Consider the following 115,343-nt stretch of genomic DNA (forward strand, 5'->3'; position numbering starts at 1 on the left):
CGATTTAAGTATGTTTAGAATCTGCCCTTATGCGTATATGCCCAAAAATGGTGATAAGGCTCTGAAAAAATATACCTTTAAGGTTCTAAAACACTGCGGTGGGAATGGTGCAGTTCGCGAAATGATAGAAGATGTATTAAAGCGCAATGGGGATAAAAAGCTTGAAAAACATTTCTTATAGAATCTATATTTTTTTTATCGCGCTTTTGTTGTTTAGCCTTAGCAGTATTGTATTTTTCACGCGCGATAATGAAATCCACGCTGCCATTGGCAAGGAAGTGCCAAATATAGAGATGACAGGTTTTGAACTCTATATTATTAATTCTCAATACACACAAGCGATTTCTTCGGGTGCAAAAGCTCTACGTTTTGAATCTCACGAGGAAATTTATGAACTCTTTATCAATCAAGTCAATAATGCTTTCAATGAATATATGTATGCACCTTTCGTGCATAGCAAAAATAGAATCTACACATTTTCGCAAGGTGTGCATTATCTACGTTTAGATGGGCTGAATTTTTGGAGCAAATGGGGAAATTATAATTACATCACGGGCATTTTCACGGGCAAGGGAGATTTTACACTCAACAACACAAACACGAAAGCAAAAGGGATGGACCTCTACTACGATGCAAGGCAGGATAACATCAGCGCGGATTCTATAAAAATCAATATGACTTTGGGGGACAAATAATGCAACTATGCAAGATATATGCGATTGTATGCCTTGTAAACTTTTTTGCACTAAGTCTTAGCGCAACAGAAACACTTCAAGTGAGCGCAAAAAAAATCAAAAGTGATTTAAAAAATGGTGAGACTACACTAAGTGGCGATGTTTTTATCACAAAGGGCGAGGATAAGCTATGGGCAGACAGTGTGATAATAGAGACAAACAAAAAGAATCAACCGCTGAAATATACCGCGATAGGAAGCGTGAGATTCTATGTAAAAATGCCAAACAAAGAAATAAGCGGTAGAGCAAAAAAGGCAACCTATGATGTGCAAAAAGATGAATATAAACTCCTTGATAATGCGGTGATTGAGGAAAAAGGCAAGACAAATATCATTCGAGGCAATATGATTGTGCTAAGCCCTGCCACAGAGGAAGCCTCCATACAGGGCACGAAACAAAAGCCTAGTGTGGTAACATTTAGCCTAGACAATGAGAAATAATGATACAGGTGATTCAATCTCATTTTGTGAGTAGTGCGAGCAATGTGCGCAATGCGCCGCCACCAAAGGATTCTGAAATCGTGTGTTTGGGACGTAGCAATGTCGGCAAAAGCACCTTTATCAATGCCATTTTAAATAAACCCCTTGCAAAAAGCTCCGCCACACCGGGAAAAACACAACTCATTAATTTTTTTGCATCTACTTGGACTAACAAAAATGATACTATTCCGCTTACTTTTATTGACTTACCCGGCTTTGGCTATGCGAAGGTAAGCAAAACAATAAAGGCACAATGGGGGGAGCATTTGTTAGAATTTTTACATACGCGCACATCAATTAAGCTTTTTTTACACCTCATCGACTCTCGCCATAGAGATACGCAAATGGATACAATGATGAGCGAAGTGCTAGATTCTATAATCTACAATGACCAATGTATTTTTAGAATCTACACCAAAGCTGATAAACTTACACAAAATGAGCTTAACGCATTAAAAAGCAAAGTAGAAACTCTACATAGGGCAGATTCTAAAAATGATATAGAATCTACAAACAGCGCAATAAACGCGAGTAACAATGCAAAGAATATCTATCACTTTATCTTTAGCGCGAATGCAAAGAATCATCGCAAAATGACCTCCACAGCGCAAATGCGTGAGGAGATTCTATCCCATACTTTAGGACTTAACAATGAGCATTGAGATTATACGACCAACAATAGCGGATATTCCAGCTATGCGTGAGATTGTGAGTGTTGAGGTAAAAAATGGCATTATATTAGAGCGAAGCGAAGATGAAATGGCAAATGCCATTCGCTCTTATCATCTTGCTAGAGATTCACAAAGTGGCGAAATAACAGGATTTTGTGCGCTATATATTTATTCTAAAAGCTTAGCAGAAGTGCGCTCTTTGGTGGTAAAGGAATCTTTTCGAAGTAAAGGCATAGGCAGTAGCCTTATCCAAAGTGCTTTAGAGGAGGGGAAGAATCTAGGGCTAAAGGAGATTCTCACCCTCACTTATCGCGCACATTTGTTTCAAAGGCTAGGTTTTGTTATAATAGAGAAATCATTTTTACCAAATCACAAAATATGGGCGGATTGTATCAAATGCAAACATTTTCCAATATGCGACGAAATAGCTCTCATAAACAAACTCTCTTAAGTATTCTCCTCTTTGTAGGATTCTATATTTATGAGAGTATAGCGAGTATGAATATATGGCTACCACCGCTCGTGGGCGTGTGCCTCGCACTCTTTGTAAGATATGATAAGCAAGATAATTTATACAGATTCTTAGCGATTATTGGCTATATGGTTGTTATAGAATCCGAGAATGAATTACCTATGGGAATGCTTTTGGCATTATTCTTATTGCTTGCCTTTTTTGTAATACCGCGTATTAGAATAATGTTTGATTCTGTGCGTATCACGCGCATTGCCTGTGTTATTTTGGCATATATTGGTTTATTAATCGCATCTATTGCGACAGATATACTCACGGGTAATACAACCCCTAATGTGTGGATATTGCTTTATTATGCCGTATGTGAAATCATTATAGTGATGTTTATGAGATGAATATTCGATACAAGTTTTTTATATTTTCTATGCTCGCGGTGTGGTCTATCATCTGTCTGCGCCTTATTGTAGTAAATGTAATCAATAATGAATATTATGAAAAATTCGCTGAAAAAAATGCCCTAAAAACAGAGGTTTTGCTTCCTATGCGAGGAACGATTGTTGATAGGAATAACGAACCTTTGGCGATTAACGAACTTGGATTTTCTATCTCCCTTCTACCTAAGATTCGTAATAGTAGTGTAGTTGAATCTGAGATTGATCATATTGTCTCGCTTTTACCTTATCTTGATAAAGAGGAATTATTAAAGACTTACAAAAAAAATAACCACATATACAATCACGTGCCTGTGGAACTTGTGCGCTTTATCCCCTATGCAGAAATGCTTAAGGTATATGCGTACTTGAGGCGTTCCCCTAATATCATTATCGCCACCAATGCAAAAAGATTCTATCCCAATGATACCGCGGCTTCACACGTTATAGGCTATGTATCAAAAGCGAATGATAAGGATATGCAAAATAACCCCCTCTCCGCTTATAGTAAAATCATCGGCAAAGACGGCATAGAAAAGACTTACAACAGCTATTTACAAGGTAAAGCAGGATATAGAAAGACGCAAATCAACTCCCTTTATAAAGAAACAAAGCTTTTGCAAGAAGACAATGTGCTCAAGCGCAACGATTTGCGTCTCTCACTTGATTTAGCACTACAAGAAAGCATAGATAAAGAGTTTGTGGATAAGTATGGTGCGGTGATTGTGATGAATGTGCATAATGGCGAGATTCTAGCCGCAGGGAGCTATCCAGAATATAATATTAATTATTTTGTCGATGGCATTAGCCATAAAAATTGGCAAGACTTGACAGACAATATACACAAGCCCCTTATTAATAAGCTCGTCTATGGACGCTATCCACCCGGCTCTGTGATTAAAATGGGTATGCTACTTTCTTATTTGGAGTATGCAAATATCCACGAGAACACGATTATACAAACGCCACCATTTGTGGAGTTTGGTGGGCGTAAATTCCGTGATTGGAAAGCTTCTGGGCACGGCAGTGCTGACGCATTTAAGGCTATTAGAGAATCTGTTGATGTATATTTTTATATACTCTCTCAAAATGCGGGTATTGAAAACACTGCTAATGTGCTTACTCAAATGGGCTTAGGGGAGCTTACAGGGGTAGATATACCAAATGAAGTAAAGGGCATTTTGCCCACACCAGAATGGAAACTACGTCGCTATGGGGAGCAGTGGTATAAGGGTGATACTTTGACAACTTCCATCGGGCAGGGATACTTTCTTGCTACTCCTATGCAGATAGCGCGCTATACCGCGCTGATTGCTTCAGGCAAACTTGTAACACCACATTTTGCTATGGATTTTAATGGCGTGGATTCAAATTTTCCACCAAAAGATGTGCTCAACGACTTTCAAAAATCAAAGCTCGATGTGTTGCGCAAGGGTATGTATCAAGTCTGCTCTATGCCCGGAGGCACGGCGTATTATCGCACACAAGGCGCAAAAGTAAGTCTTGCTTGTAAAACAGGCACAGCGCAAGTAATCAGCATACCCCAAGATGTGCAAAAGCGCGTGAGAGAAGCGGATATGGAGTATTTTCACCGCTCGCACGCGTGGATTACCGCATTTTTACCCTATGAGAATCCACAATATGCTGTTACGATTCTTATCGAACACGGCGGTAGCGGAGGGAGTGGGGGACCTACGCTTGTGAAAATCGCCAATAAGCTTAAAGAGTTGGGTTATATCAAAAAGTAAAGGGGAGATATGGGGCATTTAGTGGATAACAAGACTATTCTTATTACCGGTGGCACAGGGAGCTTTGGCAAGAAGTTTGTAGAAATCGTTTTAAAACAACACAATCCAAAGAAAATTATTGTTTATAGCCGTGATGAACTCAAACAATACGAAATGGCGCAAGTCTTCAATGACAAAAGAATGCGTTATTTTATCGGTGATGTGCGTGATAGGAATCGTTTAGAATCTGCGCTGAATGGCGTAGATATTTGTATTCACGCTGCCGCACTCAAGCACGTCCCCATTGCCGAATATAACCCAATGGAGTGCATCAAAACAAATATTGATGGCGCAAGTAATGTCATAAGCGCGTGTCTTAGTAATAATGTTAAGCATATTATTGCACTTAGCACTGATAAGGCGGCAAATCCTATTAACCTCTATGGCGCAACAAAGCTTTGCTCAGATAAGCTCTTTGTAACCGCAAACAACATCAAGGGAAACAAGAATTCTAAATTTAGCGTGGTGCGCTATGGTAATGTCGTGGCTTCTCGTGGCTCTGTGATTCCATTTTTTCAAAAGCTTATCTATGAGGGTGCAAAGGAGCTACCAATCACTGATGAACATATGACAAGATTTTTCATCACTTTAGAATCTGGTGTGTGCTTTGTGCTCGATAATCTTGAACGAATGCACGGCGGAGAGATTTTTATCCCCAAGATTCCAAGTGTGAAAATTACGCATTTAGCCCACGCACTCGCTCCGCATTTACCGCATAAAATCATCGGCATTCGCCCGGGTGAAAAGCTACACGAAATAATGGTGCCAAAAGATGATTCTCATTTATGTATTGAATTTGATGAGTTTTTTACCATTATGCCAACGATAAATTTCCAAACGCCTGTGGATTATCACACTACACTTAAAGGCGAAAAGGGCGTGGCTGTGGCTCCCGGCTTTGAATACAGTAGCCAAAGTAATTCTTGGTGGCTAAGCAATGAAGAGATTCTCAAAATAATCCAAAAATGATAAAGTTTTAAGGAAAATATTAGAAAACACATTTTAGAATACCGCGTTTAAATTCTCATTAAAGGAATCAAAATGGTATTAGAAAATGTTGTAAAAATGCTCAACGAGCAAATCGCAAAAGAAATGTATGCGGCAAATCTCTACTTAAGTATGAGTTCTTGGTGCTATGAAAATAGCTTTGATGGTGCAGGATTGTTTTTGTTTCAACACGCAGGAGAGGAAAGCGACCACGCAAAACGCCTTATTACTTACCTCAATGAGACAGATTCTAAAGTAAAGATTGCACGCGTTGATGAGCCAGAATCTCAATTTAGCAGCTTACTTGATGTATTTGAAAAAACCTACGCTCACGAGCAAAAAATCACGCAATCTATTAACGATCTTGTGGATTTTACGCTCACAAATAAAGATTATCCAACATTCAATTTCTTACAATGGTATGTGAATGAACAACACGAAGAAGAAGCACTTTTCCGCGGCATTGTAGATAAGATTAGACTTATTGGCTCTGGGGATAATGGACTCTATTTGGCTGATAGATTCATTAAAGACCTCACAAAATAACCTCAAAATAAGCTTTTATTTGCTAGATTCTTGTGCTTAAAGCCTCTTTTAAGGGGGCTAAGCCCCAAAGGCTCAAAGAGGAGATTCTATGCAGAAAATTTTTACCCACAAAAAAATTCTTATCTGTGTAAGCGGAAGTATTGCCGCGTATAAAATGCTCGAATGTATCTCGCGACTTTATAAATATGGCGCACAAATAAGAGTGATTATGAGTGCGGAGGCGTGTAAGTTTGTGAATCCTCTTAGCTTTGAAGCATTAAGCAAAAACATCGTGCTAAGTGAAAATAACCAAATGTGGGCAAGTGAATGCGTTAATGAAAGTATAGACAAAGTCGCAGACAAGACAATAGTTGGGGTAAATCACATCTCCTATGCCAAGTGGGCAGACATCGTACTTATCGCTCCAGCCACCGCAAATAGCATTGCAAAAATCGCCTATGGCATAGCAGACTCTGTAATGTTAAGTGCGATTTTAGCTACCAGCGCACCCAAGATTCTAGCCCCCGCGATGAATACCGCGATGCTAGATGCTCCTCAAACCAAACGTAACCTTGATACGCTCATATCTATGGGTTATGAGATAATTCCCTCTCGTTCTAGCCTCCTCGCCTGTGGAGACTATGGCAATGGCGCATTAGCCGAAGTTGATGAGATAATTTTCTGCCTCGCCCGCGCCTTATATTTGCAAGATTCACATTTGCAAATCTCATATTTTCAAAATTCTAACACACACAATCCCCCCGCACAAATAGCCTTTTGGCGCGATAGAGAAGTAATCATTACTGGCGGAGGCTCAAAAGAAAATATAGATTTGGTGCGATACATTTCTAATCACAGCAGCGGCAAACAAGCAAGTGCCTTGGCTCTTGCCCTTTATATGTTAGGCGCGAGAGTGAGGCTTATCTCAAGCGCATTTCCCATAACATTACCACTTGGCATAGAATGCAAAAGGGTGCAGAGCGTGCGCTCCTATGATGAAGCCATTAGTGAAGCCATACATACTGCATTGGATTTAAAATCCACAAAAAAACCAGCACTTTTTATGGTGGCAGCCCTTGCAGATTATGCACCCACAAGGCAGGAGGGCAAACTTAAAAAAGAGCAAATTGGCGATGAGCTTATTTTAGTCTGCCACAAGACAAAAGACATTCTTTCACACATTTGCGCGGATAAAATATATAAAATAGGTTTTAAAGCCGAAACTGATGAGAAAAACGCTCTAAATCACGCTCAAAATATGCTTAAAAACAAACATTGCGAGGCAGTATGCCTCAATGTGATAAACGCAAACAATCCATTTGGTGGCGAAAATAATGCGCTAAAGATTATCACATCTCAAGGCATAGAAGAAATAAGCGGGAGCAAGTTTGATGTGGCACTCAAAATCGCGCTTTTTATCGCACCTCTCCTTACTTATAAAGATTTGGAATCTCAAGTCAAATAACTCACTATGCTCAACAAGATTGCTCAAATTGCCGCCACACTTAAAAATACACAAACACCCACGACCTATAATGCCGCCCTGCCTATACTCATAAAGGTAATTGCAAAACTTAAGGGCGATATGTATTTGTTGCAGATTGGAGCACAGAGGATTGAAACTAAAAGCCATAAGCAACTTAATGTAGGTGAGCGGTATTGGGGTGAAATGGGCAGAAGTTCGCTTGGGCATATCACGCTTAAAAATCTTATCGCACAGCCTAAAATCATCGATATGTTTGCTAATGCACCGCTCAAGCTTTCCTTGCAAAACTTACAGGATTTGGGGAAGCAGAGCGATATTTTTTCAGGATTTAAGGACTTTTTGAGTCAAAAACTTGCAGATTCTGTAAGCAAAGATGAATTTATCTTTCTAGGTAATCTCCTGCTTGGACTAGAAAAAAATGTGTTAAGCCTAGTGATTAGCGAAAAAGACGAGGTGCTACAAATGAAGAGAGTTGGCACAAACAAGGTGCGATTTAGCGCGATAATGCCTTCTCTTGGGATTATTGAAGGCGAGATAAACATTGCAAAAGGCGGAAATGCCTTAAGCCTTAAAGTGATGTATGAAAGCACCAAAATTTTGCTAGAGCAGAATTTTGCGCTCCTTAAGGGCTTTGCGGTAAGTAGCATTGTGCTTGATTCTGCGCTTAAGCCCTTGTATGAGTTTCAAGAAAGCTTACTTGATGTGCGAGGATAGATGGCTTTGCATCGCTTGACTTAGAAAGTTTTTATATTGAGATGTATTTATTTTCCAAATAAGTAGCTTCCAAACCAAAATACCCTGCATATTTTAGCTTTTTGGTTAAAGTCATTGTATTTTTCCTGCACGATAGAATCATCAAAGTAGAGTTCCCTTGCATTTTTTAAGGTAAGGGCAAAATCTATATTTTTGGCTTTATCTATACGCCTTTTGGTTATTTCACTCCCTTTCTCATAGATAAAGCCTATGTGGATATAGTTTTGCCTTTCATCGTCATAGAATTTTTTGTAAAATCTAAGCACAAATAATGCGCGATTTCTAGCGGATGATTCTGTTCCTTTTCTTTGCTCTCTCCAAAAAGCATTTTAGCTTTTGAATATGAGGTGTCTATTTCTAAGGGTATGCTTTGGTGTGTAGGGATACCCTCTTTATAATTGGCGGCAGTGAATATTCGCTCTCCTTTGAGATAATCAGTGCAAGCTTTTGCATTGTCTTTTGGCACAAAATCATATACACTTCTCACCCAAAACCAACGATATTCTTTGAATACAGAATCTTTAGATTCAATAGATAATATGACTTGCTTATTCATTCTAACTCCTCAAATTGTCAATATAATTCTACCATTTTTTGCATAAACTTCTTAGGTATTCGCACGCAGTTCGCTAAAGCTTAATTACTGATTGGATTTGTGCGAAAATGTGAAAAGATAGAATCATCAAAAGGCACTTTACAAAAAAACAAAATGTAAAGGGAGTAGCTTTTAGAGATACAATAAAGCCAAAATGCAAAGTTATATCAAGCTAAACGAAGTAAAACTGCTATAATCATCTTTGCAATATGAGAAATAAGGAGAAATTATGTCATCACACAATCCACACGATACTAAAGAGCCACAAATGAAAGCAAAAAGCCCCGACTTTGATGGATTTATACGCGAGGCAACCCATATTTTTGAGGATAGAATCTACACAGATTATCTCCGCCGCTTTGCTTATGGCGTAGATGCTTCTTGCTATGCCTATGTACCGCACGTGGTGGTAAGGGCATTTGATGAACGTGAAATTATTTTGCTTTTTACCCTAAGCAATAAATACAATACGCCTCTTACCTTTAGGGCAGCAGGGACAAGCCTAAGCGGACAGGCGTGTAGTGAATCTGTGCTTGTTTTAGCAAATGCAAGGTGGCAGGAAATCAGCATAACACGCGAAGCACAAAGCATTTTTTGTGATTGTGGCGTGATAGGAAGTGAGGCAAATGACGCACTCAAGCCATTTGGTAAAAAGATTGGACCTGACCCGGCTACGATTAATAATGCGATGATTGGCGGGATTTTCTCCAACAATTCAAGCGGTATGTGCTGTGGCGTGAAGCAAAATAGCTACAACACGATTAAATCTGTGCGTGTGATTTTACACAATGGCTTTGTGCTTGATACGAGCGAAAATGCAAATAAAAACGAAAATATAGAATCTTTTATGCGATTGCATAAGGACAAGGCGGAAGCATTACTTGCTTTGAGAGGAGAAATTCTCAAAAATAAGACGCTTTGTAACCTCATTAAACGCAAATTTGCCATTAAAAACACGACTGGTTATAGCATTAACACTCTACTTGATTTCGCAGATATAAAGGATATTTTGAATCACATTTTCATTGGCGCAGAGGGGACGCTGGGCTTTGTCTCAAGGGTAGAGTATGAATGCGTGGAAAATAGTGCGTTTAAAGCCTGTGCTTTGCTCTTTTATAAAGATTTAGAATCTGCGGCAAAAGCGGTGCAGATTCTTGCAAAAAATGATGACAAGGTAAGTGCAGCAGAAATAATGGATTATGCGTGTTTGAAATCAGCCCAACATTTAGAGGGCGCGCCAAAGGAGCTAAAGAGTATTAAAAGCGGACAATGCGCTATTTTAACGCAATTAGAGGATAGCTCACAGGAGGGATTGGATAGCAAAATCGCCTTTATTAGCAATGCGCTAAATTCTGCGCCTAGCCTCTTTGGGGTGCATTTTAGCAGTGATGAGAAAGAAATACAATCTTGGTGGAAAATACGCAAAGCCCTTTTGCCATTGTCTGCGAGTTTGCGCCCAAGCGGGAGCATTGTCATTACAGAGGATATTTGCTTCCCCATAGAATCTTTTGCGACAGGCATTGAGGAGATTACAAAACTCTTTAAAAAATTTAAATATGATGGCATTATCTTTGGACACGCACTATCGGGCAATGTGCATTTTATCATCACGCCATTTTTGGGTGAAAAAAGCGAGAGTGAGCGATTTGGTGGCTTTATGGAAGCTATGGTGGAATCTGTCATAGCCCTAAATGGCAGCACAAAGGCAGAACACGGCACAGGCAGAATGGTTGCGCCATTTGTTGAGAGAGAATGGGGAGCTAAAGCCTATGAGATAAATTGTCAAATCAAGCGCATTTTTGACCCAAGCGGACTTATCAACCCCGATGTGATTATCTCAAGCAATCCTCAAATCCATTTGCAAAATCTCAAAGATTCTACGCAGGTGGAGGATTTTATCAATCAATGTATGGAGTGTGGATTCTGTGAAAAGGTATGCCCGAGCAAGGAGCTTACCCTCACTCCTCGCCAACGCATTGCCCTAAGGAAAGAAATACAAAGGCTAGAAAATATCACAAATAGGAGCGCGGAGCAAGAGGAGATACTCAATGGGCTTAAACAAGGCTATAAATACTATGGTATAGAAACTTGCGCTACTTGCTCAATGTGCGCAACACTCTGTCCTTTGGAGATTGATACCGCACGCATTGCCCTAGAGATTAAATCTCGTGTAGCGCAAAATGCAGATGTGGGAGGTTTTAGCACATTTGTAGCGCACCAAAGCAGTAAGCATTTTGCAACAACCATAAAAGCACTTAAGGGCGGAATAAGCCTTAGCAATACACTTTTTTCTGCCTTTGGCTCAAATGTGATGAGTGGGCTAAGCCTCAAAGCACACAAGAAAATTCACACACCCTATATGCCTAGCACCTTACCACAGGCTAATACTTATGCTTTAAAGTCTAAAGTGATAAAGGCAGATTCTAAAGACAAAAAGAAAGCACAAAAAATAGAGAAAGTGATATACTTTACAACCTGTATCAATCGCACCTTTGCACCGAATAAAAAAGCCCTTGACAAGCGCAGTTTGCAGGAGGTTTTTGAATCTGTATGCAAAAAGGCGAATGTTAGTGTTATTTATCCGCGCAATGTAGCAAATCTCTGCTGTGGCAAGGCATACAAAGACTACAAGCAGAGTGCGGAGGGCAAGGTAAAGGAGCTTTACGCCACCTTTAAAGCAATGCAAAAAGAACACGGCGATATAGCCATAGTGTGCGACCATAGCGCGTGTAGCTATGAAACAATGCAGTATGTGCGCTCACAAGAGGATTCTAAAAATGGCTTAAAAATCTATGATATGCCTCAATATATAGAATCTGTGCTTTTAAAGCGACTAAAAATTACGCCTAAGAGTGAAAATATTGCGCTTTATGCAATGTGTGCCACCAAAAAAGGCAAGTGGAGTGGCTCATTAGAACAAATCGCAAAAACTTGCGTAAGCGGAGAAGTAGCAATACATCACAAAACGCAATGCTGTGGTTTTGCCGGAAACAAAGGCTTTATCTGCCCGGAACTCAATGAAAGCGCATTGAGGGAATTGAAGGATTTTTATAAACAAAAACAAAAAAATACAAGCCATTTTAGGGGTATTAAGCACGGATTTGCAAGCTCAAGCACTTGTGAGATTGGACTCAACGAAAAAACCAATATTGTGTGGCAGAATCTGCTCTATCTCGTTGATGAAGTGAGCGAGGCTAAATAGAAAATTTGGCAAAGCACGAAATACAATCTCATCAATAAGGTTAGATTCTAAAGATTTTAGGCGCGATAGAATTTAGGGCAAAAGCAACACATAACGTTTGCTAACGCGCAAGGTGTTAGCATTTGAGGGATGCAAAACCTTGCCGTGTATATCAAGCAAAAATGTTTGCGGGGCAATTTCTGTAAGAGTCGTGCGGAAACGATAATCCTGCGGAAAAACAAACTCCTGCCTTTTACAACTATTAAAATCACGCTCTTTGAGGCAAAGCGTAAGCATATTGGCAAGACTTCGTGTGTAGAGCTGAAGCTGAATCTTGGCGTGGAGTGTGCTATGAGTGTATGAGCGATGGTGGGATTGGCTAAGGTAAAAAGCACAGGCAAGCCCGAGCGAGAGAATAAACAAAACTGCATAGACAATATAGAATCCTCCGCGCATTTTGTGCTTTTTATAGGAATTACTTATATTTTGCTTTTGCTTCGCACACGCAGGATTCACAACAATATCCTTACTATATCATCAAGCCATACACCACCATTTTCACATCGTGCTTTTGTGGGGGATTTCACACATAATTCTAATGCAAGAAAAGTGCCTTGTGCAGAGACTATGGGTGTAATAAGAAATGAAAGCACATCATCAAGTAGCAACGCATTATCAAGCCATAGCGCATTACTATGAAATGCGAGATTGTGCGTCTTTATAGGTAGAATTATGCGCGGCGTGTGAGTTGGCGCACGCTCTAGCACTATAGCATTGCCCTGAATACGCGTAATTGTGTAAGGCTTAAACGCTTCTTTTGGATTGCTCGGTATGTAGGCTTCCTGCGCACTTTGCCAGCCTTTGAGCGATGTAAAATAAAGTGTATTAGCGTGATGTGAATCCACCACAAGCGATACATTAGGCAAAAGCGTATCATTTTGCACCTCTTTGGTCGTATTTTTCGCTCCACCGCCAAAAAACAAGGAATATTCTATGCTAGAAAAACTTATTTGTGAGCTTGGAGTGGTGAAAGGTGTGCCATTTGCGCTAAGGGATTCAATAATAGCGTATTCGAGGAGATTTTGAATCTTAAGCAATGCAAGATGTGGGCTAGAATCACTTGTATTCTTCGTATAGGCGACATTTTTACTTATCTGCAAAAGCATAGAGCTGCAAATAATACCCACGATACCCAAAATAACAATACTCACAACGGCTTCAAAGAGTGAGAAAGCATTGTGTTTGTGTGATAAACGAGACATTATCGAATGGATTGAGGTATGTAAAAGCGCAGTGTTTCAAGGCTTTTTGAGCTTGTGTAGCTATGCTCTAAAAGCTCGTATTGAATCTGGCTAGAGTTTGGGCTACTTGATAGACTTGTTTGGATAGGATTGACAAAAAGCCCTTTATAAACCTCGTAGCTTGTAGGTGTGTGTGTCGGTGTGAGCGCGTATAAAAACATAAAGGCAAATACAAAAGCACTCGCACAAATACAAATCCCCATAACCGCATCAAGGAGCATAAAAGCAGAATGGGATTTGCGAGAATGCTTCGTTATGGGCTGTATATCCTGCTTTATTTGTTGTTTTACACCTCGCTCTAAAAAATGTATATTACTTGGAATCTGTGCCCTTTTAAAGCGCATTATCGACTTTATCCTTGATAAACACTGGGGATTCAAAATAAGCCTTTAGCTCGGTGCTATTTTGCTCTATATCTGTCTCATAGCTAATCTCAATCACAAATTTCCACCGCCCCAAAGGTAAGCTGGTAAGCACTTCACTCTCCCATAGATTATTTTCTACATTTGTGAGCTCACCTAGATTCTGTAATTTATCCGCCTCGCGGTTAGAATCAAGATAAAACCAAATCCTATTAATACGAGCAGAGGAGAGCTTTTTATGAAGCTCTATGTGTAGCTTTACCCCATTGGGAGAGATAATGCTTGTTGGTATCTTGGCTTTTATGTCAGGACGATTAGCTGGGGCATAATATGGAAAAATAAAGCTGTTATTAGCATATATTCCTTTTTCATCACTTAGCCAAATCTTGTAATCATAAATGTTGTGAAAGAGAGTTTGTTCTTTGATTATTTCATTAATATTCTCATCTACAATACGTTTTTTTGCAAAATAGGTATTTTCATCTTGGATAGGATTTTTCATCGCAATGGTGATAGATACACTTACCATAAATACGCCAAAAAGTAGCACACCTATAATGGCGTGGGGCCAATAATTCTTTTCTTTCATTTTTTATTCCTTGTGATTATTTCTTGCGTGTAAGATAAATAACGCCAATGATACCAAACATAATGAGGAGCATAGCATACATACTGAATCGCACAAAATCTCGACCCCCGCTTTCATCTACGGGCATATTGTTTTCAAGTTTCACATCAAAGTGCTCGGCAATCATATCTGCCGCTTGTGCATAGCCATTAAGGACAACAGCCGATACAAGTTGAGGTGAGAGTGCCTCATCTTTTTGTTTTGGTAAAAGCGGCACCATATATTCAAAATATACTTTGTCCTCATTGAAATACTTATGAGGCTCAGAGCTGATAATACCCATTTTCTCATCATCTCTCATAAAAAAAATAAGCGTATATGGCGCTTTTAGATGCTGCAAAAGAGAATCTTTGTATTGAGTGCGCCTAAGTTTTGCTAATTCTTTAGGTGGTAATGTTTCATCAATGATATTTTGTTGAGATTCTGGGGTTTTATCAACAACGGCTACATACAATGAGTAACCTGTTTTTGAGAAAAGCTCATTTGAGAGAATCTCCACAAATTCTACACTTTTTGGGACTAAAAGAAAACTTCTATTGTCAAGTATGTAAGATTGAAAATCAAGAGATGTAGAACCACCTGCAACCTGAGAATCTAGACTATCTGCATAAGAGAGCGTAAGGCACAAGAGGCTAGTAAAAACTAGCCTCTTTAGTAAGCAAAGCATTGAATTAAACCAAATGCAAGAAGAAATTAGGAATAAATGGAATCACAATTGTCGTAATAATGGTGATGACGATGAGTGTGCCAAGCAATTTTTCAATAAGTGTAAGTTTCATACCAACCTCCTAATTCGCGCTTTTGTGATATTGGGCATTATCAGTGCTGATTTGCTTGATTGAATCTATATGCTCAATCTTGTAATAGCTTGTCGCAACATCTTTTTGAGTAAGAATTGCGCAAGTGCCTAATCCTGCAACGATGCTAAGTAAAAGCACCACAGCGATAATAAACCCTGTTAAACCATTGAGTCCAAATAAACCATTCATCGCAATCCTCCTTACTCTATAGATTCTAAGTCGCGGATAAACGCGTTAAGTGCATCTTTTTGCTTTTGCGCAAAGTTAGCATACTCGAATGAAGGCATAACACCAATCATACCCTTTTTGCCTTTTTCAAGCACTTCCGCCAAGAAATTTGTTGTGCCATATTTTGTCAAGTCTGGCGCAAAGCCATCGAGTCCGCCACCATTACCTTTGCCCTCATCTCCGTGACAAGCTGCACATTGCTCTGCAAAAATTTCTTTACCCTTACTTACTTCAAGTGTGTATTTTGTGCTTTTTACACTTGAAATTTCTTGCATTACATACGCTGCTACTGCTCTTGCATCGCTATCGCTTAGCTCCACAGGCACCATTTCACCAGCAATGTAATTTAAGCCCTTGCTACCTGTTTTAATAGCTTCGATAATACCCTCTTCTTTACCCCATTTTGTGAGGTCTTCTGCCTTGCCATTCATACCTCCAGCATTGATGCCGTGGCATTGTGAGCATTGTACTAAGAATATGTTTTGCCCCATATTCTTGAGTTCTTGATTATCAAGAGTTTCCCAAGTAGATGCGTATTTTTCATTGAAGCTTTGCACTTCTTTGTTGTATTCACCAATTTGTGAATATGCGTTAAGTGGATAGCCTAGGAATATATACCAAAAGCCCCAAATAAGCACACCTAAAAAGCAAGCAGCCCAACCAACAGGAAGATTATTTGTTTGCTCACCTATGCCGTCCCAGCTTTCGCCGACTGACTCTCCTTCAGCCTTGCCATCTTTAATTTTTTTGAGATATACACCCATCACAAAGATAGTGAGTACCAAGATAACAAAAGCACCTAGCAACCCTAGTGTTGTTATATTATCTGACCAATTCATCTGTTTCCCCTTTATTGGATTTTTGTTTTCGTGGCTCAACGGGTTCATCATCAAGATTATCGTTTAACGCTAACTTTGCATACTTCTCATAATCCTTTTTGCCTTTAGCTTGTGAGGAGTAGAGATGATACACATACCCATACAAAAACGCTACGAGCAAAAGCGTAACGATGAGATAAATCTCTTTTTGATAGGCGATGATAAACCGCATTATGAATTCCTCCATCATTCTGCTGCTTCTGCCCGTGATACTGATACTACAGGTGATGCTGCACGGCGAGATTGCCCAAGACTATTCATATAGGCAATAAGTGCTACAATTTGTTTTACTTCGCCTTTTTCGTAAGCCTCTTTTACATCTTGGCTTATCATCTCATCTACAACAGCTTGAGCTTCTTGTTTAAAGATTTCTCTCGCTTTTGCAAGTGAATTTACATCACCTTTGACATAAGAATCCGCACCAATTTGCACACCACCTTCTACATCATAAGGCACACCAAAAACAACTTTTTGTGTATATGCTTCAGCAAATGCTGTTTCAAAATCAACATTTTTTGTGTAGAGATGCTCATACGCTGGCATAATTGAGCCGGGCACACGAGACTTTGGATCTCTCATATGTCCATCGTGCCAATCCACTGCATTACGGCTATCACCTACTCTATGCAAATCTGGTCCTGTACGCTTTGAACCCCACAAGAATGGTCTGTCATACGCATACTCACCGCTAAGGCTGTATGAGCCATATCTGTCTGTTTCAGCCTTAAACGGACGAATAAGCTGTGAATGGCAGTTATAGCAACCTTCAGCTATATATACCTGTCGCCCTGCTGTTTCAAGCAGAGAGTAAGGCTTTAGCCCCTCAATAGGTTGAGCTTTCTTCGCAAAGCCCGGGATTACCTCCACGAGCCCAGCAATAGAAAAAACCAACAAAAACGCAACCGTGAAAAAGAATGGATTTTTTTCCAAAAAACTAAACATTGCTTATTCCTCCTTTATGCTGCCATAGGTGTAGCATTTTGAGGTTCTTTGTCAAGAACCCTACCTGATGAGATAGTCATAAGAATGTTGTAAATAAACATAATGAATCCTATCAAATACATAAGCCCACCAATCGCACGAATAAGATAGTATGGGAAGAGCGCAGTTACTGTGTGAATAAAGCTATAAATAAGACTTCCATTCGCATCATAATCTCTCCACATCATACCTTGTGTGATACCTGCAATCCACATACTTGAGAAGTAAAGGATAATACCTGTAGTCATAATCCAGAATTGCGCGTCCATAAGCTTTTTAGAGTAAAGCTCTCGCTTGAAGATTCTAGGCACCATATGGAAGCACGCAGCAATAACCATAAATCCTACCCAACCAAGAGCTGCATCATGAACGTGTCCGATAATCCAGTCTGTAAAGTGAGCCAAGCCATTGACAGAACGGATAGACTGAATCGGTCCTTCAAGTGTGGTAAGCATATACCAAGTTGAAGCAAGGATGAGGAATTTAATCATGGGAGATTCTTTGATTTGATGCCATTGACCACGCATAGTAAGCAACATATTGATTGCTGTCCCCCACGAAGGCAAAATCAAAATAACTGAAAACACAGAACCAAGTGTCTGAATCCAATCAGGCGTAGTTGAGTAAATAAGGTGGTGTCCGCCTGCCCAAATATAAATAAACATAAGTCCCCAGAATGAGAATAATGTAAGCTTATATGAGAATATAGGCTGTCCAGATTCTTTAGGGAGGAAGTAATAGATTAACCCAATGATACCTGAAGTAAAGACGAATGCAACAGCATTATGTCCCCACCACCATTGCACCATCGCGTCATTTGTCCCAGCATAGAATGAAATAGAGTGCAACATACTCCCTATACCCGCGACGAAATAAGTTGGAACCGAAAGGTTATTGAAAATGTAAAGCGCAGAAATACCAACAAATGTAGCGATGAAATACCACAATGAGATATAAATTGTTTGCTCACGTCTCACACCCATACTTCCAAATAGGCTCACACCCCACAATACCCACACAACAACTACAAGAATATCAAGAGGCCAAATAAGTTCAGAATATTCTTTAGATTGCGTTAGTCCAGCAAAAAGTGTAACCACTGCAAGCACCATAAGCACAATGTATATCCAAAAATGCGCTAGTCCCACTGCATGCAAGAAACAATGCTCTTTATAGGTAATCTTAAGCACCCTTTGCCCTAAATAATACCAAGAAGCCCAAATCCCACTAAGAGTAAAACCATAGATAATACCATTAGTATGAAGAGGTCGAAGCCTACCAAAAGTTCCATATTCTGAAGCTAGATAGTTTAAATCTGGGAATGCCATTTGAAATGCAATCACTACCCCGATGAGCAGCCCTACAAATCCAAAAGCCATCGCAGAGAAAACAAATAACTTAGCAATTGAGTAATCATACTCGAGCGTGTTTGTCTGCATTGCAGTCTCCTTATTTTGATTTAAATGCGGTATAGATTGTAGTATCTTTGAATTTATAGCCACCTTAAAAAGTTAATAAAGAAATAACAAAAAATTTTTAAAGAGTAAAAAAGTTTTTTATTTTGCACTCAAAACTATCATTTTCCTGCTGCGTTTTGTGTGAGGGTAGAGGGTTGTTTATAGAATCTGCACCAGATTCTATATGTGTGCTTATAGCCTGAAATTCCCACCAGATAAGCTTTCTTATCTTTGGTGGAATATGATATGTGGCGCATAAAGTTTTGAAAGGCTTTGTCATAGGCTCTTTGGTTACGATTTGAAACATACTAATACTATCCAGCGCAATAAACAGCAGCTTATCATTTTTAGCGATGATGAGATTGTGAATCTTACAATTAAAATGGCTTTTCACTATCTCCTCTCGTTGCTTACTGCTTAGCACATAGCCGCAGAGTTTAGCCGCCTTATCACACGCGAGCAAGAGCAAATACTCCTCATTAATGTTAAAGGCAAAAATCGCACATTGATATTTTCCTCTCTCCGTCCGCATAGTCTTAGAAAATTCACAAATATTTTTAGAATCTTTATACAAAGACTCTCTTGCCTCGCTCACAAACTTATGCAAAGATTCTAAAAACAGAATCCGCGGGGCAATCTGTGAAAGCAAATATTCCTTATCCTGCGCGAGATAATTGAGACTCTGTGCTATACCTACACCAAAGGTATTTACAAGATCATTACAAAATCTATGCCGAAAGAAATTTCGCCTAAAGCGCAAATCCGCATTACTCGTATCCTCAAAGTATCGTAAATCACGCTCTTTACAGAATCTATAAAGCTCTTCCTTTGGGGTAGATTCTAAAGGGCGGACAATAGGATATGTGCGCCCCCAATCAAAACCCAACAAATTACCTAGCCCACTGCCAAGCGTGAGCTGCATCATAAACCACTCGAAACGATCATTGAGCTGATGAGCGAGAATAAGCGACTCGTAACCATAAGATTCTATAATCTCATCAAAGAATCCAAATCTAAATATCCTTGCTTGAGTTTCAAAATTATGAGAAAATTGCGGCGCGTGGGCGACAAAGCATTGTTTGTTGTGAATCTGTGCCAACTCTTGTGCATACGCCACCTCATCATCGGCTTCTTTGCGTGTATGATAATGCACGATAGCGATGTCAAAAGGCACATTTGCTTCAAGGAGCAAAAAAAACAACGCCACAGAATCCACCCCGCCAGAAAATCCAAGCAGATGTTTGCCTGTGTAAAGAGATTGTGTTGCGGGGGAGAGCTTCAAAATGCGCCTTTGAAGTGAGATAGCGCATTATAGCATATCTTAGATTCTAAAGACACACCAACATTGTTATAGAATCCAAGATGATAGAATCTAAAATTTTAACGCATTTTATGAGGGATTGAATGAGGATTGCCCCCGCCTGTGCCAATTTGCTTAATCTCGCCACTAGGCAAAATATCAAAAGCCGCGCCAAAGCCCTTTACAAAGCGTCCCAAGCCAAGCTGTAACTCGATGAGATGAAAATCCCGCATTTGACGAATGGTCTTTATGCCACCAGCACCGCCCATAGCAGATTCTAAACTATTAAGCGCGGCATTAAACTCCTCGCTATCACGCTCAATAAAATGCGCATTTGCGCGGTATTTTAAACGTTTGCGCAAGATGACAGACTTTGCTTTGCCCTCATCTTCGAGGAAAAGCACCTCGATTTTTTGGGGATTTGCAGAGATACTCGCAAAATGTTCGGCAACCTCGCTAATGTAGATATAAAGTTTGTTATGAATCTGCATTAAAGGCGCATAGGAGGCAATTGCCTGTCCGTCTTTATCAATACTTGCAATAATGATTGAGCCAAAGCCCTGCTTGAATGCAGCAATTTCATCAGCTATATCTTTGCTATCATCGGGCTTTGCACTTTGACAAAAACTGATGATAGCGTCCTTTAGGCTACTTTCATCAGTCTTTTGCGGAAACTCCACGCGCAGGGAAATGTTATCATTATAGATAATGTCTAAACCCTCAAGATCAATGCCTGTGAGCGTGGCATTTTTTACCTCACCATTAATGAGTGCCTCTTTTTTGCCATATTTTTTACAGAGCGCAATAAGCTCGTTTGTGTGATAATTATTCATATGTGAAATGATGGTTTGTGGATTCATAGTTTGCTCCCAAAGTAGAATTGTGCCTTCATAGGCTACCACGAAAGTAGCCTACTTATGCAATCAAACAACAAATAAGGAAGGAAAAGATGCTCCTAACCCAACCCGCCCAACCAAACCAAAAATGATTTTGCTAAAAGCATCACTTAAAAGACAGGTGCATTATAATGTAAAGAAACTTAAAAATAAATTAATAACTATTCTTATTTTATAAAAATACAGAATCCTGCTTTAGAGTAAGCCAAAACTTTGGGCTACTTTCCACAATGTAAGAATAATAGAGAATGCGTATATGCCAATAAGCGCATAACGATGATTATGCAGTGTAACCTTACTGATGAGATAGATTCCAAAAGACACTCCAATCATTGAGGATATACCGATGATAATACCGGCTCTAAAGTCAATCAAATCGTGCGCAGCAAGTGAAAGTGAGCCAGAAATCGAAGCAAAAATAATAAAAAAAAGCGAAATAGGCACAACCTTTTTAGAATCAAAACCTAGATAATACGCCAAAATAGGCGCGAGGATAAGCCCTCCACCAACTCCCAAGCTCACAGCAAATATGCCCGTTAAGAATCCTGCACCAATCATCAAAAACTTTTGCTTGAAAGGATTAGTAATAGGTGGCGTGGGGTTAGCTTGTGTTTTGACATTAAAGACATATTTGTAAAAACTCACCGCAGATAGGAGCAAAAAGAGTAGGAGGAGGATTTGCGAAGAGAGTGAATCCACGATTATTCCGCTAAATGATGCCCCAATAAGTCCGCCTAACCCCACAAAAACGCCGTGATAAATGTCAAGCTTTTTTTGAAAAATATTAATGAGTGAGCCAAAGGTTGAGGAAAAAACCATTTGCATAATGGATACACCGATAGCATACTCCATTTGCATACCCAGAATAAGCAAACAAGGCACGATAATCACGCCTCCACCTATACCAAAGAATCCAGCCGCCACGCCACTTGTAAAGCCAAGAATAATGAGTATTTCAACAGCCATTTTCTCCCTCCAATTACCCTTTCATATGCTTAGAATCCTACTCGCCTTACGCTCTTGTAGCATTTGTTTATGTTGCACTTTTGTGCGCCCAACTTTGACAACGCGCGTATTTTGCGTGTTTATTTTACGCCACTACGCCTACTTATTGTGCCTGCATACCGCTAGAATAATGGTTTATCCATTTCTTTTGGTATATCTAAGCCCATAACCTTAAGTATGCTCGGCGCAATATTGTTTAATCCACCATTTGCCACTTTTGTTACGCCATTAGCAAGGCAGAAGCACCACACTTGCCCAATCGTATGATTTGTGAGAACATTACCCTGCTCGTCTCTCATCTCCTCGCAGTTGCCGTGGTCGCTTGTGATGAAAAGTGCGTATTTATGAGACTTTGCGGATTCTATAATGCGTCCAAGCTCCTTATCCACTGCTTCTACTGCAGCCTTTGCCGCTTCAAAGTTCCCTGTATGCCCCACCATATCACCATTTGCAAAATTCACAACAACAAAATCAAACCCCTCTTCTATACCTTTTAGCACCTCATCGCCCACCGCCGCCGCACTCATTTGCGGGAGCAAGTCATAGGTTTTTACATTTGGCGAGGGGATAAGCACGCGCTTTTCTCCCTCAAACTCAGCCTCACGCCCACCATTAAGGAAAAATGTAACGTGTGCGTATTTCTCTGTCTCCGCAGTATGGAGCTGCTTCAAGCCATTTGCTGCAATCACTTCGGCAAGAGTATTTTGCACCTTTTGCTTAGGAAAGAGAATAGGATAAGGAAAATTTGCATCGTATTCTGTCATTGTGGCAATGTGGCATTTCACTACGCATTCTCTCTTAAAGCCCTCAAAGTTAGGATTCCCTAGCGCATCGACAATCTCTCTTGCCCTATCAGAACGGAAATTGATAAAAATAAATCCCTCATTGTCCTTGATACCTGTGAATCCGCCAAAACTTGCAGGGACAATAAACTCATCATAAATACCCTCTTCATATAGAGAGCGCACATATTCTTGTGGGCTAAGTGTGCTAGGATTTGCACCTATTACGAGGGTATCATAGGCTTTTTGCACCCTATCCCAGCGTTTATCCCTATCCATAGCGTAAAATCGCCCGGCAATACTTGCTATGGAGATATTTTTACCACATAGATTCTCAATCTCTGTTATAAAAGTATTCGCACTTTGGGGTAAAACATCGCGTCCATCGGTGATTAAATGCAAAAATACCCTTTTGTTTTGATTTTCCAAAATCTGCGCTAAAGCCTTAAAATGCTCAATATGTGAATGCACTCCACCATCACTCAATAATCCGCATAAATGCACTACCTCCACATTTTGCACTACTTGCAAAAAAGCGGGATTTTTTTGAATCTCACTCTTTGCGATAGCCTGTGAGATTCTTACCAAATCCTGATAAAGTATGCGCCCAGAGCCAATACACATATGCCCCACTTCGGAATTTCCCATTTGCCCCTCTGGTAGTCCTACACTCATTCCAAATGTATCAATCATACCATAAGGCACATTTGCAAAAAGATAATCATAAGTTGGTTTTTTAGCGTGGTAAAAGGCATTGTATTGTGTTTTTTCACTATACCCTATACCATCAGTAATCACAAGGATACTCTTCATATACACCCCTTAGGAACAAAAATTAACTAATTGTAGCTAAAATCTAAAACCTTTCATAAACCAAAAACTGCCTTAAAACCTTTTGCAAGGCTTAAGATAAAGGACATAAATATGCTGTATTGGCTCTATCAAACTTTTGGTATCAATATCTTTTCTTATATTACTTTCCGCGCGGGGGTGGCATTTTTTTGTGCCTTTGGCTTTAGTATCGCCCTAATGCCCTATTTTATCAAATGGGCGAAGGCAAAAAAGGCAAATCAGCCCATTTCTACCTATGTAGCCGCGCACGAGGGTAAAAAGAATACCCCCACAATGGGCGGAATCGTATTTGTTATAAGTATGCTTTGTGCCTCTTTGCTCTGTGTGAATCTCTTTAATCCCTATGTATTGCTCGGGCTTTTTTGCATCATTAGCTTTAGTTTCATTGGCGCAAGAGATGATTATATGAAAATTTCAGCCAAAAGCAATGCTGGAATGAGTGCAAAAATGAAGTTTTTTCTCCTTTTTGTTGTCTCTTTAATCATTACCGCTTTACTTTTATACATAGGACATAATACAAACCTTTATATTCCATTTATGAAATATCCGCTCTTTGATATGGGTGATTTTACAATCGCAAACATTCCTATCATCGCCCTTGCCTTTTGGATTCTTGTATTTTTGGCTACAAGCAATGCCGTAAATATTACAGATGGGCTTGATGGATTAGCCACCGTGCCGAGTATTTGCGCTCTTTTTTCATTATCAATTTTTGTATATGTGGCAGGACACGCGGGATTTTCTGGCTATTTATTATGGCCCAAAGTCGTAGATAGTGGGGAGCTCGTTATTCTCTCTGTGTCGCTCATCGGTGCACTTTTTGGATTTTTATGGTATAACTGCCACCCCGCACAAGTCTTTATGGGGGATAGTGGTAGCCTCGCACTTGGAGGCTTCATAGCTTTTATGGCGATTGTCTCAAATAACGAGATTCTGCTTTTGCTCATTGGCATTATTTTTGTGATTGAAGCTCTTTCTGTGATTTTGCAGGTGGGAAGCTACAAGTATCGACAAAAACGCATTTTTGCTATGGCACCTATTCATCATCATTTTGAAGTGCGTGGCTGGGCGGAAAATAAAATCATTGTGCGCTTTTGGATTATTGCAATTTTGGCAAATCTCATCGCACTTTTAAGTCTAAAGATTCGCTAAAGGAGCATTATGCGTATAAGTATTTTTGGCTATGGCGTTACGACCACGCCTCTTGTGGCATTTCTCAATGCGCAAGGACATAAACTAAGTATTTATGATGATAAATTTCAAACTCTACATTACGATGAATATGGCAACACTCTGCTTCCCTCCTCACATTTTGAAAGCAGCAAAAGTGATATGGAGATTCTCAGTCCAGGTATCCCGCCCACGCACCCTTTAGTGCTTAATGCAAAGAATCTCATCAGCGAGTATGATTATTTTACAAATCTCTTGCTACAAGATTCACAAAAAAATGGTGCAAATAAAGCACAAGCACCCTTTATGATTTGGATTAGCGGGACCAATGGCAAAACAACGACAACCGAGATGACCACACTTTTATTAGAATCTTTTGGTGCGCGAAGCGGCGGTAATATCGGCACACCCCTAGCGGAACTCTACACGCAAAAGCCAAAAGTATGGGTGCTAGAGACAAGCTCCTTTAGTTTGCATTATACGCACAAAGCCTATCCTCGCATTTATGCACTTCTACCTGTAAAAGAAGATCATATTAGTTGGCACGGCAGTTTTGAAGCCTATATAGAGGATAAGCTAAGCCCTTTAGCGCGTATGGATTCTCACTCTGTCGCCTTTATCCCCGCGCAGTTTAAAGACCACCGCCTAGTGAAAACATTTCAAGGGAAAATGATATACTATGAAGATAGCGCGGATTTAAGCCAAAAATGCAGTATCACTATGGAAAAGATTAGATTCAAAGAGCCATTTTTGCTTGATGCAATTCTTGCGCTAAGTATCGCCAAATACGCCTTTGGTGCGGATAATATTGATTTAATTAATCGCTTTTGTATTGGCGCACACAGAATCGCGGAGTTTTATGACAAACATCATCGCTTATGGGTTGATGATAGCAAGGGAACGAATGTCGATGCGACCATTCAGGCAATCGCGCGATATGAGGGAATACATATTATGATTATCCTCGGTGGCGATGATAAGGGCGCAAATCTCACGCCACTCTTTGAATCTATGCGTGGCAAGGATATTGAGATTTTTAGCATAGGTGCTAATGAAAAAAGACTCATTGAGTATGCAAAAAACTATGGGATTCCAATCACATCTTGTGAAAACCTGCAAAATGCTATGCAAAAAATTCACGCAAAACGCACACTAGATTCCAAAGATGTTGTTTTACTCTCTCCAGCTGCTGCGAGTTTGGATCAGTTTAAATCTTATAAAGAGAGGGGGGAAATTTTCACCCACCTTGCTTTGGGAGAATCTTAGCCATAGTGCGTCAAGCTAAAAGCCTATACAGATTCAAAAATACCTACTAAGCTATGGACAAAAATACGAGATTCTAAAATAGAGCAGAGTAAAAACAAAGGCAAAATGTGTTATCTTACAGTATTCTACAACTTAAGCGACATTTAATACAGTAAGTCTTAGAATCCGTGACATATTTCTTTCAAAAGGAGCTTTTATGAAAAGATTAAGTGTAGGCTTGTGCGCGGCATTGTTTCTTTTGGGCTGTACTGAGCCAACTCCACAAGCAAAAGTAGAGGAGAACGCAAGGGCAGAAATATCTAAAAGATTGCAAAAACCACTTGAAGTAACCTATGGCAAAGTGCTTAAAGAAGATGAAATAGAAGCGATGAATAAATGTCTCTCTGCTGATTTGGTAAGCAAACTTACCACAGAAGAAAAGCTATTTTTGGGTGGAAACACAGCAGAAAAAACAAAAGTGGCTAAAGAAGCCGACAATGTGGCTAGCAAGCTTCTTTTCACAAGCAATGAGTTCAAAGGCTCTCTCAAGACCTGTTCTGCTGTTGTGGGCGTAGTCAAGGCAATTAATAAAGTCAAATAAATAACCTCTTTAAATAGTCAAAGCATTGCAACCTTGTGTTTTTATGCTTTGACTAGAATCCTCTCTTACTTTTTACTCCTTGTATGTTTATCACAAAACCTTAACCAAATTTAGCAACTTCACGATACAAGCCAAGAAATTTACTAGGCTTAGATTCTCTATTTTTGTTTAGTTCCTAAATCCTACCTATGAAGATTTTATCCCAGCGCGGATAATTTCACCAAAACCCTCTAGTTCGAAACTCGCCGAACCTACAAGCACACCATTGACATAAGGTAGAGACAGAATCTCACTCGCATTGTTAGCATTCACACTACCACCATAAAGCAATGGCGCGTCTGTGAGCTGTGAAAGCATTTTATGCGTAGATTCTATTTGCTTGAGGCTTGCACTCACACCCGTGCCAATCGCCCAAATAGGCTCATATGCGATAATAAGCTTAGAATAACTCGTATCAATACCACTAAGTTGCTTACTCAAAAACTCCTTTAGCGCGTTTTCACCTTTTTCTCGCACCTCCAAAAACTCACCGATACAATAATATATACTAAATCCTGCTTCTTTAAAGAATCTAAACTTCTCGTTGATAAAATCCTGACTTTCGCCAAAAAGTGTGCGCCGCTCACTATGCCCGATAAGCAAATGTGAGATGCGAAATTCCTCTAGCTGCTTGAGTGTAATCTCACCCGTAAAACCTCCGCTTTGCGCAAAGTAAGCATTTTGCGCACCGATATGAAAATGCGCAAAGCTATCATCTAAAAGTGCGGTGGCAGAGGGAAAAATACTCACTTGCAAATGCGATTTAGGCTGTATAGCAGAATCTTGCAAACCCTCCCCCAAAGATGCATTTTTGCAAGTCTCACTTTTGCAAGGCACATTTAGAGATTTAAGCAAAGATTCTAAACCTTCTGCATATGCACACACTTTGGCGCGTGTGAGATTTGATTTAAAGTTTGCAGCGATGATTTTTGACATTTTTACTCCTTTGAAATGTAGAATCTGCCAAAGTGAGGCATTTAATACCATAAATATGAGATTCTTAAAAACACAGAAATAGCATTTTATCTTAAAGTCGCAAATATCCCCTAGTATTGTTAAAACTCCCGACAAAGTGTCAGTAGTGGCAATTTAATATTTTGCGTTACAATCTTGCCCTTATAGTCTTAATTTGGCAATGAGGAGATTTATGAATACTCTAAGCGTGATTGATACTTTCGGTTTTTTCTTTAGGAGTTTTTATGCGCTCCCTCCGCTCAAAAATTCACAAGGCTTCCCTACCGGACTACTCGTGGGATTTTGTAACTTACTTCAGTCTTTATACAAAGACCCCTCTTGCACCTATGTTGTTTTCGCGTTGGAGGGCGGCGGAGAGAATAAGAGGCGCGAGATTTATGACGCTTATAAACGCAATCGCCAAGCCCCACCCCAAGAGCTCATTATGCAGCTACCTGTGGCGATTGAGTGGATTAGCAAAATGGGCTTTTTAAATATTAGCATTAATGGCTATGAAGCCGATGATGTGATTGCCTCTATTAACAAAATCGCAAACAATCAGCACATAGCAGTTAGAATCATCAGCCACGACAAAGATTTATATCAGCTCATCGATGAAAACACCTATATCTACGACCCCATTGGCAAAAAAGACATAAAAGAACAACAATGTATCGAAAAATATGGTGTGAAACCTGCGCAGTTTGTTGATTATCAATCGCTTGTGGGCGATACTAGCGATAATGTGGCGGGCATCAAGGGAATAGGCGCAAAAAGTGCGCAAAAGCTTATATCACATTTTGGCAGTATAGAATCTATGTATGCACGCGAGCAGGAACTAGACGACATTGTAAGCCCTCGTATTGCAAATCTCGCTCGCGAAGGCAAAGAAAGTGCGCTTATAAGCAAAAAGCTTGTAACCTTACACGATGATTTGTTGCAAGAGCTTGACTTAAGCAAATGTCTTATGCCGCAAACCAACCCTATGCTTAAAATCCTCGATGAACTGAAAAAATATGAGCTGAAAAATATCATCTCAAAGGTGCAATCTCCACACGAGCGACACGCACAGAGGAGAAGTGCGCAAAGAGGCGTAGGAAGCAGTCTTGATTCGCTTTCAAAAACAACGCAAAGCTTTTATTTCAAAGCGCACTTGCTCGATAATGTGGCAGATATAGAATCTATCCTCTCGCGCGTGGAAAAAGGCACAAAAATTGGATTTGATTGCGAGAGTGATAGCCTCAATCTCCAAGAGGCGAATTTGGTTGGATTCTCATTTTGCTTTGACGGAGAAAATACCTACTATGTACCAGTGGGGCATAATTATTTGGGTGTTGGCAAACAGCTTAGTATAGATGAGGCAAGGCATATTATTTCACGCATTTTTGCCTACCCGCTTATCGGGCATAATCTCAAATTTGACTTAAGCCTTATCTATCGCACTTTGGGGCTAGAACACAATAATGAAATTTATGATAGTATGATTTTAGGGTGGCTATATGATTCTATCTCGCCAGTGGGGCTTGATAAACAAATGCTAAAATGGTTTAAACACACAATGATAAGCTTTGATTCTATTGTGTCAAAAGGTGAAAATTTCTCGCAAGTCAATATCAATACTGCTATGCAATACGCCGCCGAAGATGCTGCCGCGACTTTCGCACTCTATCATCGCTTAGAGGAGGAGTTTCACGCAAGGAATTGGGGTGAGATTTTGGAGTTAGCCTATACTTTGGAATTTCCATTCATCAAGGTGCTTATGGCAATGGAGTGTGAGGGGATTAAAGTTGATATGGCACTTTTAGAATCTCTAAGAGACAAGATGAGTGAGCAAATCGCACATTTAAGCGCACAAATTTTCGCCCTTTGTGGAGAAAGCTTCAATCTCAACTCGCCCCAACAACTTTCTCAAGTGCTTTTTTCACATTTAGGGCTAAAGCCCGGACGCAGTGTCAAGGGAGGTTTAAGCACCGATGAAAAGACGCTTTCAGCCATAGCACACAGCCACGAGGTCATACCCTTGATTTTGGATTATAGAGAGGCAAACAAGCTTAAAAGCACCTACATAGAACCGCTTTTGCGCTTTGGTGCAACAAATGATGATCATAGAATCTATACATCATTTTTGCAAAGTGGCACAGCCACAGGACGACTAAGCTCAAAATCGCCAAATTTACAAAATATTCCGGTAAGACGCGAGGAGGGACGCAAAATCCGCGAGGCATTTATAAGCAAAGACAGGTATAGCCTCATAAGTATTGATTATTCTCAAATTGAATTGCGCCTTTTGGCACATTTTTGCAAAGATGATTCACTGCTTGAATCTTTTAGGCAAGATAAAGATATTCACTATGAAACAGCTGCGCGACTTTTTGGTAAGGAAAATGCAGAGCAAAAACGTGCGATTGCAAAGTCAATTAACTTTGGACTTATCTATGGTATGGGGAGCAAAAAACTTTCTCAAACTCTGCAGATTTCACTAAAAGAGGCAAAAAGCTATATTGAAAGCTACTTTGCACTTTTCCCCACAATAAAGGATTTTCTCAACGCGCAGGAGGCATTTTTACTAGAAAATGGTTATTCGCAGACATTGCTCGGGCATAGACGATATTTTGACTTTGAAAGTGCTACTGATTTTATGAAAGCAAACTTTTTGCGTGAGGGCATAAACTCTATTTTTCAAGGTAGCGCGGCAGATTTAATCAAGCTTTCAATGTGTGAGATTCACAAAAAATATGCAAAAAGTGATTTAAAAATGCTCCTGCAAGTGCATGATGAACTCATTTTTGAAGCACCTAGCAAAAAGGCGCAAGAATATGCACAAGAAGTGGCGCATATAATGAATAACATCTACACGCTTGAAGTGCCTTTAAAATGTGGCGTGAGTATCGGGCATAACTGGGCAGAGCTAAAATAAAGCGCAGATTCTAAAACTTATGAATCTTGTGTGTTGTGGATAGCGATTTATCAACATTTAGCAAAATTTTTGTAAAAAATGTATAATACGCGCTATTCTACTTAAGGAGGCAGTTATGGCTAAGATTTTAGAGGGCAAAAAAGGACTTATTGTAGGCGTAGCAAATAATCGCTCAATCGCTTATGGTATTGCTAAAGCGTGTAAAGAGCAAGGGGCGGATTTAGCTTTTACTTTTTTAAATGAAGCCTTAGAAAAAAGAGTGCGTCCTATCGCAGAAGAAATGGAATCTAAAAATTATGTCTATGAACTTGATGTGAGCAAAGAAGAGCATTTTGAGCAGTTATTCCACGCACTTAAAAGAGATATGGGAGAGCTTGACTTTATCGTGCATTCTGTAGCTTTTGCACCAAAAGATGCGCTAGAAGGAGACTTTATCCAAACAAGCAAAGCCGCTTTTAATACCGCTATGGAAATCTCTGTGTATTCACTCATTGAACTTTCTCGTGCTATGCTCCCGCTGCTTAATAAAAATGCGGCAATTCTCACCCTTACCTATCTTGGCAGCGTGAAATATGTAACAAACTATAATGTTATGGGTGTGGCAAAGGCAGCTTTAGAATCTAGTGTGCGCTATTTAGCGTATGATTTAGGCAAGCAAGGCATTCGTGTCAATGCTATCTCTGCAGGTCCAATTAAAACTTTGGCAGCAAGTGGGATAAGTGATTTTAATATTATGCTTAAATGGAATGAGGCTAATGCGCCATTGCGTGAGAATGTGAGCATTACACAAGTAGGCAATGCCGCAATGTATTTGCTAAGCCCTCTTGCAAGTGGTGTTACCGGAGAGGTGCATTATGTAGATGCGGGGTATAATATTATGGGAATGTGCGCCACCGAGGAAGTCGATGGCAAAATCACACCTCGTTGGGATATTTTACGCTCTTAAAAAGCAATCATAATATTTGCGAGGTAGCTAAGCTGCATAGACAGAGCTTCATTATTACTCACTCCTAATTCCTTAAACTTATCGCTCAAAGGGAAGCTACCTCGTCCCATTACTTCAAGGCTTACAAAATCGCTTAACACAAAGCCAAAGCCAAGATTCACATTCACGCCAAATCCTTTTGCACTCTCATCATTGAATTTGAGTTGCGCATAATGCACACCCGGTCCGCCAAATGTATAAAATCGTGGAGTGAATCTATATCCTTCTTCCCAAGTGATACCATAGCTTCTATATGATGGCTTTGAGCTGCTATCAAGGATATTTGATTCTGCGACTTCAGCAAGGATACGCGTAAAAAGCTTTTGGCTTGTATTTATCTGCAAGCCCAATGCACCACGTCCGCTTAAACCACCCTTTTCATTATATAAAGTTTCACCCATATTGCTCCATTTGACATTTGTATCAGCATTTTTAAACCAAGTCGTTTGAGAACCTATGCTTCCGCCTACTATAAAGCGATATTTTTGCTCCTCTGCTCCAAAAACACATAATGCAAAAGCAAATGGAATAAAAGCAAGAATTTTCTTCATTATTTCTCCTTTTTGTGAGGTTGTTATAAGCTTATCAGTTTTGCAAACCACAGCTTAATATAAAAATCACATTTTTTGATTAGAATTTTAATATATAAGGTAACCAATCGAATAAATACCATAACATATTTTCCTCCTTTTTATACTATTAAAGATGTAATCGTAGGGTAGATTTCTACCCTGATAGATAGCCTCAAATTAGAATTGAAGACCAATGAGTATTCCAGCGACTAATGCCCACATACTACACCTCCTTTTAAAGATTATCTCAAACCAAAACTTTATGATTTGATTGAATTATTATATTATAAAATATAATAATTGCTATTATTTTATATATCAATATTTTGAGTAATGTAATTTTGTAACATAATCTTTTTTAAGTCAAATTTGCCTACAATGTGTCTTTTATTTTCATAAAGGATTCAAAAACAATGCGTTTTAGAGAACGACAGAGCCTCCACCTCATCTCACTTGGCTGCACAAAGAATCTTGTAGATTCTGAAGTAATGCTTGGACGATTACAATCTTATACCCTCACACAAGAGCTTGAGAATGCTGATGTGATTATCATTAATACTTGCGGTTTTATAGAATCTGCTAAGCAAGAGAGCATTCAAACCATACTTTATGCGCTTAACTCTCGTAAAAAGGGTGCGGTGCTTGTAGTGAGCGGGTGTTTAAGTGAGCGTTATGCTAAAGAGCTCAAAGAGGAGATTCCAGAGATTGATATTATCACGGGCGTGGGCGATTATGACAAGATTGATGTAATGGTGAGAGAGCTTAAATCCATACAATCCAATCAAGTTTTTTTAGCCAATGAAACCCACGAGCGCAGTATTATCGGCTCAAATTTTCACGCATATATTAAGCTAAGCGAAGGGTGCAATCAAAGTTGTAGCTTTTGTGCGATTCCACAATTTAAAGGCAAACTCCACTCACGCACGCTAGAATCCACACTCAAAGAATTGACAAATCTCTATAATCAAGGATTTAGAGATTTTAGCTTTATTGCTCAAGATTCTAGCTCATATATGCGTGATTTAGGGCAAAAAGATGGGCTTATACAGCTTATTAAACGCATTGACTCGCTCAAACTCCCCATTAGCTGTAGAATCCTCTATCTCTACCCTACGACAACAAGCCTTGAACTCATTGCCACGCTTGGAAACTCGGCAAGTTTCTTGCCCTATTTTGATATGCCAATCCAACATATTTCGGATTCTATGTTGAAAATTATGCGGCGTGGGGCAAATAGAGCCAAGCACATAGAGATTTTAAAAGCAATGCGCGAGATTGAAGGCAGCTTTGTGCGCACGAGCTTTGTGATTGGACATCCGGGCGAGGGCGAGGCGGAGTTTGAAGAGTTATGCGCATTTGTGGAAGATTTCACATTTGATAGGGCAAATCTTTTTGCCTACTCGCCGCAGCTTGGCACAAGAGCGTATGAGATGAGTAATCGTGTGAGTGCCAAAACGACTAACGCACGACTAAATAGGCTCAATGCCATTATCAAAGCGCAGGTAAAACATCACAATAAAGTACTTGTAGGCAAGGAATGCGTGGCAATTTGTGAGGGTAAAAGCGAGATAAGCGAGTATTTTTATAAGGCGCGTTTGAAACTATGGGGTAAAGACATTGATGGGGAGATTCTGCTTAATGATAGTGAGATTTGCGATGAAAGTGGGCAAATGCTTCCGCTGAATGAGGGCTATTATCGTATGCAAATCACAGAATATAAGCAAAACTTTCTTTTTGGTAAAGTTCTTGCGCACTAATGTGTATCAAGACAGATTCAGAATCCCTATGGTATTTTTGTGCGTATATTCAGCAATTTATGGGGTTTTAGTCTATGGATAAAGAAATATTGCTCTCAAACATAAACAGGATTCACACCACTACAATGGGACTTGAAAGGATAAGGAAAAATCTTAGAATCCGCACAAACAATGTCCTAGGATACTGCAAGGACAAAATATTAGATAAGCATTGCCACATATACAGGCAAGGCAAAAATTGGTATTGTGAAGTCGATAATATAAAAATAACGATTAACGCATCAAGCTACTCTATCATCACAGCGCACAGTATTTGATAAAACATATTAGCTCTTCGTGCATTACTCACAATAAGTAAAAAAATACTTACACAATCAAAGAAAATTAAATATTTTTTAATTAACTATGACGTATAATTACACCCGAGATTTGATGAAATTTATCTCTACCTCTAACTAACGCTCAAGGGGGTTTTTATGCTTTCACTCATTCGTGCCTTAGGCATCAAAAAACAAATTCTTATCTCATTAGGTATCCCTCTCATCGCCCTTATTTGCTTTCTCTTTCTGCAGCTCTCCCAAACCTTTGCTTCTATGTCTCAATCTCAAATACTAGAAAAGCAAATTTTAATATCCGAACAAATCTCAAAACTCGTTCATGAAATGCAAAAAGAACGTGGGTTGAGTGCAGGATTTGTCGCGAGTAAAGGCACAAAATTTGCCAATGAGATTAAAGAGCAACGCATTCTTACAGATAAAGAGTATAAAACTTTGCGTGATATGGTTGCAGAAAACAATGATGTAGATTCACGTTTTCTTTCCGCTTTACAACAAGGATTGGAATTAGTGGAAAAAATTTCCCAAACAAGGCAAAAAGCCGATACTTCTATGAATACCCAAGAGAATGTGGGAGGGCAAGTTGTAGGGTATTACACAACAACGATTGCTTTTTTACTTGATAGTGTTTTAGAATCTACAAAAATTATTAATGACGCACAGCTTGCTAAGTCTATGGTGGCTTATACAAGTTTTCTTTACGCAAAAGAACGTGCAGGACTAGAACGCGCCACTGCAAATGGAATCTTTGTCGCTAATGTCGCCCCAAACAATGCGGGCTACAACAAAGTAGTTTCACTTATTGCCGAGCAAGAAGCATTTTTAAAGATTTTTCTTTCTCTTGCCTCACAGCAAAGCCTTGATTTTTATCACAACGCAATCAAACATCAAAGTTTTGCTGAAGTTGATAAAATGCGTAATATCCTCCACGAAAAGCGTCATAGCGGAGATTTTGGGATTGATGCGAAAGTATGGTTTGATACCATTACACAAAAAATCAATGTGCTTAAAGACATTGAGGATTTCATCGCATCTTATATTAACAAATCTATCAATGCGCATATTGATACCCTACAAAGTAGCTTTAGGCTACTCCTCACCATATATAGCCTTGTGCTTATTTTTACCATTATTGTTAGCATAGCAATGGTTAGGAGCATTCTTACTCGCCTTAATAATGTCAATCTCAAACTTGCCTATATCACACAAAACAAAGATTTGACAGGACAGGTAAAAATTCTTGCAAATGATGAAATTTCAAGAATGGCGCGCTCTGTAAATGCCTTTATCCGCTATATACACGATGTATTCTTGGAGGTAATGAAACTTATCAAAAACAATCTCTCCATCACACAAATGCTTGTTGAAACATCATCTCATCTTGATAGCAACACTAAAAATATTGCCAAAATTTCACAGGATAACACCGAGCTAGGCGAAAGGAGTGTGAATATCATTGAGCAAAACATCACCCTTTCAAATGCAACAAAAGAATCTTTAGAAGATGTGCTTAATACGATGCAGCAAACTCAAGCACTCATAAGCTCTATCAACGAAGAAATCACAAAAGACGCACAAAAAGAAGATGAAAATATGCAAAAGATTCTCTCTCTTGCTAATGAGGCAAAAAATATTCAAAGTGTACTTGTAACCATTACCGACATAGCAGACCAAACAAACCTCTTAGCACTTAATGCAGCTATTGAAGCAGCGAGAGCTGGGGAGCACGGACGAGGCTTTGCTGTGGTGGCTGATGAAGTGAGAAAACTAGCGGAGCGCACACAGCATTCCATTACCGAGACAGGTAGCATTATCCAATCTGTCTTGCAGTCTATTGATGAAGTATCAAGTGATATGGAAACCAGTGCCAAATCAATGAATAATCTTTCAAAGCAGGGTGAAGTGATGTATGGCAATATACAATCTCTTGCCACACTCGTGCAAGAAACAATGCAAAAATCATTGCAAAGCCTAGAGGGAGCACAAATGGCGAATGAAAATACATCAATGATTGTTGATAATGGTGTTAAAATCGCCGCTTGTGTAAGCCAAATCGTAGAAATCAATAATAATATGCAAAAAAGCTCACACGAACTCGCCAATCAAAGCAATGCGCTTGATGAAATGATAAGCACCTTTAAAACATAATCACGCTTTGCTAGAGAGCTTGTTTATTAGGTTGCATTTTACAATCAGGCGATTGGTTGCTTCTATTCCTATTTGGTGGTATGTTTATAATTGATTTAGTAAAGTATGATTAGCAGCATTACAATAAACAAATTATAGTCTTTGGTTTTTTAGAGACAGATAGAAGCATAAATGTAAATGGGGAAGAGTGGTAAATTTAATGTAAGTATAGGTATGTTTGGGAATATACAGGGCAGAGACTCAGGCGTCCATAAAGCCTTAGATTTATTCGCACAAACAGGAACAAAGCTTTATGCTCCATTAGATTGTGAAGAGTTTTTAAAATACTACAATACCGATAGAGCAAGAGGTTTAATTATGTTTAGATATTATTTTATACAATATTTTAAACCATATCAAAGACAAATAAAAATACTATACAACACCTTTTTTGCTTATTTTTTACTTGAGTTATTTGTTGGAGTTTTTGGAACTCTAGTGCTTATGGCATATTTTAAAAACGATACTGCCTTAGAAATTCAATTTATGCAAAACCTCCCTATGAGTGTGAAAATACTATTTATACATTCTTGTTGGTTTTATGTAGCAACTTGTATTTTAATCATTTTTAGCTTATTCTTTACTCCTAGTTTCGCAAGAGCAAAAAATCATAATGTGGGCAAGATTCTAATGGAAGTAAAATGGCAAAGGTGGAGATTTACAGGTTGGATTTATATATTTTTTCTTGCTGGATTTTTGATATTTATAGTATATGGCTTAGGTTTGAAACTCTACGCTTTTGGCTTAGTTGTGTCGTTGATATGCTGGAATAAGTCATTGGAGTATATATCTCAAAATTCTCTTAGTATCACAGAAAATGGTTTATTAGTTGGGCGAATCTTTAGTGATGTCTTTATTCCTTATGAACATTTCTACCTTTTAAGTGAGAAAGATATACAAGTTGCTTTGAATGCCAATGTGATATATTTTAGATATGGTGAGGGAAGCAATGATATATTAAGTTTTGAGTTGATTGTTAAAAATGGAAACCAAGTAAAGGAATCTTTTATGAATTTTTACAATGAAAAAGTAAAAGAATATAAGCAATCTCACCAAGAGGATTCTACAAATGCAAACTAACAACACAAATACGAATAATAGTGAGGAGTAAGCAACTTGATTCAATATATAGACAATGGAGGCAAGAATATGGATACAAAGCAAGATATAAGATATGATGAGTTTGGAGAGGAGATTATGTATGAGCTGAAACATAATCCTAATTAGTGGGATTATCTCATACTTTGTTCTATGATTCTAAAGATAAATATAACCACATTCTTTCAGCAGAAGTTATAATGTGCGGTATTGATTGCAAATCATTGCTTAATAATATAACACTACCGACACAAGAAAACACAGAAATTCAAAGCGATTTAGTATCACAAGAAAAGATGGAAGGAGCACAACGATGGCAGTAGCGATGGGCATTGTCCTTTTTATAATGCTTATGCTTCCTATATCTACAATATTTTACACTGCTGCCACAATACTTGTGCTGTGGCTACCCTATCAGCTGCGTTACTGCATTGATATATATTTTCTCTTAGGAATGCTTATAGGCTATATTGTGGTGGGTATTCTTGGCTCTACCTTCTTTTTCTTGTATATCAGAGATGTATCATTCATTCGTTCTTTGCTTATCATTGTGGGTATCTCAAGCCTTTTTATCGCTTTTCCCCACATTTGCTATGTGTTTTATAAATTTATCAAATCCCCAAAACAAGCGCAACATCAGCCCATTGCAACAGATGTGGCAATGCCTCATTCTATACCCCGTGAATCTTTTGCCTCATCTTGCGCTACGCCCTCCAACAAAGCCCCGCTTTTTAAAACAATCCCGCCCAAAATCGTGCTTGGTGCGTGCGTAAGCGGACTATGGGGGATAATAGTATTGGCGACTATGTTCTTTCTAATGGGATTATTTAGATTCTAGTCTCTCAAACTGCGCAAGAAAGCGGTATAGATGCTATCTAGCTCCTCTCTTTCCTTGCGAAGTTTGTCGCTGCATTTTTGTTCGCCCTCTGCCTTATTAGAATCTTTACTCAAATCCGCTGCACAATCTAGCACAGATTCTAGAATCTGCATTCGCTTGAGGAGATATTCAAACGCCGCCTTGTCAATATCGGGCAGCTTGTTTATGGCATTTGCTTCTTTTGCCCTACCTTTGATTATCACACGCGCGGGGATTCCCACAGCAGTGCAATCTTGTGGCACATCTTTTATTACCACAGAATTTGCACCAATTTTGGCATTTGCGCCAATGCGGATATTTCCTAGAATCTTCGCCCCAGCACCAATGACAACACCATCTTCTATGGTGGGGTGGCGTTTGACTTTTTCAAGGCTTGTGCCACCTAGCGTTACGCCTTGATAAATCATCACATCATTGCCTACTTCGGCAGTCTCGCCAATGACTACCCCTGTGGCGTGGTCAATAAAAACACGTCTGCCAATCGTAGCCGCAGGGTGAATATCCACATTTGTTATAAAGCCCGTAAGCCCCATAAGAATACGCGCTAAAACTTTGAATCCAACCTTATGAAGCCTGTGCGCAATACGATAATGCACGAGCGCAATCAGCCCGGGGTAGTTAAAAAATAATTCTATGCTCTTATTAATGGCGGGGTCTTTTTGTCTGATAATGCAAAAATCCTCCTTGATAGTCTGCCATAGTCCTATGGGTTGGGTGGCGTGAAAGGGTGTAGATTCTATATTATTTTCTATGTGATTTGGTGTGCGTGATTCTTCCACCCTTTAATCTCCCTTTGTCGTAATCGTGCGCAAATAACCATTCTCACTTAACATTACATAAAGTCGCCCAAGCATTTCTTTCTTGCCCTCGCTATCGAGGTTTTGATTATCCTCAATATGCTGCTTTAGCCTACGCTCTATGTCTTTAGTATCATAATCCAAATCATCAAGCACATCTAAAATCGTTTGAGCTTCAATGAGGCGAGTAAGCTCATAGCCCTTATTTAAATCATCATCAAATTCCACGCTAAATTCTGTGGGGTGCGTGAAGAGATTATGCCGCATTCCAAGCACCTCCTGATACGCACCCACAAGGAAAAATCCCAAAAAATATTCCTCTTTTGTAACATCTACATCGTGCAAAAAAAGCGGCTGTGTCGCATTAAAAGCAATCTCACCATCAGAATCACAAGTAATATCCCATAAACTCGCGCTTCGATTCGGTCGGCGATTGAGCCTATCAAGGGGCATAACAGGAAAGTTTTGCGCCAACCCCCAATAATCAGGCAAACTTTGGAAAAAGCTACAATTCAATAAGTAACGCTCCTGCACCTGCTCTTGAATCTGTAAAATCTCATTAAAATTCTTATGTTTTAAAAGCTTAATAACTTTTTTGATGATGAGATGCACGAGCACTTCGGTATTTGAGCGGTCTTGCAAATCAATATAGCCCAAATCAAAAAGCGTAAGCAAAGATTCCATATGGTCAAGACTATCGTGGAGATATTCAATCGCATTTTTCTCCACCACGCTATTATAGAGATCAAAAAGCTCTTCAATAAGCGGAGGATTGCTCTTTTTAAGCTTGAGGGCTTTTTCGTCATATTCTTGTGAAAAAAGCTCCAAAACAGGCGCGATAAGCACTGCGTGGCTTGCGGCGATAAATCGCCCAGATTCTATAAAAATATCAGGCTCTGGCTCTTTTTTATTTTTGGCAATCTCGCGCAAAGAAAACACAACATCGCCGCTAAATTCATTCAAAGTGTAGTTGCGATTATTCGCGCCCTCGTGTTGCGTGTATTCCACAGCGAGCCCTCCACCGATATTGACGCATTTTAGATTTCTTGCTCCCTTTTTGCGTAGCTCCGCATAGATATTTCCCGCCTCCCTAATAGCGCGCTTCAGCGGTGAAATATCGCTAATTTGGCTACCGATATGGAAGTGAATCATTGTAAATTTATGCAGGAGCTGCTCTTTTTCAAGCATATTTATCGCCTCTAAAAGCTCGGTGCTTGTAAGTCCAAACTTTGAGTTTATGCCCCCGCTTTTTGCCCAAATCCCCATTCCTGTGCTATGGAGGCGGATTCTAAGTCCAATATTAGGATAAGGCTCACCTAGCTCACGCGCCACCTCGATAATCGTCTCTAGCTCGTTTAAGCCCTCGATTGTAAGCGTAATATCGTGTCCCATATTCGCTGCACTAAAGCCTAGAGAAATCATCTCCTTATCTTTGAATCCATTAACCGTTATGGGCGCATCTTTATTCGTATAAGCCATAGCGAGGATAAGCTCGGATTTACTCCCCGCCTCTAGCCCATAGCATTTATCCTTGCTCTGCTCTACAAGTGGGAGGACGAAATTTGGCATTTGATTGACTTTGAGGGGAAAAACAGCCTTAAATCTACCCTTGTAAGAATACTCTTTAATCGCGTCTTCAAAAGAAGCAAACACCTTATCAACTTGCTTTTTTATTAAATGCGGAAATCGAAGCAACAATGGTCCTTTGTAGCCTTTCTCACGCGCCTCCTGCACAATGTCAATCAACGCCGGTTTATGCCTATAATTTACCTTAACCTTGCCATTATCGATAGTAAAGTCGTTGTTGCTCCAAAAATTAATGCCATAATCTACCATATTTCCGCGCCTCACTTGTGGTAAAAAAGAGTGAATTATAGCACTTTAATAGCACTTTATGGCTATACTTATGCAAAACAAACCTATTCTCTACGCAAATGGAGCATAAATGCACAATCCTAACGATACCCTCGCGGATTCACAGCCTAGCCACAGCGCAGATTCTACCTTACAATCTAACGCAAAAACGCAAAAGGCACGAGATTTTTTGCCTATGCTTGATATACCGCAGGAAAACCTTACACATTTAGGATTCTTAAATGAGCTTATAGAACATATAGAGACGCTAGGATTCCTCAATATGAATCTTGCGTCCTTTACGCTTGAGGTAATTGCCCTAGATAGCGCGGATATGCGCAAGCTAAATAGCACTCATCGGGGCAAAGATACCACCACTGATGTATTATCCTTTCCTTTATGCTGTGATATGTTTAGCGAATCTCACACATTGACAGATATGATTTTGAATGAAAATTTAGAGGCACAGGAGTATAAAGGGGGGGATTCTAATGAATCTATGCTCCCGCTGTGTTTAGGAAGTGTAGTGATAAACTATGAACTTGCCGAGCAAGTTGCCAAAAAGCACGGGCATAGCGCACAAGATGAAATAAGTTTGCTTTTTATCCACGGGCTTTTGCATATTTTGGGCTTTGATCACGAAGTGGATAATGGGGAGCAGCGCACAATGGAGCAAAGGATTATAGAATCTTTGGGATTAAAAGAAAGCTTAATCGTGCGTGAAATGGGCTAAACTCTGCCTACCTCGCACGATAAAAATAAAAATTGATGTGCTTATAAAAAATCTTTGAAAAATTCTTTAAGCCAAACTTTCATTTCCTCGTTGCGCTGTAATCTTAGCATACAAATTCTTGATACATTCCTTAACTTTTCTTTTTATGCTTATGTAGGAAATATGTTATACCCCCTTTTTTAAACTTGCTTAAATTTAAGTAAATTTTAAGGGGAATAGACCAAAGAGTTCAATAATCCAAAAAAACAAACATTGTAGAAAGCAAATTGAATAAATGCAAGAGGGCGATAGTAGAGCGGATTCGTGTATAGAATCCGCGCTTTTTTAGAGCAGATTCTCAACGCACCAAGCTCCCCCTAAGTTTAATTAAGTATAGCCCCAAAAATTAAGCTTAATATTTTACAAGATTCTCACTTGCACTATTTGCCGCCTCTTGCAATCTCCTGCCACACTCTTAAAAGCTCCGAGCTAATCTCCTCATCAATAACACTTAGTCCCACGCCCTCGCACATTATACGCAAATGCCGCACCTTATGTGTGTATTCGATTTGGCTAAGTGGGTAGAGCGCACTATCAAGCCATACATACACACCCCACACGAGCATTTGACTTGCCGCCTTTGGATAAGCGACATTGAGCGAGCCATCATTGTTGCCCTCTTCTATGAGAGATTCTACAATAGGGACAATATGATTGTGCTTGAGACGATACCCAAGGGCACGAAAAGAGCCAAAAAGCGTGTTTGAATCCTGCACAAACGCCTTGTGTTTTAGCATATAATCCAAATGTTGCATAATAATTGTTTTAATCTTATCTCTACCATTTTTGTGAGGATACTGAATCTGCCATATCTGCTTTATTTGCTGCTCGTATTGCCAAAAGATAGATTCTAAAATATCATCTTTACTATCAAAATAATGGTAAATCGCGCCCTTGCTTAAACCATAAGTGGCTAATTTATCGACAATGTCTTGCATTCTCACATTTTCAAATCCGTGCTTATTAAAAAGCTTGAGTGAAATATCAAGGATTTTTTGTGCGCTTTTGTGATTCTTTGGCATAGTATTCCTTTTAGAATCGAGTATTATTTTGGTGTGGATTGCATATCAAACAATTGCTTTTATCTTAACATACAAAAGACAAACAAAAGTATGTTGATATGTATATAAATGCCTAGATTAAGCTTTTATAGAGAAGTAAAATTTTTAAAATCAAGTTATGAAATGGTAAATCCTAAGAACTCGCATATAGAATCGAGATTATTGACTAAGATAGAGGATTAAAGCTATACATAGAGTTTGCATAACGCAAACTCTACAAAAATTCAAGCTACTTTTTTGCGAAAATACCAAGATAAATAGCAAATAAAAACCCAAACCCAACAGCCCAAGGTGCATAGGCGCTAATGCCATTTGGCGAGCTTGCAAGTAAAAAATTATGTGCTATTGCAGCTCCAGCTACCATACCGAGTATGAATATCACTGAACTTAAGTTTCCTGTCCCCATTTGCACGAGGTGTTTTCCGGGACAGCCCTCACTCAAGCTAAAGCATAATCCAGCTAAAACCATACCTAAGAAATTCCATACAAAATCATTGTGAGCTATAGCTTGTCCCTCAAAGCCAAATTTGTATTGTCCTAGGGCGAAATTAACTATACTTGCAGACGCGATAATAGCAACTATGCCCCAAAACATTGAAAAATCTCCCCTAAAAGCCCTTGAAAAAGCACCTACCGAGCAAAATTTGCTTTTGTGCATAAGGATTCCAACAATAGCACCAATCACTAAAGAAACAAGTATGGCAGCGTGTTGAGAAGCGGGACCCTTTGTAGAGGTAAAAGGTATGCCATTACTTAGCTTTAAGCCAAAAATTAAAACGCCAAGCATAAGCAAAGTCAAAACAACAGGCAAAAATCCTATGCTCTTACTGACAGAAACACTCTCTTGAAGTTTGTATCCGCGACTTTTGAAAAACATTCCCAAACCAACGCCCCCGGCTAAGCCTAAGAATCCGGCGATAGCTGTCATATCTCCCCCGCCAAGTCTCAAAAAAGCCCTCCAAGGACAGCCTAGAAATACAAGTGCGCCAATCATAGCAAATATGCCTAAGAAAAAGAGTGAAAATGCTGAAGCAGAACCCTTTGCGCTAAATTCTTTTGTCCAAAACATACTCGCTAAAAAGCCACCTATGATAAGTCCAAAAAGCTCGGGTCTTAAGTATTGAAGAGTCTCTACGCGGTGAAATCCAAGTGCGCCGCTACTATCACGCAAAAAACAAGCTGCACATATTCCCATATTTCCGGGATTTCCGGCATAAACCAAATAAGCAGCTAAAGCACCAAGTGCTATCCCTGAAACAATAAACCATTTTGTGTTTGCATTCATTATGAACTCCTTATGTTTGTTTGAAGTCAAACTGACCTCTAAGGCTGAAATTATACTCAAAAATCACGCAAAACAAGATTTTAAAAGCACAATAAACATAAAGAGAGCAAAAAGGTTAAGTAGATTGTGTAATATTGTGTGATTGCATATATCGTTGCAAGATTTCACACGCACTTAGAGAATCTATGCGCCCATCTTTTTGAGCTTTGGCACGATTTTGCCTTTTCATATAAGAGAGAGATTGCAAAGCATTAGAGCTTGTATAGTCCTCATTGACAAAGCAAATCTCACCCTCAAAACTAAGAAGGGAGATAAAATGAGAGATGCGCTTTTGCGTATCGCTATGCTCTGCTTCCCCGCCGCTTGGCATTCCCACGACAAGTATGTGTATGTCGCGCTCTTTGAGAACATTATCAAGCTCTTTTGCAGCTTGATTACGATTGTGGCGCGAAATAGGCTCTAAAGGCAAAATAATTCCCTCTTTAAGAATTGCTATCCCTATGCGCTTCAACCCCACATCACACGCTAAGATATTTATCTCTTTCATTTTTACCTTACCCCTTTCTCTCCGCTTGTTTTTAGAAACTCAATACCCTTGCCTTGATGTCTTTAGAATCTGCGTCTTTGATAACCCTAGCTTCTACAAGATTCATTTTTTGCCCTTAAATCCACCCTCTATCCCTACACCACACGAATAAATCCAGATTCTCTTATAATTTTTCCCATTAGCTCATATTCATAGAGAATCTCCCCAAACAGCGCGTATGCCTCATCGAATCGGGGATTTTTCGCACAAAAGGCTAAGATTTTATCACTTTCTTTCGCAGATTCTGCACTCTCAAAAGATTCTAAGCTCTGTGAATCTCCAAAAATAGACTTTATAAAAGTAGGAATGTGATAAATCGCTTCCGCCTTGCCATCGGCTAGAAGTTTATTTGTCCCCTCGCTTTCGCCTATACGATGAGACAGCACAAAAAGGGGTTTCCCTAATTCCAAAGCAATACGCGCACTCTGCATTGAGCCACTCGCAATATCAGCTTGAGGGATTATCACACAATCACTCAAACCAACAACAAGACGATTACGCTCCAAAAAACTAAAGCGATGAGGCATATATGCGCTTTCATACTCGCTCAAAACAACGCATTCTTTCATCATCTTTTGAATCATCTCTGCATTGCTTTTAGGATAGCAAATCTCCAAACTCGCGGGAGAAAACATTATCGTGCGCGGGAAAGCGTGCGTATGTGCGATAATATCCACGCCCAAAGCCCCACCGCTTACCACCACGCCACCAGCATTTGCAATCTTAGTAGCCAAAGTAGCTACACAAGACTTCGTATAAGGATTAGGCTTTCGTGTGCCAACAATGGCGATTTTATGCGCGGCGGATAAAAGGCTTTCACACTTCGTGCGCTCACCACGATAAAAAAGTTTTGCAGGAGGATTAGGTAAGGAGCGCAGGGCTAGTGGCAAATCCTCTAACTCGCATATAGAATCGAGACTATTCATTGACCAAAAGGAGCGCGGACATAACGCGTAGTTTTACTCTCTGCGAGGTAAGATTCTAAATCTGCTGGGCTAACAAGCACAATATCATTTTGTATTTGCTTACTCATTTGGGACAACGCCTTAAAAGTCGCGTCATTTGGGTGGCAAATGCCGATCGCATAGCCTTTTTTACGCGCCTTTGCTATGAGTGATTTAATCTGTGTTTTGATATAAGTAATATTTGTTTCATTGTCTAAAAATACATCTCGCGCCATAATGAGTCTGCCCTGCTCGGTGGCTATACGCTCACTTACCGGGTGGCTTGTCGTAATACTATCAATGAATTTGAATCCAAGCTCATCAAAGATTTCAAGCAGATTTAGCATATCTGCGTAGCTTTGGGTAAATTTGCTCCCCGTGTGGTTATTAATATACACAAGATTAGGAAAATCTACCTTGATAGCCACTAGTTGTGCCTTTAGTGTTTCTTTAGATACGCCCGCTTTAATGGGCGTGATTTCATTTTGCATAAATCGCTTTGCTTCAAGCGGGAGATGCACCATAAATGGCTTATTTTTCGCATTCAAATACTCTGCAATATACGGTGTGCTGGGATTGTGTTTTGTTTTTGGGAAAATTGATGGCGTGATATTAAATTGTAACTTTTCAAGTTTTTTTACTTGTGAAAGGCTAGAAAGGTCGTCCATTATAAGCAACACCTTTGGTTTGTCTCCTAATCTCTGTATAGAATCTTTTGAATCTTGTGGATGATGTTTGCTATCAACTTGCAAATTCTCTAAAGTTTGCTGCGATTGTAAATCCTTAGAATCTTGCGTATTTTGTGAATCTTGTGGGTTTTTCTGCGACTCTAAATCAATAAAATTGTCATTATGAAAGTAGGAAAATATCTTGCCAATCCCATACACTAATGGGTGCTTAGATTCTAAATCAAAGGGAGCATCTGCCTTAGCTACACACATCATAAGAGCTAGGCAATACAAAATGCGCACCGACTTATCCCCCCAATGTGATTTGCACTTCGAGGGTGCTGATATTTTGATTGCTGTTTGTGCTAAAGTGAATCTCATTTGATTTTGTATATTTTTGCACCACTTGCAAAATCTCCTTTTGCATATCCTCAAGGTATGGAATATTTGCGCTGCGCTCGTGTGCAAGAATGATGCTTAATCGTTCCTTTGCTCTAGATGCGCTTTTGTGTGAATCTTTTTGAAATAAGCTCAATAAACTCATTTAAAAATCCTTTTAAGCGTGCCCATAACACCCTCACTTTCCAAAGAAACAAAAGGCACTTCTTGTCCTAAGATTCTCTTAGCAATCCGCACATAAGCTTTTGCACTTGGTGCTTGAGTGTAAATCACAGGTTCGCCCGAATTTGTTGCACTCACAATTTTACTATCCTCTGGGATAAGCCCAATAAGAGGCAAGGCAAGTATGCCTAACACATCATCGGTTGAAAGCATTTCGCCCTTTTTTACAAGTTCTGGCTTAATACGATTGATGATGATATGTTTTTGGACTTCTTCATTTTGTTGTGCTTTGTGGCTTTTTGCATCAATAATACCAATCACCCTATCGCTATCTCGCACCGAACTCACTTCCGGCGTAACAACAATAAGTGCTCTATCTGCCCATAATATTGCGTGTTCAAACCCACTCTCAATCCCCGCTGGAGAATCTATAAGAATATAGTCAAAATTTTCTCGCAAAGATGCAATGAGTTTGCCCACTTTATCCTTATCAAGGATTGTTTTATCCTTTGTCTGTGAAGCAGGAAGAAAGTAAAGATTTTTTGTTTTTTTATGATTGATGAGGGCTTGTGAGAGATTACATTTACCTTCCATTACATCAATGACATCATATACAATGCGATTTTCTAGCCCAAGGAGCATATCAAGGTTACGCAAACCAATATCAAAATCTATCGCTACAACTTTCTTCCCGCTAGATTCTAGCTCCATAGCTAAACCCACAGCGAGATTTGCTGTTGCGGTAGATTTGCCCACACCGCCTTTACCTGAAGTAATCGTAATAACTTGTGCCATATCTGCTCCCATTTATCAATTAAAATATCATTATATAATGCTAAAGTTTAGTATGCGCTTATTTGAGCTTTTGTTGCAAGCTATTAAACATTGAACAAGCATTATCTAATCCACCCTTACAAGCTTTTTGATAATATTTCAATGCTAATTCATTATTACTACTCACACTTCCAAAGCCGTGCTCATATATGCTAGCAGCACCTGAACACGCTACATTAATAATGATTTTTGTATGCTCCTCACATCTGTAAATATTTGCCTTTTCTTCGCTCAAAGCACTCACAGCTTTGCAATTTCTTTTCACATCACTTTCACAAGCAAATAATGTATGCTCTAAGGCTTTATTTGCATCTTTAGTCGTTCCACCTAAGCCCTGCATTTCCCATAATCCTAATTGATAACAACTATTTGCATCTTTTAGCTCACAGCCTTTTTCTAAAAGGATTCTTGCCTGTGTGTGATTCTTATTTGCTCCACCAAAGCCGTGATAATAGTAAGATGAAAGCCTCTCACAAGCAGTGCCTAAACCATCTTCACAATCACTCTTATACATTAAGCCATACCTATCAAGATTCTCATTTTCACTATATTGCTCTAAAGCCTTTAGATTCTCACAACCTGCCTTAAATCCATAGTTACACGACAAAGTGGCGTATTTTTTAGCAAGGGGGATATTTTGTGCCACACCCTGCGCGTGTTCATATATAATGGAAAGATTATAGCAACCTCCACCATCTTTATTATCACAGGCTTTTTCATAATATTTTTTTGCATTACTCAAATCTTTTTTTTCAAATTTATAACTCGCACCTAACGCCCGACAGCCAAAAGGAGAATCTAGCTCACACGCCTTAAGTGCGTAAGAATGCAAGAGTGGCTTTTTGTTTTGCGGAATGCTCTCAAAAATACCGAGCCAAACCTCACTTATTGCGACTTCACACGCTGCTTTTTGCTCTTTTAAAGGTAAAGAAGCAGCAAGACATTTTTTGCCATAAAGAGATTCTCGTTCAAGAGGAAGCGGCTCTTTACTTGCCTTTTTAATATGCTCAATATAGTCCCACTCCACCAAACCGCTCTCTAGATTCACAATACTAAAAATAAAATGATAAGACACGATATGCAAACTGCCCTGCTTTGTTGTATCATTTGTAATCCGCGCACTTAAGGAATATTTAGGAGCAATCAATGTGCCTTTAGGGATAATGTCGGCAAACTCCTCATTGTTACGCATTGCACGAATCTTATCAAGGCTCGGGTCAGCATTAAAAGCATTTCCGGCAATCGCTGCAGTAAGTGTGATTTTTTGTGAGATTACCGTGTCCGTGATAATCTTCCGCGCCAAAAGCCCAATGTCAATATCAAAATCACTCAAATTATTAAAATCTGAAATCATTAGGACTTTTTTTGTTTTAGAATCTTTTATAAATGAAGATTCTAATAAATCCGCTCCTGCTAGAGAGGTGATTTGAGAAATATCATCAAAGTTGAGCACAAATGGACTATTTTTATTAGGCTCGGCATAAATATATGTGCAAAATAAAAATACTAAGATACAAAATCTTAACCCCCTCATCACTTATTTATCCCTATTTGCCTTTCCTGCGATGATAAAACGCAAAGCATTAAGTTTAATAAACCCTGCGGCATCTTTTTGATTATATACAGAATCTTCCTCAAAAGTGCTATATGCTGCATTAAATAAAGAATTTTTAGATTCTCGCCCTATAACAATGACATTCCCTTTATAGAGCTTAAGGCGCACTACTCCACTTACTTTTTGCTGTGTCTTATCAATAAGTGCTTGTAATGCCTCGCGCTCTGGGCTAAACCAATAGCCATTATAAATGAGCTCTGCATACTTTGGCATTATAGAATCTTTTAAATGTGCCTCTTCCCTATCAAGACACAAAGATTCTATCGCACGATGAGCTTTTAAATATATTGTGCCTCCGGGTGTTTCATAACACCCACGAGATTTCATACCCACATAGCGATTTTCTACCAAATCAAGCCGCCCAATGCCGTGCTTTCCGCCTAGCTCATTGAGCTTTGCCCAAAAATTCGCAGGACTTAGCTTTTCTCCATTTATCGCCACGCCATCGCCATTTTGAAACTCAATGCTAATAGATTCTGGCTTATCTGGCGCATTAAGTGGCGAAACACTCCATCGCCACATATCCTCTTCTGGTTCTACATTCGGGTCTTCTAGAATCTGTCCCTCATAGCTAATATGCAATAAGTTTGCGTCCATTGAATAAGGCGATTTATTTTGCTTTTTTTCAATAGCAATCCCTGCAGATTCTGCATAAGCTAAGAGTTTTTCACGACTATTCAAATCCCATTCACGCCAAGGAGCAATGACTTTAATATCTGGATTAAGCGCGTAGGCTCCGAGCTCAAATCGCACTTGGTCATTTCCCTTTCCTGTCGCTCCGTGTGCTATGGCATCAGCCCCAACACTTTTAGCAATCTCAACAAGTCTTTTTGCAATAAGAGGGCGCGCAATGCTTGTGCCAAGCAAATATTCTCCCTCATAAATTGTATTTGCACGAAACATAGGAAAGACAAAATCTTTGATAAACTCCTCTCTTAAATCTTCAATAAAAATATTTTCACTTTTTATACCAAGCTTTAAAGCCTTTTCTCGTGCAGGTTCAACCTCTTCACCCTGTCCAATATCAGCTGTAAAGGTTACCACCTCACAATGATAATTATCTCCGAGCCATTTTAAAATCACACTCGTATCAAGTCCGCCACTATATGCCAAAACAACTTTTTTTATTGCCATTGTCTGCTCCTTAACTTTTGTAGAAGATTCTAAAAACGGCATTATAGTCTAAAAGATTTAAACCTGCATTGTGGAGATTATGCTCGTGTAGATTCTATAAAGTGGGTTTGGCAAATGCTAAATATTCTAGGCTAGAATCTGCACCATTACATACAGCTTTCAAAGGCTTAGATTCTGCACTTAGGATACAAATCGCTTTTTGCTGTGTGCTACACAAATACAAGATACAGGGAGAATTAATGTTGCTTATTTATACGACAACGCCCACAAAGAAAGAAGCCAAAAAGCTTATTAAAATCTTGCTTCAAGTTCGGTTGTGCGCGTGCGTGCAAAGGCACAAAATAAAAAGCAGCTATGTATGGCAGAAAAAAGGTAAGGATACAATTTGCAAAGAAAGCGAATATCTGCTTATTCTTAAAACGTTGCCTGTGCATTATAAAGAAATTGAAAAACTCCTCCTTACTCATCACAGCTATGAAATTCCTCAAATCATTGCTTTTGAGGCAAAAGCACAACCCTCTTATGAAAATTGGCTTACTCTTACACTCCAAAAGCCGAGTGCATAGCTAAAATATTATATTTGATAATAAATTTTCTTGTTGCTATTTGTTTTCTTTACGCTTATAGAATGAGTGCGTAGGCTATCCTACTAATTTTAATATAAAGGATCTATTATGAAAAAATTATTCATTATAGCAATGGGAATCATCTTTAGTGCCTCTATGGCAAGTGCGTTTGATGTCAAAGGAGAAACTTATGGTGCAGCTTCTGATATTGCAAATGGCAAAAGCGCAAAACAAGTAGCTTCTACTAAGAAAAAAGAAGTAAAATCTGCAACAACTAAAGAACTAGAGAAAAAGAAAAAAGATGCAATGATGAAACAAATGCAAAAATAAAACTCTATGGCTCTTGGCAGAATCATAAAGATTCTGCCAACAAACTCTCTCCTATCACTTTTCCCCATTTTAAAACAATTTCAAATTTTAAGTGTATTTACCAATCGTTTTTTTTTTTTTTTGTCAAATTGCCTTTCGTGGTTTATCACTACAATTTTCACATTACAAGGAGATATTATGAAAAAATTATTCATAATAGCAATGGGAATCATCTTTAGTGCCTCTATGGCAAGTGCGTTTGATGTCAAAGGAAATGCTCTTGGAGCAGCTTCTGACCTCTCAAGCGGAAAAAGTGCAAAAGATATAGCCGAAGCGAAGAAAAAAGAAGCAGTAGATGCAGCAAAAGCTGAAGCTGAAAAAAAGAAAAAAGAGGCTATAGATAAAGCTGATTCTAAAACAGGTGGAGCAGCAAGTGCGGTAGGAGGATTCCTTAAAAAGTAATCTTCTTAGATTAAAGATTAAGTATCTCTCTATTCTTCGCGTGTAATAAAGTCTGTGGGTAGGCTTTATTACACTACATTCTTATGACAAACATACAATCTCCTTATCGTTTCTTTTAACAAATTTTTTATGAGTTATATTCAGGCACAATTAAGAAAGTGATAGTTGAATTTGCTTTTAGCCTATGCTGTAGATTCTTATTTTATCTTAAAATATGAGTAAAAAAGTAGCAATAATATACAAATTTTTATGATTACATATTGTATTTTTAAAAAAATGTAAGTATAATACACTTCATAAGTTCAAACGAACTTAATAAAATCTAAAAAATGGAGGCATCCAATGAAAAAAGCAAAACCTATCCACTTCAACGCCTTTGAAATGAATTGTATTTCTCACCTTAGCCCGGGACTATGGCGATACCCAAAAGACCAAGCACTGCGATACAAAGATATTGAGTATTGGCAAAATATCGCAAAAATTGCAGAAAAAGGGCTCTTTGATGCCGTTTTTATCGCTGATGTGATAGGGGTATATGACATTTATGGGGGGAATGATTTGGGTGCGCTCAAAACCGCTCTGCAAGTGCCTGTAAATGACCCTACACAACTTGCTGTAATTGGCGCAGCAGTTACTCAACATTTAGGTTTTGGAGTAACTGCAGGTGTGCCTTTTGAGCACCCTTTTCCTTTTGCAAGAAGGTTAAGCACTTTGGACCATCTCACTAAAGGACGCGTGGGGTGGAACATCGTTACAGGTTATCTCCCAAGCGCCAATAAAAATATGGGCGAGAGTGAATTACCTCACGATGAAAGATATGCACTTGCTGATGAGTATATGGAAGTTATTTATAAGCTTTTAGAAGGAAGCTGGGAAGATGACGCGGTAATTTTAGATAAACAAAGTGGTGATTTCGCTAATCCTTCTAAGATTCACCACATAGGACATCACGGCAAATATTTTGATGTGCCCGGAATCCATATATGCGAGCCAAGCATTCAGCGCACACCTGTGCTCTTTCAAGCAGGAAATTCACCTCGTGGAAGACAATTCGCCGCTACACACGCAGAAGCAATTTTCATTGCGCCTCCCACCAAAGAATATGCTAAAATCGCAGTCAAACAAGTGCGTGATGCACTTATTAATGCGGGAAGAGACCCTTATAGCGCAAAAATATATATTCTTGCGACAATTATCACTGATACAACCGATGCTCTTGCAGAAGCAAAATATAAAGACTTGCTTTCTTATGCAAGTGTTGAAGGTTCGCTTGTAATCAATTCAGGTTGGTTAGGTGTGGATTTAAAGAGATATAATCTTGATGACCCATTAAACAATATCAAATCAAATGCCATAGTAGCCCAAGTGGAAGCCTTAAGTAACTCTACCACAGATGATGGGAGAGTTTGGACACTAAGAGATTTAATCAAACTCACAGGCATAGGCTGCCAAGGACTAAAATTTGTTGGAAGTCCGCAAAAAGTAGCAGATATTTTGCAAGAATTTATCGCATACTCTGATGCTGATGGTTTTAATCTCGCATATGCTACTACACCGGGCACTTTTGAAGATGTGGTAGAATTTATCGTGCCAGAGCTACAAAAGCGTGGCGTGTATAAGGAAGCTTATACACCCGGCAGCTTAAGACACAAACTCTTTGGCAAAGGTGATAGGTTGGGATATGACCATATTGGTTCCAAATATCGTGTAGGCGGTGCAAAATCCACCATAAATGATTATGCTGGAACAGGCAGATTCCAAACAGGAGGAAGAGAAGATTATGTTATATAATTCATTATCACAAGGCATTTTTATTATCCACGAGAATCCCGAGTGGATTCCACCTTTTGCAGAGGCATTTGAACGAGCAAAAGTGCCATTTCAAGAAATAATCCTTACAGAAGGTGCTATCTATCTTGACAAAGAACCGCCTAAAGGAGTATTTTGGTCACGACTTAGTGCATCTTGCCATACACGAGAACATCAATATACCAAAGAATATGGACGCGCCATTTTACAATGGTTACATTCTTACAATAGGCGCGTAATTAATGGTTCATCGGTGCTTGAATTTGAAGTGAGTAAAATCAAACAATATCTTGCGCTTAATGCAGCAGGATTCTTAACGCCAAAAACTTATGCTTGTTTTGGTAAAACAAATTTACTTGAAGTGGCAAAAACATTGCAAACACCTTTTATCTCAAAACATAATCAAGGCGGTAAAGGGCTTGGTGTGAGACTTTTTGAAAACTTTGAATCTTTTAAAGAATATGTGCATTCGGCTGCATTTGAGGAAGCGATTGATGGTATTACGCTCTTGCAAGAATATATTAAAAGCAAGGAATTTTTTATCACTCGTGCAGAATTTATTGGTGGTAAATTTCACTACGCTGTGCGCGTTGATACAAGTGCGGGTTCATTTGAACTTTGTCCAGCAGAGGCGTGCAATATTGAATCTTTACCAAAACTCGCTGGTGGAATGTGCGAGATACAAGATTCTACACCCGCTATTGCAGGAGCAATGTGCGAGACAAGCGGAGATAAATTTAGCATTAGAGAAGATATTAACGCACAAACACCACTTATTGCAAAACTTGAAACATTTTTACACGCACATAAAATTGAAGTTGCAGGCGTAGAGTTTATGGAAAACACACAAGGTGAATTAGTCGTGTATGATATTAATACAAATACTAATTATAATAAATCTGTGGAATCTAAGGCTTCTCACAGAGCAGCAGATAGAATCGTAGCCTTTCTTAATGCAGAATGGCAAAAAAATCGTTAATTTAATCTCAAGGAGGCATTTATGGAATTTGGATATTGGACACCTGTTTGGGGAAGTTGGCTTAGAAATGTTGATGATGATAGCACTCAAGGCTCGTGGGAGTATATCAAAGACTTGACACTGCGCGCTGAAGAACTCGGTTATGTGCTTACACTCGTGCCAGAGCTCTACCTTAATGATATTAAAGGTGAAAAAGCTCCTGCTCTTGATGCGTGGTCTATTGCTAATGGATTGGCAGCAATTACGAAAAAAATTGAGATTCTAGCAGCCTTGCGCCCACAATATCATCAGGTTGCTCTCACAGCAAAGCAAATTGCTACGATTTCACAAATTTGTGGTGGGCGATTTAGTATTAATATGGTGTCAGCGTGGTGGGCAGAGGAAGCGAGACAATATGGGATAAGCTTTGATGGGCACGATGATAGATACGCCCTTACACACGAATATACTGATGTTTTAAGGGGATTTTGGAGCAAAAGCCCTCTTAATCATAAAGGCAAATACTTTAGTTTTGAAAATTCATTTAATGAACCTAAACCTCCTAAAATGCCACTTGTATATGCCGGAGGAGAGAGCGAAAGAGGAAGAGAAGCCATTACGCAGTTTGCAGATAAATATTTAATGCACGGAGGCACAATAGAAGAAGTCAAAGAAAAAATTGCTGATATGAAAGGAAGAAAACAAAAGGCTGGATTAGCACCTTTTAAAGGCTTTGGAATGGCTACTTATATTATCATTAGAGACACAGAGGAAGAAGCCTTAAAAGAGCTAGAAAGAATCACAACGATTAAAAATTATGCAGATTATGAAAATTCCTATAAGAATTTCACAGGCAATTCCCAACTTGATGTAGAAGTCTCTAAATATGATTATAGCGTTTCTAATCGTGGTTTGCGCTCTAATCTTGTCGGCACAGCTAAGCAAGTAGCACAAAGAATCAAGGCGTATGAGGAAGCAGGACTTAATCTGCTTATTGTGCAATGTGCGCCTATGAAAGAAGAACTTGAGCGCATTGCCAAAGAGCTTATGCCTTTGGTGAAGTAATGTTTGCGTAGCTTTAAGAAACAAAAAAACAAATTTTAAAGATTTGATAGCCATTTTAGATTCTAAAGTCATTTAGAATCTGCTTTTACACCTCTTTCTTTCATAAAATGGGCTTTATTTTCCATTACTTGCCCTCCCTTGTGGGGGAAACCTTATGTGGCAAAACTGCTTTTGCAATGCAAAAAATAAGAAACTAGGAAAGCGTTTTTTGGATTTTAAGAGACAAAGAAATATGTAAAATCAGGCTGGAAACTACCTGAAGTGCTAGAGTAGCCAAAATTTTATAAACTTGCCACATAAATAGGGTAAATCTTTAACAGAATCCCATCACTCATTGACAATATCAAATTCCGCGATTGTTTTGCGAATCTCCGCTAAGTGCTTCATATCCACGCTTTCACCAAATTCTTGTAAAATGCTAAGTCTTAGATTTTCTAGCATATCTTTTTTGAGGGATTCTATATCTACACTCTGTGGATTAAAATTAACGCGCCCATTTTTTAAATCTTCGAAAGTCCAAATAGGCACAATCCCCTTAAGTGCCGAGAAGCGATTGATAGTTTCCTCATCTTTTGAAATAAGCACAACAGGGATTCCCATTGCTATGCAGGGTGAGGCGCAGTGCAGAGCGCCGGTAATGACTAACTTCGCTCTTTTCTTGTAATCATCGAGTAGATTCAAACTCCTTGTATATAAATCCTCGCTAAGTGAGTGATAATCCACATATCGTTGATTGACTTTTTGCGCATTTTCTTGTATGTCTTGGGGAATGTAGGGCAGGTATTCCTCTGCAAGATTCACTAAAAAAATATCGTTTACATTCTTTGCTAAAACCTCATCTCGTCTTGGCAGGGTCATCGTAAGACATCGCGAAAGATAGGCATTTAGCCCTAAATCTTTGCAGAATCTAAGCGTCTCAAAGTCCCTACAACCAATATCTTTATTTTGGAAAAACCACGGATAATAGATAACAAAATATTCTAAAAATTGATATATGGGTGGAGTGAAATGTGTGCCAACAAAAATAGGTAAAATCTCATTATTGGGAATAAAATGCGAGTTGCGCGCAAACCAACCTTGCATAACAGCAGGTATGAGGATATTACCCTCTCCCTCCTTTGCTGGTATATGAAAGCTTGTGAGAGAATCTCTATCAAAATATGTAAAATTCGCTTGTGGAAACAGCGTAGAAATCGCAGATTTGGTAGCAATGCTTTGGATAAAATCCCCCAAATTTGAGTGCTTCACCTCCACCTTATGCCTCGTATAAGTAAAAAGTAGAAAATGATTTTTGGCAATACTTGCATTATCATTAGGAATAATCAAATCCCTGAATACAAGTATTTTTTCTCCATAACAATTTGTATCCCATTCTAGGAAATTTTGCGGCATTAGACCTGCTCCTTAAAACATTTCACAACAACTTTGTGGCATAAAATAATGCAAAAATATATCGCATTAAACAATGCTTATAACCTTGCCACCTTAAAAACCTTGCGGATTCTATCATAAGTTACAGAATCTCGGGCATTTTTGAGTTCCTACAAATATAAAATATAGTTTCGCTCCTGCTTTATACAACGTCTAAAATAAAAAGGCAAAGCTAAATATTTACTCATAGAGTTACGAAAAATTTAACCTTTTAATGGTAATCTAACACATCATAAATATTTCAACACCTTGACACTTTGCATTCAAACTAGATGGACAATCAACATCAAGCAATATATAACAATAAAGGAGCATAAATGAGAATTGTTACCTTGCTACTTCTTGCCTTTAGCCTTAGTTTTAGCTTAGAGCTAAGGGTAGGGAGTGAAAATGCCTACAAGCCATTTGCATATCTCAATGAAAAAGGTGAGCCAAGCGGCTTTGATAATGATGTGATGAGGGCTATTTCTACTTATGTGGAAGATTCTAAGCTCGAGTTTAGTCCGCTTAATTGGAACGCGCTTTTTAGTGCGCTCGATGCAAAAAAAATTGACATTATCGCAAATCAAATCACCAAAACAAAGGAGCGCGAGGAAAAATATATCTTTTCAAAAAATCCTTATTTTTATGATGTAAGCACACTTATTAGCCTAAAAAATACGCCTATTAGCGATATAAAGGAACTTAAAGGTGCAAAAATTGGCGTAACGATTGGCTCAAATCACGCTAAGAATCTTGAAGAATATCTTGCAAATCACAAAGATTTGGAGATTCAAATCGTGTATTATAAGACAAGCTCCACACTCGTGGCGGATTTGAAAAATAAGCGAATCCACGCTATGGTAAATAATCCTATCGCCGCGCAGGATTATGCTAAAGCGCAAAAAATTACAATCACTCCTGCGAAATTTTATTTTGAAAAAGTGCCTGTGTATCTCATCTACCGCAAGGATAGTGCAAAACTTGCAAAAATTATCGATAAAGCAATGGAAAAAGCTGTGAAAAATGGTAAAATCGCCACGCTTCAAGCACAATATTTTGGTGAGGAATATTTCCAAATACTCAAGGCAGATTCTGAGTTATAGAATCTCAAACAAACTTGGCTAGATTCTAACCAAATCTAGCTCAAAGCAAACTCACACATAAAGGAAGCGAATGAAAAAGATACTTTTTGTTTTATTTTTACTTGGACTTGTGTCAGATTCTATCTTCGCATCAAGCCCTACAAAACCCATTGAAGTTGGCACAGGCAATGCCTATCGCCCATTTGCCTTTGTGAATGACAAGAATCAAATGGACGGCTTTGATATTGATGTGCTAAAAATCTTAAACAAACACGACAAGGGGCTTAATTTCAAATTTAACGGAGTGCAATGGAATGCAGTATTTCCCGGACTAGATAGCGGTAAATTCGACCTCCTTGCTTACCAAATCACCAAAACAAAGGAGCGCGAGGAAAAATATATCTTTTCAGATTATCCCTATTTTAACGACATTAGCGGGGTGATTGTGCGCGAAAATCAAAACATCACGGACTTCAAGCAGCTTAATAATCAAAAAATCGGTGTGAGCGTAGGCTCAAACTACGCGCGGGATTTAGAAAATTACCTCAAGGCGCACAAGGATTTGCAAATAGAGATAAAATATTATAAGAATCCTCCTGCGCTCATTGCGGATTTGGGAGCGAATAGAATCCAAGCAATCATAGGTGAGCCAATTAGCTCCATAAACATTGCCAAGGCACAAAATATCAACCTCAAGGCGACAGAGATTATTCTCGATAAAACGCCGGTATATTTTGTGTTTAATAAAAAAGATACCGCGCTTAAAGACAAGGTGTCAAAAGCCCTTAAAAAAGCGATAGATTCTAAAGATTTAAGCAAATTGAGCATTCAATATTTTGGGCAGGATTTAAGCAAATAATGTTTGATGGAGCTTATTTTTTAAACACATTTTTTACCCTACTTCCTGCACTTCCGCTGACATTTTTCCTCGCACTTGGCTCATTTGTCTGCGGTGGTGTGATAGGCTTTATCTTTGCGCTCATTCGCGTATTTGAAGTCAAATACATCAATCGTCTCCTAATGCTTTACATTTCATTTTTTCGTGGCACACCGCTTTTGGTGCAGCTCTTTATGTTTTATTATGGCTTGCCTATTTTCTTGCAATACTATGACATTCACATTGATTTTCATAATTTTGATAGCCTCTATTACGCGCTCATCGTATTTTCGCTCTATGCAAGTGCATATTTATGCGAAATTTTCCGCGCGGCTTTGCTTTCAGTCGATAAGGGACAAATTGAAGCCGCCTATGCACTGGGAATGACTAATACACAAGCTTTAAGGCGCATTATTTTGCCCCAAGCCTTTATGATTACACTACCAAATTTGCTTAATTTTTTCATTATACAAGTCAAAAATACCGCTCTCGCTTCGATTATCACAGTGCCCGAGCTTATGGGACTAGCGGATATAGAATCTGGCAGAAGCTCAAAATTTTTAGAAGTGTATCTTATGACTGCACTGATGTATTGGGTGCTATGCGTAGTGCTTGAAACGATATTTTTTAGAATCGAAAAGTATTTTGCTAAATTTAGAAAGAAATATGCCAAATGATAGAACTTAGCCATATCAACAAGACCTTTCATCAACACGCGGTGCTAAAGGATATTAATCTGCGCATAAATGACAACGAAATCGTGGCGATTATTGGACCAAGTGGCGCGGGTAAAAGCACACTTTTACGCAGTATCAATCTGCTTGAAAAGCCAGATAGCGGGCGTATTCTCGTTGATGATTTAAGTCTTGATTTTGCCAACTTTAGCAAACAAGAGATGTTTGCCCTGCGCCAAAAATCGGCTATGGTATTTCAAAACTTCAATCTTTTTGTGAATAAAAACATTTTAGATAATGTCAGCGAGGCACTCATAGTCGTCAAAAAAATGCCAAAAAAGGAGGCGCAAAGCCTTGCCATAGCACAACTAGAATCTGTGGGACTAGCCCAAAAGATAAAAGCATATCCCTATGAGCTAAGTGGCGGACAGCAGCAACGCGTGGCGATTGCTCGGGCATTGGCGTTAAATCCTAATATTATGCTTTTTGATGAACCAACTTCCGCACTTGATGTGGAGCTCATCGCCGATGTACTTGAGGTGATAAAAAATATCAAGGGCAAAACAATGCTTATCGTTACCCACGAACTAAAATTTGCTCAAGCAATAGCAGATAGAATCATCTTTATGAGTGATGGGGAGATTATCGAACAAAAGAGTGCGAAAGCCTTTTTTGAATCCCCTACACACGAAAGAGTGCGCAATTTCCTCGCTAAAGTCTCGCAACTTGGGTGATTCTATAAACTTTTAGAATCTCGCTCTAAAATCCCGCCGCTTTTGCGCCTCTACCACAGATACACAAGGTTTATGCGGAGAGTATGTCTTTATCCACAACTTAAATCACACAAAGTGTGGCATTAAAAGCATTATAAAGGCGAGCGATATATCACAAACAATATACAAAACAAGAAATAATTTGTGTGTGTTGATAAAACCACTCTTGCAAATTTTTGTCCCCTCCCCTTATACAACAAAAATGCATAGAAGACTCAACACAAAATCTATAATCCCCACAAATATGCAATCAGTCTAGATTCTATAAACCCACAGGCTCTAACGATTTTTCAAAAAATATTTCTTTCCACCGATAGCCCTGCTCACAATCTGCGCAAATTTTGCGTATATATTCATTGTGCGAAGAAGCAGTATTGGCAAACAACTCTCGGCGGAGATTCACACACTTGTGGGAGAAAAATATCTCAAACATATCTTGCTTTTTACAATCACCTATAATAAATGGCTCGTGCCCTTTCTCATCGCTCCTTGTATTGCAGCAGGGCATCACAAGCCCATTATAATCCACATAAAAACTCATCGCACTTTGAAAGCAGCCTGATTGGGTAGATTGGGAGTTTTTCATTAAATCTACCGAACCACCTCGTGATGAGCCCATTGCATTTGGATTCCTAGCACGATAGTATAGCTCTAACCCCTCCATTACAAAAGATATGCGGTATTCTTGTTTCTTATCCCACACAAGCTTAGATTCTAAGCCTAATTTTTGTTGCATCTTTTGCATAGCTTTAAGAATCTGCTCCCTATCAAAATGCTTTTGCGTAGGGTAGTAGGACATAAGTATCCAATTTATCCCTGCGTCCCTTAGCTCCTCTAAATATGATTTTGAAACATAATCACCATTTGTAAAAATATTCAACTTTGCCTTTGGTAATTTTTGTCGAGTTTGTCTTACACGTTTAAGTATAAGCTCTTTGTTTGCTAAAGGCTCGTTGAATCGATGAAAGCTAATGTCCTTACTATATTCAATCTCTGCAAGATTATTAAGAATCTTCAAAAAAACCGCCTCATCTAGCTCTGTGCTCGTGCTCTTTCTATCTATATGAGCATTTGGGCAAAAATAACAAGTGCGATTGCAAAAACTCGCAATCTCAAGCTCCACGAGTCGCAAATAATGTTTGAGAATCTGTTTTTGTAGCTCCCTATCGGTAATAGATGTGCTTAAAAGCACGATAGCATCAATAAAGCTTTGCATTCTAGTATCCACAGCAATGAGATTTTGCATTAGATTCTAAAGCCACTTTGGATTTGCTGTCCAACTGACAGAAAGCCAAATCTTGTAGCTTGGTATCTCAAGGGCTTTTTCTATGCGCTCACGAATGCTATCAAACTCCTGCATACTCACAGGTTTAAAATGCTCGTGGGTGAGGATATTCACCTCTACCATATAGAATCTGCCTGATTTTGCCACGTGCGTATCGTAGTCGCTAAAGCCAAATTCCGCACTCAAAGATTCCATAATCTGCGTGATTTTCTCATCAATCTCGGGGGGCGCGACCATAACCAAATCTTTAAAATTCGCTATGGCAATGCGAACAGGCGAAACACACAAAAGCAAGGACAAAATAGCCAAAAGCGCAGGGTCGATGTAGCGCGCAAATGTGCTTGAATGCGTATCAAAGCCAAAATGAGGCAGCATATATATCGCCCCAAATGCCACCAATGCGCCCAAATACAACACACAATCAATTTTCCACTCGGTATTATCAACCTTAATCAAATCAGATTCTAGAATCCTCGTGTAAAGGAGCGTATAGACAAACAGCACACCACAAAACGCAAAGGCACACAAGCTATAAAGCACTGCGCCGCCCAGCTCCACCTCATAGCCACCATTGACAATACTTTGAATCGCATTGATAAAGGCATAAACACACACAAAGACGAGCACGAGGGACTTAAAGAGATTAACCATTGGTTCAAAGCGCACATAGCCATACTGAAAAATATCATCGTCCTCTTTGTAGATATAGCGCGAGGTAACCACGCTTAACGCACCTAATCCCACACTAATAAGAGCCACAAAACCATCAAAAATAACCGCCATAGACTTGACATAAATCCCAAAGCCGATACCAAAAATAGCAAGTATAAGCGCACTAAACATCGAAACTTTTAACACAAATTGTTCTTTTTGCGCGGCTTTAAGCACATCTTGTAGTGAAACTTTGAGGTTTGCAAAATGCGATTTGGCACTTTCCTTGCTCCTTTGCCTCGTATGCAAGCTATGCGCACTTTCTTTGCGTGAGCTAAAACGTGTTTTATTGCCACGCACACTCGTGCCATAGCCAAGATATGTCTTATCGTTTCGAGGTGTGAGGGAGGATTCATAGGGATATTGCGGAGTTTGTGCCATTTTATGCCTTTGCACTTTTGCGTTTTGTTTGATTTTGGCTAAGGGGCGAGTTTATTTAGAATCTACCCCCTTTTTTAGCAGTCTTGCAGAAGAGGACAGATTCTAATGCCCACTAATTCTTATCCTTATCCACCAATTTATTTGCGCCAATCCAAGGCATCATCGTCCTTAATCTCCCACCTACTTGTTCAATTTTATGTTGAGCAAGATTCTTGCGCTCTGCATTCATTCTTGCATATCCTGCTTTGCGCTCTAAAATAAAGTCTTTAGCAAATCGCCCCTCTTGAATGTCTTTAAGAATTTCTTTCATCGCCTTTTTAGATTCTGCATTAATCACGCGCGGACCGCTAACCATATCGCCATATTCTGCAGTGTTTGAGATAGAATAGCGCATATTAGCTAGTCCTCCCTCATAAATCAAATCCACAATGAGCTTTAGCTCGTGCAAGCATTCAAAATACGCCATTTCTTCAGGATACCCTGCATCGACCAAAGTTTCAAATCCAGCTTTTACAAGGCTTGTAACCCCGCCACAAAGCACCGCTTGTTCGCCAAATAAGTCTGTTTCTGTTTCATCTTTGAAAGTTGTTTCAATGATTCCACTGCGTCCGCCACCAATCGCACTTGCATAGCTTAGCGCAATGGCTTTAGCATCGCCTCTGCTTGTATCTTGCTCTACTGCGATTAAATCGGGGATTCCGCCACCTTTGACAAACTCACTGCGAACGGTATGACCCGGGGCTTTTGGTGCGACCATAATCACGCCCACGCCTTTGGGAACTTTGATTTGCCCAAAATGGATATTGAATCCGTGTCCAAATGCAATGATTTTATCCTCGCTTAAAGAAGGCAAAATATCCTTTGCAAATACATCAGCTTGCAACTCATCGGGGATTAAAATCATAATCACATCAGCCGCTTTTGTCGCCTCACTCACTTCAAGCACCTTAAAGCCCTTTGCTTCAGCCTTGCTCCAGCTAGAGCCGCCACGATATAGCCCGATAATCACCTCAACGCCAGAATCTCGCAAGTTTTCTGCGTGTGCGTGTCCTTGACTTCCAAAGCCAATCACGGCAACCTTTTTCTTTTGAATAAGCCCTAAATCACAATCTTTGTCGTAATACACTTGTAATGCCATTTACTTTCCTTTCGAGGCGTCCGCACTCTTGTTAAAATAAAACTTGGATTATAGTTAAAACAAACTTAGTTATAATTAATTCTAGAATTAATTATAAGAATCTACGCAAAAACACTCAATCATCTTTAAAAGATACAAAGGACACCTATGCCAAAAAACTCACATAAAGACTCTAAAGTCCCATCTACTAGCTCCGCCCTGCTTCAACCCTCGCAGATTGAATTTGTCTTTGAAAGCATTACGAGTTTGCTCCAAACGATTGATTGTGAGCTAAAAAATACCTTTATAACGATAAAAGAATCCATCGAAAAGCAAGATAATAAAACGCTTCTATCCACACTCTCCACACTCAAAGAGCAAAACAAAATACTGCCGATAATAAAGGCTTTTACCCTCTATCATATGCTCCTTAATATCATCGAGGAGCTCAATATCAGTGGCAACACAGAGGCAAATAAACTCTCTCAAGCCCTGCAAGAGCTTAACAAAGAGGGTTATGAAATGCCTGAAATACTAGAAGTTTTGGAGCATTTAAGATTCTATCCTGTCTTTACCGCTCACCCCACAGAATCTCGCCGCCGCACATTCCTAGAGGCACATCATCAAATGAGCGAAAACATCAAGGATATTTTCGCATACAATGACGAAAAAGCAAAAAATCAGCTCCTCTGTCGGCTAAAACTCCTCTGGCAAACACATTTGGTGCGTAGTGAAAAAATGGAGATTCTCTATGAACTTGATAATTTACTTTATATCATTGAAAGTTCCGTTTTAGAATCTGCCGCACAGGTGCTTACATACATACAAAACTTGCTTGATAAACCGCTAGAAGCCTCTCCTATTACCTTAGGAAGCTGGGTAGGAGGCGATAGAGATGGTAACCCCTATGTAAGTAATGAGATACTCACAAAAGTAATGAAAATTGCGCATAAGGCGATTATTGAATCCTACATTAGCAAGTGCGATAGGCTTATACGCGAACTCTCGCTCTCAATTGACTTTGTCAAGCCCTCACGCGCACTTATGCTCTCTATCCAAAACCAAATACACGAACTTCCTAGTAGCGAGGCAACACTCTTTGCAAAAGAGCCTTTTCGCGCCAAGCTCTACCTTATGCGCAAAAAACTACAAAATCGCCTCATAGCCATTAATGCGCCGGATAATATTGACTTCACTTACGCAGATTCTAAAGAACTTTTAGATGATATTGATTTGCTTATGGAATCTTTAGACCCTCTCTCTGCACAAGGGCTGAAAGAATTTCGCCATTTGGTGCTTTTGGGAGGATTTCATTTATTGCGCCTTGACTTTAGGGAGCATAGAGATGTGGTATTAAACACGATTAGCGAGATTTTTTGCCTACTAGGCTTAAGTGATAGCGACTTTAAAGACTTGAATGAAAACAAAAAGTGCGAGATTCTCAACCTCGCCTTGAATAAAAAATATGATTTAAATATTATTATTCAACAGCTAAGTGCGCAGTCGCAGCGGCTTGTAGGAGCATTTTTACGCATACAATGGGCAAGAAAACACATCTCTAGGCATATTTTGCAAAGCTTTATCGTCTCTATGAGCACACAAGCAAGTGATTTGCTCTGTGTGCTGTGGTTTGCCAAACAAAGCGGATTGTGGAAAGCAGGAAAGCAACAAGAGGCTAAAAGCGGCAAGGCGTATATTTCTATTACACCACTTTTTGAGACCATAGATGATTTGCAGAGGGCAAAAAACATTATCCGCATACTACACACAAATGCGCATTATAGGCAATATCTCTATGACAATAATAACACGCAAGAAGTTATGGTGGGCTATTCGGATTCAAGCAAGGACGGGGGGATTTTTGCGAGTAATTACAACCTCCACCGCGCCATTACGAGCCTTACGCATTTGCAAGATGAACTAGGCATTAGCATTAGCTTTTTTCACGGACGAGGCGGAAGCGTGTCTCGTGGCGGAGGAAGCCTAGAAGAAGCACTCCTCTCGTCTGCACCAAAAAGTGTGCATAACACGCTTAAGACAACCGAACAGGGCGAAATGATAAGCGCAAAATACCTCAATAAACACATTGCTACAAAGAATTTTTCAAGCACATTAGGTGCTTTACTCAAAAAGAGTGTGGCGGATACTTTTTGTATGAATGGCGCGTGTGAGAGTGATGCGCATATTATGGCATTGCTTGAGCCTGTATCTATTGGCTCATTTGAAAGCTACCGCGCATTAGTCTATGAAGACAAGGGCTTTATGAGCTATTTTAAAATGGCAACACCCATAGCTTTTATACAAAATCTTAATCTCGGCTCACGCCCGAGCAAACGCAAAGATTCGCAAAAAGTAGAGGATTTACGCGCAATTCCGTGGGTATTTGCCTGGACGCAAAATCGCGCCATTATCCCTGCGTGGTATGGGCTAGGCAGTGGCTTAAGTCGTGTGGATAAAAATGCGCTTAAAGATTGCTATGAGCTGTCTTTATTTTTCAAAACTACCATTGATAATATCTCACAGGCTATGCTTAAAGTGGATTTAGACATTGCCAAGCTTTATAGCGCATTTGTAGCAGATAAAGCGGTGCGGGAGCGCATTTGGGAGTGCATTTATAGTCAATATAATCTCACACTTGAAAATCTTTTGTATTTGCGTGGAGAGCATAGGCTACTAGATTCTGAAATGGCAATTCGCGAATCTATCCTCTTGCGTAAGCCCTATTTGAGTGTGCTTAACCTCACGCAAATCGAGCTTATCAAGCAATATCAAAGTTCCCCATACGAGAAAGCAAAGGACAGAATCCTAGAGCAAATCCACGCCACAATTGTAGGTATTGCGCAAGGCATTCGCAACACAGGGTAAAACCCAAATACTTGTGCAGATAAGCTTAATGGCGTAGATTCTATTTTGCCTATTTGTCCGAGTTATCGTGCTAATGTATGGAATCTTATACATTTTGGTTTAAGGAATATTATGGAGAATTATCACTCTGCCTCGTGGAATCCTTGGCACGGCTGCTTTAAGATAAGTGAGGGTTGCAAAAACTGCTTTATTTATAGCATTGATTCTATCCATAAACGAGATACAAAACACATTTGCCTCAATAAAAACTTTGAATATCCTCTCAAAAAGCGCAGAAATGGCGAATATCACATACCTGATAATACATTAGTATATACTTGTTTAAGTAGCGATTTTTTGCTTCCACAAGCTGATGAATGGCGAAATAGAGCGTGGGAGATTATGCGTATTCGCAGAAATGTGCATTTTGTATTTTTCACTAAACGCATTGAGCGATTACAATCTGTGTTGCCGAGGGACTGGGGCAATGGATATGAAAATGTGATCATAGGTGTGAGTGCAGAAAACCAAAAACACGCCAAGCAGAGAATCCCTCTTTTATGCGCTTTGCCCATCAAACATCGCTGGGTAATTTGTGCGCCACTATTAGAGGAGATTCATATAGAATCTTATCTTGCCAATATAGAACTTATCTCTGCGGGAGGAGAAAGCGGCTATAAGGCAAGAATATGTGATTATAAATGGGTGCTAAGTTTAAGAAAACAAGCCTATGAAGCGGGTATTAAATTTCACTTCCACCAAACAGGTGCGATGTTTTTAAAAGATGGCAAACTCTATAAGATTCCAAAACACCTCCAAAGAATCCAAGCCAAAAAGGCGAATATTGATATAGCACCTCTTCACGCACCACACTGCAAAGAACTTAACGAAAAAAGGGGACTTTTTAGTGTAGAAACTTAAAAAGTTAGACAAAATAGGGGTAATTAGAGTATTGTATAGGGAGAATTATGCAATATGAGTTAAGGCTTTTATTTACGCGTGTAGTTTAATACTGCGGATTCTATCCCTATCTCAAGGGATAGAATTGCTAAGAATGTGAGATAGGGCTTGTTTGTTACATCATTCCACCCATACCGCCCATTCCACCCATATCAGGCATTGCTGGAGCTGGTTTATCTTCTTTGATTTCATTGATTGTTGCTTCAGTTGTTAAAAGCATACTTGAAACTGATACCGCATTTTGCAACGCAATACGAGTAACCTTAAGTGGGTCAATAATACCTGCTTTAAACATATCCACATATTCACCACTCGCAGCATTGAATCCTGTATCTTTTGTGCCTTTTTCGACTTCATTTACCACCACACCCGCATCATATCCAGCATTTGTAGCAATTTGTGCCAAAGGAGCTCTAATGGCGCGCTTGATAATGTCATAGCCAATGGCTTCATCGCCACTAAGGTTTAATTTTACTTTTTGCGAAGCACGAATAAGCGCAGAACCACCACCGATTACGATGCCTTCATCAACTGCTGCCTTTGTAGCAGAAAGCGCATCATCTACGCGGTCTTTCTTTTCTTTCATCTCTACTTCAGTTGCAGCACCTACTTTGATAACTGCTACTCCACCGCTAAGCTTAGCTAGTCTCTCTTGCAATTTTTCTCTGTCATAATCGCTTGTAGTGTTTTCAATCTCTGTTTTGATTTGGGCGATTCTGTTTTTTACCTCTGTAGCCTTGCCCTTGCCATCTACGATTGTTGTATTATCCTTATCAATCACTACACGAGCAGCACTTCCCAAATCCGCCAAAGTAGCCGCCTCTAAAGTTTTGCCAAGCTCCTCACTAATCACTTGTCCGCCTGTGAGGATAGCGATGTCTTGAAGCATTGCTTTTCTTCTATCGCCAAAGCCCGGAGCTTTCACAGCAGATACATTCAATACGCCTCGCAATTTATTTACAACCAAAGTTGTCAAAGCTTCACCCTCAATGTCTTCAGCAATAATTAAAAGCGGTTTGCCACTTTGCATAGTCGCTTCAAGTAGGGGCAGAATTTCTTTCATATTTGAAATTTTCTTATCAGTCAAAAGCACATAAGGATTCTCAAGCTGCGCGACCATTTTGTCAGTGTTTGTTACAAAATATGCAGAGAGGTAGCCTCTATCAAATTGCATACCCTCAACCACACTTAGCTCATCATTGATACCCTTTGCTTCTTCCACAGTGATAACGCCGTCTTTGCCTACTTTATCCATAGCTTCAGCAATCAATTCGCCTACTTTTACATCAGAGTTTGCCGAAATAGTCGCTACTTGTGCAATTTCACCCTTACCACCAACTTTCTTACTTGCTTTTTTAAGCTCCGCGATAATCGCTTCACTTGCTTTATCCATACCGCGCTTAACCTCAATGGGATTTGCTCCAGCTGTAATATTGCGTAAGCCCTCTTTGAAAATGCTATGTGCCAAAACGGTGGCTGTCGTTGTGCCATCACCTGCAGCATCAGCGGTTTTGCTTGCGACTTCTTTTACAAGCTGTGCGCCCATATTTGCGATAGGGTCGGCTAACTCAATCTCTTTTGCCACAGATACGCCATCTTTTGTGATAGTCGGTGCACCATAGCTTTTTTGAATAAGAACATTGCGCCCCTTTGGTCCCATTGTTACCTTTACCGCGTCATTTAGTTGCTTGATACCCTCATACAATTTGTTTCGTGCATTATCCGAAAATTGAATCTCTTTGCTTGCCATTTCTCACTCCTTTAATATAATTTATTTCTCAAGAACGCCCAAAATATCATCTAGCTCTAAAACTATGTATTCTTTAGAATCTAGCTTGATTTCTGCACCCTTATATTTGCCAAATACGACTTTGTCATTTTCTTTCAGCACCTTATCTTCTTTGATTTTCGCGCTTACTGCTTTTATAACACCCACGAGAGGCTTTTCTTTTGCATTATCGGGGATAATAATACCTGAACTTGTTTTAGTATCTTCCTCAACGCGCTCTACAAGAACTCTCTCGCCTAGAGGTCTAAATTTCATAGGGTCTCCTTTGTGAAAATATGATGAATCAATCAAAAATTAGCACTTAATTTTTGAAGTGCGAGAATTCTATATATTTTTGTTAAACAAGTCAATACTTTATAGTTAATTTATAAATAAACTTTAGTCTAATAAACTAAATTTATATAGGCTAGATTCTATAAACTTTTAAAATCTATCGTAACATATAGAGAAACTAAGCTTTACTTATGTAGAATTCGCCCTCTATAATTAGTTTTACGAACTTATACCAAAACCTATGCGACAAGATTGTGGCGGCTATAAAATCGCAGATTTTATAGCCATAATTTACGCAAATGGTGCAGAATCTGGAATCTTAAAGTCAAAAAAAGGCTCACTACTGATGATTAGCAAACACTCCATAGAGCAGCTCAAGCAACACATTAATATCATTGAGATTATCGGTGCGTATGTGGAGCTTAAAAAAGTGGGGAACAACTATATTGCGTGTTGTCCCTTTCATAACGAAAAAACGCCAAGCTTTGTTGTGAGTGAGGCGAAAGGATATTATCATTGCTATGGTTGTGGCGTGGGTGGCGATGCGATTAGCTTCCTTATGGAGTATGAAAAACTAAGTTTTATAGAGAGTGTGGAGAAAATCGCCGCAATAAGTAGCTTCACGCTCGAGTGGGAAAAGAGCTATGAAAAAAAGCCTGATTCTATCGTGCTTGATGAGATGATGCGCTTTTATCAAAAGAATCTTCTCTCTCACAAACCCTCACTTGATTATCTCGCTTCGCGCCAAGTGGCAAATGCAAGTGTCGAAAAATTCCGCTTAGGCTATTGCGGACCAAGCTTTGAAAGTCTAAATTTTATTCGTCAAAATGCACTCAACAAAGAAGAATGCCTCGAATTAGGTGTGATTGGGCGGGACAATGGACGAGAATATGCGCGATTTAGCGATAGAATTATCTTTCCCATTCACTCCCCGAGTGGTAAGGTTGTGGGTTTTGGCGGACGCACAATGAACAATGCAAATGCAAAGTACATCAACTCCCCCCAAAGCAAGGTTTTCAATAAATCGCAACTTCTTTATGGCTACTACATCGCAAAAGACAAAATCTATAAACAAAAAAAAATCATTGTATGTGAGGGCTATCTTGATGTGATTATGCTTCATCAAGCCGGGTTTGATTACGCTGTGGCGACACTTGGCACAGCCCTAACTAAAGAGCATTTGCCGCTTTTGCGTAAAGGAGAACCAAAAGTCATTTTAAGCTACGATGGAGACAAAGCCGGGATAAATGCCGCCTTTAAAGCCGCGCAAATGCTTGCTAAAGAAAGTTATGAGGGTGGCGTAGTGATTTTTAGAGACGGAGCAGACCCAGCTGATATGGTTGCCAATAAACAAATTAATGAATTGAGTGAGATTTTTGCTGCCCCTATGCCCTTTATTGAGTTTATCCTCACCCATATTGCCCAAAGTTACGCACTTGAAAATCCCCTGCAAAAAGAAAAAGCACTCACTGAATCTACACAATTTTTACATACACTAAGCCCACTTTTGCAGGAAGAGTATAAGCCCCTTTTAGCTCGTTTGCTCTCCGTGCCTATACGCCTCATACACACTCATCGCACACAAACCCCTGCTGTATCATCACACCTCATCACAAATAGCCAAGATTTTGCCGAACTCACATTGCTTAAATCTTTCATCGAAAAACCCGAACTGATTGACTTTGCGATTGAATATATCGATTCGTCAATTTTTGGCACACACAAAGAAGCCTTTATGCTGATCCTCAACAAACAATACGAACAGCCCCAGATTCTAGGCATAAGCCTCAATGAGAGCATAAGAGCACTTCCGGATTTGGAGAGCCTTAAAGAACATTTGCGATTATTTATCGCTCAAGCCTACACGCGCCTTTTAGCGCAGATTCCACAAACTAAGAATCTAAGTTTAATGCGCAAAAATGATATGATTAGAGACATAAAACACAAAATCCTACGATTAAAACAAGGAGAACTACTCGCATATGTTAGCATTAGCACTTTTTAGCGGAGGCTGCGATAGCCTTATTTCTATGAAACTCCTCAAAGACCAAGGCATTGATGTAATTGCCTTGCACTTTGATATAGGCTTTGGCGGGAACAAGGACAAACTTGAATATTTCCACAATGCCACCGCTCAAATCCCCGTAGAGCTTAGAATCTTAGACATCAAACGACAATTTTTCAATGATGTGCTTTTCAAGCCAAAATATGGTTATGGTAAATATTTTAATCCCTGCATTGATTGCCACGCTAATATGTTTGGCAATGCGTTTGATTATCTGCTGAAAGTGGGTGCGGATTTTGTCATAAGCGGCGAGGTGCTAGGACAGCGTCCAAAAAGTCAGCGCAAACAAGCCCTTGATCAGGTGCGGAGTCTTGTGCGTAAAATCGGGGCGGATTCTAAATTTGATAGTATTTTAAGCCGTGATGGCAGCGATACAAGCAAACCGCAATATCTTGATGAACTGCTTTTGCGCCCAATGAGTGCAAAGCTTTTAGAGCCAAGCTTCCCTGAAAAGATGGGCTGGGTTAATCGTGAGGAGCTGCTTGATGTGAGCGGAAGAGGGCGCACACGACAACTTGAAATGATTAAAGAGTATGGATTCAAATATTTTGAAAAGCCCGGCGGTGGGTGTTTATTAACTCAAGATTCTGTGGCATTAAAGATTAAGGATTTAACCTCGCATCGTCAAATGCACTTTGAAGATATAGAAATGGTAAAAGTGGGACGCTACCTTGTGCTAGAAAATGGTGCGAGATGTGTGATTGCACGCAATGAGGAGGAGAATACCAAACTCGCGCAAAGCAATCCGCAAATGGAGCAAATCATATTGCTAGATTGTGTGGGACCGCTTGGGCTTGTGGAAAAGGACGCAGGAGAGGAGGATAAGATTCTCGCTGGGCGCATTGCACTAAGCTATGGCAAAACTGAATCTGGCAGGGCATATCAGGTGCAGATTGGAGAGAAAATTCATCATCTTATGTCGCTTGAGCGAGAGAAAGCACAGAACTATTTGCTTTTGATGTAAAAATTTTAAACTTTAATCTGCTAGAATACTGCAATTTTTCTGAGGAACATTTATGAAATATGGTGTTGTCTTATTTATAAGTTTTGTTGCTTTATGCAATGTCGGCTGTATGTTTAAAGGAAGTCTTGCCCATATGGCTTCTAGCTCCATAGGTTGCGCACCTTCAGAGATTACTATTAAAAAGAATAGATATGGATTCGTCAATGAAACATATAGTTATGTAGCTGAATGTAGAGGGAGAACTTATTATTGCACAACAAGCGAGAATGTCTGGGGAGGCAATACTGCAAATACAAAATGTGCGCAATCAATGCCATAATATGATGTTAAGGAGCGAAAATGGGCTTTGAGATTATGGGTATGCGTGTATGGGACTTAAGTCAGCCATTTGGCTATTTTGAGGCATTTAGTGGCATAGCTATTGTGTGCCTGTGTGCGGGGCTATGTTTATGCCTCCTACGATATTTTCCACCAAAAGCATAACATCTCAAGATGAGATTTAGCCCTAACAAACCTTGATATAAGTGCTTTTATAACAAATCTTTTCAAACTTATTATAGCTGCTATTGCGCGAGTGGTAGGGTGTTTTTTGTTTCGCTCGGGGGAGGTGATTTTAGAGGATTCTCATTGAGAGGATTCTAAAATGCGCACTACTTTAACTTATAGTGAGTTTTTGTTCGGGCTTTTGCGGTGGAGTTTTTAGAATCTTTATGCACAAAGTCCAGCAGCCTAGCGCATAAAAAAATTTTGCATAAATGGAGCGTCTTTGAGGCTTAAATTGCTATTAACAATCCACGCATTCGCTTCAAATTCACAATCTCAATCTCACCCTCCATTATGCCATTGCCAAGTATATGCGCACTTGCGCGATAGACCGAGGCATTTCTTTCTCTGCTTCATTTACTGCCTTCTCTTCATTAATGGAATCTTGATTGAGATGTGTTTGATGGTTTGATTGAGCGTGGCTTGAGTGAGGCTCTTGTGTAGATTCTGCTTCGGTAGATGTGCTTTTTAGGGGTGTAATGTTTAGAATCTCCACCCTTTGAAGCCTCCTGCCATTTGAGCTCTCGTGCTTTCTGCACTCACAAAGAGATTTGCCGTTCGACTTTCTCTCAAAGTGTGCAAAAAATAACCAATACTTGAATAGCGCAAAAACTTTTGCACATCGTCACCAAAAAGCCCCTGCATATAGCCCTCAATCGCCGCTTTTTGTGCCTTTGCTTCTTTTTCTTGTGGAGAGCCTTCACACCCACTGAATATAAAGACAAGACAAAGCGGCAGGGCTAAAATGAGCGCATATAGCTTCTTTACATTACTCACAACTTACACCTTTTTCAAAAAGCAGGTTTTAAGCACCACCACGCCGCATTTATCCACCTTTGCCTCAACCTCATCATCTTTATGAGTGAGACGGATATTTTTGATAGTCGTGCCACGTTTTATGGTGCTACTTGCACCCTTAATTTTTAAATCCTTAATCACGCTCACGCTATCACCTGCATTGAGTTCCGATCCATTGGAATCTTTTGGCATTTGTTGTTCCTTTGTATAAAATAAAGCGACATTATAGAATCTTTGTTGGCGTTTATCAAGCAGGAGTGCGAAGCATAAAGTCTTGAATAAGCCTAAATGCAGCATAAGCTTAGGCTTGGCATAATCCTTGCTTAAGCTTGTATATTGAAGAAATATCTTAAGAGCATAGAAGGAGGAAAAATGGCACTAAGCCCTATTGGAAATGTTACTTATATCAACCAAAATTCCCAGCTTGGCTCGATTCAGCACGCAAATAATATGCAAAAGGTGGATTTTGCGCTCAATGCAAATATGCAAGAATTTGTAGATAAATTAAAGGCTGTGCAAGAAGTCTCTCCAGCACCGCAAGTGGAGGCTGTCGACCCCGAAAAAGATGAGAGCAAGAAACGTGAGTTTGAAGAAAAGCAAAAGGAAAAAGAGCAAGATTCTCAAAACACTGCGGAATCCTTTGTAGAGGACGAAACCCCCATTTATAGCGCAGATAATACCCATTTGCTTGATATTAAGGCTTAGAAAAATACAAAGGATAAAAAATGAAACACATATTCCTACACTCACTTTAATATGATAAAACAATGTGAAGCCAAGCGATGATTGATAATGCGGTGATTCTTTGGGCTTCTTTAATTTTTGTGCCTTTATTAATTTTTATGTTTAAACCTCAATGGAGATTCTTTGCTATTTGCTTATCGTGTGCTAATTTGTGTTTTTGTGCTATCAGTGATATAACTCTCATTTTTAATGATAATTTATGGGGATTGCTACAAACAGAACTAAATGTATCCAAAAGTATGTTTTTGCATATGAGAGCATTTTAACTTGTCTTTATTTAGCTTTATTGTTTATAGCATATAAATATATCAAAATTCGTGTAATAATTTTTATATACTTCATCTTGTGCAATATATTATTACCTTTTAATCTTAAAGTAAAATTTTAAAATATATTGCTGCATTACTTTGTGCTATTTTAGTGACCTTTTTAGAATCTCCCTCTACACTTAAACTCTATGAGGGCTATATCCGTACAAGTGGATTAGAGTATCTTGCACCTTTTGGCGAGAATTATATTAAAAGATGAGGAGTGCTATGGTATTCTTGCCTATACTTTCTATATACACCCTAACATAAAGTATTCCTTATGTCTCATCTCTCCTTTACTATCACTAAAGCTCATATCAAAGAGAGTTTAGAATCTAAAACTAGCTATAAGCGTAACGATTCTAACTTATCTCTTTAGCTCATAAGAACTTTACTATTAAGGGGTGGCTAACCCCTTGCGATTTGCTCTATTATCGCATTAAAGCTTTTACTTGGGCGCATAATCGCATTTGCTTTATTATCATCAAATTTATAATACCCGCCTAAATCCACTTTCGCACCTTGCGCGCCATTAAATTCAGCACGGATAGAATCTTGCTTAGATTCTAGCTCATCTGCGATTGGTTTAAAAAATGCAGCAACGCTAGAATCTGCGCCTTGATTTGCTAAAGCTCTTGTAAAATACATCGCTAAATAGAAATGGCTTGTGCGGTTGTCATCTTCGCCGACTTTGCGCGAAGGAGCTTTATTGTTATTAAGCCACTCGCCAATCGCGCTATCAAGCGCGTCCGCTAGAACTTTTGCCTTGGCACTATTTTGCTTTTGTGAGTAGAACTCTAAACTTGCTTGAAGTGCTAAAAACTCGCCCAAGCTATCCCAGCGCAAGTGGTTTTCATCTACGAGTTGTTCTACTTGCTTTGGCGCACTTCCGCCCGCACCTGTTTCAAACATCGCACCACCATTAAGCATAGGCACGACAGAAAGCATTTTCGCACTTGTGCCAAGCTCCAAAATAGGGAACAAGTCAGTAAGATAATCTCGCAATACATTGCCTGTAATAGAAATCGCATTTTTACCCGCTCTTATAAGGCGCAAAGATTCTAAACACGCCTCTTTTGGTGCGAGAATCTCAATGTTTTTGCCCTTTTCTTTTAGTCTCTTTTGCACCAAATCAATCATAATTTTATTGCTTGCTCTTTTTTCATCTAGCCAGAAAATCGCCTTATCACCCGTAATATCAGCGCGTTCAATGCCTAAATCAATCCAATTTTGCACCGCATCAAATTTTGCTTGATTTGCACGATAGATGTTATTTTTACGCACCTTGTGAGAGAGAAGCACTTTTCCTGCAGCATCTACAATTACAAATTCGCCATCATTTGGAGCTATGAAAGTTTTATCGTGTGAGCCATATTCTTGCGCCTTTTTTGCCATAAGCCCGACATTGCTTACACTCCCTAGCTTTGTAGGCTCAAGTGTGCCATTTTTGCGCAAATCCTCAATTACAGCCTCATAAATTGTCGCATAAGTCTTATCCGGAATCACAGCATTCGCATCGCATTCATCTCCATTTTTATCCCACAATCTTGCGCCATTTTTGAGCATTGCAGGCATAGAAGCATCAACGATAACATCGCTAGGAATATGCAAATTCGTAATGCCCTTGTCGGAATTTACCATAGAAATTTTTGCGCTTTTTTCTAAAATCTCATTATATTTAGCTAAAATCTCCGCCTTTTTCGGGCTAGATTCTATCTTGCTTAGAAGCTCACTCACGCCATTGTTTGCATTCACGCCAAGCTTTGTAAGCTCATCGCCAAAAGATTCAAAAATTTCTTTAAAATAAGCCTTAACCGCATAGCCAAAAAGCACAGGGTCGCTTACTTTCATCATCGTAGCTTTTAAATGCAGTGAGAAAAGGATATTGTCCCTTTTGCAATTTGCTATCTGCTCTTCATAAAATGCGCTAAGCTTTGCCACATCCATAAATGTCGCGTCCAAAATCTCATTTTGTTCAAGCTTCAAGCCCTCTTTTAGCACCTTCTCCCCGCTAGAATCTTTAAAGATAATCTTAGCAGTTGTGGGAGATTCAATAAGAACCGCTTTTTCATTATCAAAAAAATCGCCATCACGCATATAGCTCACAAGACTTTTGCAGTCCTTGCTAAAAGGCACGACACGATAGGGATTTTTCTGCGCATAGGATTTCACCGCGTTTGTGCTGCGGCGGTCGGAATTGCCTTGTCTAAGCACAGGATTCACAGCCGAGCCGAGCACTTTTTGATATTTTTCTTTAATGGCTTTTTGCTCGTCATTTTGTGGCTCATCAGGGAAGTTTGGCACATCATAGCCTTTGCCTTGCAATTCTTTAATTGCCGCTTTGAGTTGGGGAATTGAGGCAGAAATATTAGGTGTTTTGATGAGATTTGCGCTTGGCTCTTTTACAAGCTCACCTAAAAGCGTGAGGGCATCTTCCACTTGCTGGTCTTTTTTAAGTCGCTCAGGGAATTGTGCCAAGATTCTAGCAGAGAGCGAAATATCTGAAGTTGCTACCTCAATATTTGCGTGTGCTAAAAACGCTTTGACAATAGGCAAAAAAGAGTAGGTTGCAAGAGCTGGAGACTCATCTGTAAGGGTGTAAGTAATTTTCATAAGCTATCCTTTAATGTAAAATGGTAATGCTTAAAGTATAGCAAATTTGATTTTCTTTAAGGCAATAGATAAAAATTCTTTAAACTTTTATCGTCCAACTTGGCAGATAGGTAGCAAAACATTTCTATTTCGTGGCTACTTGCTATATTCACGCTATTTAGATAGAATCAGCCTAGATTAAACTAGGACAAACTATGCGCTATATTCTCATCATATACAGCTTAATAAGTCTATGTGGCTGCTCTAGCTTTATGGAATTTTTAGCAAGCGAAGATTCAAAAAGAGCGTGGCATGGCTTTGCAAGACAAGAAGACTTTAAGCGGCAGTTTGAAAGCAATGCCAACACAGGCACATCAAAAGGAGACTTTGCACCAACTTTGTATGGACCATAGAAAACAAAAATCTCTTTACCCCCCAACCCCTATGTAGAAAAAATAGAAGAATCTTTGCAAAACACTACTTTGTCTATCTATGAATTTACTAGTCTCCCATCATATTGAGGCAAAGCCAAATCTATAAATCCCTCACCACTTCCGCGCATCGCTCACATAATGCACTCTCTTTAGAATCTGCTTGATTTTCTACAACAAATTGCCAACATCTCTCGCACTTACCCTTCTGCGCCCTATACAGCACAAATTCATTACCTGCAAGTTCAAATCGCGCCAATTCCTCGCCATTTTGCACTGCCTTTTGTGTCCCAGAGACGATAAGCCACCTATCAAGTAGCTCTATATCCTGTGGCACTTGCAAAAGCACCTCGAGCGAGGATTTTAGAATCTTCTGCTTTTTCAGGCTATCAAGCGTCTCGCCAAATTTCTCCCTCACGCGCAACAAATAGGCGAAATCTATGTTTGTGGCGAGATTATAGCTCTCCTTGCAGGTGCTCCTCTCTAACATAAAAATATCCTTGCAACCTGCTTTAATCGCATTACTTGCGTGATTAAATGCCTCATCTGCGGTATATGTAAGCACAGGAGCTATAAAATGTAAAAGCCTCCTTAAAATCATAACCATTGCACTTTGAATCGAGCGGCGGCGGAGAGAATTGGCACTATCACAATATAAAATATCTTTACATAAATCTAAATACACACCACTTAACTCATTTGTGAGAAAGTTCATCACTCCTTGAAAAGCTTTGGCAAACTCATATTCATCAAAATACGAATATGCCTCATCAAATACCCTATCGCATTCACCAAGAATCCACCTATCAATCTCACCTAACTCATCACGCATAACCAAATCTTGTGGATTATTCGCAGCATTTGCAAGCAAAAATCGTATCGTATTGCGGATTTTACGATATTGCTCACCCACTTGTTTGAGAATCTCATCGCTAATATTTTGGTCGCTCTGATAATGACTAAGTGCCACCCATAAGCGCAAAATCTCGCTGCCTTGAGTCTTAATAATCTCACTCGGGGCTATCACATTTCCCTTAGATTTACTCATTTTCTCACCATTTCTATCAAAGGTAAAGCCGTGTGTTAGTATCTCCTTAAATGGTGCTTTTTTGGCTATCGCGCAAGAAAGCAAAAGCGAGCTTTGAAACCACCCTCTATGCTGGTCGCTTCCCTCAAGATACATATCTGCAGGGTGAGAGCCTGCATCATAATCATTTCCTTTCAGCCTATACGGATTCTCAAGCACAGCACTCCAAGTGCTTCCGCTATCAAACCACACATCAAGTATATGTTTGCTCTTTGTGAGATTATCTGCCAAATGCTTATGGCTTGGTGGCAAAAGGTCTTTTATCTCATAGCTCCACCACGCATCACAACCCTCTTTTTCAAAAATACAAGCAATATGTTCAAGCACTGCCTCATCAAGCAACGCAATACCACTCTCTTTATCAAGCAAAAATGCGATAGGCACACCCCAATCTCTCTGCCGAGATATACACCAATCAGGGCGATTTTCAATCATCGAGCAGATTCTATTTTTACCATTTGCAGGATAGAATCTCACACCTTCAAGTGCATTAAGGGCAACTTCACGCAAAGTTTTCCCCTCATAAAAAGGCTTATCAAGCAAAATAAACCACTGCGTAGTCGCACGATAAATCACAGGCTTATGAGAACGCCAACAATGCGGATAGCTATGCGTAATTACATCTTTTTTCAAAAGTGCTTCTCCTAGAATCTCAAAAATACTCTTATGTGTATCAAAAATATTCTTGCCCACAAACTCATTCACATATTCTTTAGGCACAAGATTCATAGATTCTATAAGAGGGCTAAAATTCCCTCTATCATCAACGGGCATAATCACAGGCAGATTATATTTTAACCCCACATAGTAATCATCTTCGCCGTGTCCGGGCGCAGTATGCACAATCCCCGTGCCATCGCTCACACCCACGTGCTCACCCAAAATGATAAGCGATTTTCTCCCATTAAGCGGATTTATCGCTCCTAAACCCTCTAGCCCCTTAGCACTCAAGGTGCGCAATACATCTCTACCTATGCCGAGATTTTCTACAAGTTTTTGATGTAAGGTTTGTGCCACAATGAAATAATCATTTGTAAGCACATAGGATTCGGTAGGATTTAAAGCCAAAGCAACATTTGCTGGAAGCGTCCAAGGTGTGGTTGTCCAAATGATAGGCTTTGCCTCTTTTGCACCAAGCTTTTGAAGCGCATTTGTATCTAAACTAAAAGCGACAAATACAGAATCTGATTGCTTGTCTTGGTATTCTACTTCGGCTTCAGCGAGGGCAGATTCACAAGCCCAGCTCCAATAAATAGGCTTAAATCTCTCCGCCAAAAGTCCTTCTTTAACAAGTGCGATAAGAGTGCGATAAATTTGTGCTTCAAATGCAAAATCCATTGTTTGGTAAGGATTCTCAAAATCCCCTATAACCCCTAATGCCTGAAATTCACTTGATTGAATTTGTATAAATTTTTGAGCGTGATTGCGGCAGAGTTCTCGTAATTTTGTTTTCTCTAAACTATCTTTTTTTGCTTTGCCAATTTTTTGTTCTACTTGTTGTTCAATAGGTAGTCCGTGGCAATCCCAGCCGGGCGTGTAGCGGATATTTTCACCCTTAAAATAATGATATTTCACAATAATATCTTTGAGAATCTTATTGAGTGCGTGTCCTATATGTAAATGCCCATTTGCATACGGGGGTCCATCGTGGAGATAAAAACTTTTAGCATTTGTGTTGTGAGTATTTCTTAGGCGAGAATAAAGCCCCTCATCACGCCATTTTGCATAAGTTTGTGGCTCATTAACTGGGAGATTGCCTCTCATTGGAAAAGAAGTATCAGGTAAAATCAAAGTGTCTTTATAGTCCATAGCTTAAGCTCCGTGTATAGATTGCGCAAACAAAAACGCGATTGTAGCAGAAAAATGCTTTTAAATACGCCTTAGTTTCTCTAAGTTGCACCTTTTATTATCGTATTAAACCTAAACAAAAAACACTTTCCCATTTTTTGTTTTTTATTAAAGAGGACAAAAATATGCAAGTGCAACAACGAGCTACTTTAAAAACTTATAAATCCCTCAAGCGATAATACGAGGCTAAATCTCCCATTTAATCAAGGATTCAAAGCCATTATCTCTTTAAAAGCATTTACACCCTCATATTCCTTTATCTCATCACCCACAGCCCTACCAAATGCGCTAGTGCACCTTAAGGATTCTATCTCGTCTGTCCTTTTCTCTGCAAATAACCCCGCTAAAGCACAAGCCTTGCATATATACTCCTCTTTAGAAAACGCCATAAAAGACAGATAAGATTCTGCTAATATAGTGTATGCCTCATCGTATTGCTCCTGCATTTTCGCTGTGCCATCGCGATTAGGGATATTTATCCACCGCGCTAGGTTCTGCTCTAAACGTTGTAAGCGCTCCTCTTTACTCTCCTTACTCATCACAAGACTTAAACCACCCTTTGCGGCATATTCTATGCGACTTTCGCCTTGCTCGAGCGGAAAGCTATCAAGCCATATATCAATGATATGTCCATAAATGCCACTATCTACATATCCCGCAAAATGCACCCGCCTTAAAATCTCCTCGCCATCACCAGAGATAGCACACACTTTTTCTATACACTCACTAATGAGTGCGCTATTGCCCCCCCCACACGCGAGATAGATAGTCTGCGGAAAGGAGCGCATAACTTCGACCACACACTCCCAATATTCCTGCGAGTGAAGCTTCATCAACCGCCCAATCGTGCCAAGCACAATGACATTTTTTGGGAATCCTGTGCGTATAGAGTGAATTTTCTCTTGAGATTTGGCATCTAGCGGGGGATTATAGAATCTTTCCTGCATTTTCACAGGCACACCATAAAAATCAAAGCCCTCGTGCGTAATGTGGCGATTACCTTGACAAATATGTGTCATTCGCGCATCAACACAAGATAAATCATATACAAAATTGCCGTGAGAATAGTAAATTTGCAGTGGCGCACTGCGCGTGGCGAGAAGAAAATCGCTTATGCCATAGCCATTATTTGGGCTGATGAGTATAGAAACATTATCGCGGTGGAGCGCGTCTTTAAGTGCAAGGGCTTTTTGCAAATGGGAATTATAGAATCCTTTCGCATTAAAAGGTGAGACGACATCTACCACCTCTATGCCAAGCCCTTCATACGCAGCAATTACTTGTTTGTCATCATCACTCTTTTCAAGCAACTTCATCATGTAGATTTTGACTTCATATTGTGCTTTGAATGCCTCATCATTGTAGAGATTATGCAAAAGGCTATATTCGACTTTGTAGGGAGAGTTTGGCACAAGCCTATCGCGCAAAAAGGCGATACAAATCTTGCCATTTGCTGTGTGTGTGGCTCTATTGCCAACGCCATAAACACCGCAAGTTTTAGCAAAAGCCTCATATGCTTGAGATGCTACTTTGTCAATTTCCTCACAAAACCTACGCCATTGCGCTTGGTGATGAAAATTATTCCCGCACATATGATAGATGAAAAACTGCATATACATTGCCTCATCTATGCTCTCCACATCACCTTTTTGAAGCAATGTATAAAACAAGTCCTGCCACAGCGGATACAGCTCGAGCCACGCATTATGATTAAAAAAATGTGAAACATTCCAAAAACAATGCAGCTGCCAATTCAAAATACTGCGTCTTGCAAGGGCTGGATAGTTAAAGTAGGCTTGTTTATCCTGCTGAGCTTTGAGCGCACTAAGGAGTGTGGGCATATCTACGCCTAGTTTCTCAAAAGATTCCACTATAAATTGCGTATGTGCGAGACTCACAGGGATATTAATATCCACGAGCATAATGAGCGTAATATACTCGCACACGAGCTGGGTAAAATCACGCATATTCATTAACGCCTTTGCAATAATATAGAGCTCGATGAAAAGCACATTTTCTACATCGCTATTTCTCTGCATAAAAAGGCTTTCTTGTGCGAGTTTTACAAAGACTTCAAAGCGCGAGTCAATCTCTATGGTTTCTGGTGAAAATATATGACTTTGAGCTTCATTTGTAGCTTGATATACTGCTTTGTTTGATGTAGTAGTTTCTAGAGTAGATTGTTTAGTAGATTTTAAGCTAGATTCTGAATCTGTGCGCGAAACAAAAAGCAAAATATAGAGATACTCCACGCCACATATATGCCCCGCACAAAGCAGCTCGTATATTTTATCCCTCATAGTCCTAATGCACTCTCGCACTAGATTCTTGCCTTGCGGGGTGGATTGAAGCAAATTTATATCACTCGCTTTAATATTGTAAAGTTCCTTTATGAGCGCACTTGTATCCGCCTGCGAAACACTTTTTTGTAATGAGTGTATGAAAATATGTAAAAAAGATTCTATAGTGTCGCTTGGCTGATTCATTTGTATGCTTCTTGACTATCTTCCTGTGTCTTGCTCATCATTGTGGGGGGGGGGGGGGGGGTAACTTCTCTATCGATAATCCATACATAAGAGAGCTCATTTACACTCACATATGGCTTTACTTCCACACTCACATAGCCATAATTTTCGCGCACACTCTCCACGACACCAACAGGTATATTTTCAAAAAAGATACCATCAAGCCCACTTGTAAAAACTCTATCCCCTTTTTGAATCTTACTCCTGTTGGATACATACTCCACAAGCAAATTGTCATTATACGAGCCTGTTACGATGCCCATAGCTCTACTTGCACCAATATAAACATCGTAATTACAATTTGTATTGCCGTTCAAAAAGCCTTCAACTCGCCCATCTTGCACGATTGCCACGCCGAGTGCAGCATTATCTTTTACTATGCCAAAAATTTTATTTTCTAAATTGTCATTTTGATGATATTCAGCAAGATTTGTATCAAGCCATACCCTATCACGTTTCCCCAAAGTCGTGAATGAAATGATACGCGCGTGATGAATATTGCTACTCGCCTGCACAATACCACCCTTATTGATGACATTACGCAATTTTGTAATATCATTTTTCAAGGCTTGATTTTCAAGGAATAATTTATCATAATCGACAAGCTTCGCATTAAGCTCCTCTATCCGCTCTGCTTGATTAAAATGCCTATCGTAAATATCAATTACGCTTTCTTTTGAATCTAACAAAGACACCTTGATATAGTCGCTAATGCCTAGAATCTTTGCTTGAACAGACTTGTCTAGCTCCATTACAACTAATACAGATACAAAAAAAACAATCCCGAAAACAAGGATTTTGTATCTCATATATCACTCAAATCAATCAAAGGCAAGTTGATTAAGCAAGTTTAAATCTTCCATTGCCTTGCCTGTGCCTTTTGCCACACATAGTAGTGGTTCCTCGCCCACATAGATTGGCAAACGCACAATATCAGAAAGATACTTATCAAGTCCCCTTATAAGCGCACCACCACCAGTTAGCACAATCCCATTTTCGACAATATCCCCCGCTAAATCTGGCGGCATAGATTCTAAAACTGACTTGAGAGCATTGCTAATCTCACGTAACTGGTCTTTCATCGCCTCACGTACATCCTCGCTTGTAAGTTCGATGGTATTAAGCAATCCACTCACTTGGTCGCGTCCGCGCACCTGCATAACAAGAGGCTTTTCCATAGGTGAAGCAGATCCTATCTCAATTTTAATCTCCTCTCCTGTGCGCTCACCAACAAGGAGGTTAAATTTCTTACGAACATAGTCCACTATTGCTACATCCAACTTATCTCCGGCGATCTTAATAGACTTGCTAATTACCAATCCACCCAAAGAGATAACGCCAATTTCTGTCGTGCCTCCGCCGATATCAATGACCAAATTGCCTCTAGATTCTTGAATCTGCAATCCTGCACCAATGGCTGCTGCCATAGGCTCCTCAATGAGAAATACCTCCCTAGCACCTGCGCTCATAGCAGATTCTTTCACTGCTTTTTTTTCTACACCTGTAAGTCCATAAGGCACACATACCATAATGCGCGGACGAATGAGTGATTTGCGCTGATGGGCTTTCTCAATAAAATAGCGAATCATCTTTTCTGTCATATCAAAATCTGCAATCACGCCATCTTTTAATGGGCGGATAGCCTGAATACCATCAGGCGTTTTTCCTAGCATATCTTTAGCTTCTTTTCCTACTGCTAAAATTCTGCCTGTATTAAATCTATCAGCCTGAACGGCTACCACAGAAGGCTCATTGATGATAATCCCCTCGCCCTTGACTAATACCAAAGTATTTGCTGTCCCTAAATCTATGGCAATATCTTTGGAAAAAGTCCCAATGATTCTATCCATTAGCATAAAAGCTCCTTAAATGCAGAATGACAAAAATAAATTTGCAAATTATACATTCTAATCCTTTGCTAAACCTTTGTTTTATGTTAAATTAAGCTCTTTTTTGTGTATTTTTTCTTTTTTTGACAAGAATCGGGCTTTGCTTTTGTGTAATGCACTCTTTTGTAATCGTAATATCATAACCCTCAAGTTCAGGCAAATCATACATTAAATCAATCATCACCTCTTCCATAATCGACCTAAGCCCCCTAGCACCTGTTTTTCGCGTAATGGCAAGCTCTGCAATAGCCTCAATTGCACCTTTTTCAAAATGCAAATGTGCTCTGTCAATTTCAAAAATCTTTTGATACTGCTTGATAAGCGCGTTTTTAGGTTCGGTGAGAATCTCAATCATCGCCTCTTTGCCAATGGGTGCCAATGTAGTAATCATATGCAATCGACCAATGAGTTCCGGAATAAGTCCATAAGCTATCAAATCATCAGGTTCAACAAACTCAAGCAACGCATTTGCCTCGCTTTTGCCTTTTTTCTCTCCGTGGAATCCGAGCACATTGCCGCCCAAACGCCTCTTAATAATATCGCTTAGTCCATCAAATGCCCCACCGCACACAAAGAGTATATTGCTTGTGTCAATTTGCACAAAATCTTGATTTGGGTGCTTTCTACCACCTTTTGGGGGGATATTTACCACACTTCCCTCAATAATTTTAAGCAATGCCTGCTGCACACCCTCGCCGGATACATCGCGAGTAATAGAGCGATTTTCAGAAAGGCGCGAGATTTTGTCAATTTCATCAATAAAAACTATACCTTTCTCTGCCTTTTTTACATCATCGTTTGCTGCTTGAAGGAGACGCGTTAAAATATTTTCTACATCCTCGCCCACATAGCCGGCTTCTGTGAGGCTTGTTGCGTCCGAAATAGCGATAGGAATATCCAAAAACCGCGCTAAAGTTTGCGCCATAAGTGTTTTGCCACTGCCTGTAGGACCAATAAGCAAAATATTGGATTTAGAAATCTCCACATCACGTAAAACCTCACTTATCTGCTCTTCATCCTTTATAATGCGCTTATAGTGATTATACACAGCCACTGAAAACACGCGTTTTGCAGCATCTTGCCCTATCACATATTCATCAAGTTTTGCTTTAAGTTCTTTGGGTGAGGGAGCTTTTATATCAAGATTCTCCTCCTCGACATCGCTTCGCGCCGAATAGTCTGTGAGTGCTTTATGTATATAAGTAACACAATTTCTACAAATATACACACCCGGTGCGCCGGATATAAAGGGATTGTAGGTGCTCTCCTCTACCTTACAAAAACTACATCTTTTCTCATTATTCATTACTTGCTCCTTTAAGAGGAATGCCGCGCGTGGAGGAAAGAATAAACTCACAAATATAGCGAATGCTGTCAATAGGGCTAGATTCAAGCTGGGCTTGGGCTAATTCCCTAATCGGTGCAGAATGTGAAAATAGAATCTTATACACGCGGCTTATTTCATCGATTTCCTCACGCGAAAAAAGCTTACGCATACGATGTTTATTTAGCCCTCTAATATAGGCTCGATTACCTTCTAGCAAACAATATGGTGGCGCATCTTGAGTAAGCACCGCTCCTCCGGCAATCATACAACCATCACCAATTTTGCAGAATTGATGAATAGGTGTCAAGCCACCGATATTTACAAAGTCTCCAAGTTCCACGTGTCCGGCAAGTGTAGCATTATTTGCCAAAATGCAATCATTCCCTATTATGCAGTCGTGTGCAATATGCACATATGCCATAAGCAGATTTCTATTACCTATGGTTGTTTTTCTCCTTCCTCCTGCTGTGCCCGGATTAAGTGTGGTAAATTCGCGGATAAGATTCTCATCACCGATAATAAGCTCCGTATCCTCTCCGGCATATTTTAAATCTTGGGGTGGCACACCCACAGCGGCATTGTTATAAACTTTGTTTCCCTTGCCCAAAGTCGTGTGCCCACTAATATGCACATAATTACCTATCACACAATCATCGCCAATGCGCACATTTTTACCAATAATACAAAATTCGCCAATGCGCACATTTTTACCAATATGCGCACCCTCTTTTATAATGCTTGTTTTACCTATCATAATAGCCCCCGATTTCTAAGAATCTTTTGCATCGGCAATCATCGCCTTTAGTTCTGCTTCGGATACAAGCTTATCATCAACGAATGCTTGCGCCCCAAGTTGCCATATGCTTCCTTTATGCTTAAGCACTTTCAATTCATACACCAGCCTATCACCCGGCATAACAGGAATGCGAAATTTGACATTATCAATAGTCATAAAATACACAATCTTGTTTTCTGCCTGTGCAGTATCATCGCCAAACATACTCACAAATGCTAACAAACCTCCAGCCTGTGCCATTCCCTCAATCTGCATAACGCCCGGATAAATGGGCTTATTTGGAAAATGCCCCAAAAACACCTCTTCGTTGATTGTTACATTTTTATATGCCTTGATATATCCATCTGGCTCACTATCATTTGTATTGCGCCTTAGCTCCATTACCCTATCGACAAGCAACATAGGATAACGATGAGGTAAAATTTGGCGAATCTTCTCCACATTCATAACAAAATCTTGCATATACACTCCTTATAGCAAATGTCGCATTCTACCAAAAATTTCTAATGTGTGATAATGCCAAAAACATTACTTTCTTGAAAATGTGCATTAATAAAAACTTTCATAGAATCTTCAATGCGGCTATCTAAAATAATGATAGGATTCAGACTATCCGCTCCGCACAACATTGTGCGCAACATCAACTCATCTTTATAAAGCGGGGGACAATACACCATATCTTGTGCACAATGATAAGATGTGCCAAGCAGAGCATTTATATCCTCAACACTTATAAACACACTATCATCGTGCCTTGCATAGCCTAGCCAAATACTCACGCTCTTATGTAGCACATTCTGCACATCTGCGCTACCTCCTACCTCACTCTTTGCAGATTCTAATCTTTCTCCCAATACATTAGCCTGAAGCAAAAAAGGTGCAATGTGTATTGATTGCTTTATGTAGGTAATATTTGAAGTTTTTACCATATTTTTACTGCGTGAATGGGTCAATACATAAGATCCTATGACCTCACTATTTTTTATACATAGGCTTCTTAGATTGCGCCAAATCATTTTAGGGTGTTTATAGAGTATGTATTCTACTCCCTCACATTCACATTTATCGCGCATTGCAAATACGAGCTGACGCTCCTCATTGCTACCGGGTGCTATCTGTCTGCCAATATTACTCATTAGCTCGAGTGGAAATTGATTCTGCTTTTCCCTTTGCTTGTTAAGCGCAAATTGACAACCACAATAAGTTTGTTTATAAAGTCTATCCTTATTTGCGAGCACACTTTGAGCCTGTGTGCCACCATTGCTACGCACATTAATTTTGACAAAATCCAATCCATAAGCACAGGCGATTTCATCACCCTCCGCATACAAAATCTCCTGCTCCTTAAGCGGACTAGCCAAAAGAGTGGAGGTGAAAGAATGGATAGACATTTTTTGTGCGACCTGTGCGCTTTTTTCTAATCGCATATCAAAGCACTTCACACATCGTTTGCCTTTTTCCGGCTCACATTCTAAGCCCCTTACATCATCAAACCATTTGTGAATCTCGTATTCTCCCTCTATTAAATCAACGCCCAGCATTTTGCAACTCCGCTCCACATCAAGCAGACGCAAATCATATTCTTCTTTGGGATGAATATTTGGGTTATAAAAATACCCTAACATTTTGCTATTAGGATAGATTTTTTGCAGCTCACTCAAAAAATAATGGCTATCCACCGAGCAGCAAATATGCACGAGCATATCATAGGGTGTAGGCTTACTCATCTTTCTTGTTTGCAAAATACCAAAATGACACGACACCTACAAATACAACTGCCGCCAAAAAAACAATGAGCAAAATATCTAAATTTATCATTGTATATGCTTCTCCTTTCTTATGATTTTACATTGTGCGTTTTTAGAATCCACCACTTGCATTTTGTTAAAGATTCTATTTTTTGATTTTCAACGATTTTTATAGAATCTAAAATTACTTTTAAATCTATCTGCCAATAAAAATATTGCAAGATTCTAATCCTCATTGCTAAATCCTTTTTGCACAAACACATCTTTTGTTTTCTTATGAGACTGTGCTTTGTTTTGTGAGTATTGAGTCTTTGAATCTATATGTAATGTTTCGCGTGAAACATTACTACTTATATTTTTGCCTTGCCGATTCTGTGTGGGTAATTGAGTATCGATAAAATTTTTAGAATCTTGCATAGATTCTGTATTCAAAAGTTTTTTGCGTAAAGCCTTTGGCTTTGGCACGATTATTCCATTCTCTTGCTTCACCTTTTCACGCAGTTGTCCGCACGCTGCACTAATATCAATACCCTTAGATTCTCGTATCGTGCAGAGCAATCCCCGCTCCACCAAAAAATCGGCAAATGCTTTGACCTTATCCATCTGCGGACGCTCAAATTCACTTCCCTCGTGTGGATTAAAAAGTATCAAATTCACTTTTGCCCTAATACCATTAAGCAAAGAAAGAAGTTTTTTTGCACTTTTTAAATCATCATTTACATCTTTTATCATCAAATATTCAAACATCACTCTTTTGCGCGTATCCACAGGAAACGTCCTCACTTCTTTAAGCACATCGGCAATGTTATAAGCCTTATTAATTGGCATAAGCTTCGAGCGCAATTCATCATCAACAGCGTGAAGAGAAATCGCGAGTTGCACCCCGAGATTCAAACTGCCTAATACTTTAATTTTAGGAGCGATACCGCTTGTAGAAATTGTCTGTCTTTTTGCCGAAATGCTTAATCCTTGAAGCTCACTTAAGATATTAATCGCCCTTGCTACATTTTCTAAATTATCAAGTGGCTCACCCATACCCATAAAAACAATATTGACTTTTTTGTGAGGTGCGATGTGATTATCCCTTTTCATCATCACAACCTGTTCGACTATTTCGGCAGCGGATAGATTCCGCACAAATCCACCTTTTGCGGTAAAACAAAATGCGCAACCCACCTTGCAACCAATTTGACTTGAAAGACACATTGTCCATTTTTCACTTTTTTCTATGCCGTCCTTGCTTTGCTTCTCTCGCATCTGTATCAACACAGATTCAAAACTATGTCCATCGTGTGTGTGGAAAAGATATTTTTTGCTCCCGTCCTTGCTCGTCTCTATACGCAAAGGCTCGATTTGTGATACCACAAAATGCGATTGCAGAAATTCCTGCATTGCCTTTGAAATATTATTCATTGAGGTAATATCATTTTCATATCGATGATAAAGCCAGTGATAAATTTGCTTTGCACGGAAAGAGGGAGAGAGCAAGGTAGAAAGTTCATCTAAAGTGTAGTTATAAAGACTTGGTAGTAATGTTGTGCCTTCTTGTAATTTTTTAGAATCTAAGATGTTCTTAGGCACATTTCTATGAGTATCCTTATTAGCATTTTCATTCTTTGTATTTTTGCGTGTATTTTGTTTAGTATCTGTAAGCTTGTTAGGCTTGTGTGGATTCACATTTTTTTGTATTTGTGTTTTCATATTTACACGTTTTTCATTCTCTATCATTTGACTCATTTCTATGGGCTAAGGCGTATGAAAGCTGCTGTATAAAATGAGATTCTGCCATAATCTTTTCTTTTACCATTTGATGATTAGACAAAAATTCATTATGTGCATTTTTATGGCAGTGATTACTCACGCAAAATACACCAGCGCAAGGCAAGTGAAAATATTGCGCCACTCTCATCACTGCAAAAAATTCCATATTCTCTAAAGCGATATTTGCATTAGCAAATCGTAAAGCCATAGCCTCATCAGTCGTAATGTAATTTGAGCTATTCACAATGACTTTTTTGTAGGTGGCAAGATTCTTATATGTTTCATATGAAACATATTTTTCGTTTAAAACTCCGCTTTGAATATGGTTGTCAAGCGGGGTATAGGCTTTATCCTCTAAGAAACCTAACTCTATTTGTGTCGCATTATCAGCAAGACAAATATCGCCGATACAAATATCTTTGCTATATGCTCCAGCACTTCCTACAAAAATTATAGAATCCACGCTCTCCCTTAAGCACACTTGAGTTAGTCCTATCGCGCTTTCACACAATCCAATGCCTATGGATTTTGCGAAAGAAAAGTACTCACCATTACCCGCGCATACTATCATTTTTACTCCACTCTATTTTTATCTTTTACCAGTAAAGACAAGCTAAATTTTATGGCTATTTATAACCTTGATATTTTCACTCACTCAAATTCTTACCGAAACACCTTTGTTTTGTAAGTATCTTTTCAAATCTTTGATGTCAATCTCTTTATAGTGAAACACACTCGCGGCTAATGCTGCATCAGCTCCATAATCAAAAACCGCAGCAAAATCTTCCATTTTGCCCGCTCCACCACTTGCGATAATTGGCACTTTCACAAAAGTAGCCAAAGATTCTATCATCATTTTATCATAGCCATTTTTTGTGCCATCAGTGTCCATACTTGTGAGGAGTATTTCTCCAGCCCCTCTATCGCAAGCCTCTTTTATCCACTCAATCATATCCTTGCCCGTATCCACTCGTCCGCCATTGATATAGATATGCCACACATTTGGGGCGAACATTTTTGCATCGACAGCCAAAATAATACATTGTGAGCCAAAACGTTTTGCACCTTCATCAATGAGATGAGGATTCTTAATCGCCGCACTATTGATACTCACTTTATCACAACCCGCATTGAGTAGAGCAGACATATCATCTATAGAGCTTATACCTCCGCCCACGCTAAAGGGTATAAACACTTCCTTTGCTATATTTTTGACAATATCTATCATCGTGCCGCGTTGCTCGTGGCTTGCGGTAATATCAAGCAACACGAGTTCGTCCGCACCCTCATCATTATAACGTCTAGCAATCTCCACAGGGTCCCCCGCGTCTTTTAAGCCAACAAAATTTACACCCTTTACCACACGCCCACCACGTACATCAAGGCAAGGGATAATCCTCTTTGCTAGGCTCATATATTCTCCTTTGGCTTTGTTTGGAATCTGTAGTTTTAGCATTGCTTTGAGATTCTATCTCTTAGGATTAAATTTATACTTTGGGCTTTAAAATACTTTTGTTTAAGATTCAAAACTTGTGTAAATTATAGATTTAAGTGCGTATCATAGCCAAATACTCTTTACAGAAACAAAATATTTGCATATTTTAGGTTATAATGCCGCATAGACTAAGGGTGGGTAGTGAAAAGTTATAAAGCAAAAAAACATTTTGGACAAAACTTCTTGCAAGATTCTCACTACCTCCATAAGATTATCCAATCCATTCCCACACTTCCTATCCAATGTGTAGAAATTGGGGTTGGCTTGGGTGATTTGACACAAGAGCTATTGAAAATAGAATCCTTGATAGCCTATGAAGTCGATTTAGACTTATGTTCTTTGCTTGATAAAAAATTTTCTAGTCATATTCAAAGTGGGCGATTGAAAATTATCTATGAAAATGTTTTAAATTTTCCACAGGAGCAGCAGTGGCTCTATGAAAATGAATACAAGGTTGTCTCTAATCTTCCTTATTATATTGCCACGCATATTATTTTGCGACTTTTGCGTGATGATTTTTGTCGTGCATTGCTTGTAATGACACAAAAGGAAGTAGCACAAAAATTTTGTGCTACAAGTGGAAAAAGCGATTTTTGTGCCCTAAGCGTTTTAACCCAAAGCTTTGGCGAGGCGCAACTACTTTTTGATGTGCCAAATACCGCTTTTTCTCCTGTGCCAAAGGTAACCTCATCTGTGTTTGTGATTCAAAAGCATTGTGCTAAGCCATTTAAAGGTTTCTCTTTGTATGATTTAGAATCTTTTTTAAAATGTGCTTTTATTGCACCACGCAAAACGCTCTTCAAAAATCTTAGTACGACTTTTGATAAATGTGTTTTGCAAGAGGCTTTAGAATCCGTGGGTATATCACTCAATGCACGAGCACACGAAGTAGAGACAAAAAGTTTTCACCACATTTTACAAATTCTTAAAAAAGGACATAGCAATGGAAGAAAAGAATGTAACAGAGCAACATAATAAGCCACAATCTTTTGGGGAAAGATTCAAAAAGAAATCCATAGAGAAACAAGCAAATGATATGACTGCCACAGGAGAATCTAGGGAATATCATAGAGAATCAAGCCACAATACAAGAGAAGGCAAAAAAGAATATTATCACAAGCCAAAATCACAGCACCCACAAGATAGACATCAACATAATGGTGAACAGAGACAAAAACCATTTGAAAAGCGCAAATGGCAGGGCAAAAATCCTATGGCGCAGAATCAAAACAAAGCACAAGCAGAGGAGAACATAAACGGCGTTAGTGAGGTGCGTGATGTCAATGAAAGTGGCAATCTTGGGCTACATAAAGATTTAAAAAAATGTGTAGAGGCAAATACAAGGATTCAAATGCAGAGCCTCAATCCCCACAATAAATTGAATCTCAACACAAAAGCAAGTGTGCGTATCACACCTCTTGGTGGGCTAGGCGAAATCGGCGGGAATATCACCGTTATCGAAACTCCAGATTCGGCAATCGTTATTGATGTAGGTATGAGCTTTCCAAATGAGGATATGCACGGCGTGGATATCCTCGTGCCGGATTTTAGCTATCTTTTTGCGATTAAGGATAAAATCGCAGGGGTAATTATCACTCACGCGCACGAAGACCACATTGGCGCGGTGCCTTATCTTTTCAAACTTTTGCAATTTCCAATCTATGGCACACCACTGCCACTGGGTATGATTGGCAGTAAATTTGACGAGCACGGGCTAAAAAAATTCCGCTCGTTCTTCAAAATCGTGCAAAAACGCAAGCCAATTAAAATTGGTGCATTTGAGGTTGAATGGATTAATATCACGCACTCTGTAATTGATGCTTCTGCCCTTGCTATACGCACAGAAGCAGGGGTAATTATCCATACTGGTGATTTTAAAATCGACCACACGCCTATTGACAATCTCCCCACTGACTTGCACCGCCTCGCACACTATGGGGAAGAGGGCGTGATGCTTTTACTTAGTGATTCTACAAACTCACATCGCAGCGGGACAACGCCTAGTGAAGCGAGTGTGGGACCAACTTTTGAATCTCTTTTTAAACAAGCAGAAGGGCGCGTGATAATGAGCACTTTTTCATCAAATATTCACCGCGTGTATCAGGCTATCCACTACGGGCTAAAGTATAATCGCAAAGTCGCTGTAATTGGACGCTCTATGGAAAAGAATCTCGAAATTGCGCGCGAGTTAGGCTATATTGACCTACCACAAAATATTTTTATAGAAGCCCACGAAGTCGCAAAATATCCTGACAATGAGGTGCTTATTGTTACCACAGGCTCACAAGGCGAGACGATGAGCGCACTCTATCGTATGGCAACAGACGAGCACCGCCATATCAAAATCAAACCTAGTGATATGGTGATTATTTCCGCTAAGGCAATTCCGGGCAACGAAGGCTCTGTATCTGTTGTGCTAAATTTTCTCCTCAAAGCTGGAGCAAAAGTCGCTTATCAAGACTTTAGCGAGATTCACGTAAGCGGACACGCTGCACAAGAAGAACAAAAGCTAATGCTACGACTCATTAAGCCAAAATTTTTCTTGCCCGTGCACGGAGAATACAACCACATCGCCAAACATAAACAAACGGCGATAGCTTGTGGGGTGCTTGAAAAAAATATCCTGCTTATGGAAGATGGCGACCAAATTGAAGTCAATCCAAACTATATAAAAAAGGTGCGCAGTGTCAAAAATGGCAAAACTTATATTGACAATCAAATCAATCGCCAGATTGAAAATGATGTTGTGCTTGATAGACAGGCTTTGGCTCAAGATGGCATTGTGATTATCTCCGCACGTATCAACAAAGAGCGCAAGATTCTAGAAACAAAGATTTCTAGCTATGGGCTCGTGGCAGACAAAGAGGACAAAGGCTTTGAAAAAGAAATGAATGAGACGCTAGAATTTCTTGTAAAAAACTTTAAACAAGAGGGATTCAATGCAAAAAATCTCGAAAACGAAGTGCATAATCTCTTCAAGCGACATATTTTTAAGAAAGTCAAAAAATATCCAACAATCGTGCCGATGATTTACATCGTGTAGAAATCACCAAAGCGAGATAAAAATAACAAAGCAAAAAGCGAGGGATAAAATGGCAAAGCTAGATTACGCACTCATCGCGAAAGAAGTTCTTGAGATGGAATCTAACGCCCTACTTCAAGCAGCAAAAAAAATTCAAAGTGCAGAGCTTGAAAAAATCGTGGAGTTAGTTGCGGATTCTAAAGGAAAACTTGTTGTGTGTGGCGTAGGTAAGAGCGGACTTATCGGCGCAAAGATTTCTGCCACACTTTCAAGCACAGGCACACCAAGCATTTTTATGCACCCCACAGAGGCAATGCACGGCGATTTGGGGCTACTACAAAAAAATGATATTATCCTCGCTATTAGTTATAGTGGCAAGAGCGAGGAATTACTCAATATCCTCCCGCACATTAAACGTTTGGGGAATCCTATCATCACGATGAGTAAGGATAGAAATTCTCCGCTCTCGGCTATGGGCGATTACTTTTTAGATATTAGCATAGAGAAAGAAGCCTGCCCGCTTAATATCGCGCCTACAAGCTCCACTACGCTCACTCTCGCATTAGGTGATGCGTTGGCTGTGTGCCTTATGAAAAAGCGCGACTTTAAGGCAAATGATTTTGCTTCATTTCACCCCGGCGGTGCGCTTGGCAAGCAGCTTTTTGTAAAAATTAAAGATTTAATGCAAACAGAAAATCTCCCCCTTATTGCACCGGATATACCTTTGGCTCAAGCGATTATTGTAATGAGTGAAAAGAGGCTAGGAAATGCTATCATCACGCAAGATAACGCACTTTGGGGGATTCTAAGTGATGGTGACTTACGCCGCGCAATGATGATGAACAATTTTGACTTAAATGCACCCGTAAGTGCCTATGCCACGCGCTCACCAAAAACTTGTGATAATCCACAAATCCTCGCCTTTGATGCGCTTAAAATGATGGAGGAAAACAAAATTCAGCTCTTAATCATCACAGATAAGCAAAATCATATACAAGGTGTTATACACTTACATACACTCATCGCTGCTGGGCTTAAATAAAATCTACCGAGCAAGGAGGATAAAGATGTTTGAAAAAATAGATGAAATTTTTAAAAATATCGAGGACATTCGCGATGATATTAATATTTTACTCAATATCGCTAAAATCTCGCTCATTGATTATATTATGATTAAACGTGGTTCGCAGGATATGCCCGAGCATCTTAGCTTTGACTTGCTTTCACAAATTGATGTGGAAGTTGAAAAGCTTAAAGCCCAAATTGACGCACTCAATAAACTCAAACGCGAGTTGCTTATTTTCTAAAATTGCGCTTTTTAAGTGCTTTTTTGAATCTTACGAAGTTCGCGCATTACCACAAAAATTCTAAGACTCATAAATAGAATCTTGCAAGTTTTAGAATCTATCATAGATTCTAAAACTTTTGTGCTGTGCGTAGGATTTGTATCAGCACCTCATCGCTTGCTAGCGCAAAACCTTGTGTGATATGTGAATCACTAAGAGATTCTATGGTTTTACTTGATTGTATCACGCCACTTTTACTTTTAAGATTCGTAGAGATAAGCTCATAAAACACACTTATTTGTGCCTTATATGTATTATTTTCCTCCACAATCTGTAAGGAGAGTAAAGAGAGTTTAAGTAGAGTTTGAAGCCTTTGTGTACCAAGTGGTGGCATAGAGACTTCAAAACATTGTTCCTTTGCCTTAAACACAAATGCTCTTTGTAACATATCTTGGGGTAGGGCTATCCATTTTTGTGCCTTAAGCACATCAATATGTTTAGAATTCAAAATGTAAATATTGTTGCTATGATAGGGTGGCATAGCGCGTATATCAAGCAGGGCGAGTTTTTTAGGTATCTTACACGAATAAGATTGTATCTGTGGCTGCAAATGCAAATACGATATATTATCAATGTTAGAAGCAATTTTCACATCAACACAACCCAGCATAATCCACGCGCAGAGGCATAAAAATATCCATTTCATTATTTATCCTTTTTAGAGTCTTTACTTTTGTCTTTGGATTCTTTGCCAAAAAAGCTATCATAGGGATTTTTATCGACTTTATCCAAAAATGCCGAAGCTTTAGTAAAAAACGCGCTCATATCCTGCAAACTCCCTTGCAGCGCAAAAAGAGTGGGTGTTAGAATCTCACGGATATTATACTCACCATTTTGCATTTGTGTATCAAGTTGCTTTGCCACACTCTGCATAGAATCCATACTCGTTCGCAAATCTTTTAACAGCAAACTGATTTCACCAATATTTCCCTCATCAAATACACTATTCACACTTTTAAGAAGTAAATCTACATTATCGCCTAACTCCCCTGCTTTTGCTAAGATTTTATCAAGCTCACCTTTGTCAAACTCGAGTACCTTTTTGCCCTCGCTGTTTATTTGTAATATTTCTCCCTCATTTTGTATAATAGAGAGATAATTCGCCCCTGCTAATCCTTGTGAGCTTACGATGACTTTTGCATTTTCGCGAATAGGCAAAGAAGATTCTATAAGCATATCGACTTCGATAATGCCTGAAACAATATCTTTAAATTTCACATCACGCACGTGCCCCACACTAATACCCTTGTATCGAATAGGTGTGTTTGTGCCTACACCACTCACTTCATTAGAGCTATATGCGTAATACTGCGCGTATTTTTTAGAATCTACTTCAAAGCGATTGAGCCATAAAACAAAAACCACCATACAAATAAGCACAATAAAAAATATCGCTCCAATCCATACATATCGAACATTGCGTTCCATATTTTCTCCTTCAAATTATGCTTTTATATTATCAATTTTATTCAAAGCCTTGCAAGAAACGCGCTCCACGCTTACCATTAAAAATTTTTGCCTGTGTATGTCCTTGAGACATACTTGTATAAAGCTCTTGCAATGTGCCTTGAAAGATAATATGCTTATCTTCAAGTAAAATCAATCTATCTACACTATCTTTAATAGAATCTAAATCGTGTGTTACCATTACAATCGTAATTTTTAACACTTCTTTGAGTTTAAGTATCAGCAAGTCAAAACGTTCCGAGCTTTGCAAATCTAACCCGCTTGTAGGTTCATCTAAAAATAAAATATCGGGATTAAGTGCCAAAGCTCTAGCTAAAGCTACGCGTTTTTTCATACCTCCGGAGAGTTCATAAGGGTATCTATAAGCTACATCTGCATTTAATCCTACCATATCAAGCCACATTTTTGAAATCTTTTCAATACTTGCTTTATCATAAGCACTTTTTTGAGTCAGCAAAAAACCCACATTATCAAGCACATTCATTGATGAAAAAAGCGCACCAAACTGAAACATTACACCGCAACGATCTAAAATCTTACCTCTTTTATCCTCTGCTAAGCTCCAAATATTTTCACCAAAAAATGTGATTAAACCGCTCGTTGGCTTCTCCAAAAAGAGCATATTTTTAAGTAATGTGCTTTTGCCACTCCCACTTCCACCTAATATGCCAAAGATTTCACCTTTTTTCACATCAAAACTAATCCCATTGTGAATAATCACATCGTTGTATTTTGTATAAAGATTCTCAACTTTTATAATACTCATATATTAAGCCTTGTCGTAATAACTGAAAAGATTGCATTGATGAGAATCACCCAAAAAAGCGCATTCACAACACTTTTTGTTGTTTCCAAACCCACAGATTCTGTATCACCCCTTACAGATAATCCACGAAAACACCCTACAAGCGCGATTGCCGCACCAAAAAATGGTGTTTTTATAAGCCCCACTAAAAAATGACTAATCCCCACATATTCATAGAATCTTTCTAAATATTGCACGAAGTTAATGCCTGTTTGCATCTTTACAGCAAACATTGCAGCAAGGAGACTTACCACATCAGCAACGAACACAAGCAAGGGCATTACAATCACAAGAGCTAATACACGAGGCAATACGAGATAATCATACAGACTAAGATTCATCGTTTTGAGCGCGTCATTCTCCTCTGTGAGATTCATAACACCAATTTGCGCACTAAAGCTAGAAGCACTGCGTCCAGCGATAACAATTGCCAAAACAAAAGGACCCATTTCACGCAAAGAAAGTTTTGCCACAATTTCCACACTCATTAGAGGCGCACCCATTTTTTCAAGCTGTAATACACCTTGCAAGGCAATCGCATAGCTCACAATAAAAGCCGTCAAAAGCACGACAGGCAAGGCTTTAAATCCAGATTCATTAATATGATAAAAAACCGAGCCTACACGCAAACGCAAAGGATAACGAATAGAGAGTATAAAATACCACAGGCACATACCACAAAACTGCAAAAAATCAATAAAAGTATTTACAAATGAGCTAATCTTTTTCCCTATGTGAGATAAAAAAGCTAAGGAAAAAAATGTTTTTGAATCTTCTTGCGTAGATTCTATTGTCTGCAAAAGTGAAGAAAACATATCATTAATATGCTCATTTGCACCATCTAATGTAAAATCTCTACCCTTTAAAAGCTCACATAAAAAAGCACAAAACACATAATCAACCACTTCAACTTGACTAAAATTAAGGACAATATGCATATTTGGACTATTGGAAGATAATGTTTGATTGAGGATCTTAGCAAAATTTTTTTGGGATTTTTTTGATAACCTCCAATCGCATCGCCCATAAAAAAATATGTGAGATTCATTTATATTAGAACTTATCTTAAAATCCATTGAAAGCAGTCCTTTTAAAATATAAAATAAATTTTATATGCAAACAAAGCCAAAGAATTATAACAAAAGCTTGTAATATTGCACTCATAAAGCCCAAGTTTGCACACAATCTAGCCCAAAAATACCAAAATCTAAAAATTTTTAGATATAATTGCGTGAATTGTTGTGAATAGTCTCCATTGGCTATTCACATAATAAACAGCAAATTTAGAGAGGATTAGAGGCAGTTTATAATATTTTTTCACATTTTCACTGCACCTACTACCTCTACTAAAATCTATTTTATATTAAAGGATAAAAAAGATGAAAATCTCGCTTCCAAAAAACTTGCTTGAGACTATTCTCACAAATTGTCAAAATTTCCTTGACAAGAGAGATCGCTCACAAATCACATCACATATTTATTTTGAAGTCCAAGAAAATATTTTTATCCTTAAAGCTACTGATTATGAAATATATTTAGAATCTCACATCAATATTCCCTCAATAGAACAAGGTAATGCCACTGCAAATGGTAGACAAATGCTAGATAGTATCAAATATCTTAAAGACGGCGAGGTAACAATAGAAACAACAAACCAAGATTCTATACAAATTTCACAAGGCAAATCAAAGACAAAACTACCTATGTTTAATGCTGATGAATTCCCAAAATTTCCCGAGTATGACAAAAATAAAAAGCTTCAAATAGAATCCACGAAGTTTTTGAACTCAATCAAAAATATTAATCCAGCAGTTGATACAGCTAGTCCAAAATACGAGCTTAACGGCTCTCTACTTGATATTAAAGACTATGGATATAATTTTGTAGCCACAGACACAAGGAGACTAGCTATCATTGAGTATAAAAGTCAATCTGTAGATACACTCTCACTTATTATACCAAAGAAAGCAATTAATGAAATTTCAAAGCTTTTCATTGATAACTTTGAAATTTATCACAACAGCACACATTTAATCATCAAAAACGATGAATACACTTTTTATACAAAGCTCATCAATGGTAAGTATCCAGATTACGAAAAAATCATTCCTAAAGACTTTAAATATAAAATTGCGCTTCCTAAGGATAAAATCATTGATGCATTGCAATTTGTAAAATCCCTTGCAAACAATATCAAAATCACATTTAAACCAAATGAAATGCTTTTTGAATCTCTCAACGAAGAGAGTGGCGAGGCTTCCACACAGCTTGAGATTCAAACCGGTATTGAATTTTTGTGCTTAGGGATTAACTCCAAGTATATTTTAGATTTCCTCTCACAAATTGATGGCAATGAATTCACACTTTGCATTAATGAACCAAATACGCCATTTGTCGTTGTAAATGGTAATTTCTCAACCGTTATTATGCCTGTGATTCTCTAAATCACAGCTTCCCCTTTATAGAATCCACATTTGGAGCATTTGTTAATGGAAAAAAAAGAATATCAAGCAAGTAATATTAAAGTTTTAAAAGGTTTAGAGGCTGTTCGAAAACGTCCGGGTATGTATATCGGCGATACAAACATTGGTGGCTTACACCATATGATTTATGAGGTTGTGGATAACTCCATAGATGAAGCTATGGCTGGATATTGTAATAAAATTAGCATCACTCTCACTATGGAGGGAAGCGCAATTATTGAAGATAATGGACGTGGAATTCCTGTGGATATTCACCCCACAGAGAATTTGCCCGCTGCTACTTTAGTGCTTACTACACTTCACGCAGGTGGAAAATTTGACCAAGATACCTATAAAGTTTCTGGTGGTTTGCACGGTGTGGGTGTATCGGTAGTAAATGCTCTCTCAAATCGCCTCATTATGACAATCCACAAAAATGGCAATATTTATAGACAAGAATTTGCAAAAGGTATCCCACAAAGCGATTTGGAAATCATTGGAAAGAGCAAAGAACACGGCACGACAATAGAATTTTTCCCAGACGGGGAAGTAATGGAGGTGCTTGAGTTTGATAGCGAAGTTCTTATTCGTAGATTCAAAGAAATGGCATATCTTAATCACAATATTACGATTCATTTCAAAGACGAGCGCACACAATTTGAGGAAACTTATCATTTCGAAGGCGGCTTAAAGCAATTTATAGAGGATATTAATAAAAAGCCTTTCATCTCGCCAATCATTAGCTTTGAAGTGAGTGAGCAAGATTGTGAAGCAGAAATTGCCTTAGCGTATAATGAAGGTTATGACGAGAAACTTTTAAGCTTTGTGAATAATATCCGCACACCAGATGGTGGCACACACGAGGCGGGATTTAGAGCAGGGCTTAGCCGAGCAATTATGAATTACATTGAAGCGAATGCAAATGCAAGAGAGAAAGATTCTAAAGTCAATGGCGAGGATGTACGTGAAGGGCTCGTGGCGATTATCTCTACAAAGGTGATTGACCCGCAATTTGAGGGACAAACAAAAGGTAAGCTAGGAAGTTCTTTTGTAAAGCCAATTGTTCAAAAGCTCACTTATGAAAAACTCTCAAAATTCTTTGAAGAGAATCCAAATGAAGCAAAAGCTATTATGCAAAAGGCAATTATGGCGGCGCGCGGTAGGGAAGCTGCGAAAAAAGCGAGGGATTTAACGCGCAAGAAAGAGAGTTTTTCAGTTGGCACATTGCCGGGTAAGCTTGCTGATTGTCAAAGTAAAGACCCAAAAGAATCCGAAATCTATCTCGTTGAGGGCGATAGCGCGGGAGGAAGTGCGAAGCAAGGGCGTGATAGAGCATTTCAGGCAATTTTGCCTCTACGAGGGAAGATTCTTAATGTTGAAAAATCGCGCCTTGATAAGATTCTAAAATCTGATGAGATTAAAAATATGATTACTGCCTTTGGTTGTGGGATTGGCGATGAGTTTAATCTTGAGAATCTCCGCTATCATAAAATCATCATTATGACTGATGCTGATGTCGATGGTAGCCATATCCAAACGCTTCTAATGACCTTTTTCTATCGCTATTTGAAGCCTCTTATTGAAAATGGACATATTTATATAGCCCAGCCCCCGCTTTATCGCTACAAGAGGGGCAAAAAAGAGATTTATCTCAAAGATGAACGCGCTTTGAGTGAATATCTTATCGAAAATGGTATTGAAAATTTTAGTTTCGAGGGTATTGGGAATAAGGAACTTTTGGAGATTCTCAAATTTATTTCACATTATCGTATGCTTTTAAAAGAGCTTGAAAAACATTATCCTATGGTGGAAGTGGTGCGCTTTTTTGTCGAAAACAAGAAGCTTGATAGTCTCTCTTTAAATGATTTGAGTAAAGAGATTGAATCTTTTTTACAAAGCAGGGAATGCAATATCCTCAATAAAGTAAGTAGTGATGAGCAGATTACACTTTATGTGCAAACCAAAGTTGGACTCGTGGAGCTTAGCATAAATGATAAGCTTTTTGATAATAATTTTTTCAAGGAAGCGCGTGCGGTTTATGGAAAAATCGCAGATAGGAATCTTGCATTTTTAGAGGGTGAAGATGTAATTGCATTCTTAGAAAAAATCGAAGAGAGCGCGAAAAAAGACGCGTATATTCAGCGATATAAAGGTTTAGGAGAGATGAATCCAGACCAGCTATGGGAAACAACGATGATGCCTTCAAATCGCACATTTTTGCGTGTGAAAATCGATGATGATAATGTAACCGATGAAATTTTTACACTCTTTATGGGAGATGAGGTAGAGCCGCGGCGCGCATATATACAAGACCACGCTAAAGATGTAAAACATCTTGATGTATAAAAGAATCTACTAAGAGGAAATGTGTATATCTTAGGTATTGACCCGGGCAGTAGAAATTGTGGCTATGCAATTATTGATTTTAGTCATACAAAGACTTTGAAACTCGTTGAGGCGGGATTTATCAAAATTAAAGAGCGCGAGTTACAAGCTCAAATCATTGAATTTGTCGAGGGCATCGACTTGGTATTGAAGCAGTATCATATTGATGAGGTGGCAATTGAAGATATGTTTTTTGCCTATAATCCTAAGAGTGTAATCAAACTCGCGCAATTCCGCGGGGCGTTGAGCCTTAAAATTTTACAAGAAATCGGGCATTTTGCTGAATACACGCCCTTACAGGTTAAAAAGGCTATCACAGGCAATGGTAAAGCAGATAAGGCACAAGTGGCTTTTATGGTAAAACATATTTTAGGTATAAAAGGCGAGATAAAGCCACTTGACATCACAGATGCCATTGCCATAGCAATTACACATTCCCAAAGAATACAGCCCTAAGGCGAAAAATGCAAAAAATCTTGCCTCATTTTTTTGACTTGCAACATAATATCAGCTACACCCTAAATGAAAATACCTTATCTCACAGCGGCAAAAAGCCAAAAAGCACAAATATTCTTTGTCCGCCTTTATCTTATTTCACATATTTTCAAGCAGAAATAGATGTGCAGGATTTGCAAAATGAGCATATTTCTTCATTTCTATTTTCGCTTGCTTACAAAGATTCTGTTTTATCTGCTCCGGCATATGCTTATGAGCTTTATTTCACTCATCGCGCACATCTTTTTGATGAGCAAAAGTGCGTATGTGAGTGCTTTTTTTATCATAAGCTAGAATGCACAAATGACTTTGCACTGCCAAAATCACCTATTATCACTTGTGATATATTCCTACCTTGTGCGCTTAAGGCATTTGATACAAATGCGGATTGTCTTGTATTTATAGAATCTTATCTCTGCTATTTTGAAAATAATGTGCCTAAAGAGGTATTATCTTGCAAACAGCACCTACGAACTTTTGCTATGCTCCTGCAAGATTCACAAAAACAAAGCCAAGAGGTTGCATTAAAAGAGCAACTAAAGGAATGGCATAGCCACATCAGCGCACATATTATATATTTGCAAGAAGCCTATAAAAAGTATTTTACACAGATATATTATTTTTTGCCGGAGGATAAAGATACTCTTACATCTTTAGCACATTTTTCACATAGCGCAGATTCAGTAGATTTTGCAGAATCTGCGGAGTCAGATTCTCATAATTCTTTGCTTATTAGCACACCTTTTACACAGACTCAAGCACTTTTTATCGCGCCATTAAGTGATATATGTGCCTTGAAAAAAGATTTAAGTCTGCAAGATTTTAGGGCAATGTTAGCTTTGCATTACGCCTTATTAGCTCCGCAGGAATCTTTAGCAAACTTCGCCCCAAAGTCAAATCCACGCAAGAGATTATATTACGCGCTTATGTGTGTATCAATTATGTTTTTATGCGTTTTACCTCTATGTCTTAAAATATATACTTATTATCTAGAGCACGACATTGCAGAGTTACAGGCTAAAAGTGAGGCACTTTTCACGCACCAAGATTCACAATCAAACCAACTTGCGTATGACACATTTGTATCTCTCACGCAGAGACAAAATGAACTTATTACAAACTTACAAGACTTGAGTCTATGGCAGCAGAGCTACAATAAGCGCTATGTTTTTATGCAAGATATATTCAACACTCGCTTTGAGGGTATAGCGTATGATGATGTGAGCTTTTATTTTAGTCCGAGTGTATTTGTCGCCTCACTCAAAGTCAGTGCACAGAATAATATTGATATTTCTACATTTCTAGCATATCTCAATGTCGGCACACAAAAGGCTTTTTTGCAAGATTCTAAAAATATGCAGAATGTGAAAGATTCTCTAAATAGGGATTCTACAAATCACATAAACCAAACGCATAATATAGAATCTTTCCACGCACATATTATCGTGGTGCATTATGCGATTTAAGCCACATTTAGCGTATTTAGCGCAGATTCAAAAGCATTTATATCATTTTCTTTCCACTAAAACTACACGCGAAAAATATCTTTTATTCACTGCCACGAGCTTATGTGTGATATTTATAATGCTTGATTTTGTGTATATGCCGCTATTTGAGCGACTTAGCACATTGAGGCAGCTACATTCTCACACGCAAAATGAATACAATCTCTCTCTAGATTCTGTGTATAGCGCGAAAAATGAACATTTAGAGCAAATGTACTCTTTGCACTCTAGCCTTGAATACACAAAAGAAAACCTTGCACTTTTGCAAGAATATTTTGATAATCAAGAGCCCCTGCTTAACCCCTACACTTTTATGCCCCCACTCATTGAGTTTGCCAAAACTTCTCATCTCACACTTTTTGCATTCACACCAAATCCCGCACTTAATGCTCTTAGTGTGGAGGGAATGGGGCATTTTGATGATATTGTTGCATTGCTTGCTTTTATAGAATCTCATCGCTTTTTTAGTATTGATTATATGCATTTTACATCTAGCCGTGAGGAATCTATATATTTTAGTCTGCAAATTATTGATTATCGTTTGCAAAAACAAATAAGCGAAGATTCACAACCTAAGCAAAATATCAAGGAGGTGCGCAAATGAGAGCAAAAGTAATATTTTTATTGCTGTTTTGCTTTAATGTTTGTGTGGCACAGGAAAAGGCACAGATTCGACATTATCTCACACTTTTAGATAATTTTTCTAAAGCCCAAAGCCTCGATAATCTCGCGCATTTGCAGAATCCTTTTTTGCATAATGTGGCTAAAAATCCATTGAAACTTCAGGCTATTGTTAATGGCAAAGCCCTTATCAATGGCGAGTGGTTGGAAAAAGGCACGATGATACAAGGATATAGAATCCTTGAGATTTATCCCCAATATGTTGAGATACAAAAGGGTAAGATTATTCAGCATATTGTGGTTGGTAAAGATATAAATGAATGATTGAAAAACAGGGCAAAATCCCGCAAGATGCGCGTAAAAATGCAAAATAAAACACAAAATGTGTAAGATAGGCATAATTTTGTTTAAAAATATCTTTTTAGCCCACAAACCCTTATATATTACTTTATGTCAGCTACAATTAATCCCTACCGCCAGTCTAATGTAGATTCACAATTCGCAAGATTTAGCCTATAGATGCAATGAGGAGTTAAAGTGCATACAAAAGCACATATAAAGGCATATAAGATTTTTTGCCTTTTTCTTGTCTGTTTATCGCCTCTTTTTGCGTGTGATACACCCATTCATATTCGCTCTAATAGTGATGTGCCTCTCAGTAAAATCATTGAGGAAATCGCCACACAATGCCACCTTAATGTTATTTATTTGCAAGAAAATACCAAAGCAATGCTTGATAGTAAAAAAAGCGCGATTCATATCAATAATAAGCCATTAAAGAGTGTTTTAAATAGCCTTATACTTGGCAATGATTTCTATTATAATTTCGAGCGCGACACGCTTAAAATCGGCTCACTTCTTACAAAAACTTTTGAGATTCACTACATTGCCACCACGCGCGTGGGTTCGAGTAATACCGACATAGTTTTTTCACAAGATAATCAAATGCAAAGTCTCTACAACACGAGCTATAATAGCAACGCTCCGCTTAGTTTTTCAAATTTTGAGCTAGATTCACAGGCGCATAAAATGGCAATAGGCAAGGCAACAACGAGTAATCCAAGCCTTGGCAAGAGTGGCACGAAAATTTATAGCATTGATGAGATTGACTTTTGGGGGGAGCTGCATAATGAAATTGCGGGTATCGCGTATGCTCCCGGTGATATGTATCAGCCTAAAAATACCGAACTAAAGGGCAAGACTAAGGATATTATCATCAACAAAGCCGCGGGGCTACTCACTATCACCGCTACCCCCTTGCAAATGCGCCGCGTAGAGGCTTATATCCGCAATCTTAACGAAAAGATTCAAAAACAAGTGTTGATTGATGTGCATATTTTCAATCTCCAGCATAATGACAATCAAACCTATGGTGTGGATTGGAATGAGTTTTATAAGTTGGGGAATCTTGCCACTCTTGCACCGAGCACGGATTCTAATAGCAACGCGAGTATAAATAGTGCGGGTTCAAGCTTTGCGATTAATATTTTCTCACAAGGCGTGAGTATTCAACGCATTGTTGAGTTTCTTAAAAGCTATGGCAGAGTGCAATCGGTTTCTAATCCCAAAGTGCTCACACTCAATAATCAACCTGCTATCATTAGCGTGGGGAGTGTGCTTCGATATTCCCAAAACACGACTTATCAAACTACCACGCAAGGCACTTCCATACAAAATAACGCCCAAGCCTACCCCTCTGTGTTTGCTGGAATCCTACTTGATGTAACGCCAAGCATTAAGGGTGATAGTATTATTTTAAAAATCAATCCTTCCATTACCAAAACCAAGGATATGTCTGTTGAAAATCAAACCACTGCGCTTGAAATGCCGCCAAATCTCTCCACGAAGCAGCTCTCTTCGCTCGTGCAGGTACAAAATGGGGAGCAGATTATATTAGGAGGGCTTATTGATAAGACGCAGGGGCAAATCACGCGCAAATTGCCAATTTTGGGCGATATTCCACTCTTTAAATATCTCTTTAGCTATAAGAAAAATATCAAAGAGACACAAGAAATGGTGATTGTCATTGCTCCGCGCATTGTGGATTTGCAGCCGCCAAGTCTTGAGGAGCAAAAACGTATTGAATCCATTATTGATTTTAGTAAAACATCGCTAGATGAAGTTTTAATACCAGCGCAAAATGCCAATAACGCGCAAGATTCTATACAGGATTCTACCAATGCACCCCAATGAATATTTGAGTGAGAATGTGGATTCTATACAATCCCCCACCGCAATTCATAATAATCAAAAGGCACAACAATGAGCTTCCCCACAATGAGTTTGCAGAATCTCGCATTGAATGAAGCTTGCCTCAATGCACTTACCTATAAATTCATAGAAAAACATCAATGCTTGATTTTTGCAATTAATGAAAATACAAATGAGATTCACATAGCTCTTAGCCCAAATTCAGCACCATTAGGGCTTATCCGCGCTCATATTTTGAATCTTTTCCCAAAGGTGCATTTGCATTTTTTCAATGCTTCATCGCAGGATTTTACGATTCAGGCTCATCGTATTTATCTTTTTCAGCATTTTAATACCCTAAAAATCGCGCTTATCAAGCAGCACACGAACCAAAATCAAAATGTGGATTCTATGAGTGCAGTGGCGTTATTGGATTTTATTCTGCTCACTTGCATTGAGCAAAAGGCAAGTGATGTGCATTTTGAATCTTTTATAAAAAATGGAGAGAGTGGGGCGCGTATAAGGGCACGTATTGACGGATTGTTGCAAGAGATTTTTCATTTTGAAAGCTATGTATTAGAATCTTTGAGTTCGCGCCTTAAGCTTGAATGTGAGCTTGATATTACTCAAACGCGCCAAGCCCAAGATGGGCGATTTAGCAGAATCTTTAATGATGTAGTTTATGATTTTCGCCTCTCGATTTTGCCCTCTTTTGGTGGTGAATCTATTGTGATTAGAATCCTCTGCAAAAATGCAGAAACCATTACTCTGCAAAGTTTGGGCTTTAAGAGCGCGCATTTAGCACTTATTGCAGAGCAAATAAATGCAAATAGTGGCATTGTTTTTCTCACAGGTCCCACAGGCAGCGGTAAATCAACCACGCTTCACGCAATGTTAGAATCCATAAAATCCCCGCAGAAAAAAATTATTACCCTAGAAGATCCTATCGAGTATCACACAGAGCTTACCACACAGGTGCTTATACACGATAAGTATGATTTTGGCTTTAGCAAAGCTTTAAGGGCATTATTGCGACACGACCCAGATATTTTGATGATTGGTGAGATACGCGACAAGCAAAGTCTAGACATTGCACTAAGGGCTTCCTTAACCGGGCATTTGGTGCTTAGTACTTTGCACGCAAATGATTCTCTAAGCGTGGTAGAGCGACTGCTTGATATGGGCGCACAAAGCTATTTACTCGCTTCAAGTGTGCGCCTTGTGATTTCTCAAAGGCTCGTGCGCACATTATGTGAATCTTGCAAAGTAAGTATTGAATCTCAAGTGGTGTATGATAAACTTTCAACCGCAAACTTGGCGCATTTGTGGGAAGATATAAAAAATGGTAGTTTTTATGCGCCCAGTGGCTGCGTGCATTGTAATATGCAAGGATTCAGTGGGCGCACATTGTGTGCAGAGGTATTGCCTATCTCGCCTATGCTTTGTGATTATATCATCTCGCCACACAATAAGGCACATATACTTACAGCCTTAAAAGAGAGAGGATTCAAAACCTTGCTTGAAGAGAGTATGGAGCTGCTTAAAAATGGACAAAGTAGCTTTGAAGAAATTTATAGGATTTGTCATATATGAAAAAATTACCACAAAAATACTTAATTAAGGGCATAAAGGATAATCAAAATGTGCAAATAACGCTCCTTTCGACTTCGTATGAGAATGCAAAAGAGCAGAGTTTGAATAAATACAATATTTATCCTATTGAGATTAAAGCCCTAAGTGGCTTTGAGTTTTTGCATTTGCAGATGTTGCGCTTTGATAATAAAATTACTTCGCAAGACATCAGTGCACTTTTTTTGCAAATCTCTATTATGCTAAGCGCGTCTTTACCTATACTCGAAGTGATTGAGGTTTGTGCAAAAAATACCAAAAAACCTCCGCTTAAACGCGTTTTACTTGAGATTGCTTATCGTTTGAATCTTGGGCAAAAACTTTCGGTTAGCTTCAAGGAGCATAGCGATATTTTTGGTGATATGGCGTGGAATCTCATAGTTTTGGGTGAGAAAAGCGGGGAGCTTGGCGAAATCTTTAAAATGCTAAGCAATCACTCCATAAAGGAGCATAAAAACAAAAACAGCATTAAACGCGCCCTTTTTTATCCTTTGCTCGTGCTTATCAGTATCGTGGGTGCGTTTGTGGGGCTCGTGCTGTTTGTGCTACCTGAATTTTTGGTAATGTTTGAGGAGGTGAATGCAAATCTCCCCATCTATACACGTATTCTCATTGCAGTGCAGGATTTTTTTACGCATTTTGGCTTGATTTTTATCGCTCTAGTGCTTATTGCGGGGCTTGTTGTGTATAGATTCTATAAACATTCCCTTGCCTTTAGGCACAAATGCCATAGTATTGCCTTGCGTTTGCCATTTGCGGGGGAGATTATCGAGCTCAATATGTTTTATCAATACACTTTCACACTTTTTTTACAGCTCAAATCCTTCACGCCGCTTGATATAGCCCTGTCCTTGAGTAACAATACCCTATCAAATCTCGCGTTAAAAGCACATTTTGTGCGGGTTTTAGAATCTGTCAAAAATGGTAAAAGCCTCTCCCTTGCGCTTACACAGGAAAATATCATTGATGAGATTTCTCTCGCACTTATCGCCGCTGGGGAGCAGAGTGGCAAGCTCCCCGAAATGCTTGAGGTATGCGCGAAACGATTTGAGCAAATTGCACAAGAAAAAATAGACTTCCTTATCTCGCTTATTGAACCACTCTTAAGCTTGCTTATGGGAGTTTTGCTGCTCTTTTTGGCACTTGGCATTTTTGTGCCTATGTGGGATATGAGCGCAACAGCTATGGGCGGCGTATAGGTGGCAAAAATTTGTAGGTAAAGAGATTTAAGGCAAGGGCGGGATAGAAACTAGCCTAGCCAATTAAGATATGTGTTTGGTGGTTAGAATCTTTATTACATTATTCTACAATCTTACCATTTTGGTCTTCTATGCTCCAACCATTTTCGTGCGGGATTATATTATAAGTCTGTGCGGTTTGCATATCAAAAACATAGCAGGGCGAGCTTTCAAGTTGCGCTCTTTGTGGCGGGATTACCTTTAGTCTATCGCGCACTTCTTGCATATCTTCGCACATCGCGCTAAAGCCACACATCATTAATTTGTAGCGCATACGATTCTCCTATTTTTAAGCTTAGAATGCCCTAAGCATATCCTCAAAACTTTTTTGAAAGGCTACAATTCCCTCATTTAAAAGCCTTTGTGATAACTCTGCTCTATCTATCCCCGTGCGCGCTATCTCTTGCCAGAATCTTGCTCGTGTGCTCGATTCTAGAAGTGATTTTTGCACCTTGTCTGTGCTTGTCTTATACGCCATTATGGCATCAAGTGGTGCAGTATTCACACTATGGGGCAAAATAAGCTTATCAATATAATAGCTTTTAACTAAATCATCGCCTTTTACGCCTGTGGAGGCAAAAAGTGTGCGGATATGGCTTTGATTAGAATTTTCAATTATCTCATAGCAATCCATTGCATTTATAATTCCCATTTGCGCCCTTAGATTCTCACTAAGCATAGCATCTGCCGCCCTATCAAAACGTGAGACAAATACGCTTATCACACCTTGGGGTTTTATAGAGTGAGAATCCGCAAAAGTTTTGCTTCCCTCCTTCATCGCTTGCGCGCATTCCTTTGCTTGAGCGGGTGTGAAAACCAAAGTTGCATTCACGCTTATGCCCCTTCGCATAATCTCGCTCATTACCTCATAGCCGACTTTTGTCGCTGGGACTTTTATCATTACATTTGGCATAGCAATACTTTGTTGCAACCTTATGCCCTCATCTATGCTTTGTTCTGCGTTATCGCATAAAAATGGGTCAATCTCAATGCTTACAAAGCCATTTGCGATATTTTGCTCCCATATAGGCATTAGAATCTCCGCCGCTCTTCTAATGTCCGCTATGGCAAGGTTTTCATAAATGCTTTTCTTGTCTTTGCCCTTTAATGCTTTTATAGAATCTGTATAGGCAGGGGTTTTGAGGCTTTGGGCAAAAATGCTAGGATTGCTTGTCGCTCCATTGATAAGCCTCGCATCAATAAGTGCTTTAAACTCATTTTCTAAAAAATCTCTTTGGATAAAATCACACCATAGGCTAAACGACATAGCCCACCCCCTTATTAAAGTATTTTATTTCTTGCTTTCATAGATAAAAGGCACGCTATTGATACCTATATCCGCCACCTTTTTATTGATTTTCATCGTGTCTTTTACATCGATGTTGAGGTATTTTTGAGGCACTTTGGATTGAGGTTTATAGACTTCTTTAAGCACATCAATTTTTTGCTTATTGTCCTTTACATCAAGCAGACGCTCTCGTATTATACTCGCCTTAACAGCAGAATCTTGCCCCAAAAAGCCTACTACAAGCATATAGACATTAGAATCTGCAAGATGCTTATCGATATTTTGTAGCTCTCTTTGACAAGATGGGCAGTTGGGGTCTGACACGATATAGGTGGATTTTTTCACATTCTTGTTTGGCGAGTTTAGCACGATATATTCGTCTTTTGGAATCTGTTTGAAAAACTTTTCAAGCGCAGCATCGCTCGGTCCAGGGTTATTATCTGCGTCTATTTGTTTTAACACAGAGCCAATTGTCCCTATATCCTCGCTTTTGTTGGCAAAAAACACATTTGACACACCGACAATTATCTTGCCGTCTTTGCTTGCAAAAATAGGCACTTGCATATTCCCCACATCAATCACCACGAGCTTTATATCAGGGCTAGACTGGAGGTTTTGAACTTTTAGAATCTTTACATTCTGCTTCGTGCTGTTTTTAATCGTTTCTTTGAGTGTGTCTTCAAAACTTGCGGCAAAACAAATACTCACACACACAAGACATAAAAGTAGCTTTTTCATATATATCCTTTAGGGTTAAGATAGCCAAATCACGCTATTTAAGCGCAGTTTAGCTTCAATTATCGCTTAGGGATTGTATAATGAATTAATAAATACAAAGGTAGCAGGATATGGAAGAAAAAGAAGCTATGGCGAGTGAGCACACACATAAACGCATTTTTAGCAGCTTAGGAGATAGGCGCACAAGCGAATCTGCCAAATCTATGTGTGGAGATGCAGATAAAGCAAATAAATATGTGGGCTGCGTCAATAACCGCAGGGGCGGAGATAGAATCTCGCATAGAAGCGCGTGTATTATCTCCTCTAAACATTATCCATACACAACAGTAAGATTCTATAATGCCTCTAGCACTCACCATAAGCAATGGCGCAATGAATTTATACTCTCGCTTGGCTCAAATATGCCAAAGAACAAATGCGATAGCATAGCGATTTTAGAGCTACTTTTTATACGTTTTAATGCCAATAAACGCATAGAGATTCTAGCCACCTCGCCCATTTGGCGCAATCCTCCTTTTGGATTTAAGGCACAAAATGACTTTTATAACGCGATTATGATTTGTGGTAGCAATATGGGGCTTGGCGAGGTGTATCGACTTATTTTTTATAGTGAGCGGTATTTTGGGCGAGGGCGCAAAAGGACTTTTAAAAATGCCCCGCGCACACTTGATGTTGATTTGGTTTGTTTTAATTCCCTGCGTGTCAAGCTACCACGCCTACAAATTCCACATAGTGGCTATTTCGCCCGCCCTTCAATAATGTTGCCTTTGAGTTTTATTAAGAGGTTGCAATAAGATTCTAAAATGCACAAGATTAAAGATTGTGCTAAGGCATACATTGACTTCATAGGTTTTAGATTCTAAACCCCAAATATTTTTCCTATTTACCCAAGCTATACAAAAAACATTTATTATTTCGCGCTTTATATCTATTAGGAAATAAGGATAACTATGACTTATAAAAATCTCGGCTTTGTATATGGGCTTATCATTCTTGCCGTGATAAGCGCAGTAGCGATGTTTGTCTCCAGCACACTCACACCATTTCTCTCACCCCTTATAGTCGGTATCTTGCTTGGCGCGGCACTATCACCTTTTTACCCAAAATTAGAATCTGCCTATAATATCCAAAGTGGCATTACTTTTGGGGCAAAAAAGCTCTTGAGGGCTGGGATTATTCTCTATGGCTCATATATCACCTTTGGCGAGATTGCAAAGCTCGGGCTCAATGGTTTTCTCGTCTCTCTCATCGTTATTGTCGTAGTATTTGTGTGTGCGCTCATTATAGGCAAAATGCTAAAGCTTGATAATGAAATCAGTATGTTGGTTGGCATTGGTAGTGCGGTGTGTGGCGCGGCAGCGATACTCGCTTTAGAATCCACCCTCAAAACCCACCCAAGTAAAAGCTCTGTGGCACTAGGATTTATTGTGATTTTTGGCTTATGTGGAATGATACTTTTGCCTA

The 115,343-nt window shown here is 39.1% G+C and carries 111 protein-coding genes and 2 pseudogenes (2 of these 113 cut by a window edge); 56 read left to right on the plus strand and 57 right to left on the minus strand.

Annotated features, from left to right (window positions below; translation table 11 throughout):
- From LS67_RS00585 to LS67_RS00635, 11 genes are all read left to right on the plus strand, one after another.
- Positions 1 to 181: the final stretch of a KdsC family phosphatase gene (locus LS67_RS00585; RefSeq protein WP_034325350.1), read on the plus strand. It extends 314 nt beyond the left edge of the window; 181 of the gene's 495 nt are visible here — the last part of the coding sequence; the start codon falls outside the window, past its left edge; its stop codon occupies positions 179 to 181.
- Positions 162 to 695, plus strand: coding sequence for a hypothetical protein (locus tag LS67_RS00590; RefSeq protein WP_034325351.1), 534 nt, complete (start codon positions 162 to 164; stop codon positions 693 to 695). Before LS67_RS00585 ends, LS67_RS00590 begins: the two co-directional genes overlap by 20 nt.
- On the plus strand, positions 695 to 1,174 hold the full coding sequence (gene lptA / locus LS67_RS00595; protein ID WP_034325352.1) for a lipopolysaccharide transport periplasmic protein LptA: 480 nt from the start codon (positions 695 to 697) through the stop codon (positions 1,172 to 1,174). Before LS67_RS00590 ends, lptA begins: the two co-directional genes overlap by 1 nt.
- Positions 1,174 to 1,875, plus strand: a complete 702-nt coding sequence (gene yihA / locus LS67_RS00600; protein ID WP_034325354.1) for a ribosome biogenesis GTP-binding protein YihA/YsxC — start codon at positions 1,174 to 1,176, stop codon at positions 1,873 to 1,875. Before lptA ends, yihA begins: the two co-directional genes overlap by 1 nt.
- Positions 1,865 to 2,335 (plus strand): N-acetyltransferase, encoded by a 471-nt coding sequence (locus tag LS67_RS00605; RefSeq protein ID WP_034325355.1) that lies wholly within the window; start codon positions 1,865 to 1,867, stop codon positions 2,333 to 2,335. Before yihA ends, LS67_RS00605 begins: the two co-directional genes overlap by 11 nt.
- The gene (locus tag LS67_RS00610) at positions 2,299 to 2,751 is read left to right on the plus strand and encodes a hypothetical protein (RefSeq protein WP_034325356.1); all 453 of its coding nucleotides are present in this window, start codon (positions 2,299 to 2,301) and stop codon (positions 2,749 to 2,751) included. Before LS67_RS00605 ends, LS67_RS00610 begins: the two co-directional genes overlap by 37 nt.
- Positions 2,748 to 4,535 (plus strand): penicillin-binding protein 2, encoded by a 1,788-nt coding sequence (mrdA, locus tag LS67_RS00615; RefSeq protein ID WP_034325357.1) that lies wholly within the window; start codon positions 2,748 to 2,750, stop codon positions 4,533 to 4,535. Before LS67_RS00610 ends, mrdA begins: the two co-directional genes overlap by 4 nt.
- Before the next feature lie 9 nt (positions 4,536 to 4,544).
- Entirely contained in the window at positions 4,545 to 5,543 is a 999-nt protein-coding gene (pseB, locus tag LS67_RS00620; protein WP_034325358.1) for a UDP-N-acetylglucosamine 4,6-dehydratase (inverting), read from the plus strand.
- A 72-nt stretch (positions 5,544 to 5,615) separates the two neighbouring features.
- Positions 5,616 to 6,107, plus strand: a complete 492-nt coding sequence (ftnA, locus tag LS67_RS00625) for a non-heme ferritin (RefSeq protein ID WP_034325360.1) — start codon at positions 5,616 to 5,618, stop codon at positions 6,105 to 6,107.
- 88 nt (positions 6,108 to 6,195) lie between these two features.
- A complete protein-coding gene (gene coaBC / locus LS67_RS00630) occupies positions 6,196 to 7,551 on the plus strand; it encodes a bifunctional phosphopantothenoylcysteine decarboxylase/phosphopantothenate--cysteine ligase CoaBC (RefSeq protein ID WP_034325361.1) in 1,356 nt (451 codons plus the stop codon).
- Positions 7,552 to 7,557: 6 nt separating this feature from the next.
- Complete coding sequence (locus LS67_RS00635) at positions 7,558 to 8,286, plus strand: hypothetical protein (protein WP_034325362.1); 729 nt, start codon at positions 7,558 to 7,560, stop codon at positions 8,284 to 8,286.
- Between the two features lie 247 nt (positions 8,287 to 8,533).
- Here the strand turns inward: LS67_RS00635 and LS67_RS00645 are convergent, their stop codons facing one another.
- The gene (locus tag LS67_RS00645; protein WP_034325364.1) at positions 8,534 to 8,881 is read right to left on the minus strand and encodes a hypothetical protein; all 348 of its coding nucleotides are present in this window, start codon (positions 8,879 to 8,881) and stop codon (positions 8,534 to 8,536) included.
- A gap of 307 nt (positions 8,882 to 9,188) precedes the next feature.
- On the opposite strand from LS67_RS00645, the gene LS67_RS00650 reads away from it, so the two are divergent.
- The gene (locus LS67_RS00650) at positions 9,189 to 12,122 is read left to right on the plus strand and encodes an FAD-binding and (Fe-S)-binding domain-containing protein (RefSeq protein ID WP_034325422.1); all 2,934 of its coding nucleotides are present in this window, start codon (positions 9,189 to 9,191) and stop codon (positions 12,120 to 12,122) included.
- Positions 12,123 to 12,194: 72 nt separating this feature from the next.
- On the opposite strand, the gene LS67_RS00655 is transcribed toward LS67_RS00650, so the two are convergent.
- From LS67_RS00655 to gpmI, 14 genes are all read right to left on the minus strand, one after another.
- Positions 12,195 to 12,617: a hypothetical protein gene (locus tag LS67_RS00655; RefSeq protein ID WP_231944783.1), complete on the minus strand. Its 423-nt coding sequence runs from the start codon at positions 12,615 to 12,617 to the stop codon at positions 12,195 to 12,197.
- Positions 12,614 to 13,312: a hypothetical protein gene (locus LS67_RS00660; RefSeq protein ID WP_231944784.1), complete on the minus strand. Its 699-nt coding sequence runs from the start codon at positions 13,310 to 13,312 to the stop codon at positions 12,614 to 12,616. The genes LS67_RS00655 and LS67_RS00660 overlap by 4 nt, the downstream gene beginning before the upstream one ends.
- A 50-nt stretch (positions 13,313 to 13,362) precedes the next feature.
- Positions 13,363 to 13,746, minus strand: a complete 384-nt coding sequence (locus LS67_RS00665; protein ID WP_236096314.1) for a hypothetical protein — start codon at positions 13,744 to 13,746, stop codon at positions 13,363 to 13,365.
- Positions 13,736 to 14,353 carry a hypothetical protein gene (locus LS67_RS00670; RefSeq protein WP_034325366.1) on the minus strand — a complete coding sequence of 206 codons (618 nt, stop codon included), beginning with the start codon at positions 14,351 to 14,353 and terminating at the stop codon, positions 13,736 to 13,738. The genes LS67_RS00665 and LS67_RS00670 overlap by 11 nt, the downstream gene beginning before the upstream one ends.
- Before the next feature lie 16 nt (positions 14,354 to 14,369).
- Entirely contained in the window at positions 14,370 to 15,059 is a 690-nt protein-coding gene (locus LS67_RS00675) for a hypothetical protein (protein ID WP_034325367.1), read from the minus strand.
- 121 nt (positions 15,060 to 15,180) lie between these two features.
- Positions 15,181 to 15,381 carry a DUF4006 family protein gene (locus LS67_RS00680; protein WP_034325368.1) on the minus strand — a complete coding sequence of 67 codons (201 nt, stop codon included), beginning with the start codon at positions 15,379 to 15,381 and terminating at the stop codon, positions 15,181 to 15,183.
- 11 nt (positions 15,382 to 15,392) lie between these two features.
- Complete coding sequence (ccoP, locus tag LS67_RS00685) at positions 15,393 to 16,259, minus strand: cytochrome-c oxidase, cbb3-type subunit III (protein ID WP_034325369.1); 867 nt, start codon at positions 16,257 to 16,259, stop codon at positions 15,393 to 15,395.
- Positions 16,243 to 16,488, minus strand: coding sequence for a cytochrome c oxidase, cbb3-type, CcoQ subunit (locus LS67_RS00690; RefSeq protein WP_081951497.1), 246 nt, complete (start codon positions 16,486 to 16,488; stop codon positions 16,243 to 16,245). Before LS67_RS00690 ends, ccoP begins: the two co-directional genes overlap by 17 nt.
- Complete coding sequence (gene ccoO / locus LS67_RS00695) at positions 16,485 to 17,240, minus strand: cytochrome-c oxidase, cbb3-type subunit II (RefSeq protein ID WP_034325370.1); 756 nt, start codon at positions 17,238 to 17,240, stop codon at positions 16,485 to 16,487. The genes LS67_RS00690 and ccoO overlap by 4 nt, the downstream gene beginning before the upstream one ends.
- A 14-nt stretch (positions 17,241 to 17,254) precedes the next feature.
- The gene (ccoN, locus tag LS67_RS00700; protein WP_034325371.1) at positions 17,255 to 18,718 is read right to left on the minus strand and encodes a cytochrome-c oxidase, cbb3-type subunit I; all 1,464 of its coding nucleotides are present in this window, start codon (positions 18,716 to 18,718) and stop codon (positions 17,255 to 17,257) included.
- A 97-nt stretch (positions 18,719 to 18,815) separates the two neighbouring features.
- Complete coding sequence (tilS, locus tag LS67_RS00705) at positions 18,816 to 20,018, minus strand: tRNA lysidine(34) synthetase TilS (RefSeq protein WP_052082193.1); 1,203 nt, start codon at positions 20,016 to 20,018, stop codon at positions 18,816 to 18,818.
- Between the two features lie 98 nt (positions 20,019 to 20,116).
- Positions 20,117 to 20,896 carry a HugZ family heme oxygenase gene (locus tag LS67_RS00710; RefSeq protein ID WP_034325427.1) on the minus strand — a complete coding sequence of 260 codons (780 nt, stop codon included), beginning with the start codon at positions 20,894 to 20,896 and terminating at the stop codon, positions 20,117 to 20,119.
- Between the two features lie 231 nt (positions 20,897 to 21,127).
- Complete coding sequence (locus LS67_RS00715; RefSeq protein ID WP_034325372.1) at positions 21,128 to 21,898, minus strand: sulfite exporter TauE/SafE family protein; 771 nt, start codon at positions 21,896 to 21,898, stop codon at positions 21,128 to 21,130.
- Between the two features lie 161 nt (positions 21,899 to 22,059).
- The gene (gpmI, locus tag LS67_RS00720; protein WP_201274009.1) at positions 22,060 to 23,538 is read right to left on the minus strand and encodes a 2,3-bisphosphoglycerate-independent phosphoglycerate mutase; all 1,479 of its coding nucleotides are present in this window, start codon (positions 23,536 to 23,538) and stop codon (positions 22,060 to 22,062) included.
- Positions 23,539 to 23,643: 105 nt separating this feature from the next.
- On the opposite strand from gpmI, the gene mraY reads away from it, so the two are divergent.
- From mraY to LS67_RS00735, 3 genes are all read left to right on the plus strand, one after another.
- On the plus strand, positions 23,644 to 24,723 hold the full coding sequence (gene mraY / locus LS67_RS00725; protein ID WP_034325374.1) for a phospho-N-acetylmuramoyl-pentapeptide-transferase: 1,080 nt from the start codon (positions 23,644 to 23,646) through the stop codon (positions 24,721 to 24,723).
- A gap of 9 nt (positions 24,724 to 24,732) precedes the next feature.
- Entirely contained in the window at positions 24,733 to 26,007 is a 1,275-nt protein-coding gene (gene murD, locus LS67_RS00730; protein ID WP_138109507.1) for a UDP-N-acetylmuramoyl-L-alanine--D-glutamate ligase, read from the plus strand.
- Between the two features lie 196 nt (positions 26,008 to 26,203).
- A complete protein-coding gene (locus LS67_RS00735; protein WP_034325375.1) occupies positions 26,204 to 26,587 on the plus strand; it encodes a hypothetical protein in 384 nt (127 codons plus the stop codon).
- 186 nt (positions 26,588 to 26,773) lie between these two features.
- On the opposite strand, the gene LS67_RS00740 is transcribed toward LS67_RS00735, so the two are convergent.
- Entirely contained in the window at positions 26,774 to 27,562 is a 789-nt protein-coding gene (locus LS67_RS00740; protein ID WP_034325376.1) for a triose-phosphate isomerase, read from the minus strand.
- Between the two features lie 211 nt (positions 27,563 to 27,773).
- Between LS67_RS00740 and polA the strand changes: the two genes are divergently transcribed.
- Positions 27,774 to 30,497, plus strand: a complete 2,724-nt coding sequence (gene polA / locus LS67_RS00745) for a DNA polymerase I (protein WP_034325377.1) — start codon at positions 27,774 to 27,776, stop codon at positions 30,495 to 30,497.
- A 115-nt stretch (positions 30,498 to 30,612) separates the two neighbouring features.
- Positions 30,613 to 31,443: an enoyl-ACP reductase FabI gene (gene fabI / locus LS67_RS00750; protein ID WP_034325378.1), complete on the plus strand. Its 831-nt coding sequence runs from the start codon at positions 30,613 to 30,615 to the stop codon at positions 31,441 to 31,443.
- Here the strand turns inward: fabI and LS67_RS00755 are convergent.
- Entirely contained in the window at positions 31,440 to 32,033 is a 594-nt protein-coding gene (locus LS67_RS00755; RefSeq protein WP_034325379.1) for a hypothetical protein, read from the minus strand. The two genes, fabI and LS67_RS00755, sit on opposite strands and share 4 nt — an antisense overlap.
- Before the next feature lie 434 nt (positions 32,034 to 32,467).
- Here LS67_RS00755 and rimO point away from each other — a divergent pair, with 434 nt between their 5' ends.
- From rimO to LS67_RS00780, 5 genes are all read left to right on the plus strand, one after another.
- Positions 32,468 to 33,811, plus strand: a complete 1,344-nt coding sequence (gene rimO / locus LS67_RS00760; protein WP_034325380.1) for a 30S ribosomal protein S12 methylthiotransferase RimO — start codon at positions 32,468 to 32,470, stop codon at positions 33,809 to 33,811.
- A gap of 74 nt (positions 33,812 to 33,885) precedes the next feature.
- Positions 33,886 to 34,128 (plus strand): DUF3781 domain-containing protein, encoded by a 243-nt coding sequence (locus LS67_RS00765; RefSeq protein ID WP_081951499.1) that lies wholly within the window; start codon positions 33,886 to 33,888, stop codon positions 34,126 to 34,128.
- Positions 34,129 to 34,287: 159 nt separating this feature from the next.
- Entirely contained in the window at positions 34,288 to 36,294 is a 2,007-nt protein-coding gene (locus tag LS67_RS00770; protein WP_034325381.1) for a methyl-accepting chemotaxis protein, read from the plus strand.
- Between the two features lie 177 nt (positions 36,295 to 36,471).
- Positions 36,472 to 37,413, plus strand: a complete 942-nt coding sequence (locus LS67_RS00775; protein WP_034325382.1) for a hypothetical protein — start codon at positions 36,472 to 36,474, stop codon at positions 37,411 to 37,413.
- A gap of 331 nt (positions 37,414 to 37,744) precedes the next feature.
- Positions 37,745 to 38,269: a hypothetical protein gene (locus LS67_RS00780; protein WP_034325384.1), complete on the plus strand. Its 525-nt coding sequence runs from the start codon at positions 37,745 to 37,747 to the stop codon at positions 38,267 to 38,269.
- Here LS67_RS00780 and cysE read toward each other — a convergent pair.
- On the minus strand, positions 38,266 to 39,015 hold the full coding sequence (cysE, locus tag LS67_RS00785; RefSeq protein ID WP_034325429.1) for a serine O-acetyltransferase: 750 nt from the start codon (positions 39,013 to 39,015) through the stop codon (positions 38,266 to 38,268). The genes LS67_RS00780 and cysE overlap by 4 nt on opposite strands.
- Positions 39,016 to 39,090: 75 nt before the next feature.
- Positions 39,091 to 40,941: a biosynthetic arginine decarboxylase gene (gene speA / locus LS67_RS00790; RefSeq protein ID WP_034325386.1), complete on the minus strand. Its 1,851-nt coding sequence runs from the start codon at positions 40,939 to 40,941 to the stop codon at positions 39,091 to 39,093.
- A 301-nt stretch (positions 40,942 to 41,242) separates the two neighbouring features.
- Here speA and ybeY point away from each other — a divergent pair, with 301 nt between their 5' ends.
- A complete protein-coding gene (ybeY, locus tag LS67_RS00795) occupies positions 41,243 to 41,692 on the plus strand; it encodes an rRNA maturation RNase YbeY (protein ID WP_328590453.1) in 450 nt (149 codons plus the stop codon).
- Between the two features lie 419 nt (positions 41,693 to 42,111).
- Here ybeY and LS67_RS00800 read toward each other — a convergent pair whose 3' ends face one another.
- The 9 genes from LS67_RS00800 to LS67_RS00840 all read right to left on the minus strand — a co-directional run bounded on the left by LS67_RS00800 (position 42,112) and on the right by LS67_RS00840 (position 50,419).
- Positions 42,112 to 42,753: a TetR/AcrR family transcriptional regulator gene (locus tag LS67_RS00800; RefSeq protein WP_034325388.1), complete on the minus strand. Its 642-nt coding sequence runs from the start codon at positions 42,751 to 42,753 to the stop codon at positions 42,112 to 42,114.
- 268 nt (positions 42,754 to 43,021) lie between these two features.
- Positions 43,022 to 44,077, minus strand: a complete 1,056-nt coding sequence (yedE, locus tag LS67_RS00805) for a YedE family putative selenium transporter (RefSeq protein ID WP_034325389.1) — start codon at positions 44,075 to 44,077, stop codon at positions 43,022 to 43,024.
- Between the two features lie 115 nt (positions 44,078 to 44,192).
- Positions 44,193 to 44,624, minus strand: a complete 432-nt coding sequence (gene ruvX, locus LS67_RS00810) for a Holliday junction resolvase RuvX (protein ID WP_034325390.1) — start codon at positions 44,622 to 44,624, stop codon at positions 44,193 to 44,195.
- Between the two features lie 134 nt (positions 44,625 to 44,758).
- Positions 44,759 to 45,589 carry a DNA-processing protein DprA gene (locus tag LS67_RS00815; RefSeq protein ID WP_034325391.1) on the minus strand — a complete coding sequence of 277 codons (831 nt, stop codon included), beginning with the start codon at positions 45,587 to 45,589 and terminating at the stop codon, positions 44,759 to 44,761.
- Positions 45,586 to 46,578, minus strand: coding sequence for a divergent polysaccharide deacetylase family protein (locus tag LS67_RS00820; RefSeq protein ID WP_236096315.1), 993 nt, complete (start codon positions 46,576 to 46,578; stop codon positions 45,586 to 45,588). Before LS67_RS00820 ends, LS67_RS00815 begins: the two co-directional genes overlap by 4 nt.
- Before the next feature lie 4 nt (positions 46,579 to 46,582).
- Positions 46,583 to 46,819, minus strand: coding sequence for a cell division topological specificity factor MinE (gene minE, locus LS67_RS00825; protein WP_034325392.1), 237 nt, complete (start codon positions 46,817 to 46,819; stop codon positions 46,583 to 46,585).
- Positions 46,816 to 47,631 carry a septum site-determining protein MinD gene (minD, locus tag LS67_RS00830; RefSeq protein ID WP_034325394.1) on the minus strand — a complete coding sequence of 272 codons (816 nt, stop codon included), beginning with the start codon at positions 47,629 to 47,631 and terminating at the stop codon, positions 46,816 to 46,818. Before minD ends, minE begins: the two co-directional genes overlap by 4 nt.
- A 58-nt stretch (positions 47,632 to 47,689) precedes the next feature.
- Positions 47,690 to 49,204 (minus strand): SEL1-like repeat protein, encoded by a 1,515-nt coding sequence (locus LS67_RS00835; RefSeq protein WP_138109509.1) that lies wholly within the window; start codon positions 49,202 to 49,204, stop codon positions 47,690 to 47,692.
- A 3-nt stretch (positions 49,205 to 49,207) separates the two neighbouring features.
- Entirely contained in the window at positions 49,208 to 50,419 is a 1,212-nt protein-coding gene (locus tag LS67_RS00840) for an argininosuccinate synthase (protein ID WP_034325397.1), read from the minus strand.
- A 68-nt stretch (positions 50,420 to 50,487) separates the two neighbouring features.
- Here LS67_RS00840 and cutA point away from each other — a divergent pair, with 68 nt between their 5' ends.
- From cutA to LS67_RS00870, 6 genes are all read left to right on the plus strand, one after another.
- On the plus strand, positions 50,488 to 50,985 hold the full coding sequence (gene cutA, locus LS67_RS00845) for a divalent-cation tolerance protein CutA (RefSeq protein ID WP_231944787.1): 498 nt from the start codon (positions 50,488 to 50,490) through the stop codon (positions 50,983 to 50,985).
- Positions 50,986 to 51,093: 108 nt separating this feature from the next.
- On the plus strand, positions 51,094 to 51,315 hold the full coding sequence (locus LS67_RS00850; protein ID WP_034325398.1) for a hypothetical protein: 222 nt from the start codon (positions 51,094 to 51,096) through the stop codon (positions 51,313 to 51,315).
- A 177-nt stretch (positions 51,316 to 51,492) separates the two neighbouring features.
- Complete coding sequence (locus LS67_RS00855) at positions 51,493 to 51,756, plus strand: hypothetical protein (protein ID WP_011116056.1); 264 nt, start codon at positions 51,493 to 51,495, stop codon at positions 51,754 to 51,756.
- A gap of 342 nt (positions 51,757 to 52,098) precedes the next feature.
- Positions 52,099 to 53,547 carry an LLM class flavin-dependent oxidoreductase gene (locus LS67_RS00860; RefSeq protein ID WP_034325399.1) on the plus strand — a complete coding sequence of 483 codons (1,449 nt, stop codon included), beginning with the start codon at positions 52,099 to 52,101 and terminating at the stop codon, positions 53,545 to 53,547.
- Positions 53,537 to 54,544: an ATP-grasp domain-containing protein gene (locus tag LS67_RS00865; protein WP_034325400.1), complete on the plus strand. Its 1,008-nt coding sequence runs from the start codon at positions 53,537 to 53,539 to the stop codon at positions 54,542 to 54,544. The genes LS67_RS00860 and LS67_RS00865 overlap by 11 nt, the downstream gene beginning before the upstream one ends.
- Positions 54,545 to 54,565: 21 nt before the next feature.
- Entirely contained in the window at positions 54,566 to 55,588 is a 1,023-nt protein-coding gene (locus LS67_RS00870; protein WP_034325401.1) for an LLM class flavin-dependent oxidoreductase, read from the plus strand.
- A gap of 327 nt (positions 55,589 to 55,915) precedes the next feature.
- Here the strand turns inward: LS67_RS00870 and LS67_RS00875 are convergent, their stop codons facing one another.
- Complete coding sequence (locus LS67_RS00875; RefSeq protein ID WP_052099801.1) at positions 55,916 to 56,980, minus strand: polysaccharide pyruvyl transferase family protein; 1,065 nt, start codon at positions 56,978 to 56,980, stop codon at positions 55,916 to 55,918.
- A gap of 356 nt (positions 56,981 to 57,336) precedes the next feature.
- Here LS67_RS00875 and LS67_RS00880 point away from each other — a divergent pair, with 356 nt between their 5' ends.
- The 4 genes from LS67_RS00880 to LS67_RS00895 all read left to right on the plus strand — a co-directional run bounded on the left by LS67_RS00880 (position 57,337) and on the right by LS67_RS00895 (position 60,368).
- Entirely contained in the window at positions 57,337 to 58,104 is a 768-nt protein-coding gene (locus tag LS67_RS00880; RefSeq protein WP_034325402.1) for a substrate-binding periplasmic protein, read from the plus strand.
- 70 nt (positions 58,105 to 58,174) lie between these two features.
- On the plus strand, positions 58,175 to 58,942 hold the full coding sequence (locus LS67_RS00885; protein WP_034325403.1) for a transporter substrate-binding domain-containing protein: 768 nt from the start codon (positions 58,175 to 58,177) through the stop codon (positions 58,940 to 58,942).
- Positions 58,942 to 59,637, plus strand: coding sequence for an amino acid ABC transporter permease (locus tag LS67_RS00890; RefSeq protein WP_034325404.1), 696 nt, complete (start codon positions 58,942 to 58,944; stop codon positions 59,635 to 59,637). The genes LS67_RS00885 and LS67_RS00890 overlap by 1 nt, the downstream gene beginning before the upstream one ends.
- On the plus strand, positions 59,634 to 60,368 hold the full coding sequence (locus LS67_RS00895; RefSeq protein ID WP_034325405.1) for an amino acid ABC transporter ATP-binding protein: 735 nt from the start codon (positions 59,634 to 59,636) through the stop codon (positions 60,366 to 60,368). Before LS67_RS00890 ends, LS67_RS00895 begins: the two co-directional genes overlap by 4 nt.
- A 301-nt stretch (positions 60,369 to 60,669) precedes the next feature.
- Here the strand turns inward: LS67_RS00895 and LS67_RS00900 are convergent, their stop codons facing one another.
- The 3 genes from LS67_RS00900 to ilvC all read right to left on the minus strand — a co-directional run bounded on the left by LS67_RS00900 (position 60,670) and on the right by ilvC (position 63,922).
- A complete protein-coding gene (locus LS67_RS00900; RefSeq protein WP_052082045.1) occupies positions 60,670 to 61,653 on the minus strand; it encodes a radical SAM/SPASM domain-containing protein in 984 nt (327 codons plus the stop codon).
- A gap of 6 nt (positions 61,654 to 61,659) precedes the next feature.
- The gene (locus LS67_RS00905; RefSeq protein WP_052082044.1) at positions 61,660 to 62,784 is read right to left on the minus strand and encodes a cation diffusion facilitator family transporter; all 1,125 of its coding nucleotides are present in this window, start codon (positions 62,782 to 62,784) and stop codon (positions 61,660 to 61,662) included.
- Between the two features lie 112 nt (positions 62,785 to 62,896).
- Positions 62,897 to 63,922, minus strand: a complete 1,026-nt coding sequence (ilvC, locus tag LS67_RS00910) for a ketol-acid reductoisomerase (protein WP_034325407.1) — start codon at positions 63,920 to 63,922, stop codon at positions 62,897 to 62,899.
- A 147-nt stretch (positions 63,923 to 64,069) separates the two neighbouring features.
- Here ilvC and LS67_RS00915 point away from each other — a divergent pair, with 147 nt between their 5' ends.
- Entirely contained in the window at positions 64,070 to 66,766 is a 2,697-nt protein-coding gene (locus LS67_RS00915; protein WP_081953891.1) for a phosphoenolpyruvate carboxylase, read from the plus strand.
- Between the two features lie 111 nt (positions 66,767 to 66,877).
- Entirely contained in the window at positions 66,878 to 67,666 is a 789-nt protein-coding gene (locus LS67_RS00920; RefSeq protein ID WP_052082043.1) for a DUF5131 family protein, read from the plus strand.
- A 154-nt stretch (positions 67,667 to 67,820) separates the two neighbouring features.
- Here LS67_RS00920 and groL read toward each other — a convergent pair whose 3' ends face one another.
- Positions 67,821 to 69,455 carry a chaperonin GroEL gene (gene groL, locus LS67_RS00925; RefSeq protein ID WP_034325408.1) on the minus strand — a complete coding sequence of 545 codons (1,635 nt, stop codon included), beginning with the start codon at positions 69,453 to 69,455 and terminating at the stop codon, positions 67,821 to 67,823.
- 30 nt (positions 69,456 to 69,485) lie between these two features.
- Positions 69,486 to 69,749: pseudogene (groES, locus tag LS67_RS00930) on the minus strand (co-chaperone GroES); the annotation flags it as partial.
- Between the two features lie 259 nt (positions 69,750 to 70,008).
- On the opposite strand from groES, the gene dnaG reads away from it, so the two are divergent.
- The 4 genes from dnaG to LS67_RS09740 are packed head-to-tail and all read left to right on the plus strand — an operon-like array spanning position 70,009 to position 73,279.
- A complete protein-coding gene (gene dnaG, locus LS67_RS00935) occupies positions 70,009 to 71,772 on the plus strand; it encodes a DNA primase (protein WP_231944788.1) in 1,764 nt (587 codons plus the stop codon).
- Positions 71,750 to 72,796 carry a 7-cyano-7-deazaguanine synthase gene (locus tag LS67_RS00940; RefSeq protein WP_138109511.1) on the plus strand — a complete coding sequence of 349 codons (1,047 nt, stop codon included), beginning with the start codon at positions 71,750 to 71,752 and terminating at the stop codon, positions 72,794 to 72,796. The genes dnaG and LS67_RS00940 overlap by 23 nt, the downstream gene beginning before the upstream one ends.
- Positions 72,797 to 72,848: 52 nt before the next feature.
- The gene (locus LS67_RS00945; protein ID WP_034325411.1) at positions 72,849 to 73,115 is read left to right on the plus strand and encodes a hypothetical protein; all 267 of its coding nucleotides are present in this window, start codon (positions 72,849 to 72,851) and stop codon (positions 73,113 to 73,115) included.
- A gap of 20 nt (positions 73,116 to 73,135) precedes the next feature.
- A complete protein-coding gene (locus LS67_RS09740; protein WP_162845532.1) occupies positions 73,136 to 73,279 on the plus strand; it encodes a hypothetical protein in 144 nt (47 codons plus the stop codon).
- 352 nt (positions 73,280 to 73,631) lie between these two features.
- Here the strand turns inward: LS67_RS09740 and LS67_RS00950 are convergent, their stop codons facing one another.
- From LS67_RS00950 to LS67_RS00960, 3 genes are read right to left on the minus strand one after another with little or no spacing between them, the layout of a single operon-like run.
- Positions 73,632 to 73,835, minus strand: coding sequence for a hypothetical protein (locus LS67_RS00950; RefSeq protein ID WP_052082114.1), 204 nt, complete (start codon positions 73,833 to 73,835; stop codon positions 73,632 to 73,634).
- On the minus strand, positions 73,823 to 74,116 hold the full coding sequence (locus LS67_RS00955) for a hypothetical protein (protein ID WP_052099802.1): 294 nt from the start codon (positions 74,114 to 74,116) through the stop codon (positions 73,823 to 73,825). Before LS67_RS00955 ends, LS67_RS00950 begins: the two co-directional genes overlap by 13 nt.
- Before the next feature lie 3 nt (positions 74,117 to 74,119).
- Entirely contained in the window at positions 74,120 to 74,329 is a 210-nt protein-coding gene (locus LS67_RS00960; RefSeq protein WP_034325447.1) for an alkylphosphonate utilization protein, read from the minus strand.
- 180 nt (positions 74,330 to 74,509) lie between these two features.
- On the opposite strand from LS67_RS00960, the gene LS67_RS00965 reads away from it, so the two are divergent.
- Positions 74,510 to 74,842, plus strand: coding sequence for a hypothetical protein (locus LS67_RS00965; protein WP_034325413.1), 333 nt, complete (start codon positions 74,510 to 74,512; stop codon positions 74,840 to 74,842).
- Between the two features lie 755 nt (positions 74,843 to 75,597).
- On the opposite strand, the gene LS67_RS00970 is transcribed toward LS67_RS00965, so the two are convergent.
- On the minus strand, positions 75,598 to 77,802 hold the full coding sequence (locus tag LS67_RS00970; protein ID WP_034325415.1) for an NADP-dependent isocitrate dehydrogenase: 2,205 nt from the start codon (positions 77,800 to 77,802) through the stop codon (positions 75,598 to 75,600).
- Positions 77,803 to 77,996: 194 nt separating this feature from the next.
- On the opposite strand from LS67_RS00970, the gene LS67_RS00975 reads away from it, so the two are divergent.
- On the plus strand, positions 77,997 to 78,194 hold the full coding sequence (locus LS67_RS00975; RefSeq protein ID WP_034325416.1) for a hypothetical protein: 198 nt from the start codon (positions 77,997 to 77,999) through the stop codon (positions 78,192 to 78,194).
- 121 nt (positions 78,195 to 78,315) lie between these two features.
- Here the strand turns inward: LS67_RS00975 and ileS are convergent, their stop codons facing one another.
- The 12 genes and pseudogenes from ileS to hisF all read right to left on the minus strand — a co-directional run bounded on the left by ileS (position 78,316) and on the right by hisF (position 92,607).
- Positions 78,316 to 81,108 (minus strand): isoleucine--tRNA ligase, encoded by a 2,793-nt coding sequence (ileS, locus tag LS67_RS00980; RefSeq protein ID WP_034325417.1) that lies wholly within the window; start codon positions 81,106 to 81,108, stop codon positions 78,316 to 78,318.
- Between the two features lie 242 nt (positions 81,109 to 81,350).
- A complete protein-coding gene (locus tag LS67_RS00985; RefSeq protein WP_052099803.1) occupies positions 81,351 to 83,633 on the minus strand; it encodes a hypothetical protein in 2,283 nt (760 codons plus the stop codon).
- On the minus strand, positions 83,630 to 84,481 hold the full coding sequence (mreC, locus tag LS67_RS00990; protein ID WP_138109513.1) for a rod shape-determining protein MreC: 852 nt from the start codon (positions 84,479 to 84,481) through the stop codon (positions 83,630 to 83,632). Before mreC ends, LS67_RS00985 begins: the two co-directional genes overlap by 4 nt.
- Positions 84,482 to 84,493: 12 nt before the next feature.
- On the minus strand, positions 84,494 to 85,528 hold the full coding sequence (locus tag LS67_RS00995) for a rod shape-determining protein (protein ID WP_034327857.1): 1,035 nt from the start codon (positions 85,526 to 85,528) through the stop codon (positions 84,494 to 84,496).
- 85 nt (positions 85,529 to 85,613) lie between these two features.
- The gene (gene clpX, locus LS67_RS01000) at positions 85,614 to 86,867 is read right to left on the minus strand and encodes an ATP-dependent protease ATP-binding subunit ClpX (protein ID WP_034327859.1); all 1,254 of its coding nucleotides are present in this window, start codon (positions 86,865 to 86,867) and stop codon (positions 85,614 to 85,616) included.
- Entirely contained in the window at positions 86,860 to 87,642 is a 783-nt protein-coding gene (lpxA, locus tag LS67_RS01005) for an acyl-ACP--UDP-N-acetylglucosamine O-acyltransferase (RefSeq protein ID WP_034327861.1), read from the minus strand. Before lpxA ends, clpX begins: the two co-directional genes overlap by 8 nt.
- A gap of 15 nt (positions 87,643 to 87,657) precedes the next feature.
- The gene (fabZ, locus tag LS67_RS01010) at positions 87,658 to 88,146 is read right to left on the minus strand and encodes a 3-hydroxyacyl-ACP dehydratase FabZ (protein ID WP_034327863.1); all 489 of its coding nucleotides are present in this window, start codon (positions 88,144 to 88,146) and stop codon (positions 87,658 to 87,660) included.
- A gap of 41 nt (positions 88,147 to 88,187) precedes the next feature.
- Positions 88,188 to 89,411: an epoxyqueuosine reductase QueH gene (locus LS67_RS01015; protein WP_236096316.1), complete on the minus strand. Its 1,224-nt coding sequence runs from the start codon at positions 89,409 to 89,411 to the stop codon at positions 88,188 to 88,190.
- Positions 89,412 to 89,521: 110 nt separating this feature from the next.
- Positions 89,522 to 89,668 carry a hypothetical protein gene (locus LS67_RS09530; RefSeq protein ID WP_161594464.1) on the minus strand — a complete coding sequence of 49 codons (147 nt, stop codon included), beginning with the start codon at positions 89,666 to 89,668 and terminating at the stop codon, positions 89,522 to 89,524.
- Between the two features lie 238 nt (positions 89,669 to 89,906).
- Positions 89,907 to 91,133 (minus strand): annotated as a pseudogene (rlmN, locus tag LS67_RS01020) (23S rRNA (adenine(2503)-C(2))-methyltransferase RlmN); the annotation flags it as partial.
- 13 nt (positions 91,134 to 91,146) lie between these two features.
- Positions 91,147 to 91,764 carry a 5'-methylthioadenosine/S-adenosylhomocysteine nucleosidase family protein gene (locus LS67_RS01025; RefSeq protein WP_034327866.1) on the minus strand — a complete coding sequence of 206 codons (618 nt, stop codon included), beginning with the start codon at positions 91,762 to 91,764 and terminating at the stop codon, positions 91,147 to 91,149.
- 84 nt (positions 91,765 to 91,848) lie between these two features.
- Entirely contained in the window at positions 91,849 to 92,607 is a 759-nt protein-coding gene (gene hisF / locus LS67_RS01030) for an imidazole glycerol phosphate synthase subunit HisF (protein WP_034327868.1), read from the minus strand.
- Positions 92,608 to 92,829: 222 nt separating this feature from the next.
- Between hisF and rsmA the strand changes: the two genes are divergently transcribed.
- Genes rsmA through LS67_RS01050 form a run of 4 tightly spaced genes read left to right on the plus strand, consistent with a single transcriptional unit; the run spans position 92,830 to position 97,017 of the window.
- Positions 92,830 to 93,663 carry a 16S rRNA (adenine(1518)-N(6)/adenine(1519)-N(6))-dimethyltransferase RsmA gene (gene rsmA, locus LS67_RS01035; RefSeq protein WP_034327869.1) on the plus strand — a complete coding sequence of 278 codons (834 nt, stop codon included), beginning with the start codon at positions 92,830 to 92,832 and terminating at the stop codon, positions 93,661 to 93,663.
- Positions 93,632 to 95,731 (plus strand): ribonuclease J, encoded by a 2,100-nt coding sequence (locus tag LS67_RS01040; protein WP_034327871.1) that lies wholly within the window; start codon positions 93,632 to 93,634, stop codon positions 95,729 to 95,731. The genes rsmA and LS67_RS01040 overlap by 32 nt, the downstream gene beginning before the upstream one ends.
- 49 nt (positions 95,732 to 95,780) lie before the next feature.
- Positions 95,781 to 96,752, plus strand: coding sequence for a KpsF/GutQ family sugar-phosphate isomerase (locus tag LS67_RS01045; RefSeq protein ID WP_034327872.1), 972 nt, complete (start codon positions 95,781 to 95,783; stop codon positions 96,750 to 96,752).
- Positions 96,753 to 96,777: 25 nt separating this feature from the next.
- A complete protein-coding gene (locus LS67_RS01050) occupies positions 96,778 to 97,017 on the plus strand; it encodes a DUF2443 family protein (protein WP_034327874.1) in 240 nt (79 codons plus the stop codon).
- Positions 97,018 to 97,126: 109 nt separating this feature from the next.
- On the opposite strand, the gene LS67_RS01055 is transcribed toward LS67_RS01050, so the two are convergent.
- The 4 genes from LS67_RS01055 to LS67_RS01070 are packed head-to-tail and all read right to left on the minus strand — an operon-like array spanning position 97,127 to position 100,404.
- Positions 97,127 to 97,702, minus strand: coding sequence for a hypothetical protein (locus tag LS67_RS01055; RefSeq protein ID WP_034327876.1), 576 nt, complete (start codon positions 97,700 to 97,702; stop codon positions 97,127 to 97,129).
- Positions 97,702 to 98,484, minus strand: a complete 783-nt coding sequence (locus LS67_RS01060) for an MlaD family protein (protein ID WP_034327877.1) — start codon at positions 98,482 to 98,484, stop codon at positions 97,702 to 97,704. Before LS67_RS01060 ends, LS67_RS01055 begins: the two co-directional genes overlap by 1 nt.
- Before the next feature lie 37 nt (positions 98,485 to 98,521).
- Positions 98,522 to 99,289, minus strand: coding sequence for an ABC transporter ATP-binding protein (locus tag LS67_RS01065; RefSeq protein ID WP_034327878.1), 768 nt, complete (start codon positions 99,287 to 99,289; stop codon positions 98,522 to 98,524).
- Positions 99,286 to 100,404, minus strand: coding sequence for an MlaE family ABC transporter permease (locus tag LS67_RS01070; protein WP_138109517.1), 1,119 nt, complete (start codon positions 100,402 to 100,404; stop codon positions 99,286 to 99,288). The genes LS67_RS01065 and LS67_RS01070 overlap by 4 nt, the downstream gene beginning before the upstream one ends.
- Positions 100,405 to 100,707: 303 nt before the next feature.
- Here LS67_RS01070 and dnaN point away from each other — a divergent pair, with 303 nt between their 5' ends.
- The 9 genes from dnaN (at position 100,708) to LS67_RS01115 (ending at position 111,814) form a co-directional block, all read left to right on the plus strand.
- On the plus strand, positions 100,708 to 101,772 hold the full coding sequence (gene dnaN / locus LS67_RS01075) for a DNA polymerase III subunit beta (RefSeq protein ID WP_034328312.1): 1,065 nt from the start codon (positions 100,708 to 100,710) through the stop codon (positions 101,770 to 101,772).
- 45 nt (positions 101,773 to 101,817) lie between these two features.
- Complete coding sequence (gene gyrB / locus LS67_RS01080) at positions 101,818 to 104,136, plus strand: DNA topoisomerase (ATP-hydrolyzing) subunit B (RefSeq protein ID WP_034328314.1); 2,319 nt, start codon at positions 101,818 to 101,820, stop codon at positions 104,134 to 104,136.
- A gap of 21 nt (positions 104,137 to 104,157) precedes the next feature.
- The gene (gene ruvC, locus LS67_RS01085) at positions 104,158 to 104,631 is read left to right on the plus strand and encodes a crossover junction endodeoxyribonuclease RuvC (protein WP_034328316.1); all 474 of its coding nucleotides are present in this window, start codon (positions 104,158 to 104,160) and stop codon (positions 104,629 to 104,631) included.
- Positions 104,632 to 104,639: 8 nt separating this feature from the next.
- Positions 104,640 to 106,136 (plus strand): hypothetical protein, encoded by a 1,497-nt coding sequence (locus tag LS67_RS01090; protein ID WP_034328318.1) that lies wholly within the window; start codon positions 104,640 to 104,642, stop codon positions 106,134 to 106,136.
- Positions 106,126 to 106,779, plus strand: coding sequence for a hypothetical protein (locus LS67_RS01095; protein WP_034328319.1), 654 nt, complete (start codon positions 106,126 to 106,128; stop codon positions 106,777 to 106,779). The genes LS67_RS01090 and LS67_RS01095 overlap by 11 nt, the downstream gene beginning before the upstream one ends.
- The gene (locus LS67_RS01100; protein ID WP_052082188.1) at positions 106,776 to 107,120 is read left to right on the plus strand and encodes a hypothetical protein; all 345 of its coding nucleotides are present in this window, start codon (positions 106,776 to 106,778) and stop codon (positions 107,118 to 107,120) included. Before LS67_RS01095 ends, LS67_RS01100 begins: the two co-directional genes overlap by 4 nt.
- A gap of 213 nt (positions 107,121 to 107,333) precedes the next feature.
- Positions 107,334 to 108,989, plus strand: coding sequence for a pilus (MSHA type) biogenesis protein MshL (gene mshL, locus LS67_RS01105; RefSeq protein ID WP_081953909.1), 1,656 nt, complete (start codon positions 107,334 to 107,336; stop codon positions 108,987 to 108,989).
- Between the two features lie 69 nt (positions 108,990 to 109,058).
- The gene (locus LS67_RS01110) at positions 109,059 to 110,579 is read left to right on the plus strand and encodes a GspE/PulE family protein (protein ID WP_034326335.1); all 1,521 of its coding nucleotides are present in this window, start codon (positions 109,059 to 109,061) and stop codon (positions 110,577 to 110,579) included.
- Positions 110,576 to 111,814, plus strand: a complete 1,239-nt coding sequence (locus LS67_RS01115; protein WP_034326338.1) for a type II secretion system F family protein — start codon at positions 110,576 to 110,578, stop codon at positions 111,812 to 111,814. The genes LS67_RS01110 and LS67_RS01115 overlap by 4 nt, the downstream gene beginning before the upstream one ends.
- Before the next feature lie 100 nt (positions 111,815 to 111,914).
- Here the strand turns inward: LS67_RS01115 and LS67_RS01120 are convergent, their stop codons facing one another.
- Genes LS67_RS01120 through LS67_RS01130 form a run of 3 tightly spaced genes read right to left on the minus strand, consistent with a single transcriptional unit; the run spans position 111,915 to position 113,879 of the window.
- Positions 111,915 to 112,127 carry a hypothetical protein gene (locus LS67_RS01120; RefSeq protein WP_034326341.1) on the minus strand — a complete coding sequence of 71 codons (213 nt, stop codon included), beginning with the start codon at positions 112,125 to 112,127 and terminating at the stop codon, positions 111,915 to 111,917.
- Between the two features lie 21 nt (positions 112,128 to 112,148).
- Positions 112,149 to 113,120: a transaldolase gene (locus LS67_RS01125; RefSeq protein WP_034326344.1), complete on the minus strand. Its 972-nt coding sequence runs from the start codon at positions 113,118 to 113,120 to the stop codon at positions 112,149 to 112,151.
- 24 nt (positions 113,121 to 113,144) lie between these two features.
- Complete coding sequence (locus tag LS67_RS01130; protein ID WP_034326346.1) at positions 113,145 to 113,879, minus strand: protein disulfide-isomerase; 735 nt, start codon at positions 113,877 to 113,879, stop codon at positions 113,145 to 113,147.
- Positions 113,880 to 113,989: 110 nt separating this feature from the next.
- Between LS67_RS01130 and folK the strand changes: the two genes are divergently transcribed.
- Both folK and LS67_RS01140 read left to right on the plus strand, forming a co-directional pair.
- Complete coding sequence (gene folK / locus LS67_RS01135; RefSeq protein WP_231944791.1) at positions 113,990 to 114,673, plus strand: 2-amino-4-hydroxy-6-hydroxymethyldihydropteridine diphosphokinase; 684 nt, start codon at positions 113,990 to 113,992, stop codon at positions 114,671 to 114,673.
- 156 nt (positions 114,674 to 114,829) lie between these two features.
- Positions 114,830 to 115,343 carry the 5' portion of a YeiH family protein gene (locus LS67_RS01140; RefSeq protein ID WP_034326347.1) on the plus strand. It continues 512 nt past the right edge of the window, so 514 of the gene's 1,026 nt are visible here — the first part of the coding sequence; it begins with the start codon at positions 114,830 to 114,832; its stop codon lies beyond the right edge, outside the window.

Source organism: Helicobacter sp. MIT 03-1616 (assembly GCF_000765685.2).
GTDB lineage: Bacteria > Campylobacterota > Campylobacteria > Campylobacterales > Helicobacteraceae > Helicobacter_C > Helicobacter_C typhlonius.

What these genes read in the sequence shown, in the direction of transcription:
- dnaN (WP_034328312.1), top strand. Translation starts at nt 100,708, where the DNA reads ATGAAAATCTCGCTTCCAAAAAACTTGCTTGAGACTATTCTCACAAAT.
- LS67_RS00735 (WP_034325375.1), top strand. Translation starts at nt 26,204, where the DNA reads ATGAAAAGATTAAGTGTAGGCTTGTGCGCGGCATTGTTTCTTTTGGGC.
- mraY (WP_034325374.1), top strand. Translation starts at nt 23,644, where the DNA reads ATGCTGTATTGGCTCTATCAAACTTTTGGTATCAATATCTTTTCTTAT.
- LS67_RS00875 (WP_052099801.1), bottom strand. Translation starts at nt 56,980, where the DNA reads ATGCCGCAAAATTTCCTAGAATGGGATACAAATTGTTATGGAGAAAAA.
- LS67_RS00775 (WP_034325382.1), top strand. Translation starts at nt 36,472, where the DNA reads ATGGGGAAGAGTGGTAAATTTAATGTAAGTATAGGTATGTTTGGGAAT.
- LS67_RS00975 (WP_034325416.1), top strand. Translation starts at nt 77,997, where the DNA reads ATGCGCTATATTCTCATCATATACAGCTTAATAAGTCTATGTGGCTGC.
- LS67_RS00710 (WP_034325427.1), bottom strand. Translation starts at nt 20,896, where the DNA reads ATGAATCCACAAACCATCATTTCACATATGAATAATTATCACACAAAC.
- LS67_RS01115 (WP_034326338.1), top strand. Translation starts at nt 110,576, where the DNA reads ATGAAAAAATTACCACAAAAATACTTAATTAAGGGCATAAAGGATAAT.
- LS67_RS00985 (WP_052099803.1), bottom strand. Translation starts at nt 83,633, where the DNA reads ATGAATCAGCCAAGCGACACTATAGAATCTTTTTTACATATTTTCATA.
- minD (WP_034325394.1), bottom strand. Translation starts at nt 47,631, where the DNA reads ATGGCACAAGTTATTACGATTACTTCAGGTAAAGGCGGTGTGGGCAAA.
- pseB (WP_034325358.1), top strand. Translation starts at nt 4,545, where the DNA reads ATGGGGCATTTAGTGGATAACAAGACTATTCTTATTACCGGTGGCACA.
- LS67_RS00900 (WP_052082045.1), bottom strand. Translation starts at nt 61,653, where the DNA reads ATGCAAAATCTCATTGCTGTGGATACTAGAATGCAAAGCTTTATTGAT.
- ilvC (WP_034325407.1), bottom strand. Translation starts at nt 63,922, where the DNA reads ATGGCATTACAAGTGTATTACGACAAAGATTGTGATTTAGGGCTTATT.
- minE (WP_034325392.1), bottom strand. Translation starts at nt 46,819, where the DNA reads ATGAGTTTATTGAGCTTATTTCAAAAAGATTCACACAAAAGCGCATCT.
- LS67_RS01100 (WP_052082188.1), top strand. Translation starts at nt 106,776, where the DNA reads ATGAGAGCAAAAGTAATATTTTTATTGCTGTTTTGCTTTAATGTTTGT.
- LS67_RS00960 (WP_034325447.1), bottom strand. Translation starts at nt 74,329, where the DNA reads ATGCCAAAAGATTCCAATGGATCGGAACTCAATGCAGGTGATAGCGTG.
- mrdA (WP_034325357.1), top strand. Translation starts at nt 2,748, where the DNA reads ATGAATATTCGATACAAGTTTTTTATATTTTCTATGCTCGCGGTGTGG.
- gyrB (WP_034328314.1), top strand. Translation starts at nt 101,818, where the DNA reads ATGGAAAAAAAAGAATATCAAGCAAGTAATATTAAAGTTTTAAAAGGT.
- LS67_RS01060 (WP_034327877.1), bottom strand. Translation starts at nt 98,484, where the DNA reads ATGGAACGCAATGTTCGATATGTATGGATTGGAGCGATATTTTTTATT.
- yedE (WP_034325389.1), bottom strand. Translation starts at nt 44,077, where the DNA reads ATGAATGCAAACACAAAATGGTTTATTGTTTCAGGGATAGCACTTGGT.
- clpX (WP_034327859.1), bottom strand. Translation starts at nt 86,867, where the DNA reads ATGAATAATGAGAAAAGATGTAGTTTTTGTAAGGTAGAGGAGAGCACC.
- LS67_RS00680 (WP_034325368.1), bottom strand. Translation starts at nt 15,381, where the DNA reads ATGAATGGTTTATTTGGACTCAATGGTTTAACAGGGTTTATTATCGCT.
- LS67_RS01015 (WP_236096316.1), bottom strand. Translation starts at nt 89,411, where the DNA reads ATGAGTAAGCCTACACCCTATGATATGCTCGTGCATATTTGCTGCTCG.
- LS67_RS01090 (WP_034328318.1), top strand. Translation starts at nt 104,640, where the DNA reads ATGCAAAAAATCTTGCCTCATTTTTTTGACTTGCAACATAATATCAGC.
- LS67_RS00770 (WP_034325381.1), top strand. Translation starts at nt 34,288, where the DNA reads ATGCTTTCACTCATTCGTGCCTTAGGCATCAAAAAACAAATTCTTATC.
- LS67_RS09530 (WP_161594464.1), bottom strand. Translation starts at nt 89,668, where the DNA reads ATGAGGATTAGAATCTTGCAATATTTTTATTGGCAGATAGATTTAAAA.
- LS67_RS00970 (WP_034325415.1), bottom strand. Translation starts at nt 77,802, where the DNA reads ATGAAAATTACTTACACCCTTACAGATGAGTCTCCAGCTCTTGCAACC.
- LS67_RS00880 (WP_034325402.1), top strand. Translation starts at nt 57,337, where the DNA reads ATGAGAATTGTTACCTTGCTACTTCTTGCCTTTAGCCTTAGTTTTAGC.
- LS67_RS00645 (WP_034325364.1), bottom strand. Translation starts at nt 8,881, where the DNA reads ATGAATAAGCAAGTCATATTATCTATTGAATCTAAAGATTCTGTATTC.
- rimO (WP_034325380.1), top strand. Translation starts at nt 32,468, where the DNA reads ATGCGTTTTAGAGAACGACAGAGCCTCCACCTCATCTCACTTGGCTGC.
- LS67_RS00800 (WP_034325388.1), bottom strand. Translation starts at nt 42,753, where the DNA reads ATGCCAAAGAATCACAAAAGCGCACAAAAAATCCTTGATATTTCACTC.
- LS67_RS00605 (WP_034325355.1), top strand. Translation starts at nt 1,865, where the DNA reads ATGAGCATTGAGATTATACGACCAACAATAGCGGATATTCCAGCTATG.
- LS67_RS00850 (WP_034325398.1), top strand. Translation starts at nt 51,094, where the DNA reads ATGAAAAAATTATTCATTATAGCAATGGGAATCATCTTTAGTGCCTCT.
- folK (WP_231944791.1), top strand. Translation starts at nt 113,990, where the DNA reads ATGGAAGAAAAAGAAGCTATGGCGAGTGAGCACACACATAAACGCATT.
- hisF (WP_034327868.1), bottom strand. Translation starts at nt 92,607, where the DNA reads ATGAGCCTAGCAAAGAGGATTATCCCTTGCCTTGATGTACGTGGTGGG.
- LS67_RS01045 (WP_034327872.1), top strand. Translation starts at nt 95,781, where the DNA reads ATGGCAAAGCTAGATTACGCACTCATCGCGAAAGAAGTTCTTGAGATG.
- ccoO (WP_034325370.1), bottom strand. Translation starts at nt 17,240, where the DNA reads ATGTTTAGTTTTTTGGAAAAAAATCCATTCTTTTTCACGGTTGCGTTT.
- ybeY (WP_328590453.1), top strand. Translation starts at nt 41,243, where the DNA reads ATGAATCTTGCGTCCTTTACGCTTGAGGTAATTGCCCTAGATAGCGCG.
- mreC (WP_138109513.1), bottom strand. Translation starts at nt 84,481, where the DNA reads ATGAGATACAAAATCCTTGTTTTCGGGATTGTTTTTTTTGTATCTGTA.
- LS67_RS00765 (WP_081951499.1), top strand. Translation starts at nt 33,886, where the DNA reads ATGGATAAAGAAATATTGCTCTCAAACATAAACAGGATTCACACCACT.
- LS67_RS01040 (WP_034327871.1), top strand. Translation starts at nt 93,632, where the DNA reads ATGGAAGAAAAGAATGTAACAGAGCAACATAATAAGCCACAATCTTTT.
- LS67_RS00995 (WP_034327857.1), bottom strand. Translation starts at nt 85,528, where the DNA reads ATGCTAATGGATAGAATCATTGGGACTTTTTCCAAAGATATTGCCATA.
- LS67_RS00780 (WP_034325384.1), top strand. Translation starts at nt 37,745, where the DNA reads ATGGCAGTAGCGATGGGCATTGTCCTTTTTATAATGCTTATGCTTCCT.
- LS67_RS00890 (WP_034325404.1), top strand. Translation starts at nt 58,942, where the DNA reads ATGTTTGATGGAGCTTATTTTTTAAACACATTTTTTACCCTACTTCCT.
- LS67_RS09740 (WP_162845532.1), top strand. Translation starts at nt 73,136, where the DNA reads ATGGGCTTTGAGATTATGGGTATGCGTGTATGGGACTTAAGTCAGCCA.
- LS67_RS01120 (WP_034326341.1), bottom strand. Translation starts at nt 112,127, where the DNA reads ATGCGCTACAAATTAATGATGTGTGGCTTTAGCGCGATGTGCGAAGAT.
- LS67_RS00920 (WP_052082043.1), top strand. Translation starts at nt 66,878, where the DNA reads ATGGAGAATTATCACTCTGCCTCGTGGAATCCTTGGCACGGCTGCTTT.
- LS67_RS00650 (WP_034325422.1), top strand. Translation starts at nt 9,189, where the DNA reads ATGAAAGCAAAAAGCCCCGACTTTGATGGATTTATACGCGAGGCAACC.
- ftnA (WP_034325360.1), top strand. Translation starts at nt 5,616, where the DNA reads ATGGTATTAGAAAATGTTGTAAAAATGCTCAACGAGCAAATCGCAAAA.
- LS67_RS00670 (WP_034325366.1), bottom strand. Translation starts at nt 14,353, where the DNA reads ATGAAAGAAAAGAATTATTGGCCCCACGCCATTATAGGTGTGCTACTT.
- LS67_RS00895 (WP_034325405.1), top strand. Translation starts at nt 59,634, where the DNA reads ATGATAGAACTTAGCCATATCAACAAGACCTTTCATCAACACGCGGTG.
- LS67_RS01050 (WP_034327874.1), top strand. Translation starts at nt 96,778, where the DNA reads ATGTTTGAAAAAATAGATGAAATTTTTAAAAATATCGAGGACATTCGC.
- LS67_RS00815 (WP_034325391.1), bottom strand. Translation starts at nt 45,589, where the DNA reads ATGAATAGTCTCGATTCTATATGCGAGTTAGAGGATTTGCCACTAGCC.
- ileS (WP_034325417.1), bottom strand. Translation starts at nt 81,108, where the DNA reads ATGGACTATAAAGACACTTTGATTTTACCTGATACTTCTTTTCCAATG.
- LS67_RS00675 (WP_034325367.1), bottom strand. Translation starts at nt 15,059, where the DNA reads ATGCTTTGCTTACTAAAGAGGCTAGTTTTTACTAGCCTCTTGTGCCTT.
- ruvX (WP_034325390.1), bottom strand. Translation starts at nt 44,624, where the DNA reads ATGAAAGAGATAAATATCTTAGCGTGTGATGTGGGGTTGAAGCGCATA.
- coaBC (WP_034325361.1), top strand. Translation starts at nt 6,196, where the DNA reads ATGCAGAAAATTTTTACCCACAAAAAAATTCTTATCTGTGTAAGCGGA.
- LS67_RS00840 (WP_034325397.1), bottom strand. Translation starts at nt 50,419, where the DNA reads ATGGCAATAAAAAAAGTTGTTTTGGCATATAGTGGCGGACTTGATACG.
- LS67_RS00885 (WP_034325403.1), top strand. Translation starts at nt 58,175, where the DNA reads ATGAAAAAGATACTTTTTGTTTTATTTTTACTTGGACTTGTGTCAGAT.
- ccoP (WP_034325369.1), bottom strand. Translation starts at nt 16,259, where the DNA reads ATGAATTGGTCAGATAATATAACAACACTAGGGTTGCTAGGTGCTTTT.
- LS67_RS00870 (WP_034325401.1), top strand. Translation starts at nt 54,566, where the DNA reads ATGGAATTTGGATATTGGACACCTGTTTGGGGAAGTTGGCTTAGAAAT.
- LS67_RS00945 (WP_034325411.1), top strand. Translation starts at nt 72,849, where the DNA reads ATGAAATATGGTGTTGTCTTATTTATAAGTTTTGTTGCTTTATGCAAT.
- murD (WP_138109507.1), top strand. Translation starts at nt 24,733, where the DNA reads ATGCGTATAAGTATTTTTGGCTATGGCGTTACGACCACGCCTCTTGTG.
- LS67_RS01110 (WP_034326335.1), top strand. Translation starts at nt 109,059, where the DNA reads ATGAGCTTCCCCACAATGAGTTTGCAGAATCTCGCATTGAATGAAGCT.
- LS67_RS00905 (WP_052082044.1), bottom strand. Translation starts at nt 62,784, where the DNA reads ATGGCACAAACTCCGCAATATCCCTATGAATCCTCCCTCACACCTCGA.
- LS67_RS00860 (WP_034325399.1), top strand. Translation starts at nt 52,099, where the DNA reads ATGAAAAAAGCAAAACCTATCCACTTCAACGCCTTTGAAATGAATTGT.
- LS67_RS00915 (WP_081953891.1), top strand. Translation starts at nt 64,070, where the DNA reads ATGCCAAAAAACTCACATAAAGACTCTAAAGTCCCATCTACTAGCTCC.
- LS67_RS00740 (WP_034325376.1), bottom strand. Translation starts at nt 27,562, where the DNA reads ATGTCAAAAATCATCGCTGCAAACTTTAAATCAAATCTCACACGCGCC.
- fabZ (WP_034327863.1), bottom strand. Translation starts at nt 88,146, where the DNA reads ATGCAAGATTTTGTTATGAATGTGGAGAAGATTCGCCAAATTTTACCT.
- LS67_RS00715 (WP_034325372.1), bottom strand. Translation starts at nt 21,898, where the DNA reads ATGGCTGTTGAAATACTCATTATTCTTGGCTTTACAAGTGGCGTGGCG.
- groL (WP_034325408.1), bottom strand. Translation starts at nt 69,455, where the DNA reads ATGGCAAGCAAAGAGATTCAATTTTCGGATAATGCACGAAACAAATTG.
- LS67_RS01055 (WP_034327876.1), bottom strand. Translation starts at nt 97,702, where the DNA reads ATGAAATGGATATTTTTATGCCTCTGCGCGTGGATTATGCTGGGTTGT.
- LS67_RS00665 (WP_236096314.1), bottom strand. Translation starts at nt 13,746, where the DNA reads ATGCGCTTTAAAAGGGCACAGATTCCAAGTAATATACATTTTTTAGAG.
- LS67_RS00755 (WP_034325379.1), bottom strand. Translation starts at nt 32,033, where the DNA reads ATGAAGAAAATTCTTGCTTTTATTCCATTTGCTTTTGCATTATGTGTT.
- LS67_RS00690 (WP_081951497.1), bottom strand. Translation starts at nt 16,488, where the DNA reads ATGATGGAGGAATTCATAATGCGGTTTATCATCGCCTATCAAAAAGAG.
- LS67_RS00835 (WP_138109509.1), bottom strand. Translation starts at nt 49,204, where the DNA reads ATGAGGGGGTTAAGATTTTGTATCTTAGTATTTTTATTTTGCACATAT.
- LS67_RS00855 (WP_011116056.1), top strand. Translation starts at nt 51,493, where the DNA reads ATGAAAAAATTATTCATAATAGCAATGGGAATCATCTTTAGTGCCTCT.
- dnaG (WP_231944788.1), top strand. Translation starts at nt 70,009, where the DNA reads ATGCGACAAGATTGTGGCGGCTATAAAATCGCAGATTTTATAGCCATA.
- LS67_RS00965 (WP_034325413.1), top strand. Translation starts at nt 74,510, where the DNA reads ATGGCACTAAGCCCTATTGGAAATGTTACTTATATCAACCAAAATTCC.
- fabI (WP_034325378.1), top strand. Translation starts at nt 30,613, where the DNA reads ATGGCTAAGATTTTAGAGGGCAAAAAAGGACTTATTGTAGGCGTAGCA.
- LS67_RS01095 (WP_034328319.1), top strand. Translation starts at nt 106,126, where the DNA reads ATGCGATTTAAGCCACATTTAGCGTATTTAGCGCAGATTCAAAAGCAT.
- LS67_RS01070 (WP_138109517.1), bottom strand. Translation starts at nt 100,404, where the DNA reads ATGGATTTTAAGATAAGTTCTAATATAAATGAATCTCACATATTTTTT.
- lptA (WP_034325352.1), top strand. Translation starts at nt 695, where the DNA reads ATGCAACTATGCAAGATATATGCGATTGTATGCCTTGTAAACTTTTTT.
- LS67_RS01065 (WP_034327878.1), bottom strand. Translation starts at nt 99,289, where the DNA reads ATGAGTATTATAAAAGTTGAGAATCTTTATACAAAATACAACGATGTG.
- polA (WP_034325377.1), top strand. Translation starts at nt 27,774, where the DNA reads ATGAATACTCTAAGCGTGATTGATACTTTCGGTTTTTTCTTTAGGAGT.
- LS67_RS00865 (WP_034325400.1), top strand. Translation starts at nt 53,537, where the DNA reads ATGTTATATAATTCATTATCACAAGGCATTTTTATTATCCACGAGAAT.
- LS67_RS01125 (WP_034326344.1), bottom strand. Translation starts at nt 113,120, where the DNA reads ATGTCGTTTAGCCTATGGTGTGATTTTATCCAAAGAGATTTTTTAGAA.
- LS67_RS01025 (WP_034327866.1), bottom strand. Translation starts at nt 91,764, where the DNA reads ATGATAGTATGCGCGGGTAATGGTGAGTACTTTTCTTTCGCAAAATCC.
- speA (WP_034325386.1), bottom strand. Translation starts at nt 40,941, where the DNA reads ATGGTAGATTATGGCATTAATTTTTGGAGCAACAACGACTTTACTATC.
- lpxA (WP_034327861.1), bottom strand. Translation starts at nt 87,642, where the DNA reads ATGATAGGTAAAACAAGCATTATAAAAGAGGGTGCGCATATTGGTAAA.
- LS67_RS00940 (WP_138109511.1), top strand. Translation starts at nt 71,750, where the DNA reads ATGTTAGCATTAGCACTTTTTAGCGGAGGCTGCGATAGCCTTATTTCT.
- LS67_RS00635 (WP_034325362.1), top strand. Translation starts at nt 7,558, where the DNA reads ATGCTCAACAAGATTGCTCAAATTGCCGCCACACTTAAAAATACACAA.
- ccoN (WP_034325371.1), bottom strand. Translation starts at nt 18,718, where the DNA reads ATGCAGACAAACACGCTCGAGTATGATTACTCAATTGCTAAGTTATTT.
- LS67_RS01130 (WP_034326346.1), bottom strand. Translation starts at nt 113,879, where the DNA reads ATGAAAAAGCTACTTTTATGTCTTGTGTGTGTGAGTATTTGTTTTGCC.
- LS67_RS00610 (WP_034325356.1), top strand. Translation starts at nt 2,299, where the DNA reads ATGCGACGAAATAGCTCTCATAAACAAACTCTCTTAAGTATTCTCCTC.
- yihA (WP_034325354.1), top strand. Translation starts at nt 1,174, where the DNA reads ATGATACAGGTGATTCAATCTCATTTTGTGAGTAGTGCGAGCAATGTG.